The organism is Streptomyces sp. NPDC056527 (genome assembly GCF_042794475.1).
GTDB lineage: Bacteria > Actinomycetota > Actinomycetes > Streptomycetales > Streptomycetaceae > Streptomyces.
The window spans coordinates 1-110,637 of record NZ_JBHTTQ010000015.1; the positions used below are offsets into that span (position 1 = coordinate 1).

The following is a 110,637-nucleotide window of genomic DNA, read 5'->3' on the forward strand; positions in this document are numbered from 1 at the left end:
GCGCGGCAGGACCACACGGGTCAGGACAGCGACGTCGGCACTTCCGGCGCCAGCGAGTTGCCCGCGGGGATGCGGCCGCAGTCGGACGGGGCCGCCGCGCCCGCGAAGCGGGCATCGAGCCAGTCCATCGCGAGCGGGGCCCAGACGAGGGGTACGCCGATGTGGCTGAGCAGCTCGTACTGCCGGTACGTGATGGCGGCGTTGCCGGTGGCGCAGTACTGCCGGGCGAGCGCCCGCACGTCCCCGGCGACCATGACGCCATCACCCGTACCGATCCCGGGGCGGTTGCCGAAGGTTCCCTCCAGGACGCCCGCGTCGCCCTGGGCGATGAACCCCGGGATGGTCGGGGTGGCGGCGGAGCCGAGGTTGATCCGGTTCACCGCCGTGACCAGCTCGGGAACGGAGTTGATGTTCTCGTACTCGGGCTTCGCCATCTTCTGCCAGGTCAGACCCGGGTAGCGGCCGAGGGCGTCGACGATGGAGCCCTTCTCCAGCTCCGCGTACACCTTCAGGCCGAAGCTGCTCAGGTAGGGCTTGACGTCGATGTCGAAGGAGCGGGAGACACCGATGATCGCCATGGGGATGACGCCCGACCACGAGAGGGAGCCGTCCACGTACTTCAGATTGTGCGCCGGGGTCACGAGCAGGCCGCCCTCGGCGAAGCCGACCAACTTCCGGTTCACGTCCGGCGCGTAGGCCGGTGCCATCGCGGCCGCCCAGTTCGTGGCGATGGCGCCGCCCGAGTAGCCCATGAGGCCGAACCTGGTGTCGTCGCTCAGCCCCGTCTCCGCGGACCTGGTCGCGGCACGGATCGAGTCCAGGGTGTTGGTTCCGTACTCGGGTCCGGCGGCGAAGGCGGCCCGCTGCCCCTGGGTGTCCGGGATGACGAGGCTGTAGCCCTTCGCCAGCAGCGGCGCCATGAAGGCGGCCTCGGCGTTGGGGATCACGCCGCCGAGGGTGAGGTTGCCGGCGATGGCGCGGGACGGCCCGTCCTCCGGGTTCAGGGAGTCGTAGAACGACTGGTACGACACGGCCTTGCTTCCGTCGCCCGTGAGGCTGCGCACCACCGTGGTCACGTTGGCGGCCGGGCGTCCCTGGGCATCGGTGCTGCGGTAGAGCAGCTGGATCGCCCTCAACGGCGTGGGAATGCCGACGAGGTGGTACGGCAGCGTCCGCGTCTTCAGCACGGTGCCCGGGGCGAACGACGACAGGGGCTCGCTGCCGCTGTAGGTGTAGAACGGGTCGCTCGCGGTGGTCGTGGCCGCGGTCGTGGTCGCGGCCACGACGGACTCGGTGGCGGTGGCCGAGGGCGCGGCGGTCATGGCCGCCGCGGTGGCGACAGCGATACACATCAGACGAACTGCTGTCCTGGACATGGCTTCCTCGATTCGTGAGTGGGGGGCCGACCGGCTGCCCGAGGGATCGAAAGCGGCACGACCGGCCGGGGATCGGCGGCTCCCTGCCCGGAGACGACGGTCCCCTGTACGGCGAGTGGAGGTTCGGTCATGGCGGCTCTCCGGTGCGGTCGGGTCGTACGGGGAGATCCGACGAACGACGCGGCCGCGGTTCGCCACGTCTGGCAATCCACCGGCCTGGCGTGTTACCAACCGGTAGGAGATGTCCCGGAAACATGATGGAGGCGGTGCGCCGCCGCGCCTCCAGGGCGGACAACAGAGATTTGAGAGGTGGATTGTGACCGCATCCAACGCCGCGGCACGCGACGCGGTGCCGCGCTTCGGCGGCGTTCCGGTATACGACCTGCTGCGGGCCGCCGCCGACGCACTCGAGCGTGCGGTCATGGTCCGGCTCGTCGAACGCCTGCCCGTCTACGGAAGGCTGCCGCCGGAACAGCTCGGCGGCGACATCGCCAAGCAGGTGACACGCGGCATCCGGAGCTTCGCCGAGATGCTGCGCACCGGCGAACTGCCGGATCAGTCGGAGCAGGCGGAGCTACGCGAGTCGTCGGCTCGGCGTGCCGACGAGGGAGTGCCGCTGGAGGCCGTGGTCGGCGCCTATCACCTCGGTGCGGAGGAGTGCGCCGCCCATGTATTTCCGGCGGCCGAACCGGGCGACATCGACGATGTGCTGCTGGTCCAGCGTCAGCTGCTCGCGTATCTCAGGCTGGTGAGCTGCGAAGTCGCCGCCGGGTACGTGCAGGAACGGCAGACGGCGCTGAGCGACGACCAGGTAGCCCTCCAGTCGCTGCTGTCCCGACTGCTGGAAGGCGGCAGCCCCCGGGCGGCGGCCGACCGCGCCGGCATCCGGCTGCCGCCTTGCTACCTCGTACTGAGCCTCTCCGTGGGACGCCACCCGGACGAGCTGGTGCCCGGCGTGAACCACGCGGTCGCCGCTCGCCGCAAACTCCGGCGGCTGCGCAACGAACTGCATCGGCAGACGGCGGGAGTCGAGCTCTCCGTGCTGTCGGACGGCGGAGGGCTGGTCCTCATTCCGCACGAGGCGCCGGCCTCCGCCTTCGGCCCCGCGGACCGGGACCGGCTCTCCCGGCTGGTGACCGAACTGGGCCGGATGTGCGGCGCCGAGGTGCTGGCCGCGGCGGCCGCGGCGCCGCCGGAGGGCGTCGCGGAAGCCGCCCGGCTGGCCGGCGAGGTACGGGAGGTGGCCGAGGCAGCCGGCCATGGGCCCGGACTGTATCTGCTCGACGACGTACTGCTCGAATATCAGCTGAGCCGTCCGAGCCCGGCCAGGGAAGGGCTCGCCGCACTGCTCGACCCGCTGGACACCCGCCCGGAACTGCTGGCCACCCTGCGCACCTTCCTCGCCTGCAGCCTCGACCGTCGCCGGGCGGCGGCCCGGCTCCAGGTCCATCCGAACACCGTGGACTACCGCCTGCGCAAGGCGACGGATCTCACCGGACTGGACGCCTCCCGGGGCGCCGACCTGGTCACCCTGCATGCCGCACTCGCCGCCCATGACGCGGTACGGCACGGCGAGCCCCACGTCGGCCCCTCGCGTCACTTCTGACGACTCCCGACGGGAAACGTATGCCATCCGGGACGGCCGCCCGCCCGGCGACACCGCCGACGAGCAAGTCGTCGAGGTCCGGGACGAGGTGTGGGACCGGCTGGGGAGCTTCTCGAGAACTCGGTCGGCTCGTCCGCAGCAGGACCGCGGCGTCTCAGTCCGCGGGTTCGGGGTTCCGTTCGACGGCGGGGAACGCGATCTCGACCACGAGACCACCCTCCGGGTGTGAGGACGCGTTCAGCTCAGCGGAGTGCGCGGTCACGATGGCGCGGACGATCGACAGGCCGAGCCCGTGACGGGCGTCGTCGGAGACCCGGTGCAGCCGCTGGAACGGCTCGAAGAGGCGCTGCACCTCGTCGGGCGGGACGACGGACCCGGTGTTGGCGATGCCCAGCAGCGCCTGACCGGTGTCGAGCCGCGTACTGATGTCGATCACGCCGCCTGGGATGTTGTAGTGGATCGCGTTGTCGCAGAGGTTCGAGACCAGCCGCGCGATCAGCATCGGATCGCCGAGGAGCCGGGCGGGCCGGACGGCGGCCTTGACCCGGAGCCGGTGACGGTCGACGTCCGGGGTCCGGTCCCGGATCGCCTGCTGGACGACCGCGGCGAGGTCCACCTCCTCGACCCGCTGGCGACCGTGCTCGCTACCGGCGAGCGTGAGCAGCGACTCCAGCAGCAGGCCGCGCTGCCGGTTGGCGGCGAGCAGACGCTCGAAGTTCGCCCGAAAGGCATCGACGGTCGCGTCGGGGTCGATCAGCGGTTCCTCGATCAGCGCGTGTTCGACGGTCAACGGTGTACGCAGCTCGTGGGCGGCATTGGCGACGAAGCGTTTGTGGCCGTCGAGCGCGGATTCCAGCCGGGCGAGCACGCCGTCGACCGTGTCCGCGAGGTCCTTGAACTCGTCGCGGGGACCCGTAACGGCCAGGCGCTCGTGGACGTTGGATCCGGAGATCTGCCGCAGGCTGACGGTCATCACCCGCACGGGGCGCAGCATGCGTCCGACGAACATCCAGCCCAGCATCAGCGAGACCGGCGCCACGATCGCGAGGGCGATCCCCGACACCAGCAGCATGTCGGCTTTGAAGTCGAGGTACGGGGCGGGGGTTCCGATGACGTCCCCACCTGGTCGGGCGGCTTCGGCGCCCGCCGGCATGGGGGCGTCGGTCGGTAGTCGGTCCCGCGCCAGCGTGAAGACGACGGCGAGCAGGATCATGCCGGAGAGGACCGACATCACGCCGTAGAGCGCGGCGAAACGCAGCCGGAGCCGGTGGACCGGGGGCATCTCAGATCCGGTATCCGGCGCGGGCCACGGTTTCGATGAGCGGCGGATCGCCGAGTTTCGCCCGCAGTCGGTTGATCGTCGCCTTCACCGTGGTGGTGAACGGGTCGGCCGCTTCGTCCCAGACGCGGTCGAGGAGCTCCTCGGCGGAGATCACCCTGCCCTGGCCGGTGAGCAGGTATTCGAGGACGGCGAACTCCTTCGGGCTGAGCGGCAGTCGGGCGCCGGCGCGGGTGGCGATGCGCTGCGCCGGGTCGATCCGGAGCTCGCCGTGGAGCAGGATGGGCGGCGTCGCCGGGTGGTTGCGCCGGCCGACCGCACGGATCCTGGCTACGAGCTCGGCGTACGCGAAAGGCTTCGGCAGGTAGTCGTCGGCGCCGAGACCGAGCCCCTCGACCCGCTCCGCGACCGTGCCCGAAGCGGTCAGCATCAGCACACGGCCGGACGCCTCCCGGGCGACCAGGGTGCGGCAGACGTCGTCGCCGTGCACCCCGGGCAGATCGCGATCCAGGACGACGACGTCGTAGTCCACGACATCGGTGCGCTCCAGCGCGGCCGCGCCGTCGTAGGCGACGTCGACAGCCATCCCCTCCCGCCGCAGCACTCGCGCCACCGAGTCAGCGAGCTCCGTCTGGTCCTCGACCACCAGCACCCTCATGGTTCGAGGTTATCGGGGCCTCCGTCACAGCGCGGTCACAACGACGCTGACCGTCCTGTGACCGCCCACCTCCTAGAAACGGATCCCACATCCGTGAGTCCGTGAGACGGGAGATTCACCTGTGGACCACTCACACAGCGTCAGGCGCGAAGCCATGACGCCGATCATCGAGACCGAAGGGCTGGGCAAGCGCTACGGCCGGACGACAGCGCTGACGGACTGCAACCTGCGCGTACCGGCCGGGCGGATCGTCGGCCTCGTCGGCCCGAACGGCGCGGGAAAGTCCACGCTGCTCGGGCTGGCCTGCGGCGTGATCGCGCCGACCACCGGGAGCGTCGCGGTGCTGGGCGATCGCCCGGCTGCCGGAGCGGTGCAGCTGGCGAGGGTCGGTTTCGTCGCGCAGGAGGCCCCGGTCTATTCCGGGCTGTCCGTCGCCGACCATCTGCGGCTGGGCGCCAAGCTCAACCCCCGTTGGGACATGTCCCTGGCGCAGCGGCGCATCCAGCAGCTCGGCCTCGACCCCGCGCAGAAGGCCGGCCGGCTCTCCGGCGGTCAGAGGGCCCAGCTCGCCCTCACCGTCGCGGCCGCCAAACGAGTCGAGTTGCTGATCCTCGACGAACCGGTCGCGTCCCTGGACCCGTTGGCGCGAAGCGCGTTCCTGCGCGACGTGCTGGACCTCGTCGCCGAACTCGGCGTCAGCGTCGTCCTCTCCTCACACCTGCTCGGCGACTTGGAGCGGGTCTGCGACCACCTCATCGTGCTGGCCGCGTCGCGGGTCCAGCTCGCCGGCGATGTCGCCGACCTCCTCGCCGTCCACTATCGGATCACCGGTACGCGAGCCGATCGTGACGACCTGCCCGCCGGAGCCGAAGTCATCCACATCGACCGCGCCGTCCGCGAGACCACCGTGATCGTGCGCAGCAGCGACCCGATCCCGGGTGCGGACCACGCCGACCTGGAAGACATCGGCCTGGCGTACATGACCCGTGCCGCCGAGGCGTCGGTCCGCGGCTCTTCGCTCACCCCTGTGGAGGCACAGCGATGATCTGGTTGACCTGGCGACAGTTCCGTACGCAGGCGGTGGTCGCGTTCGCGGCGCTGATTGCGCTGGCGATCTACCTCGTCATCCTCGGCCACCAGATGCGGCACGCCTACACCACCGACATCGTCGGCTGCCTGCCCGCCGACTGCACCGGCGCCCGCCGAGCCTTCGAGGAGGCGTACGGCCCGCAGGTCGCGTTCATCGGCGCCCTGCTGTTGGGCATGCCGGCGCTGATCGGGGCCTTCTGGGGCGCGCCGCTGGTCACCCGCGAGCTGGAGGAGAAGACCGACCGCCTGGTCTGGAACCAGAGCATCACCCGCATGCGTTGGCTCGCGGTCAAACTGACGCTCCTCACCCTGGTCAGCATGGCGGTCACCGGGCTTCTCAGCCTGCTCCTGACCTGGAGCGCCAGCCGCTACGACCAGCTGATCGGCGAACGGTTCGGCGCATTGACGTTCGCTTCGCGCAACATCGCGCCCATCGGGTACGCCGCCGTCGCGTTCCTCCTCGGCACGGTCATCGGGCTGCTCGTGCGCCGCACGTTGCCGGCCATGGCGCTGACCCTCGCCCTGTTCGCCGTGATCCAGGTCCTCATGCCCGCCGCGCTCCGGCAGCACCTCATGACGCCGGTCACCAGCACCGTGAAGCTCGACGTCGAGGCGATGTCGCGAGCGGACTTCATGGGCATGAACGAAAGCGGGGCGCGGATCGACGGCTACACGATGCCCGGCGCCTGGTCGCTGACGTCCAGCAGCGAGGTGTTCAACGCGGACGGTACGCCGTACACCGCTGAACAGGCCGAGGGATGCCGGCGGATCGATCAGCGGGCGGCCATGCAATGTGCCGCCCAGCAGAACCTGCACTTCAGCTACACGTACCAGCCCGCCGACCGCTACTGGCGGTTCCAGTGGATCGAGCTGTCGGCGTTCCTCGGGCTCACGCTGTTGCTCGCCGGGTTCGGGCTCTGGCGGATCCGCACCCACTCCGGCTGAACACGCCGGGCCCCGCGCCGGCCGGCCACGGGTGGGCCCACGGTGACGAGACCGCCGGACCTCTGAACGGCAGGCGGGCGCTCCCGTCACCGTAGGAGAGGGGGCCGCCCTCCGGCCTCGCGTCACGCCTCCGAGGTGCGGAGCGAACCGTTCGTACGGCCGGAGATCCCGCCTGCGGTCCCGCCGCTACCCGAGGAACGTCAACCGCACCTGACGTTCGGGGTTGTCCTTGTTGGTGTCCACCAGGCAGATCGACTGCCACGTTCCCAGCTCCAGACCGCCCCTGATCACCGGCACCGTCGCGTGGGGCGGGACCATGGCCGGGAGGACGTGGTCGCGGCCGTGGCCCGGGGAGCCGTGGCGGTGCTGCCAGCGGTCGTCGGCCGGGAGCAGGTGGTGGAGGGCGGACAGGAGGTCCTTGTCGCTGCCCGCGCCCGTTTCGAGGATCGCCAGGCCGGCCGTGGCGTGGGGGACGAAGAGGTTGAGGAGGCCGTCGCCCCCCTGGGCCGCGCGGTCGAGGAACTCGGTGCAGGCCGAGGTCAGGTCGGTGACCGTCTCGCTGGTGCCGGTGGTGAGGGTGAGGACCGTGGTGGTGAATGCCATGGGGGCATCCTGCCGTTCATACCACGAGATTGCGCGTCCACGCTCCGAGACACCGTTGACCGGCACCGGAACGAGTCGCTACGTTCGCGCCATGTTGCGTACAGCCCTGCTCACCACGCGCGGTCACATCGACCTGCTGCGGGTGGCCTCCGCCGCGTGTCCTCGCGGCTGCTGACGCCCTCTCACCCCTGATCCACCACCTGCGCCGACATCCGTGCGCGCGCCCTCGGCGTGCCCTCCCAGGCGCGTGACTTCTTCGGTGCCGACGTCATCGTCGTCCGCCTCGTCGACCACGCCTTCCTCGGCCTCCTCGCCGACGCCGTCGTCCGCACTCTCGAAAGGCTGCTGCCGCCATGGCGACCGACCTTCACCGGGCAGTGATCGTCCAGGGCCTGACCCGTTCCTTCGACGGACGCCCGGTCATCGACCGCCTCGACCTGACCCTGCGCGCCGGGGAGTTCACCGTGCTTCTCGGACACGGCGGCTGCGGCAAGTCCACCCTGCTGCGCGTCCTCGCCGGACTCGACCGGGACATATCCGGGACCGTCCTCGTCCCCAAGCGCCGGGCCGTCGCCTTCCAGGAACCCCGTCTCATGCCCTGGAAGCGGGTGTGGCGCAACGTCCTCCTCGGACTGCCCGGCAAGCCCGAACGGGCCGTGGCCGAGCGGGCGTTGGAGGAGGTCGGGCTGAGCCACCGGTCCGGGTCGTGGGCCAGGTCCCTCTCCGGGGGCGAGGCGCAGCGGGCGTCGCTCGCCCGGGCTCTCGTACCGGAACCCGATCTGCTGCTGCTCGACGAACCGTTCGGCGCGCTCGACGCGCTCACCCGGATCAAGGCACAGCGACTGGTGGCCGAGGTGTGGCAGCGGCGCGGCTGCGCGGTGCTGCTCGTCACGCACGACGTCGACGAGGCGCTGCTGCTCGCCGACCGGGCAGTGGTGATGCGCGACGGAGTCATCGCGTACGACACACCCGTCCCCCTCGACCGCCCCCGCTCCCCCGCTGACCCCGGCTTCGCCGCGCTGCGCTGCCGACTGCTCGCCGAACTCGGTGCCGACGAAGGCGCTTCCACCGCCCACGCTGCCTGACGACAGACCCTCGGCACGGAGGCGCGGACGCGCCGAACCACTGCCCCCCAGTCCGACCCCCGAACCGGAGCCGCGCCGACCACCTCGACGACCGCTTCGACAAGAACCTGCCGCCGGCCACCACCCCGGCGCGCAGCTACGGAAAGGCCTCCTCCTGATGACCGTCCATCTGCACTGGTTCCTGCCGACCGGCGGCGACGGCCGGACCCTCGTCGACCGGCACGCCTACACCGGCGGCGGCATCAGCCGGTCTCGGACCGTGACCGGTGTGCGCGCCCCCGACATCGAGTACCTGACACAGATCGCCAAGGCGGCCGAGCAGCTGGGCTTCGAGGCCGTGCTCACGCCCACCGGCACATGGTGCGAGGACGCCTGGCTGACGACGGTCGCGCTCGCCCAGCACACCGAGCGGCTCAAGTTCCTGGTGGCGTTCCGCCCTGGTGTCGTCTCGCCCGTGCTCGCCGCGCAAATGGCGGCCACGTATCAGCGGATCACCCGCGGCCGGCTGCTGCTCAACGTGGTGACCGGTGGGGACTCGGTGGAGCAGCGCCGTTTCGGCGACCATCTGGACCACGACCGGCGCTACGAGCGGACGGCCGAGTTCCTGGAGGTGGTCCGGGGCGTGTGGAGCGGGCAGCCGTACGACTTCGACGGCAGGCACTACAAGGTGGAGGGCGGGCTCACCGCGCTGCCGCCGGACCCGCTGCCGGAGATCTTCTTCGGCGGGTCGTCGGCTGCGGCCGGGCCGGTCGCGGCCGGGCATGCGGACGTGTATCTGACCTGGGGCGAGCCGCCGTGGCAGGTCAAGGAGAAGATCGACTGGATCCGGCGGCTCGCCGAGGAGCGCGGGCGTGAGGTGCGGTTCGGCATCCGGCTGCACACGATCTCGCGGGACTCCTCGCGGGAGGCGTGGTCGGCCGCCGACCGACTGCTCTCCGATCTGGATCCGGAGACGATCGCCGCGGCCCAGGCGACGCTCGGCAGGAGCGAGTCGGTCGGTCAGCAGCGGATGCTGGCGCTGCACGGCGGCGGTTCGCTGGAGCGCGACAAGCTGGAGATCGCGCCGAACCTGTGGGCGGGCGTGGGGCTGGTACGGGGTGGGGCCGGCACCGCGCTGGTCGGCAGCCATGCCGATGTCGCCGACCGGATCGAGGAGTACCACGACCTCGGTGTGGAGCACTTCGTGCTCTCCGGCTACCCCCATCTGGAGGAGGCGTACTGGTTCGGGGAGGGCGTGACCCCGCAGCTCGCGGCGCGTGGGCTGCTGCCGAGGATCCCCGCCTCGCCGCTGCTCGGTGTCCCGGCGGCGAACGGACGTCCGGCCTCCGCTCCCGGCGGCGCACCGCTCCTTGTGGCGGGCGGCGGCCGGTAGGCCGGTCGGCAGGCGCTCGGTGTCCTCTTCTGGGGTGGGGGACACCGGGCGCCGCGGGGCACGCCGCCACACGCGGGAAGATCCCCGACCCCACCGCGGTTAGTGGAACCGTGAACGATTTCGGGGTTGAGAGCGGGCAGGACGTGCGAGACGTCGACGTGGTCGTGATCGGTGCCGGGCAGGCGGGGCTCTCCGCCGCCCACCACCTGCGCCGCACGGGTCTCGCGCCCGATCGAGACTTCGTCGTGCTCGATCACGCACCCCGGCCCGGCGGCGCGTGGCAGTTCCGCTGGCCCTCGCTCACGTACGGCAAGGTCCACGGAATGCATGCGCTGCCCGGCATGGAGCTGACCGGCGCCGACGACAGCCGGCCCTCCTCCGAGGTGATCGGCGAGTACTTCACGGCGTACGAGGAGCGCTTCGACCTCCGTGTCCACCGGCCCGTCGAGGTCGGCGCCGTCCGCGAGGGCGAGGACGGCCGGCTTCTCGTCGAGACCTCCGAGGGGACGTACTCCACCCGCGCGCTGATCAACGCGACCGGAACGTGGGACCGTCCCTTCTGGCCGCGCTACCAGGGCCAGGAGACGTTCCGCGGCCGCCAGCTGCACACCGCGAACTACCCCGGCCCCGAGGAGTTCGCGGGTCAGCGGGTGATCGTGGTCGGTGGTGGTGCCTCGGGGACCCAGCATCTGATGGAGATCGCCGAGGTCGCGGCGGAGACGACATGGGTGACCCGGCGCGAGCCCGTCTACCGCGAGGGGCCGTTCGGCGAGATGGAGGGCCGGGCGGCGGTCGCCATGGTCGAGGAGCGCGTACGGCTGGGGCTGCCGCCGCAGAGCGTCGTCTCCGTCACCGGCCTCCCCCTCAACGACGCGATCAGGAGCGCGCGGGAGCGGGGAATCCTGGACCGCAACCCCATGTTCGACCGCATCACCCCCACCGGTGCGGTCTGGGCCGACGGCCGGACCGTGGACGCGGACGTGATCCTCTGGGCGACCGGATTCCGTGCCGCGATCGACCATCTCGCGCCGCTCGGACTGCGCGAGCCGGGCGGCGGCATCCGGGTGGAGGGGACCCGCGCCGTACGGGACGAGCGCGTCCATCTGGTCGGGTACGGGCCCTCGGCCTCCACGATCGGCGCCAACCGGGCCGGGCGCGCCGCCGTCACCGAGATCCGGCGCCTCCTGGAGCGGGAGCCTGTGGCGAGCCGCTGATTCACCCCGCCTGCGCCGCGCGGCGGTTCTCGTTGAACTCCGCCACGTTCGCCTGGTGTTCGGCGTAGTCGGCGGTGAAGCGGGTGTCCCCCGGCCGCACGGTCACGAAGTACAGCCAGTCGCCCGGCGCCGGTTCGATCGACGCCTTCATCGCCTGCTCGCCCGGGTTCCCGATCGGGGTCGGCGGCAGCCCTGGGCGCTCGTACGTGTTGTACGGGCTGTCGATCTTGGTGTCCGCATGCGTGGTGTCCACGGTGGAGCGCCCCAGGGCGTAGTTCAGCGTCGAGTCCATCTGGAGCGCCATGCCCTTGGCGAGGCGGTTGTGGACGACCCGGGCCACCTTGCCCATGTCCTCGCCGGTGTCGGCCTCGGCCTGCACGATGCTGGCGATGATCACCATCTGGTGGACGCTGAGGCCCTGGCGCTGTGCGCCCGCGTTGATGTGAGCGGTGCCGAAGCGTTTCCCCGCCGTGTCGACCATGTAGCGCAGCAGGCTGGCGGGGGTGGTCGCGGCCTCCACGGGGTACGTCGCCGGGAAGAGGTAGCCTTCGGGGTTCCCCGCCGCGGCCGCCGGCAGCTTGAGGACGGTGGCCGGGGCGGCCGCCGCGCCGAGGGTGGTTCCCTCCGCGAGGCCGAGGGATCGGTCGATGGCCGCGTACACCTGGCCCGCCCGCCAGCCCTCGGGGATCAGCAGGGTCCGCTGCTTCCGGGGGACGGGCTCGGCCTTGTCCTCGTCGCGGAGGAGCAGTGGCACGGTGATCGCGGCCGTCACCGCGAGGGCCGCGCCGAGGAGCAGCGCGATCTTGCCGCGGCGGGTGAGCCGGGGGCGGCGGCGACGGTGTTCGGGCTGCCAGGACCGGTGCGTCATGGGCGCACGCTAACCCGGCGGACCCGCGAATCCGGGGAGCCCGCACATGCGGCGGCGCCGCCGGCTCCCTGGGACGGGGAGCCGACGGCGCCGTGCACTGCGCATACCGGCCGTGCCGAGTCGGACGAACCAGGGTCAGACGAGCCAGCCCAGGAAGTGGAAGACGCCGGCGAGCAGGTTGGTGATCACGTTCATGGTGGTGCGTTCTCCTTGTGCAGGATGCAACTGTGGGACAGTGCGCGATCGCGGTCTGCAGCCCGTCGCTTGCGCACCGTAATCATCAGTCGTCACAAGGGAGTCGGGCAACGAAAGACGGGAACGATCACACGTTCTGGGGAACAACCGCTCCCGCGTTCGTGTGTTCGTCACGGCGCACCAGGGCCGCGTACCGGCCGTCCCGCTCGAGGAGCTGCTCGTGCGTGCCGCGCTCGGCAATCCGGCCGGCTTCGAGGACCACGATCTGGTCGGCGTCGCGGACGGTCGAGAGCCGATGGGCGATGGTGATGGTGGTGCGGCCGGCGGAGAGCGCGTCGATGGCCTGCTGCACGGCATGCTCCGTACGGGTGTCCAGCGCGCTGGTCGCCTCGTCGAGGATGAGCACGGGCGGATCGCGCAGGATGGTGCGGGCGATGGCGAGGCGCTGCTTCTCGCCGCCGGAGAAGCGGTAGCCGCGCTCGCCGACGAGGGTGTCGTAGCCCTCGGGGAGCGAGGCGATGTGGTCGTGGATCTGGGCGGCGCGGGCGGCGGCCTCGATCTCCTCGTCGGTGGCGTCGGGCTTGGCGAACCGCAGGTTGTCACCGACGGAGGCGTGGAAGAGGTACGTCTCCTGGGAGACGACGCCGACGGCCCGGGCGAGGGTGTCGAAGTCCAGCTCGCGGACGTCGACGCCGTCGAGCAGCACCCGTCCGCCGGTCACGTCGTAGAGCCGGGGCACCAGGTAGCTGAGCGTGGACTTGCCGGAGCCGGTGGGTCCGACGACGGCGAGGCTGCCTCCGGCCGGGACGGCCAGGTCGACGGAGTCGAGCGTCGCCCGGCCGGGCGCCTCGCTGTCGTAGCGGAAGTCGACGTTCTCGAACGCCACCTCGCCGCTGATCTTCTCCAGCCGGGTGGGGTTCGCGGACTCGGTGATGTCGACGGGGAGGTCGAGGTACTCGAAGATCCGCTGGAAGAGGGCGAGCGAGGTCTGGATCTGGACGCCCGTGGACAGCAGGCTCACCGCGGGCCGGAACAGGCCCTGCTGGAGCGAGACGAAGGCGACGAGGGTGCCCAGCGAGATCGCCGGTCCGCCCGCCTGGAGTGCGAAGCCCGCGGCCCAGTAGATCAGCGCGGGCATGGCGGCCATGACGATGCCGATGGTGGACATCCGCCACCGTCCGGCCATGGAGGAGCGCACTTCGAGGTCGACGAGGCGCTCGGACTCCTCGGCGAAGGACTTGGTGAGCGAGTCGGCACGGCCCATGGTCCGGCCGAGCAGGATGCCGCTGACGGAGAGCGACTCGGTGACGGTCGCGGCCATGACGGCCATCTGCTTCTGGCGCTGCGTGGTGATCTTCTTGCGCTCGCGGCCGACGCGCCGGCTGATCCAGACGAAGACCGGGAGCAGGAGCAGCGAGACGACGGTGAGGCGCCAGTCGAGCGCGAGCATGGCGACGATGGTGGCGACGACGGCGGTGAGGTTGGAGACGAGGGAGGTGGCGGTCGAGGTGACCGTCGCCTGCATCCCGCCGATGTCGTTGGCGATCCGGGACTGGACCTCGCCCGTGCGCGTACGCGTGAAGAAGGCGAGCGGCATCCGCTGCAGCTGCGCGTAGACCGAGGTGCGCAGGTCGTGCATCACCCGCTGGCCGACGGTGGTGGAGATGAGGGTCTGGAGCACGCCGAAGACGCTCGTCATCACCGCGGTGACGATCATGCCGAGGGCGAGCAGGCTGAGCAGCCCCGTACGGCCCTGCGGGATCGCGGTGTCGAGGATCTCCTTCAGCAGGAACGGCGAGGCGACCGTCACCAGGGACGAGGCGCCGACGAGCAGGCCGACGACGGCGAGCCGCCCGCGGTAGGGGCGGAAGAGCCGCAGGATGCGCCGCATCTGCGCGGGCTCCTTCGGCTGCGCGGGGTCGCGCGGTGGGGGTGTCCAATCGGACTCTTCATGGGGGCGCATGGGCTCCTACGAGGGGTGAGAGGAGTGAAGTCGATCAGAGCATAGCTCATTGTTACCTATACTCACAATGAACATGGTCCTGATATCGTTCCCCCATGAGCACCCCCGACGCCGACGGCCTCCTCGCCGAGCAGCTGCTGCGCCTCACCCGACGCCTGCAGCGCAGCCAGAAGCAGCAGCTTGAGCCGATCGGGATCACTCCCGCGCAGTCCCGCCTGCTGCGCACGGTCTCGCACTACGACCAGCCGCCCCGGATGGCCGATCTCGCCGAGCGCCTCGAGGTCGTCCCGCGGGCGGTCACCAGCCTCGTGGACGGTCTGGAGGCGGCGGGCCGGGTGCGCCGCGTAGCCGATCCGACGAACCGCAGGGTGGTCAGGATCGAGCTCACCGACTCGGGGCGCGCCACGCTGCGCGCGTTGCGAAGCGCCCGTCGGGCGGCCGCAGAGGACATCCTTGCTCCATTGACCGTCGATCAGCGCGAGGTGCTCGGAGGTCTGCTGTCCGCTCTGGTCGACCACGTGCCGGAGCGGCGCTGCTGACCGAAGAGGCGCAGGCAGCGCCGAGGGGAGCCGTGACATGCCACTGCTGGAGCCGAACCCGCAGGCCCTGCGTCCGGGCACGAAGCGGACCCCGGCCCCGGACCGAGTCCCCGATCTCCAGTCCCGCGGCACTCCACGGCACCTGCGGGAGGAGCTGACCGCGCTCCTCGGCCCCGGCAAGGTGCTGTCGAAGGTCTCCGACCTGGTGCGGTACGCCTCCGACGCGAGCCCCTACCGGTTCGTCCCGCAGGTCGTGGTGGTGGCGGAGGACATCGACGACATCTCCGCGGTCCTGTCTTACGCGCACGGCAAGGGCCGAGCGGTGGTGTTCCGGGCGGCCGGGACCAGCCTCAACGGGCAGGCTCAGGGGGAGGACATCCTGGTCGACGTGCGCCGGCACTGGGCGGGCGTCGAGGTGCTCGACGGCGGTGCCCGCGCCCGGATCCGCCCCGGCACCACGGTCGTCCGCGCCAACGCCGCGCTCGTGCGGCACGGCCGGGTCCTGGGACCCGACCCGGCGAGCGCCGTCGCCTGCACGATCGGCGGGGTCGTCGCCAACAACGCCTCCGGCATGACCGCGGGGACGACCCGGAACTCGTACCGGACCGTCGCCTCCCTCACCTGCGTCCTGCCGAGCGGCACCGTCGTGGACACCGCCGATCCGGCCGCCGACGCGGAGCTCGCGCGCGCCGAGCCACGCCTGTGCGCGGGGCTGATGGAGCTGAAGGCCGAGATCGAGGCCGACCCCGAGCTGGTCTCCCGCATCCGTGCCAAGTACTCGATCAAGAACACCAACGGCTACCGTCTGGACGCCTTCCTGGACGGTGCCACGCCGGTGCGGATCCTGCGCGGACTGATGGTCGGCTCGGAGGGCACGTTCGGTTTCATCTCCGAGGTCGTCTTCGACACCCTGCCCCTGGACCGGAAGGTCTCGACGGCGCTGCTGTTCTTCCCCTCGCTGCCGGCCGCGGCCGCCGCCGTGCCGCGCTTCAACGACGCCGGGGCGATCGCCGTCGAGCTGATGGACGGCAACACCCTGCGTGCCTCGGTCAGCGTCGCCGGGGTGCCGGCCGACTGGGCCGGGCTGCCGAAGGAGACGGCCGCGCTGCTGGTGGAGTTCCGCGCGCCGGACGCGGCGACACAGGAGGCGTACGAGCGGGCGGCGGCCGCCGTCCTCGACGGGCTGGAGCTGGTCGCGCCCGTCGCCTCGGTGAGCAACTCCTTCACCCGCGACCCGGGGACGATCGCCGGGTACTGGAAGGCCCGCAAGGCGTTCGTGACCGCCGTGGGCGGCTCGCGCCCCTCGGGTACGACGCTGATCACCGAGGACTTCGCCGTCCCGCCGACCCGGCTCGCCGAGGCCTGCGCGGAGCTGTTGGAGCTGCAGTCCCGGCACGGGTTCGACGCGGCCGTGGCCGGTCACGCCGCCCATGGCAATCTCCACTTCCTGCTCGCGTTCGACGCCGGCGACCCCACGGACGTGGAGCGGTACGCCTCCTTCATGGACGAGTTCTGCAAGCTGACCGTGGAGAGGTTCGACGGCTCGCTGAAGGCCGAGCACGCCACGGGCCGCAATATCGCGCCCTTCCTGGAGCTGGAGTGGGGGCCGAAGGCCACGGCGCTGATGTGGCGGACGAAGGAGGTCATCGATCCGGACGGGGTACTCGCGCCGCGGATCGTCCTAGACCGTGACCCGCAGGCCCATCTCCGCGGCCTGAAGACGATCCCGAAGGTGGAGGCGGTCGCCGATCCCTGCATCGAGTGCGGCTTCTGCGAACCGACCTGTCCCAGTCACGACCTGACGACCACTCCGCGCCAACGCATCGTGCTGCGACGGGAGATGATGCGGCAGAGCGACGGGTCCCGGGTGGAGGCGAGCCTGTTGGAGGCGTACGGCTACGACGCCGTGGACACCTGCGCCGGCGACTCCACGTGCAAGCTGGCCTGTCCCGTCGGTATCGACACCGGGGCGATGATGAAGGACTTCCGTCATCGGCGGCACTCGCCGCGAGAGGAGTTCGTCGCTGCGCTCGCGGCCCGGAGCTTCCGCGCCGTGGAGGCGTCCGCGCGGCTCGCCGTCGCCGCGGCGGACCGGATCGGGGACCGTCTCCTGGCATCGGCGACCGGCCTGGCACGCAAGGCGGTGCGCCCCGATCTCGTACCGGAGTGGCTGCCGGAGATCCCGGGTGCGGCGGGCCGCCGCCTCCCCCGGACCCACCGACCGGCTGCGGTCGCCATCTACTACCCGGCCTGTGTGAACCGGATCTTCGGCGGGCCGGAGGGGCGGCCGGGCCCCTCGCTCCCCGAGGCGGTGGTCGCGCTCTCCGCGCGGGCGGGCAGACCGGTGTGGATTCCGGACGACGTGTCCGGGACCTGTTGCGCGACGATCTGGCACTCCAAGGGGTACGAGCGCGGCAACGAGGTGATGGCCAACCGGATCGTGGAGGCGGCCTGGGGCTGGACGGCGGGCGGGCGGCTGCCCCTCGTCGTCGACGCCTCCTCGTGCACGCTAGGGATCGCCCACGAGGTGGTGCCGTATCTGACCGACGACAACCGGGAATTGCATGCCGAGCTGACGGTCCTGGACTCCCTGGTGTGGGCCGCCGACGAGCTGCTGCCGCGGCTCGACGTACGGCGTGCGGTGGGTTCGGCGGTGGTTCATCCGACGTGCTCCATGCGGCATCTGGGGGACGAGGAACAGCTGACGGCGCTGGCCCGGGCCTGTGCGGAGGAGGTCGTGGTCCCGGAGGACGCGGGCTGCTGCGCCTTCGCCGGCGACCGGGGAATGCTCCATCCGGAGCTGACGGCCTCGGCCACCGCGCGGGAGGCGGCCGAGGTGACGGCGCGCCCCTTCGACGCTCATCTGTCGGCGAACCGGATGTGCGAGATCGGTATGGACCGGGCGACCGGCCGGAGCTATGAGCATGTGCTCCTGGCCTTGGAGCGCGCGACGCGTCCGTGACGTCCCGCGCGACAGGACGAGGGCCCTTGCCCCATGTGGGTGAGTGGCCCTCGTCGTCCGCATGACGCGGCCATGCGGAATGGAAGAGTCCAACTACCCGTCACAAGAGTCCAATCCGCGCCCTTGCGCACCACCAGTCTCAACGGCCAGGGTCCTGAGCGGGATTCATGAGCCAGCCGTGCACACAGCTACTGGAGGTTCCATGAACGACAACGCACCGCAGCCGCCGAGCCGTCGCTCCGTCCTGCGGACCTCGGCCGGGGTCGCGGGAGCGGGCATCGGCCTCGGCACCCTGGGCGCCGGTCAGGCCGCCGCCGCCTCGCCGGAGGCCGCCGCGGCCACCACGGCCTCCGAGGAGACCGCCCGTGCACCCCGGCGCAGAGGCGCCACCATGGCCGGGGTTCCCTTCGAGGGACGCTCCACGGTCCGGGTCGGCATCGTCGGCCTCGGCAACCGGGGCGGCAGCATGATCGACCTCTTCCTCGCGCTCCCCTGGGTGCGGGTGGTCGCGATCTGCGACCCGGTCAAGGAGAAGGCGGAGCGCGCCGCGGCCAAGGTGGTCGCCGCCGGACAGCCCTCCCCCGGTCTGTACACCCATGGCGAGAACGACTACGAGAACCTCTGTGAGCGCTCCGACCTGGACTTCGTCTATGTGGCGACGCCCTGGGAGCTCCATGTCGAGATGGCGCGGGCGGCGATGCTGAACGGCAAGCACGTCGGCGTGGAGTGTCCGATCGCGATGACGCTCGCGGACCTGTGGGAGCTGGTCGACCTCTCCGAGCAGACCCGACGCCACTGCTTGCAGCTCGAGAACTGCTGTTACGGCCGCAACGAGATGCGGGTCCTGCGCATGGCTCACGCGGGCAAGTTCGGGGATCTGCTGCACGGAGCGGGGGCGTACAACCACGATCTGCGCGAGCTGATGTTCTCCCCCACGTACTACGAGGGCCCGTGGCGCCGGCTCTGGCACACCAAGCTGCGGGGCGACCTCTATCCGAACCACGGCTTCGGCCCGGTCGCCAACTACATGGACATCAACCGGGGCGACCGTGCGGTCAGCATCAGCAGCTTCGGGACGCCGGCGCTCGGTCTCGCCGAGTACCGCGCCAAGGAGATGCCGCCGGGCGACCCGAGCTGGAAGGAGACGTACATCGGGGCCGACCGGACGATCAGCCTGGTCCAGACGGAGAAGGGCCGGGTGATCCGGCTGGAGCACGATGTCTCGACGCCGCACCCGTACAGTCGGATCAACAGTCTGGGCGGGACGCTGGGCGTGTTCGAGGACTATCCGGCCCGGATCTATGTGGAGCCGGACCACAAGGGGCACCAGTGGGGCGACTTCGCGGCGTACGCCACGGAGTTCGACCACTGGCTCTGGAAGGAGCACGCGAATCCGCCGGGTGGGCACGGCGGCATGGACTACATCATGATCTTCCGGCTGATGCAGTGCATGCAGCTCGGTCTGGTCCCCGACTTCGACGTGTACGACGCGGCGACCTGGACGGCGCCGGTGCCGCTCAGCCACGCCTCGATCAAGGCCAAGGGCGTACCGCTGCCGATCCCGGACTTCACCCGCGGTGAGTGGAAGAAGGCCCGGTCGGGCGTGGATTCGGTCAAGCCCGTCTAGCGGCGAACGGCGCGGGGCCCGGCTCGCACCGGCCGGGCCCCGCGGTCGCTCAACTCGACGGCTGCCGAGCGGCTCGGGACTGCGCGGCGGCGTCCGCGGGCTCCTCGTCCGACACCGTCTCCTCAGCCTGTTCCGGTACGAAGGGGATCTCACCGTTCAGTACGGCCTTGGCCGTCACGCGGTCCAGTGCCCCCTCCCAGCGGGAGACCACGAACACGGCCACGCAGTTGCCGAGCAGGTTCGTGGCGACGCGCATCGCGTCCATGATCCGGTCGACGCCGAGCAGCAGGGCCACGGCCGCGACCGGGATGACGCCCAGGGCGGCGGCGGTCGCGGAGAGCGCGAGGAACGCCGAACCCGGCACGCCCGCCATGCCCTTGCTGGTGAGCATCAGGACGAGGACGACGGTGATCTGCTGACCGATGCTCAGGTCCACACCGACGGCCTGGGCGATGAAGAGCGTACCGACGGAGAGATAGATGGAGGCTCCGTCGAGGTTGAACGAGTAGCCCGTCGGCAGCACCAGCCCCACCGCGTCGTCGCGGCAACCGGCGGCGCGCAGTTTCTGCATCATGCGCGGCATCACGGTCTCGCTGGACGCGGTGCCCAGCGCGAGGAGCATCTCCTCGCGTGTGTAGCGGACGAACTTCCAGAGGCTGATCCCGGTGAGCGCCTTGAGGGCGAGCGCCAGGGCGAGCAGGAAGAGCAGCGCCACGCCGTAACAGACCGCGATGAGCTTGCCGTACGTGGAGAGGGCACCGAGCCCGTACTCGCCGACCAGGTGGGCCGTGGCACCGAAGACCGCGAGCGGGGCGAGCTTCATGATGAAACCGACGACGGCGAAGACGACTTCCTGGGCCTGCTCGATGGCGGGCAGGATCGCGGGCACCTTGCTCTGGCCGAGATGCAGCAGCGCTGCACCGACCAGGCAGGACAGGACGAGCACCTGGAGCAGCGAGTTCTCGGCGAAGGCTCCGACCGCGCTGTCGGGCAGCGAGTGCAGCAGGAACTCGGAGGTCGAGGGGAGTTCCCCGCCTCCGGTCTTGGCATCGACCGCGGAGGCGTCGAGGGTGGCCGGGTCGATGTTCATCCCGGTGCCGGGCCCGAGGAGGTTGGCGGCGAGCAGACCGAGGACGAGGGCGACGGTCGTGGCGACCTCGAACCAGATGAGGGCCTTGATCCCGATGCGGCCGAAGGCCTTGAGGTCTCCGGCCTTGGTGATGCCGGCGACGACCACGCAGAAGACGAGCGGGGCGATCATCGCCTTGATGAGGCGGATGAATCCGTCGCCGAGCGGCTGGGCGGCCGATGCGGCCTCGGGCCACAGCCGCCCGACGAGGATTCCGAGCAGGAGCGCGCAGGCGACCTGCGCGAAGAGCGAGGTGCGCAGCAGACGGGCTGCGCGGCGCGCGAGGGACGGCGCGGGCGGTGCTGGTGGGGCGGCGTGCGGCACGGGCACTCCTCCATAGCGGACTTCTGTCATGCGGAAAGAAACTTCCGCAGTGCGCGCCACTATGTCGGAGCCGTGTATTCCACAGAAGACCCGATGCAACATCCATGTAAATCTTGGACCTTGCTCCAAACCGGCTCGTCACCGGCCCCTTTCGCGCCCCTCAGCAGCGCAGACGGTCCTCCGTGAGGACCCCTTGCGCCGTCTTCACCGTGCGGTCGTAGCAGCCGTGAGAGCCATGGAGTCGGTAGCGGTCGGACGTCGTCCCGACCGCGTGCCGCTGATCGCGGGGCACACCGGTGGTGTAGGTGGCGTCGCCGGCGTAACTGTGGTCGAGGCGCGACCAGGAGAGCCGCTCGCCACCCCGTACGACCTCGGTGTGGACGCGGTCGCCGAGTGCCAGCACCGTCCTCAGGCGGTCGCCCGCGCCGATCGTCGTCTCGCCGTCCATGGTGTACGTGCGATGGGTGCGGGTCGTGGTGCGTCCGACGGTCACGGTCTCGTCGTCGGTCCACCGAGCGGTGAGCGCGTCCGGGTTCTCACCCTCGGCCCAGCGGTGCACGGAGGTGTGCGCGAGGGTCCGGGCGACCGTGGTGTCGACACGGCCGTGCGAGGTGTTCAGATGACCGGCGACGGTGAGCGCATGCCCGCCCTCCGTGTCCAGCCGGTGCTCCGAACCAGGCGTGTGCACCGTGGAGTTGCGCGGTGCGGACTCCTCGTACCGGTCGAGACCGCCGGTGACCACGGCGCGGCCCTCGTCCTGCCAGAGCAGGATGTTGGTGGGCGTGCTCCAGCCGGTCTGACCGGCGGGGACTCCCAGGACCGACACCTCGACCCGGTGGGCGCGGCCGTCGTTGAGGATGCCCGCGAAGGGGGTCAGGTCGTAGACGATCGGCTGGATGTCGAAGGCGCGCGGGCCGGGGGTGACGTACCAGAGGAAGGGATTCGACCAGCCGCCCGTCCACACCGTCGGGAAGGGGGCGGCGATGCCCGCGGTCCGTCCGTCGACGGAGACGCGGACCTCGCGGTACGGCCCGTCGGTCGCCTTGCAGGAGTACGGGGCCGCGTCGGGCACGGTCAGGTACCAGTACTCCTCGCAGCCGCCGCCCGAGCCGGTGGCGTACACCTCGGCGAGGATCCGTTCGGTGTTGCGCGGGGTGGTCAGGCCGGCGGAGTCGAGCGGCAGCACCCGTTCGGGGGTGTCCGCCGCGGGTTTCACAGCGCCTCGGGCCATGTGGAAGGTGAGCGTGACCCGGACGTCGATGACGCCGGTGTACGTCTCGTTCACGACATTGCCGATGAGCATCTCGACCGGCTGGGGACGGCCGAGGGTGTCGCGGTAGCGGGTGACGTCCTTCTCCACCGACCAACGGATGCCGTCGGGCGAGGGCTGCGGGGTGGAGGTGCGGAAGATCTCCACGCCGCCCACGGCGAGGTGGCCGAGGCGGTCGTACTGACGTCCCTTCACCTCTCCTTCGAGGCGCAGGACGACCTTGCTCCAGCGGGTGCCGCACTCCTTCGGAGGTGTGTAACTCCCCTTGTACGGCGTGAAGTCGCGGAACTGCGCCGCGGCGAGCAGGACCTCGCAGGAGCGGGTGGGAGGCTTGGCCACGGGTGGCGCGGCGGTGAGCGGGTCGTGCCAGTCGCTGCCGAACTCGGCCGGGGGCGGGTCGGCAGGAGCGGCCGCGGTGGCCGGGGGCGCGGTGAGCAGGGCGCCCGCGGCCAGGACGAGCCCACCGATCATGCTCATGATCTTCTGATGTCTCATGGCTCGCGAGTGAAGCGCGGGGCGTGCGAGGCGTCCAGAGGGCGTGGTGCGACCTTGGCGTGTTCTGTGTGCCTCTGCGAGAAATTCGATTGCCGCGGGTGGTCCGGCAGCGCGAACCTTGCACGGTTTGCGCCACTCGGCGAAGCGACGGGAAGCCCTGGGACGACATGAAGATTCGCGATCTACCGTATGCCGATCCAGGGATCCCCGATGTCCGTTCGGGCACCCGGTTCCTCTTCTGGCTCGGCCGCAACCAACTCGGCGGGCAGGTCGGCTCCCTCCTGTGGGGGTTGCTGCTGCAACTCGGCATCGCCGGTCTCTCCGTTGCCGTCGGCCTCGCCGTGCAGGCCGTCGTGGACCGTGACGGCGGGCGGCTCGCGCTCGCGGGTGGCCTGCTCGCCGTGCTGGGCGCGGCCATCGCGGTCGGCGACATGATGCTGCACCGCACCGCCGTCACCAACTGGATCACCGCCGCCGCGCGCGTCCAGCAGCTGCTCTCGCGCAAGACCGCCGAACTCGGCTCGGTCCTCACCCGGCGGGTCGCCGCGGGCGAGGTCGTGGCCGTCTCCACGTCCGACGTCGAGAAGATCGGCTGGTTCGTCGAGGCGCTGTCGCGCTTCGCCGCGGCCGCTCTCACGATGGTCCTGGTCTGCGTGGGCCTGGTGTTCTACCAGCCCGCGCTCGGTGGCCTGGTCGCCGTCGGTCTGCCGGTCCTCGCCCTCGCGGTGCTGCCGCTGCTCCCCCGTGCGACGCGTCGTGCCGACGTACAGCGCGAGAAGGCCGGCAGGGCCACCGAGCTGGCCTCGGACACCGTGGCCGGGCTGCGGGTGCTGCGTGGCATCGGCGGCGAGGAGCTGTTCCTCGCCCGCTACCGCACCGCTTCCCAGGAGGTCCGGCGCGCCGCCGTCCGCAGCGCCCGGATGTGGGCCCTGATCGCGGCCGTTCAGGTCCTGCTCCCGGGTCTGCTCCTGGTGGGCGTGCTCGCCTACGGGGCGAGGCTCGCGCTCGACGGGCGGATCGCGGTCGGCGAACTGGTCACCGTCTACGGTGCGGTGGCGCTGATGCTGCATCCTCTTCGCCACGTGGAAGAGATCGCCATGGCGTACTCCTTCTCCCGGCCCTCCGCCAAGCGCGCGGCCGGGGTGCTGTCACTGGCACGGACCACCACCACGACGGCGGAGGGACACGGCAGGGCGACCGGCGATCTGTACGACCCCGTCACCGGTCTGCTCGCCCCCGCCGGACTGCTCACCGCGGTGGTCTGCGGCGACCCGGACGCGGCCGGGCGGCTCGCGGACCGGCTCGGCGGCCACCCCACGGAAGCGGGCGAGGGGCACACCTCGGTCCTCCTCGGCGGGGTGCCGCTCGACGAACTGGACCTGGACACCGCCCGTACCGCCGTCCTCGTCCAGGACAAGGACCCGGTCCTGCTCTCCGGCACGCTCCACGAACTGCTCGACGTGCCCTCCTCCCGCGCGGTCCGGCCCGAGGACGCCCTGGCCGCGGCGGAGTGCGGGGACGTCCTGGACGCGCTCGCGCAGGCGTCCGTGGACACCGACGGCGACCCGATGAGGACGCGGATCACCGAGCGCGGCCGGTCGCTCTCCGGCGGCCAGCGCCAGCGCCTGGCGCTGGCCAGGTCCCTGGTCACCGACCCGGAGGTGCTCGTCCTCGACGAGCCGACCTCGGCGGTCGACTCGCACACCGAGGCGCGCGTCGCCGCCGGGGTGAGGGGGCTGCGCGAGGGCCGTACGACGGTGGTCCTGGCCTCCTCGCCACTGCTGCTCGACCGGGCCGACCGGGTGGCTCTCGTCCACGACGACGAGGTGGTGGCCGTCGGCACGCACCGCGAACTGCTGCGTACCGAGCCGCGCTACCGGGCCGTCGTCACCCGCGACACCGACGAAGAGGCGGCCCGCGACGACAGGGCCGGGGACGACCTGGCGAGGGAAGACACACTCGCATCGAAGCTCGGAGCAGAGCTGGAAGGAGAGTCGGCATGATCGGCCTGGCGCCACCGGCGTACGACCCGGCGGCCCCGACGTCGGCGACGACCCTGCCGGTGGGCACGGCCGCGACCGTGCGCGGCTATGTACGCGATCTGCTGAGCCGCCATCGCGGGGCGTTCGCGCTGCTCGTCGGCGTCAACGCGATCGCGGTGACGGCCTCGATGGTGGGCCCGTACCTGCTGGGCTCGCTCGTCGAGCGGCTCTCCGAGGGGGCCCGGGAACTCCATCTGGGAACCACCGTCGCCCTGTTCGCGCTCGCCCTGGTCGTCCAGACGCTGTTCGTGCGGCTGGTGCGGCTGCGCGGCGCGATGCTGGGCGAGGAGATGCTGGCCGACCTGCGCGAGGACTTCCTCGTACGGTCGGTCGGGCTCCCGCCGGGAGTGCTCGAGCGGGCCGGCACCGGCGACCTGCTGTCCCGGATCACCACGGACATCGACCGGCTGGCGAACGCGATGCGCGAGGCCGTCCCCCAACTCGCCGTCGGCGTGGTGTGGGCCGGTCTGCTGATCGGCGGGCTCGCCGTGACCGCGCCGCCGCTCGCGCTCGCCCTGGTGATCGCCGCGCCGCTGCTGATCGTGGGCTGCCGGTGGTACTTCAGGAGGGCGCCGTCGGCGTACCGCTCGGAGGCCGCCGGGTACGCGGCGGTCGCGGGGGCGCTCGCCGAGACCGTCGACGCGGGCCGGACGGTCGAGGCGCACCGCCTCGGCGCACGCCGGATCGCCCTCTCCGACCGGCGGATCGCCGAGTGGACCGCGTGGGAGAGGTACACGCTCTTCCTGCGGTCGGTGCTCTTCCCGGTCGTGAACCTCACGCACACCCTCGTCCTCGCCGGCGTCCTTATGCTCGGCGGCGTGTTCGTCCTGCGCGGCTGGATCGACGTCGGGCAGCTGACCACGGGCGCGCTGCTCGCCCAGATGCTGGTCGAACCGGTCGGGATCATCCTGCGCTGGTACGACGAGCTGCAGGTCGCCCAGGTGTCGCTGGCCCGGCTGGTCGGCGTCCGGGACATCGAGCCGGACGCGGGCGACGCGGAGGTGCGGCCCGAGGGCCGGACGGTGCGCGCGGACGAGGTGCACTTCGGCTACCGGGAGGGGGTCGACGTGCTGCACCGCGTGTCGATGGACCTCGCCCCGGGCACCCGGCTCGCCCTCGTCGGCCCGTCCGGCGCGGGCAAGTCGACGCTCGGCCGGCTCCTCGCGGGCATCTACGCCCCGCGGACCGGGTCGGTCACCCTCGGCTCCGCCGAGCTGGCGAGGATGCCGGCGGAGCGCGTGCGCGAGCATGTGGCCCTGGTCAACCAGGAGCACCACGTCTTCGTCGGCTCGCTCCGCGACAACCTGCTGCTCGCTCGCACGGGCGCCGAGGACGGGGAGCTGTGGGCGGCGCTCGGCGCGGTCGACGCGGACGGCTGGGCGCGGGCGCTCGACGAGGGCCTGGACACCGAGGTCGGCTCGGGCGGGCTCGCGCTCACCCCGGCCCAGGCCCAGCAGATCGCCCTGGCCCGCCTGGTCCTCGCGGACCCGCACACCCTGGTCCTCGACGAGGCGACCTCGCTCCTCGATCCGCGCGCGGCACGCCATCTGGAGCGCTCGCTGGCCCGGGTCCTGGACGGCCGCACGGTCGTCGCGATCGCCCATCGGCTGCACACCGCGCACGACGCGGATGTGATCGCGGTGGTCGAGGAGGGCCGGATCAGCGAACTGGGCAGCCACGACGAGCTGGTGACGGCGGACGGCGCGTACGCGGCGCTGTGGCGCTCCTGGCACGGCTGACCGCCGGGCGGCGCCTGGGCCGCCCCGTCCGGCCGGACCGTCCGCGCGGGGCGGTCCGGCCGGAGGGGATCCGCATGCTGAAGCGGCCGGTGCGCCCGCCCGGTGCGATGTCCTCCGATGGCCGTGAGCGCTAGAAGAAGCCGAGCGCCGAGGCCCCGCCCACCCCGCCGAGCAGCATGAACGCCGGCATCAGGACCTTCAGCTCGACCCAGCTGCCCGCGCGGAAGCGCATCCCCTTCGGCGGCCCGACCGGGTACCACCGCTTGCGCCCCACCGGGATCGGCCACAGGATCGGGCAGCCGGAGACCGTCAGCGCGTCGCCGATGTCGTGGACGAGGGCGCCGAGGACGATCGGCAGGCCCAGCCAGAGGTACTCCTGCCCGGGGCCGGTGAAGAGCCAGTCCGAGCCGTTGCCGGGCTTGTCGAGGACGCCCGCGAGGATCCAGGCACTCGTGGCACCGAGCAGCCAGACGAGGACGTCGCTGGACATCCGGGCGGCCCGCCACAGCAGGCCCTCCACCGCGAGCACCACATGGACGAAGAGGATCGCGAGGACCGCCCAGCGGCCCCCGGTGATGGCCAGCGCCGATGCTCCGGCGCCGATGAGCACGGCCCAGAGCCAGGTGTGGGTGAGGGTGCGGTGGCCGCCCGACCTTCGGGGGTCGGCGGTGGAGCGGGTGGCCTTGTAGACGGCGTACGAGAGCTTGTCGACGATCTCGCACAACCCCCGCGAGATCGGACCGAAGGCGCGCGAGATGGTCGCGGACTTGTGGTCCAGGTCGGGGGCGAGGGCCGCGCCCGCGCAGATGAGCGCCCCGACGACGACCACGGGCCAGGGCATCGGGTGCCCGGCGGCCGCCGCCGCCGCTCCGACGCCCAGCCAGGCCGCCGCTCCGGACAGCGAGTGCGCCGGTCCCATCATGATCGTTCCCGCCCCATTCGTCCCCCGCCGGCGCCCAGTTGACGACCGGTCGACAAGGCAGCGTATCGTCCGTGATCTTCGTACCGGTGGCCGGTTCCCTCATCCGGCCGGAATCCAGGCAAGATGGGGGCGTGACCCTTATCGATCAGCTCCCGCCGAACGCCGACCCCGACGCCCTCTTCGAGGCCTTCTCCTCATGGGCGGAGGGCCGCGGCATCACGCTCTACCCGGCCCAGGAAGAGGCGCTGATCGAGGTCGTCTCGGGTGCGAACGTGATCTTGTCGACCCCTACCGGCTCGGGGAAGTCGCTGGTCGCGGCGGGGGCGCACTTCACCGCGCTCGCGAATGACCAGGTGACCTTCTACACCGCGCCGATCAAGGCGCTGGTGTCGGAGAAGTTCTTCGACCTGTGCAAGCTGTTCGGCACCGAGAACGTCGGCATGCTGACCGGCGACGCGTCGGTGAACGCGGACGCGCCCATCATCTGCTGCACGGCCGAGGTGCTGGCGTCCATCGCGCTGCGGGACGGCAAGTACGCCGACATCGGTCAGGTCGTGATGGACGAGTTCCACTTCTACGCGGAGCAGGACCGCGGCTGGGCCTGGCAGATCCCGCTCCTGGAACTCCCCCAGGCACAGTTCGTGCTCATGTCGGCCACGCTCGGCGACGTGTCGATGTTCGAGAAGGACCTGACCCGGCGCACGGGCCGCCCGACCTCGGTGGTCCGGTCGGCGACGCGGCCGGTGCCGCTGTCGTACGAGTACCGGCTGACGCCGATCACGGACACCCTGACCGAGCTGCTGGAGACCAAGCAGGCCCCGGTCTACATCGTCCACTTCACGCAGGCGCAGGCCGTCGAGCGGGCACAGTCGCTGATGAGCATCAACATGTGCTCGCGCGAGGAGAAGGACAAGATCGCCGAGCTGATCGGCAACTTCCGCTTCACCACCAAGTTCGGCCAGAACCTGTCGCGTTACGTCCGCCACGGCATCGGCGTGCATCACGCGGGGATGCTGCCGAAGTACCGGCGCCTGGTGGAGAAGCTGGCGCAGGCGGGTCTGCTGAAGGTGATCTGCGGTACGGACACGCTCGGCGTCGGTGTCAACGTCCCCATCCGTACGGTGCTCTTCACGGCGCTGACGAAGTACGACGGCAACCGGGTGCGTACGCTGCGGGCGCGGGAGTTCCACCAGATCGCGGGCCGGGCCGGCCGGGCCGGCTTCGACACCGCCGGTTACGTGGTCGCCCAGGCACCCGAGCACGTCATCGAGAACGAGAAGGCGCTCGCCAAGGCCGGCGACGACCCGAAGAAGCGCCGCAAGGTGGTCCGCAAGAAGGCTCCGGAGGGCTTCGTCGCCTGGAGCGACACCACCTTCGAACGGCTCATCGACGCCGAGCCCGAGCCGCTGACCTCCCGCTTCAAGGTCACCAACATCATGCTGCTCTCGGTGATCGCCCGCCCGGGCAACGCGTTCGAGGCGATGCGCAAGCTCCTGGAGGACAACCACGAGCCGCGCAAGGCACAGCTGCGGCACATCCGCCGGGCCATCGCGATCTACCGCTCGCTCCTCGACGGCGGAGTGGTGGAACAGCTGGACAAGCCGGACGCCGAGGGCCGTACGATCCGGCTGACCGTCGACCTCCAGCAGGACTTCGCGCTCAACCAGCCGCTGTCGACGTTCGCGCTGGCCGCCTTCGACCTCCTCGACCCGGAGTCGCCGTCGTACGCCCTGGACATGGTGTCGGTCGTCGAGTCGACCCTCGACGACCCGCGCCAGATCCTGGCCGCGATGCAGAACAAGGCGCGCGGCGAGGCGGTCGGGCGGATGAAGGCGGACGGCGTCGAGTACGAGGAGCGCATGGAGCGGCTCCAGGAGATCTCGTACCCGAAGCCGCTGGAGGAGCTGCTCTGGCATGCGTACGACGTGTACCGGAAGTCCCACCCGTGGGTGGGTGACCACCCGGTCTCGCCGAAGTCGGTCATCCGTGACATGTACGAACGGGCGCTGACCTTCACGGAGTTCACGTCCTGGTACGAGCTGGCGCGGACCGAGGGCATCGTGCTGCGCTATCTCGCGAGCGCGTACAAGGCGCTGGACCACACGATCCCGGACGATCTGAAGACCGAGGACCTGGAGGACCTGATCGCCTGGCTGGGCGAGATGGTGCGCCAGGTGGACTCCTCCCTGCTCGACGAGTGGGAGCAGCTGGCGAACCCCGAGGTCGAGACGGCCGAGGAGGCGCAGGAGAAGGCCGACCAGGTCAAGCCGGTCACGGCCAACGCCCGCGCCTTCCGGGTCCTGGTGCGCAACGCGATGTTCCGCCGGGTGGAGCTGGCTGCCTTGGACAACGTGGACGCGCTCGGCGAGATGGACGCCGAGTCCGGCTGGGACGCGGACGCCTGGGGCGAGGCGATGGACGCGTACTGGGACGAGTACGAGGACCTGGGGACGGGTCCGGACGCACGCGGCCCGAAGCTCCTGTCGATCGAGGAGGACGCGGCGCACGGCCTGTGGCGCGTCCGGCAGACCTTCGCCGACCCGAACGGCGACCATGACTGGGGCATCAGCGCGGAGGTGGATCTGGCCGCCTCCGACGAGGCGGGCCGGGCGATCGTCCGTGTGACGTCCGTGGGACAGCTCTAAGGAGAAGAAGACGGTGACCAACCCCGCCGAGAGCCTCGTCGACCTGCTCGATCTGGAGCAGATCGAGGACAACATCTTCCGTGGCCAGAGCCCGCAGGAGTCGCTGCAGCGGGTCTTCGGCGGGCAGGTCGCCGGGCAGGCCCTGGTGGCGGCCGGGCGCACGACGGAGGCCGGCCGGCCGGTGCACTCGCTGCACTCCTACTTCCTGCGGCCCGGTCGGCCGGGCGTGCCCATCGTCTACCAGGTGGAGCGGGTCCGTGACGGGCGCTCGTTCACGACCCGCCGGGTCACCGCGATCCAGCAGGGCCGCACGATCTTCAACCTGACGGCCTCCTTCCACCTGCCGGAGGAGGCCGGCTTCGAGCACCAGCTGCCGCCGCGGCACATGACGGATCCGGAGACGCTGCCGAGGCTCGCGGACGAGATCCGTGACCACCTGGGCACGCTGCCGGAGGCCCTGGAGCGGATGGCCCGCCGTCAGCCCTTCGACATCCGGTACGTGGACCGGTTGCGCTGGACGAAGGACGAGGTCACCGGTGCGGACCCGCGCAGCGCGGTGTGGATGCGCGCGGTGGGTCCGCTCGGCGACGACCCGCTGGTGCACACCTGCGCGCTGACCTACGCCTCCGACATGACGCTCCTGGACGCGGTACGGATCCCCGTGGAGCCGCTGTGGGGCCCGCGGGGCTTCGACATGGCCTCGCTGGACCACGCGATGTGGTTCCACCGTCCCTTCCGCGCGGACGAGTGGTTCCTGTACGACCAGGAGTCCCCGATCGCCACGGGCGGCCGCGGCCTGGCCCGCGGCCGGATCTACGACCGCGAGGGAAGGCTGCTGGTGTCGGTGGTGCAGGAGGGACTGTTCCGGAAGCTGTAGCCGGGGATCGTATGGTGATCGCACCCCCAGTCTCGAAGAGGAGCTACCCATGAGTGTGTACGACATCCCCCTGCGCACCCTGTCCGGCGACCCGATCTCGCTGGCCGACTACCGCGACCAGGCCGTCCTGGTCGTCAACGTGGCCTCCAAGTGCGGTCTGACGCCGCAGTACGCGGGCCTGGAGCGGCTGCAGAAGGAGTACGGGGAGAAGGGCTTCACCGTGCTCGGTGTGCCCTGCAACCAGTTCCTGGGGCAGGAGCCGGGCAGCGCGGAGGAGATCCAGACCTTCTGCTCGACGTCGTACGGCGTGACGTTCCCGCTCCTGGAGAAGACGGATGTGAACGGCGAGGAGCGTCACCCGCTCTACGCGGAGCTGACGAAGGTCGCCGACTCCGAGGGCGAGTCCGGGGACGTCCAGTGGAACTTCGAGAAGTTCCTCGTCGGCAAGGACGGGCGGATCACCCGTTTCCGCCCGCGTACCGAGCCCGAGGCCCCCGAGGTCGTCGCGGCGATCGAGGCGCAGCTGACCGCCTGAGCCGACGGCTCCGCAGGATGATCCACACGGTGCCGATCATGTAATGTGTCCGGTTCCAGCAGTTCCGTGGACGACCGAGGAGGTGGGACCCATCAACGCCATGCAGGCAGGGTGCTCCCCCTCGACGACCGTGTGGTCAGCCCGACAGAGGTGACCACGGGAGCCCCTTCGGCTTCCCGGAAGGTTTCCATGTCGATCGACCCGTCCTTCTCCCTTCGCTCCACCACCGTCTCCCGACTCCGCGCCGCAGGCTGCGTGTTCGCCGAGGACGAGGCGGAGCTTCTCTTCTCCACCGCTCACAGCGCCGGCGAACTCGACACCATGGTCGAGCGGCGCGCCGCCGGTCTGCCCATCGAGCACGTCGTGGGATGGGCGGCCTTCTCCGGGCTGCGGATCTCCGTCGATCCCGGGGTCTTCGTCCCTCGGCGGCGCACCGAGTTCCTCGTCGAGCACGCCGTGGGCCTGGCCGGGCCCGGGGCGCTGTGCGTCGATCTGTGCTGCGGCTCCGGCGCGGCGGGGGCCGTACTGCTCTCGGCCGTGGAGGGCGCCGAGGTGTACGCCTCGGACATCGAGGCTTCTGCCGTGCGCTGCGCACGTCGCAACGTCGAGCCGCGCGGTGGCAGGGTCTTCGAAGGCGATCTGTTCGCCCCGCTGCCGCGTGCGCTGCGCGGCAGGGTCGAGGTGCTGGTCGCCAACGTGCCGTACGTACCGACCGACGAGGTGGGCCTGCTGCCGCCCGAGGCGCGCGAGCACGAGCCGCTGGTCGCGCTCGACGGCGGCTCGGACGGCCTCGACGTACTGCGCAGGGTGGCGGCCGAGGCCGCCGACTGGCTGGCGCCGGGCGGGCACCTGCTGGTCGAGACGAGCGAGCGTCAGGCCGGCCACGCCGTGGAGACGCTCACCGGGCACGGCCTGACGCCGCGACTGGTCACCTCGGACGAGCTGTACGCGACGGTCGTCGTCGCGACGCGCCACTGACGCGCGGTGTCGCTATCCCGTGGCGTCACTGACGCGCGGCGTCACTGACGCGCGGCGTCACTGACCCTCGGCGTCACTGACGCGCGGCGCCGGCCCGGCCTCACGGCCGGCCCGGCCTCTCGGTCGGGCCGGCCTCGCGGTCGGGCCGGCCTCGCGGTCGGGCCGGCGCCTCGGTCCTAGGGGGTACGGGGGCGGACCCGGCAGCGGGCCGAGCCAGCCGCCTGGAGGGTGATCCCGGCGTTGACCGGCACCTCGATGTCGATCGCCTCGATGTCGAACTCCTGGAGGAGCATCGCCAGGGCGATCACCGACTCCAGCATCGAGAAGTGCTGGCCGATGCAGGCGCGCGGGCCGCCCCCGAAGGGGAACCATGCGTAGCGCGGTCGGCTCGCCTCGGCCTCGGGCGTGAAGCGCTCGGGGTCGAAGCGCTCCGCGTCCTCCCAGTACGCCGGGTGCCGGTGGGTGACCCAGGGGGCGACGATCACATCGGCGCCCGCGGGGATGGTGTGGCCGCCGATCTCGGTGGCCTCGACCGCCCGCCGGCCGATGGCCGGTGCGGCCGGGAAGAGTCGCATGGCCTCCTTGAGCACCTGGGTGAGGTAGGGCAGCGCGTCGAGGTCGGCGGCGCCCGGTGCCCGGCCGGCGAGGACACTGTCGACCTCCTCGTGGGCACGCTTCTGCTGCTCCGGGTGGAGGGCGAGCAGGTGGAGCGCGAAGCCCAGGGAGGTGGCGGTCGTCTCGTGTCCCGCGAGCAGGAAGACGAGGACCTGCTCGCGCAGTTCGGAGGCGTCGAAGCTGCCGTCCTCGGCGCTCTCGGCCTCGGCGAGGAGGGACAGCAGGTCCTGGCCCCCGTCCTCGGCGTCGCCGGCGGCCCGGCGCTCGGCGATGATCCGGTCGCAGACGGCGTACAGCTCCTCGTGGGCGGCGAGGGCCCGGCGGTTGCCGGGGGTGGGCCAGTCACGCGGGACGTTCAGCGGCGAGAAACCGCGGCGCAGGACGTAGTCGCCCATCACCGGGAAGGCGCGCTCCACGATGTCGACGGCCGCCTCGACGTCCGTGCCGAAGAGGATGCGGGCGACGGCGCGCAGGGCGAATCCGGTCATCTCGTCGAGGACGTCGACGGTGGAGTCCTCGGCGGTCCGCCAGGCCTCGGTGACGCGGGCGACCTCGGCGGCGACGGCCTCGGCGTAGCTGTCGACGCGGCGACGGGTGAAGAGCGGCTGGACCAGCCGGCGCTGGCGCAGGTAGTCCTCGTCCTGGCTGGTGAGCAGGCCGTTGCCGAAGGACTCGCGCAACTCCTGGTAGAAGGCGTTGTCCTTGCGGAAGTTGGCGGATTCGGTGGCCAGGACCTGCTGGGCGCCCTCGGCGGAGAAGACTCCGTAGAGGGTGGCGCGGATACCGGGCGGTCCCGCGGTGATCCGGACGACGTCCCCGTGCGCGCGCTGGGCGTTCAGGAAGGTGCCGAGCGAGTCGTTCTTGAGGTCGAACATCGAGCCCAGCAGCGGTAGTCCCGCAGGGCCCGGAATCTCGTTGGTCGTTGCCATGTGTGCGTTGCCCCCTTGATCGTCACCGGCACGCCGATTCTCCCCCACGACCTGACCCACCGGTAGCCGTGGTCGAACACCCGGCCGGATCCGGCCTGTTGACCCGATTGTCGGTGCCGCCTGGGAGGCTCGTTCCATGGAACCAGTGGAGATGACCCTGCAGCTCACCATCGACTGCGCCGATCCCCAGAGGCTCGTCCGCTTCTGGGCGGAGGCCCTGCGGTACGTCCCGCAGCCGCCGCCGGAGGGACACGAGACCTGGCGGGCGTACTGGGCGTCGATCGGGGTGCCGGAAGAGGAGCTGACCGAGGGGGTCGGGGAGCTCCCCGAGTCCATCGTGGACCCGAAGGGGGTCGGGCCGCGGGTCTGGTTCCAGCAGGTCCCGGAGCCGAAGACGGTCAAGAACCGGCTGCATCTGGATCTGAAGGTGGGCGGGGGCCGGGAGGTGCCGCTGACGCTGCGGCGCGAGCGCGTGGACGGGGAGGTCGCGCGGATGACGGGCCTGGGCGCGTCGGTCCTCTACACGATGGACGAGCCGGACGGTATGGACTACTACGCGGTGGTGCTCCAGGACCCGGAGGGCAACGAGTTCTGCGTGGTGTGACGCTCCGGGCGCGCCGCGTGAGCGGCGCCGCGGACCGCCCGGACCGGTGGTCGGCGCGTGCCGGGGCGCCGCCCACAGGCGCCCGGACAGGCGATCGGGCGCGTGCCGGCGCGCCGCCCACGACGTGCGGAGGCTCCCGCGCGGTGCTGGAATGGCTGGGAGGCCGTCTGTCGCCTGGGCGGGGCCGCTCCCAATCGGCTCCGGTCGAGGCGGGAACCCCGAGCACGTGAGGAGTGGCCATGAGCGACGACCTGTCGGAACTCGAGGACATGGGACCCGTCGACTACCTGATCCTGGAGTTTCCCGGCAACCGGATGACGGGCGAGGGTTTCCCCCTCCTCGTCGACCTGGTGGAGCGGGGCATCATCCGCATCCTCGATCTGCAGTTCATCCGCAAGGAAGAGGACGGTTCGGTCGCCGCTGTGGAGCTGAGGGACTTCGGGGACGAGGTCGACCTCACGGTCTTCGAGGGCGCATCCTCCGGCCTGCTGGACCAGAGCGACGTCGACGATGCCGGTTCCGCGCTGGAGCCTGGCAACTCCGCCGGGGTCATCGTGTACGAGAACCTGTGGGCGGCCCCCTTCGCACGAGCCATGCGGCGCAGCGGCGCGCAGATCGTGGCGAGCGGCCGGATTCCCGTCCAGGCACTGCTGGCCTCGCTGGACGCCGTGGATGCCGCCGAGTCCGGCGGAGGGGCGGCGGCCTGACCTCCCGATCGCATCCGTCCCCCGAACATCCCTGGGAGATGACCGACCATGCCCGGACTTCTTCGCGGCGTCGCCCGTACCGCCGTCGTCGCCGGCACCGCCACCGCGGTGTCCAACCGAGTGTCACGGCGGCAGGCGGGCCGATGGGCCCAGCAGGACTACGCACAGCAGCAGGAGTACACACAGCAGCAGCCGCAGCAGGCGCCCGCGCCGGCCGCGGCACCCCCCGGCGACGACATGAGCACCAAGATCGAGCAGCTCAAGCAGCTGGGGGACCTGAAGGCCCAGGGCGTGCTGACCGAGGAGGAGTTCGAGGCGCAGAAGCGCAGCCTCCTCGCGACATGACCTGTACGGGCCGGGCCCGCACCCCCTCAGGGGTGCGGGCGGCCGCCTAGCGGATCGGCATCCCGGAGAGCGTGCGGGCGATGACCAGGCGCTGGACCTCGCTGGTGCCTTCGAAGATGGTGTAGATCGCCGCGTCACGGTGCATCCGCTCCACCGGGTACTCCCGGGTGAAGCCGTTGCCGCCGAGGATCTGGATGGCCTGGCCGGTGACCTTCTTGGCGACCTCGCTGGCGTACAGCTTGGACATCGAGCCCTCGGCCGAGGTGAACGGCTTGCCCGTGGTCGCCATCCAGGAGGCGCGCCAGACGAGGAGCCGGGCGGCGTCGATCTGGGTGCGCATGTCGGCGAGCTGGAAGGCGATGCCCTGGTTGTCGATGATCGGGCGGCCGAACTGCTCGCGGGTCTTGGCGTAGTCGAGGGCGACCTCGTACGCGGCACGGGCGGTGCCGACGGCCATGGCGCCGACGGCGGGGCGGGATGCCTCGAAGGTGGCCATCGCCGCGTTCTTCACGCGCTCGCCGCCACCCGCCTTCGCCTTCTCGCGGGCCCGGGCGAGGCGCTCGTCGAGCTTCTCCTTGCCGCCGAGGAGGCAGTGGCCGGGGACGCGGACGTCCTCGAGGACGACCTCGGCGGTGTGCGAGGCGCGGATGCCGTGCTTCTGGAACTTCTGCCCCTGGGAGAGGCCGGGGGTGTTCGGCGGCACGATGAAGGACGCGTGCCCCTTGGAGCCGATCTCGGGGTCGACGACCGCGACGACGACATGGACGTTGGCGATTCCGCCGTTGGTCGCCCAGGTCTTGGTGCCGTTGAGGACCCACTCGTCGTTCGCCTCGTCGTAGACGGCCCGGGTGCGCATCGAGGCGACGTCGGAGCCGGCGTCGGGCTCGGAGGAGCAGAAGGCGGCGACCTTGACGTCGTCGACGTCGCCGTACATCTGCGGGATCCAGGTGCCGATCTGCTCCTCGGTGCCGTTGGCGAGGACGCCGACGGCGGCAAGGCCGGTGCCGACGATGGAGAGGGCGATGCCCGCGTCGCCCCAGAAGAGCTCCTCCATGGCCATCGGGATGCCGAGGCCCGTAGGGTCGAAGAACTGCTGGGCGTAGAAATCGAGGGAGTAGATGCCGATCTTGGCGGCTTCCTGGATGATCGGCCAGGGAGTCTCCTCACGCTCGTCCCACTCGGCGGCGGCGGGGCGCATCACGTCCTCGGCGAAGCCGTGCAGCCAGTCACGGACCTGCTTCTGGTCGTCGTTGAGTTCGAGCGTGAACTCGGCCATGTTCCCTCCCAGCACTGCGTTACTTGCGGTAACAGCAGTCTGTTACTCACGGGTAGGCGCTGTCAACCTGCGGCGGACCGAGCGGCACCGGATGCCGGTCGGGTGTTACGTTGCGACAGCCTCACGGAATTCGCACGGGCGGGGAGACACGCTATGGAGACCACACACCGGACCACCGACCAGCAGTCGCCGGCCGATCAGCGGCGCCGTGAACTGTTGGAGGCGGCGGACCGTGTGGTGCTCCGGGACGGCCCCAAGGCCTCGATGAACGCGATCGCCGCGGAGGCGGGGATCACCAAGCCGATCCTCTACCGGCACTTCGGCGACAAGGGCGGGCTGTACCGCGCCCTCGCGACCCGGCACACCGACGCCCTGCTCTCCGCGCTGCGGGCGGCGCTCGACGCACCGGCCGACCGGCGCCGGCGGGTCGAGGCGACGCTCGACACGTACCTCGCCTCGATCGAGGCGATGCCGCAGGTCTACCGCTTCCTGATGCACCCCGCGGAGGAGACGCACCAGGCCGAGCAGGGCTTCGACGTGGGCCGCCACTCGGCACCGGTGCTGCGGCGCATGGGCGAGGAGCTCGGCCAGGTCATCGCCGAGCGCATCGACCTCGGCCCGGCCGGCGAGGCGCAGGCACGCATCTGGGGCCACGGCATCGTGGGCATGATGCATGCGGCGGGCGACTGGTGGCTCGGAGAACGCCCGTGCTCGCGAAGCGAATTGGTGCAGGCCCTCTCGGACCTGCTGTGGGGCCGCCTGGCCGAGGCGGCGGACCGCGCCGGGGCACCGGGGTTCTGAACCACACCTCCCGGGCACCCGCGGCGCGAACGACGACCGGGGGTCAGCGGCGCAGCGCGTCCGCCCCAGCCCCCCAGGGCTCCTTGCGGATCGCACGGAGCAGGCGTGACTTGCGCCACCCCGCCACGCGGTCCGCGTAGACGCCGCCCTCCAGATGGTCGGTCTCGTGCTGGAGGCAGCGGGCGAAGAAACCCGTGCCCTCGACACGGGCCGGAGTGCCGTCCATGAGGACGCCCTCGACGACCGCGCGGTCGAAGCGGGGCGTCGGGGCCTCCAGGCCCGGCAGGGACAGACAGCCCTCAGGGCCCCTGTACACCTCGCCGTCCGCCTCCACCAGGCGCGGGTTCACCAGATGCCCGAGGTGGCGCACGTCCTCGTCGTCCGGGCAGTCGTACACGAAGACCCGCAGCCCCACTCCCACCTGGTTCGCCGCGAGGCCCACGCCGTTGGCCGCGTACATCGTGGCGAACATGTCCTCGACCAGCCGGGCGAGCTCCGGGCCGAAGTCGCTGACGGGTTCACAGGGGGTGTGCAGCACCGGGTCGCCGAGCAAGGTCATGCCTCGGACGCGGCCGGAACTGCCGGGGATCGGCCGGTTTCGCATGGACGTAAGGGTACGGTCCGCGTTGACCTCGTCGTTTCGGCGAGTGTCCCAGGGGTGCCGCAGTTCGGGTCGCCGGGCCGATCTCGATAGGCTGAGCCCGGACCGACGCAAGGAGGAACAAGAAAGATGTCAGGACACCCCGGTAATCCAGAGCCGCTGTCGCCGCGCGCCAAGCTGGCCGTGACGGCGGGCAAGGCCGCGGCCGCGGTGTCGCGCGCAGCAGGACGCGGCAGTGGATCGGTCATCGGCGGCAAGGTGGCGCTGAAGCTCGACCCGGACCTGCTGGGTCGGCTCGCGCAGCATCTGGACGTCGTCCTGGTGTCCGCGACCAACGGCAAGACCACCACGACCCGGCTGATCGCCGAGGCCCTGCGGGCCAGCGGCCCCGTCGTCTCCAACGCGCTGGGCGCCAACATGCCCGCGGGCATCACCTCGGCGCTGGCGGGTGGCTCGGACGCCAAGTACGGCGTCATCGAGGTCGACGAGAAGTACCTGGCCGGAGTCGCCCGCGACACCACGCCCAAGGCGATCGCGCTGCTCAACCTCTCCCGCGACCAGCTGGACCGCGCCGCCGAGACCCGGATGCTCGCCGAGAAGTGGCGCGAGGGCCTGAGCGGTACGAAGGCCGTGGTCATCGCCAACGCCGACGACCCGCTGATCGTGTGGGCCGCCTCCTCCTCCCCCAACGTGGTGTGGGTCGCCGCCGGCCAGGAGTGGAAGGACGACGCCTGGTCGTGCCCCGCCTGCGGCGGTGTGATGCAGCGTCCGGGCGACGACTGGTTCTGCGGTGAGTGCGGCTTCCGCCGTCCGGCGCCGAGTTGGGCGCTCAACGGCGACCATGTGCTCGACCCGCACGGTTCGGCCTGGCCGATCCACCTCCAGCTGCCCGGCCGCGCCAACAAGGCCAACGCCGCGACCTCCGCGGCCGTCGCCGCCGTCTTCGGTGTGCCGCCGCAGGTCGCCCTGGAGCGGATGTACCAGGTGCAGGCCGTGGCCGGCCGCTACGACGTGGTCTCCTTCCAGGGCCGTGAGCTGCGCCTGCTGCTCGCGAAGAACCCGGCAGGGTGGCTCGAAACGTTTTCCCTCATCGACCAGCCGCCGACCCCGGTCATCCTCTCCGTCAACGCGCGCGGCGCCGACGGCACGGACACCTCCTGGCTCTGGGACGTGGACTACGGGCGGCTCGCCGGCCACCCGATCATGGTCATCGGCGACCGCAAGCTGGACCTGGCGGTCCGCCTGGAGGTCGCGGGTGTGGAGTTCCGCGTGTGCGAGACGCTCGACGAGGCGGTCCGGCACGCCCCGCCCGGGCAGATCGAGCTGATCGCCAACTACACCGCCTTCCAGGACGTCCGCCGCCGCGTCGGCAACTGACCCGTAGAGGACATGCAGCATGAGTGACAGCAGCCTGCGCCTGGTCTGGGTCTACCCGGACCTGCTCAGCACGTACGGCGACCAGGGCAACGCCCTCGTCGTCGAGCGCCGCGCCCGCCAGCGCGGTCTGGACGTCCAGCGCGTCGACGTCCGCAGCGACCAGCCGATCCCGACCTCCGGCGACATCTACCTGATCGGCGGAGGCGAGGACCGGCCGCAGCGGCTCGCGGCCGAGCGGCTGCGCCGCGACGGCGGCCTGGAGCGTGCGGCGTCCAACGGCGCGATCATCTTCTCGGTCTGCGCCGGCTACCAGATCCTGGGCCACGAGTTCATCAACGACCTCGGCGAGCGCGAGCCCGGCCTCGGCCTGATCGACGTCATCTCCACCCGCGGCGAGGGCGAGCGGTGCGTCGGCGACGTCCTCGCGGACATCGACCCGCGCCTCGGTCTCCCCCAGCTCACCGGGTTCGAGAACCACCAGGGCATCACCCATCTCGGCCCGACGGCCCGGCCGTTCGCGCGGACCGTCCTGGGCAAGGGCAACGGCACGGGCGACGGTACCGAGGGCGCGTACAACGACACGGTGTTCGGCACGTACATGCACGGCCCGGTCATGGCACGCAACCCGCAGATCGCGGACCTGCTCCTGAAGCTGGCCCTCGATGTGAACGCGCTGCCGCCGACCGACGACCGGTGGTACGAGGCACTGCGCGCCGAGCGGATCGCGGCCGCGACGCAGCCTGCCTGACCGTCCGCCGCGGTGCACGTCTGAGCGCCCTTACGCCCATTGGATTCGTAAGTAAATACGGTGTCCAAACTGCGGACATCCGGTTCGGCCCCGCCACTCGGCACCGATAGGGTGGCGGGGATCCAACCGGACGACGTGGTCCGGAAGTCGGCCCACGTTGCAAAGGTATTCGGGCTATGCGCATTGGTGTGCTCACCTCCGGCGGCGACTGCCCCGGTCTGAACGCCGTCATCCGTTCCGTCGTGCACCGCGCCGTCGTCGACCACGGTGACGAGGTCATCGGCTTCCACGACGGCTGGAAGGGCCTGCTGGAGGCCGACTACCGCAAGCTCGACCTCGACGCGGTGGGCGGCATCCTGGCCCGCGGCGGCACCATCCTCGGCTCCTCCCGGGTCCAGCCCGCGCACCTCGTCGACGGCGTCGAGCGCGCCAAGGGCCATGTCGCCGAACTCGGCCTCGACGCGATCATCCCGATCGGCGGTGAGGGCACCCTGAAGGCCGCCAACCTGCTGTCCCAGGCCGGGCTGCCGATCGTCGGCGTGCCGAAGACCATCGACAACGACATCTCCTCGACCGACGTCACCTTCGGCTTCGACACCGCCGTCGGCGTCGCGACCGAGGCCCTGGACCGGCTGAAGACCACCGCCGAGTCCCACCAGCGCGTCCTGATCGTCGAGGTCATGGGCCGGCACACCGGCTGGATCGCCCTGCACTCGGGCATGGCCGCGGGCGCGCACGCCATCGTCGTGCCCGAGCGCCCCTTCGACATCGACGAGCTGACCGCCCGGGTCGGCGAGCGCTTCGAGGCCGGCAAGCGCTTCGCGATCGTGGTGGTCGCCGAGGGAGCGAAGCCGCGCGAGGGCTCGATGAGCTTCGAGGTCGGCGCCAAGGACCAGTACGGTCACGAGCGCTTCACCGGAGTCGCCAACCAGCTCTCGGTCGAGCTGGAGCGCCGCCTCGGCAAGGAGGCCCGCCCGGTGATACTCGGTCACGTCCAGCGCGGCGGCACGCCGACCGCGTACGACCGTGTCCTCGCCACCCGCTTCGGCTGGCACGCGGTGGAGGCGGCGCACCGCGGCGAGTTCGGGATGCTGACCGCGCTGCGCGGCACGGAGATCACGATGGTTCCGCTGGCCCAGGCGGTGGAGACCCTCAAGACGGTCCCGGCCGAGCGGTACGCAGAGGCCGAGTGCGTGCTCTGACCGCCTCACCCACACCACGAACCGCCCCCGGTCGCATCCGCGAACGGGGGCGGTTCTAGTCTGGTGCGGACAACAAGCGCGAATCGGGCTCCAGGAGTACACACATGGATCACAGCGGGCACGGCATGACCATGGATCTGCCGCCGTTCACGCTGGGACGGGGGCTCGAGTTCTCGCCGGACCTGTTCTTCCTCATCGGCAGCGTCGTGGGACTCGCGCTGTACGGATGGGGTGTGGCGCGGCTGCGCCGGCGCGGTGACACCTGGCCCGTCAGCCGGACGATCCTGTTCACGCTGGGCGTGCTGACCGTCGCGCTGATGATGTGCACCAAGCTGAACGACTACGGCATGGTCATGTTCAGCGTGCACATGGTGCAGCACATGGTCATCTCGATGCTCTCGCCGATCCTGATCCTGCTCGGTGCGCCGGTCACGCTGGCACTGCGGGCGCTGCCGGTCGCGGCCCGGGGCGACAAGGGCCCGCGCGAGCTGCTCCTGAAGCTGCTCCACAGCCGCTACATGAAGATCGTCACGCACCCCGCGTTCACGATCCCGCTCTTCATCGCGAGCCTGTACGGCTTCTACTTCACCCCGATCTTCGACACGCTGATGGGCTCGAAGATCGGGCACATCGCGATGATGGTGCACTTCCTCGCCGTCGGTCTGGTCTTCTTCTGGCCGATCATGGGCGTCGACCCGGGTCCCCACCGCCCGGGGTACGTGATGCGGATGCTGGAGCTCTTCGCGGGCATGCCGTTCCACGCCTTCTTCGGTATCGCCCTGATGATGGCGAGCCAGCCGATGATCAAGGCGTACGAGAATCCGCCGGCCTCGCTGGGGATCGACGCGCTCGCCGACCAGAACGCGGCCGGTGGTATCGCCTGGGCGTTCAGCGAGATCCCGTCGGTGCTGGTGCTGATCGCGCTGGTGTACCAGTGGTACCACTCCGAGCAGCGGCAGGCCGTCCGCAAGGACCGGGCCGCCGACCGTGACGGGGACAAGGAGCTGGAGGCGTACAACGCGTATCTCGCCTCGCTCCGCACCCGAGGACAGCGGGTCGGGACCGGGGACTGACACCGGTCCGACGTGGGGGTGCCGCGGGAGTAGCGCTTCGCCCGCCTCAGGGGTCACGATGAGGGTGACGGCCCCGTCGGGAGGAGGCGGACAGATGTCCGGTCCCACGAAGGCGATGTGCGTGATCACCGTCGCGGCCCTGGTGCTGACGACGGCGTACACGGTGGCGCTCGGCAGCAGCGGTTGGCTCTGGTTCGGCTGGATCGTGCTCGGCGTGGTCACCATCGGCATGGCGGCGGCGGACAGCTCCGCCCCCGCGGGCGCCCGTCGCCGCCGTACGACCAGGCCCGGCCCTCAGCCCTGAGGTCACACAGGGTGCTCGATCCCGCGCGGGAGAGTCAGCGCGGGGCGAGGACGATCCAGGTGTGGCCGGGGGCGAAGTTCAGGGGTGTCCCGTCCGGGGTGGTGAAGCTCGTTCCGTTCTCGGCCGCGGGGCGGCTCCAGCGCGCGTCATGGGCCCTGCCGTCGCGCAGGACGACGGCGGTGCCGCTGCCGACGGTCTCGGTGTAGGGCGAGACGCTGCCGAGGACGTCATGGAACCGCGAGGACCGTATGGTCACGTGCTGCACCACCACGGTGGTCGCCGTCACCGGGCCCTCGTCGGTGGTGCGTGCGGGGCTGCCGTCCATCGACACCCGCCAGCTCTTCTCGGCCGCGTTCCAGGTGAAGGTGTAGCGGGAGGCCGGGAAGCGCACGGTGCGTTCGTTGACCTGCTCCCCGCCCGCGGGGGCGGGGCCGAAGCGGAAGCCGATGTCCTTGGCGTCCTCGGCCTTCGGAGCGGCGGCGAGCGCGCGCCCGGGCAGGACGTACAAATTGTGGGGCGCCGGTCGGCCGCCGCCGCGCAGATAGGCGCCGGGGGCGTCCTCCGGGGGCACCGGGTAGAGCGGGGCGGCCTGCAGAAGAGGCTTCAGGGCGGCCTGTGAGCCGGAGTAGGCGAGCGCGGGCCTGCCGAACTGGCGCAGCAGCTCGATGTCGGACTCGCGGGCACTGCGGACGGGGCCGATCCGGTCCGGGAGATCGGAGGAGTAGACCGCGAGCAGCCGGGTCTGGCCGCCCTCCACCTGCTCGACGTAGACGAGCTCGGCCGCGCCGAGACCGGTGTGCGGGCGGGCCGGGGGCACGTTGTCGATCTTGACGGCGAGCACCGGCGCGGGGCGGGCCGGCAGTCCGGTGAAGGGCGACCGCGTCTCCTGGGTGGGGACGGGAGTGGTCGGCGGGGTCGGGGGCGGGGTCGGCGTGGGCTCGGGGGTGCCGGAGTCGGCGCAGCCGTACAGCCCGGCGGTCATCACCGCGCACAGGAGCACGGTGACGGCTGCGCCGGGCCGTACGCGTCGGTGTGCGGCAGCCATAAGGTCCACTCTCCGTCTCCAGTGTGGACCCCGCTCGCGTGAGTGGTTACAAATAGGCGATGCTCAACGGAGACGGGGGCCGCCGGTGTTCTACCAGCTGATGAAGTACGTTCTGCTCGGGCCGCTGCTGAGGCTGCTGTTCCGGCCTCGTATCGAGGGCCTGGAACACATCCCTGAGGAGGGCGCGGCGATCGTCGCGGGCAATCATCTGTCGTTCTCCGACCACTTCCTCATGCCCGTGGTGCTCAGGCGGCGGATCACCTTCCTCGCCAAGCAGGAGTACTTCACCGGGCCGGGGCTCAAGGGCCGGCTGACCGCGGCGTTCTTCCGCAGCGCCGGGCAGATCCCGGTGGACCGCTCCGGCAAGGAGGCCGGGAAGGCGGCGATCCGTGAGGGGCTCGGGGTGCTGTCCAAGGGCGAGCTGCTCGGGATCTACCCTGAAGGGACCCGCTCGCACGACGGCAGGCTCTACAAGGGCAAGGTCGGGGTCGCGGTCATGGCGATCACGGCCGGCGTGCCGGTGATCCCCTGCGCGATGGTGGGCACCTTCGAGATCCAGCCGCCCGGCCAGGTCGTGCCCAAGGTCAGGCGGGTCACCATCCGGTTCGGGGAGCCGCTGGACTTCTCGCGGTACGCGGGCATGGAGGGCGAGAAGGCGGCGGTCCGCGCGGTGACGGACGAGATCATGTACGAGATCCTGGCGCTGTCCGGTCAGGAGTACGTCGACGACTACGCCGCCAAGGTGAAGGCGGCGGAGGAGCAGTCGAAGGCGGCGAACGCCAAGGCTCCGCGAAAGTTCCCGCGTCGCGGACGCTGACGGCGGATCCGCGCACGGCGAAAGGCCCTGGAACGGCGAACGCGGCCGCTCTACCGTCGCGCCATGGCCAAGGGACACGCGTGCGTACTCGGAGCGACAGGACAGGTGGGGCGGGCGGCCGTGCGGGCGCTCGTCGCGGACGGCTGGGAGGTGACGGCGGCCACGCGGCGCGGCGGCCGGGACGGGACGTGGCCGACGGAGGTCCGTTCGGTGGCGGTGGACCGGAACGAGGAGGGCGCGCTCGCCGCGGCGCTCGGCGACGGCTGTGACGTTCTGGTGGACATCGTCGCCTACGACGGCGCGCACGGACGGCAGGTGACCGGGCTCGCCGACCGGATCGGCTCGGCGGTGGTGATCTCCAGCGGCGCGGTCTACGAGGACGAGCGAGGCCGCAGCTTCGACACCCAGGACGAGCCGGACGGCTTCCCCGCCTACCCGGTGCCGATTCCGGAGTCCTGGCGGACGGTCTCCCCGGGTGACGGGTCGTACGGCACGAGGAAGGTCGCCCTGGAGCGGGAGCTGCTCGCGGCGGGCGAGACGCTGCCGACGACGGTGGTGCGGGCGGGGGCGATCCATGGGCTGCACAGCCCGGGGCCGCGCGAGCTGTGGTTCGTCAAGCGGGCACTCGACGGGCGGCCGGTGCGCGTCCTCTCGTACGACGGCGCGTCACGGTTCCACCCCGTCCACGCGGACAATCTCGGGGAGTTGATCCGACTGGCGGCGGCGAACCCGGGCAGCCGGGTGCTGAACGGCGCGGATCCGCAGGCGCCGACGGTGGCGGAGATCGGGCGGGCGATCGACGCGGTGCTGGGTGTCGAGAGTGAGACGGTCCTCTTCGAGGGGCCGCCGGAGGGCACGGTGGGGCTCACCCCGTGGACGGCGCCGCGTCCGGTCGTCTACGACATGACCGCGGCGGAGCGGGAGCTGGGGTACCGGCCGCTGGTGTCGTACGAGGAGTCCCTGCCGGCGACGGTCGAGTGGCTGGCCGGGCAACTCGCCGTGCGGGACTGGCGGGAGGCGTTCCCCGGACTGGTGAAGTACCAGGTGGACTTCTTCGACTACGCCGCCGAGGACGCCTGGCTCGCCGCCCGCGCGTGAACGAGGGGCGGCCGTCGCGCGACGGCCGCCCCTCGAAGGGTCATACGGTGACTACGGCTGGGGCGTGGCGTGCGGTCCGCAGGTCACGTCCTTGCTGTCGAGCTTGCCCGACAGCAGGTATGCCTCCACCCGGGTGTTCAGGCAGGGGTTGGTGAGGTTGGTGATGCCGTGCGAGCCGGCGTCCCTCTCGGTGATCAGGCGCGAGCCCTTGAACCGCTTGTGCAGTTCGAGCGCTCCGGCGTACGGCGTGGCCGCGTCGCGCTCGGACTGGGCGATGAGCACCGGCGGCAGGCCCTTGCCGGTCCGCACCTCGGTCGGGCGCTGGCGCGGGGTGGACCAGGTGGCGCAGGGCAGGTTCATCCAGGCGTTGGACCAGGTCATGAACGGGTACTGCTCGTGGAGCCGGCTGTTGTCGCGGTCCCACTTCTTCCAGCTGGTCGGCCAGGGGGCGTCGGCGCACTCCACGGCGGTGTAGACGGCGTTGCCGTTCTCGGAGGCGGCGTTGCCGGCCGTGTCGGTGGGGTCGGAGGCCGCCGAGTCGATCAGCGGCTGCGGGTCACCGGCGGCGTACGCGCTCCAGGCCTTGGCGACCGGCACCCACATGGAGTCGTAGTACGGCGCGTTCTGGAAGAAGCCGATGAGCTCGGCCGGGCCGACCTTGCCGCCGAGGGGCTTCTTCTTGGCGTCGGCGCGCAGGGTCTCCCACTGCTGCCGGACCTCGGTGTAGGTGTCGCCGAGGTGGAAGGTGGCGTCGTGCTGGGCGACCCAGGTCATCCAGTCCTTGAGCCGGCCCTCGAAGGCGATGTCCTGGTCGAGGTTGACCTCGTACCAGATCTTGCGCGTCGACGGGTTGACGACGCTGTCGAGCACCATGCGGCGGACGTGCGTCGGGAAGAGCGTGCCGTAGACGGCGCCGAGGTAGGTGCCGTAGGAGACGCCGACGAAGTTGAGCTTCTTCTCGCCGAGCGCGGCCCTGATGACGTCGAGGTCGCGGGCGGTGTTGAGGGTGTTGATGTACGGCAGGATGTCGCCGCTCTTCTCGGCGCAGCCGTCGGCGTACTCGGCGGCGAGCTTGCGCTGCGCGCGCTTGTCGGCCTCGCTGTCGGGGACCGGGTCGGGCTTGGGGCCCTTGACGAACTCGGCCGGGTCGACGCAGGAGATGGGCGCCGAGTGGCCGACCCCGCGCGGGTCGAAGCCCACGAAGTCGTACGCCTTGGCGGTGTTCACCCAGAGCGGGGCCTTGGTGGTGACCCGGCGCGGGAAGCGCAGGCCGGAGCCGCCGGGGCCGCCCGGGTTGTAGAGCAGCGCGCCCTGGCGCTCGGCGGGCGTGCCGGTGGCGCCGATGCGGTCGACGGCGATCTTGATCTGCTTGCCGTTCGGCCGGCTGTAGTCGACCGGGACGGTGACCCAGCCGCAGGTGATGGGCTTCTCCAGGCCCCAGTCGGCCGGACAGTCCTGCCAGTCGATGCCCTGCTCGGCCGCCCGCTCGGCGGCCAGGGCGACGCCGCGCGCCTCGCTGTCCGGCCGGTGGCGGCTGTCGGCCGTGGCGGCCGGCGCTGCCAGTGCGCCCGCCATGAGCGTGCCCGCTATCAGAGTGCCGGCCGAGCCGAGCACTGCTGTGCGTCTCACGTGATGCCTCCCCCTCTTCGGCGCCGCCCCCGTGGCGGCGCCGTGATGTCGGTCTGTCCGGGGGATCCTTTCGTTCCACCAGTGCACGGCAAAAGGGCGTACACCTGTTTCTTTGCCGAACCAATAACCGGAGACCGGTGTACCGCTGAGCGGTGAACTCAGGGCGGCGCGAGGATGCCCAGCGCCTCGTCGAGGGTCCGGCGCAGTCGGAGGGCGTCGTCGGCGACGACGGTGACGAGGGCGGCGGGTCCGGCGAGCGGGGCGAGGACGGCGTTCCCGGCGAGCGCACGGGGCTCGACCGGCTTGTCCTCGAACTCGGGGTCGACGACGAGGAGTTGTCCGGTCGCACGGTGCCTGGCGAGGACGGCGCCGCTGTCCCAGCCGCCGCCGGCGCCGGGTCCGTACGCCAACTCCTGGTCGAGCAGGGGCCGTCCGGCGCGGCGGACGGTGAGGCGGGTGACGAGCGTGCCGGGCTCCTCGCCGTGGCGGCCGAGGATCTGCTCCTCGCGGAGCACGAGCCGTGCGGTGGGGGCGAGTTCGACGGTGGTCCGCATCCGCAGGTCGGAACCGTACGCGGAGACGAGCTGTTCGGGCAGCCAGCGCAGCACGGCGTCGTCGCCGACGGTGATCCTGATGTCGTACGCGGCGGGTTCGGCCGCGCGGCCGGGGAGGGCCACGGTCGCGGCGGCCGAGTCGACCAGGAGCCGTGCCCCGTCCCGTACGTCCGTCTCGATCGCGAGCCGGTCACCGCCGAGCGGCGCGCTCATCGCGCCGACGACGGTGACGCGCGTGTACGGGCCGGTGGTGCGGGTGCGGCGGACGGCGAGGGGCCCGTCGCTCTCCAGGATCGGCAGTCCGCCGTCGGCGTCGGCGACGATCCTGGCGGTGGCGCTCAGGCTCATGCGGCGGCGGTCGCGGTCCAGGCGGCGAGTCGCCCGCGGACCCACTCGGCCACGGGGCCGACCCCTTGCTCGCCGGTGAGCGAGGTGAAGGCGACGGGCAGCTCGCCGCGCTGCTCCTTCGCGTCGCGGGCCATCCGCTCCAGATCGGAGCCGACGTACGGGGCGAGGTCGGTCTTGTTGACGACCAGCAGGTCGGCGGTGGTGACGCCGGGGCCGCCCTTGCGGGGGATGTCGTCGCCGCCCGCGACGTCGATGACGAAGATCTGGGCGTCGACGAGGCCCTTGGAGAAGGTGGCGGTGAGGTTGTCGCCGCCGGACTCGACCAGGATCAGATCGAGCGGGCCCACGGTGTCCTCCAGCTCCTCGACGGCTTCGAGGTTGGCGGAGATGTCGTCGCGGATCGCGGTGTGCGGGCAGGCGCCGGTCTCGACGGCCTGGATGCGCTCGGGGGGCAGGACCGCGTTGCGGAGCAGGAACTCGGCGTCCTCGCGGGTGTAGATGTCGTTGGTGACCACGGCGATGGAGAGCTGGTCGCGCAGGGCCCGGCAGAGCGCGGCGACGGTCGCGGTCTTGCCCGAGCCGACGGGTCCGCCGAGTCCGATCCGCAGCGCGCGCCGGGTGCCGTCGGGGCGGTGGGCGTCGGCGGAGACGGCGCCGAGGTGGTCCTGGGAGTGGTCGAGGTGCATGGGGCGGCTCCAGTGGTTCTCAGGATGCGAAGAGACGGACGGGCCAGGACGCGTGCTGCTCGGCGGTGATGTCGAGGAGGGGCGCGGAGGCGGCGGGCAGGGCGTCGACGCCCTGCCGGGCGGCTGCGGCGGCCTCCTCGGCGACCAGGTCCATGACGGGGGCGAGGCGGGCGAGGACGGCGGTGGCCTGGAAGGGGTCCAGGCTCAGCAGCCGGACCGTGGCGGTGGCGGGGCCGCTGACGGCCTCGTACGCGACGCAGTGCGCGGCGTCCTCCGGGCCGAGCCCGGCGGCGCGGGCGGCGACGCCGAGGACGACGGGCTGGTGGGCGCCGCGCGGGAACGCGGCGGCGAGCGAGTCGAGTTCGGGGCAGGGCCAGGTGGCCCGGGCCGCCCGCATCATCTGCCGGCCGAGCTTGCGGGCGGCGGCGCGCAGGGCGGGCGAGGGGGTGCGGGCGTCGGCGGCCGTGTCGAGGGCGTACTTGTCGTGGCCGAGCGCGGCGGCGGCGGCGAGGGCCGCCGCGGTGAGCCCGCTGGTGCGGAGCCGGCCGTGGCAGAACGCGGCGAGGCTCGCCGCGTCCGTGATCCGGCCGGCCTTGACGGCGGCCTCGGCCCCGCCGGAGTGGGCGTGCCCGCCGGCGGGGAAGCGCCCGTCGGCGAGCACGAGGAGGGCTGCGCGACTCGTCATCAGAAGAGGAAGTAGCGCTGGGCCATGGGCAGTTCCGCGGCGGGCGCGGGCTCGACCGGTTCGCCGTCGATCGTGACCGTGAAGGTGTCGGCGTCGACCTCGACCCGGGGCAGCGCGTCGTTCTCGCGCATGTCCGCCTTGGTCACGCGCCGGGTGCTGCCGATGGCCGTGAACTCCTTGTTCACGCCCACCCGTTGGGCGATGTCGTCCTCGATCGCCGCCTGGGCGACGAAGTTGAAGGAGCCGGCCGCCGCGGCCTTCCCCAGCGCCCCGAACATCGGGCGGGGCAGCACGGGTTGCGGGGTGGGGATGGAGGCGTTGGCGTCGCCCATCTGCGCGTAGGCGATCTGGCCGCCCTTGAGCACGGTCTGCGGCTTCACACCGAAGAACGCCGGATCCCAGAGCACGAGGTCCGCGAGCTTGCCGGGCTCGACCGAGCCGACGAGGTGGTCCATCCCCTGGGCGACGGCCGGGTTGATCGTGTACTTGGCGACATAGCGGCGGGCCCGGTGGTTGTCGGCGCGGCCGTCGCCGGGGAGGGCTCCCCGGCGCTTCTTCATCACGTGCGCGGTCTGCCAGGTGCGCATGATCACCTCGCCGATACGCCCCATGGCCTGCGAGTCCGAGGAGATGATCGAGATGGCGCCGAGGTCGTGCAGCACGTCCTCGGCGGCGATGGTCGAGGGGCGGATGCGGGACTCGGCGAAGGCGAGGTCCTCGGGGACGGCCGGATTGAGGTGGTGGCAGACCATCAGCATGTCGAGGTGTTCCTCGATGGTGTTGACGGTGTGCGGCCGGGTCGGGTTGGTCGAGCTGGGCAGTATGTACGGCTCGGACACGACGGTGATGATGTCGGGGGCGTGCCCGCCTCCGGCGCCCTCGGTGTGGTACGCGTGGACGGTGCGTCCCGCGATCGCGGCGAGGGTGTCGCCGACGAATCCCGCCTCGTTCAGGGTGTCGGTGTGGATGGCGAGTTGGGCGCCCGTCTCTTCGCAGACACCGAGGCAGGCGTCGATGACGGCCGGGGTCGCCCCCCAGTCCTCGTGGATCTTGAACCCGAGCGCGCCGCCCCGGAGTTGGGAGTGCATGGCCGCCGTGGACATCGTGTTGCCCTTGCCGAGCAGTCCGATGTTGACCGGGAAGGTGTCGAGCGCCTCGAACATCCGGGCGAGATGCCAGGGGCCGGGCGTGACGGTGGTGGCCTTGGTGCCCTCGGCCGGTCCGGTCCCGCCCCCGACGAGGGTGGTGACGCCCGTGGCGAGGGCCTGCTCGACGACCGTCGGCGAGATGAAGTGGACATGGGCGTCGATGGCGCCCGCGGTGACGATCTTCCCGTTGCCGACGATCACCTCGGTCTCGGGGCCGATGACCAGATCGGGGTGGACCCCGTCCATGGTGTCGGGATTGCCGGCCTTGCCGAGTGCGGTGATCCGGCCGTCGCGGATTCCGATGTCGGCCTTGACGACGCCCCAGTGGTCGATGATCACGGCGCCGGTCACGACGGTGTCGGGCGCGCCTTCGGCCCGGGTCGTGCGGGCCTGGCCCATGGACTCGCGGATGACCTTGCCACCACCGAAGACGGCCTCGTCGCCTGCGCGGCCGGGTCCGCCGGAGCGGTCCTCCTCGATCTCGACGAGCAGGTCGGTGTCGGCGAGCCGGATGCGGTCGCCGGTGGTGGGGCCGAACAGGTCGGCGTACACGGCACGGTGCAGCTCAGGCATGGTCCGCCTCCTCGGCGACGACGGCCGGCGTCTCGGCCCTTCCCGCCGCCTCGGCGGCGGGGGTGTCGAGCGGTCCCGCGGTCTCGCCGCGCAGGCCGGGGACGACGCGACGGCCCTGCAGCGGTACGAGTTCGACCTCGACCGGGATGCCGGGCTCGAAGCGCACGGCGGTGCCGGCGGCGATGTGCAGCCGTTGCCCGTGCGCGGCGGCGCGGTCGAACTCCAGGCCGGGGTTGGCCTCGGCGAAGTGGTAGTGGGAGCCGACCTGGACGGGCCGGTCGGCGGCGTTCAGGACGGTCAGTCGGGTCACGGGGCGGCCCTCGTTGAGGGTCACCGGACCTTCACCGTAAAGAGTCTCTCCGGGAATCATCGGCGGCGCTCCCCCGTCACACGATCGGGTCGTGGACGGTGACGAGCTTGGTCCCGTCGGGGAAGGTCGCCTCGACCTGGACGTCGTGGATCATCTCGGGGATGCCGGCCATGACGTCGTCGCGGGTGAGGACCTTGCGGCCGGAGGCCATGAGCTCCGCGACCGTGCGTCCGTCGCGGGCGCCTTCCAGGATGTGAGTGGTGATCAGGGCGACGGCCTCGGGGTGGTTGAGCTTCACTCCGCGCGCTCTGCGCTTCTCGGCCACGTCCGCCGCCACATGGATGAGCAGCCGTTCCTGCTCGTGCGGGGTCAGTTGCACGCTTCCACCTCACAGTCGTCCACCGGGCGGTCTCTCCCGGACAGCAGCGGACGTTACCGATCTTCAACATGCTGTTGAACTGCGGTGACGGGCTACTGGGCCAGACATTGCACGTTAGGGCGGAAGTTTTTCCGGCGCGTTAACTCCGGCTTTGCGTCTCCATGGACATCAGTGCCCGCAGCCCGTCCTCGAGGACACGGACCTCGACGTTCCCGAAGAGCGCCTGCTGGGCGATGAAGCCCTGCGCGGTGGCGATCATGGTCCGGGCCACATGGTCGGCGGGGACGTCGGCGCGCATCAGGCCGTTGGCCCGGTAGGCCTCGACGAGCTTCGTCCACGCCTCGCGCATCCCGTCGTACCCGGCGGTGAGGGTCTGGAACAGATGCTCGTCGCGCAGCGTCTCGGACCAGACCTGGATGATGAGCCGCGCGAAGGCCTGACGGTCCCCGCCCGGGATGCGCTCCTCCAGGAAGATCCGCATGACGGCGCCGAGCAGGACGTCGGGGGTGGGCGGCGGGGTGGCCAGGGACGCCTCCTCGAAGGCACCGCGGATACCGGCGAACGCCTCCGCCGCGATGGCCGCGATCAGCTCGTCCTTGCCGCGGAAGTACCGGTAGACGGCGCCGGCCGACAGGCCGACCTCGGTCAGCACGTCCGCCATCGACGTGGCGTGGAAGCCGTTGCGGGCGAAGCAGCGCGCGGCGCCGTCGAGGATCTGACGGCGACGGGCGTCGAGGTGTTCCTGGGAGACACGAGCCATGACCGAAATCTAAAACGAACATTCATTCTTGACAAGCGACCACTCCGGAGGGACAGTGAGCCCGTCACGTAAAACGAACGATCCTTCTCTTTGAATCGAGTACGTCATGTCTGCCACCGCCACCCGCAAGACCTTCGCGGTGATGGTGCTGATCCCCGTGGTCGTGGCCCTGGCCCTGTCGGCCTTCGCCTGGCCCGCCGCCCGGATCGCCCCGCGCGACCTGCCGATCGGTGTCGCGGGGCAGGCCACCGCCACCGCCGCCGTGGAGCAACGCCTCACCGGGCACGACGGCGCCTTCGAGGTCCATCACTACGACTCCGCGGCCGCCGCCCGCGCGGCGATCGAGGACCGCGTCGTATACGGCGCGGTGGTCGTCACACCGCAGGGCCCCGAACTGCTGACCGCCTCCGCCGCGAGCCCGGTCGTCGCAGGACTGCTGCGCGAGGCCGTCGCCGCCCAGGTGCCGGCCGGCACCCCGATGAAGGTGACCGACGTCGTCCCGGCGCCGGCGGGCGATCCGCGCGGCAGCGCCTTCGGGTCGAGCCTGTTCCCCCTGATCCTGGCCGGCGTGGCCTCCGGGGTCCTGGTCACGATGCTCGGCCTGCGCCGCGCCCGGGCGGCGCTCGCCCTGGCGGGCGCGGCCGCGCTCGCCGGAATCGTCGGCACCGCACTCGGCCACAGCTGGCTCGGGGCGCTCACCGGTGACTGGTGGGCGGAGGCCGGCGTCCTCGCGCTGACCGTCCTCGCCATCGGCGCGACGCTCGCGGGGTTCGCCTCACTGCTCGGCAAGCCCGGCCTCGGCCTCGGGGCGCTGCTGATGATCCTGGTCGGCAACCCGTTCTCGGGTGTGGCGAGCGCACCCGAGTTGCTGCCGGCGCCCGCGGGCACCCTCGGCCAGTGGCTGCCGCCGGGCGCGGGCGGGTCGGCGCTGCGTTCCGTCGCCTTCTTCGACGGCGGCGGGGCGGGCGGGCCGCTGCTGGTCCTCGGCGTGTGGGCGGCGGCCGGACTGACCGCGCTGCTGCTCGGCGGCCGGCGCGAGCGGGCGACGGACGCGCCGACGCCCGCCCCGGTCCCGGAGCCGGCGCCGGTGGGCTGACCGCTTCCGGGCGGCCTCCCCTTACGGCCGCGTGCCCCCGCTGTAGCGGACGGGGGCACGCGGCTTTCTCATGCCTCGGGGGTGCCCGGGTCGCGGTGACGGGCCGCGATGCCGAAGCGGCCCTGTTCACCCGGAGCGGACGTGAGCGTGCGGACGGTGGAGACCGAACTGACCACCCGCTCCTCGGCCGCGTCCTGCGCCGCTTCGAGTTTCTCCAGGTCAGCGGCGGAGACCAACGCCACGAGCGGCTTGCCGTGCCGGGTCACGACGACCCGCTCGTCGCCGTACACCACGCGGTTGATCAGGTCGGCGAGCTCTGCGCGTGCTTGCGTCACCGGAATCTCATAGGCCATGCTCCACATCTTACGGAATGTACGTCCTGTACATTTTGGAGCAAGGAGGCCGCCATGGATGCCCGCTACGTCCTTCCCGAGTTCACCGAGCGCACCAGCTTCGGCAGTCGGACCCTCGACCCGTACTCCAAGCTGCTGGAAGAGCGGATCGTCTTCCTCGGGACACCGATCGACGAGATCTCGGCCAACGACGTCATCGCCCAGCTGCTGCACCTGGAGTACGCCGACCCCGACCGGGACATCTCGCTCTACATCAACTCCCCCGGCGGTTCGCTCAGCGCGATGTCCGCGATCTACGACACGATGCAGGTCGTCACCTGCGACGTGGAGACCACCTGCCTCGGCCAGGCCGCCTCCACCGCCGCCGTGCTGCTCGCGGCCGGCGCCCCCGGCAAGCGGCTGGCGCTGCCCGGCGCCCGGGTCGTGCTCCAGCAGCCCACGATGGACGAGCCGTTGCAGGGGCAGCCCAGCGATCTCGACATCCAGGCGCGGGAATTGCTCCGGCTGCGCGCCATGGTCGCCGGGATGCTGGCCACCCACACCGGACGGAGCCGCGAGCGGATCGACGCCGACATCGACCGCACCACGATCCTCGACGCACCGGCCGCCACCGCGTACGGCCTGGTGGATCACGTGATCCAGAACCGCGGGGCGTCCGGCGGCGCCGGGGCGAGGTGAGCCGGGGATGGTTCCCGAGCTGCCGCCACTGCCAGCGCTGACCCGCGCCGAGGGCGAGTTCGTCGACGCCTATCTCGAAGTCGTCGATCTCCTGGGTCGAATCAATCCATCCAGAACTTTACATACTTATGGGGCGCTACGGGCGGCCCAGGCCCTGGTGGGACGGGCGACCGCCCTGCGCGACGCCCTGACGGTGATGCATATACGCGGTGAGGCCGAAGTGCACGCGGAGACATTGGCCCGAGCACTGCGGGTGCTGGACGGTGAGCGCCGCGCGGAGCGCGTCACCGTGCCGGGGACACGAGCGAGTTGACATATCCGCGTGTCGTGTCGAGGTCCACTCGGCCCATCACGACCACGGAAATCCTCGCTCGTTCGGCGTAGTCGACGAATCGACATATGTGCGGGGTGAGTTGCGCAACAGGTGTACGCATCTGGTGGAATCGGGCGTTTCTCCCCTGGTACGGGGCTCGTCGGCCAAACCTCAGAAGATCACGAAACATGTCTGTCCACCCGAATGGATCAGTCGTGAGGAGCCTCACATAGCGTCGTTTCAACTCGGATTTCGCCCCGGATGTGGGTCAAGATCCCTCACGACGACAAGCCCCCGCCACCGCGGCGGGGCGGTCCGGGCGGACGCCGAGTCCTGCCGCTGTCCCGGATGTCTGGTCGACAGGAGTGGATCGGCAGGAGTGGAGGACCCGAGCAGTACGGGACGACCGAGCCGTGGGGCCGTTCCTCGGGGTGAAGCCGCAGCCGCGGCCGGGCAACTTCGCCAGTCCGAACCCGACAGGTCATCCTTCACAGGCGGCTGACGAAGGGTTGCGCATGACTGCGCAGATTCATGTCCCGTCCCTGCTGTCCCGGGCCGGAGCCGTCTCGGCTCTCACCCTCGCCGCCGTCGGCGGCACGATGCTGGCGCCGGGCGCCACCTCGGAGGCCCAGGCCGCGACCGCGCACGCCGGCAAGGCGCTGAGCGTCGCGGCGGCCAAGAAGGGATCGCCCTACAGGTACGGAGCGTCCGGACCGACCCGGTTCGACTGCTCGGGGCTCACGCTCTACTCGTACAAGAAGGCGGGCAAGTCGCTGCCCCGTACCGCTCAGCAGCAGTACAACAAGACCCGGCACATCTCCGCCTCCAGCCGGCAGAAGGGTGACCTGGTCTTCTTCCACTCGGGTGGACGGGTCTACCACGTGGGAATCTACGCAGGGAACAACAAGATCTGGCACTCGCCCAAGACGGGCTCCTGGGTGAAGCTCGACAGGATCTGGTCGTCCAGGGTCTATTACGGCCGGGTCCGGTGACCGGGTGACCTCATGAGCGGCTGAACGAGGCCGTCACGGGGGTGCGGTGGCGCCGCCGCACCCTCACGCAGCGGCCTCAGTTCCCCGCGAGGGGAGCCGACAGCAGGGTCAGCCCGAGGGCGGCGAGCGCGCCGCCCGTCACCCCCTGCACGGTCCTGGCCGTCCACGGACGGCGCAGCCAGTGACCGAGGCGGTCCACCAGGACGGCCACCAGGGGGAACCACAGCAGCGCGAGCAGCACCACGATCGAGGCGAGCAGCAGCGTGCGCGGCAGCACCGCGACGCCGTCCGGCACGAACTGCGGCAGCAGGCTCAGAAACAGCACGGGTGCCTTCGGGTTCAGCACATTGGCAAGGAACCCCTGGCGCAGGGCGCGGGCGACGTTCGCCTCCCCCGCGGTGTCGGCCGACGGCTCCCCCGTCGCCCGCAGCGCGCCGCGCAACGCCTGCGCGCCGAGGTAGAGGACGTACGCGCCGCCGGCGATCTGCAGGACGCGGTAGAGCACCGGTACCGCGATCAGTACGGCCGCGAGGCCCGCCACCGCGAGAGCGGTGTGCACCAGGAGCCCGCCCGCCACGCCGACGGCACTGGCCACCCCGGCGCGCCGGGAGGCGAGGGCGCTGCGTACGACGACGGTGAAGTCGGCGCCCGGCATGGCCACCATGCCCGCCGCGAGCCCGATGAAGGCGATCAGCTGTCCGTCCATGACCCCAGCCTGCCGCCCACGAGCCTTTAGTGTGTAGACACGATCTTCTGGGTCTGGCCAAAGGAATCCTTTATGCAGGATCTGGTGCGGCTCGCGGCGCTGGTGGCGGTCGCCGAGGACGGCTCGATCACCCGGGCCGCCACCCGGCTCGGCTACACCCCGCCCGCGCTCTCTCAGCAGCTCGCCAAACTGGAGCGCGAGGCGGGCGCCGCACTGCTCGTCCGGCACCACAGGGGCGCGCGGCTCACACCCGCGGGCGAGCTGCTCGTCACCCGCGCGCGCCGCGTCCTGGACGAGATGGAGCAGGCGCGCCACGAGCTGGCGCAGCTCAGCGGCCTCTCCGGCGGCCGGCTGCGGGTCGGTACCTTCACCACCGTCGGGATCCATCTGTTGCCACCGGTCCTGAGCGCGTTCCGCCGGGCCCATCCGGACGTGGAGTTGACGGTGGCCGAGTACGAGCCGCCGGGCGGGGTTGCGGCGGTGGCGGCGGGTGAGGTCGATCTGGCGTTGACCCACACCTACGAGCCCGCCGAGTCCGCGCCGCTGCCTCCGGGGGTCGTGCTGGAGCCCCTGCTGGTGGAGGAGTTGGTCCTGGTCACGGCTCCGGGCCATGCACTGGCGGAGGGTTCGGGGCGGCTGCCGATCGCGGAGCTGGCCGGACAGCCGCTGATCAGCAGCGCGCCGGACCACCCGCCGAGGCAGGGTGTGGAGGGTGCGCTGGCCCGGGCCGGTGCGACCCCGTCGGTCGTGTGCCGGACGCCGGGATACGCCCTGGTGTGCGCGCTGGTCAGCGCGGGGCTCGGGGTGGCGGTGGTGCCGGAGCTGGTCGCCTCGATGGCGGCGACGCCGCTGGGCGTACGGGCATTGGAGCCGACGTCGTTCCGCCGGACGATCTCGGTGGCGCACCGGGGCGAGGAGTCGGGGCCGGCGGCGCGGTCGCTGCGGGCGCTGCTGCGGGGCGGGTTCGCCCGGTCGGCCTAACCCAGGGGGGCGGGGAGCCTGTCCGGCGAGGCCGTCCAGGGGAGGTTGATCCAGACCGTCTTGCCGCCCTCGCTGGTCGGGGTGACCGAGAGCCGGCCGCCCGCCTCCGCCGTCAGGAAACGGATGATCACCATCCCCCGGCCGTTGTCCTGCTGCACCGCGGCCGGGAGCCGCTTGGGCCAGCGGGGGTGACTGTCGGTGACGCCGATGTGGAGCTGTTCCTCACGCTCCAGCCGGACGTCGACGGTGAAGGTGGGCGACTGCCCGAAGGTGTGCTGGACGGCGTTGGTCGCCAGTTCCGAGACGATCAGCCGGACCGTGTCGGCGGTGTCGCCCGCCTCGGCGAGTCCCCAGCCGGTCAGGATGTCGGCGACATATCTGCGGGCGGCGGACACCGAGGCGGGATCGCTCGGCAGAGTGACGGTTGCTTCCTGGTGGTCTGCCATGGCGACGCTGTCCCTTTCCCACCGGGCCCGGCCCGGATTGCGCTACGCGTCAGAGTGCCACCGATCGTGCCGCCCCGTATGGCGATCCACCAAGATATGTGCATATTTGTCGCTCGAAGCGGTGAACTCTGCTACGGGAGACCGTATTTGGGCGGCCGGGCTGGTCCGCTCAGCGAGCCGGCGGTGCGGTGCGCACGATCGTCTCCACCGCCCGGTCGATCTGCGCGTCCGTCAGATCCGCGCGGGCCGTCAGGCGCAGCCGCGAGATGCCGTCCGGGACCGACGGAGGCCGGAAGCAGCCCACGGCGAGGCCCAGTTCGCGGCAGTCGGCCGCCCACCGCAGCGCGTCCTCGGGCGAGGGGGCGCGCACCGATACGACGGCCGCGTCCGGGCGTACGGCGGTCAGACCGGCCTCGGTGAGCATCCGGTGCAACGTGGTGGCGACGGTACGCGCGCGCTCGGCGAGGCCGGGCTCGCCGTGGACGAGCCGCAGGCTCGCGAGGGCGGCGCCCGCGGCGGCCGGGGCCAGACCGGTGTCGAAGATGAACGTCCGCGCAGCGTTGACCAGGTGCTCGACGACCCGTGCGGGGCCGAGGACGGCACCGCCCTGGCTGCCGAGCGACTTGGAGAGGGTGAGGGTGGCGACCACGTCCTCGTCACCGGCGAGCCCCGCGGCGGCCAGGGCGCCCCGGCCGCCGTCACCGAGCACGCCCAGGCCGTGGGCGTCGTCCACGACGAGTGCGGCGCCGTGGGCGCGGCAGGCGTCGGCGATCTCGGTCAGTGGGGCCTTGTCGCCGTCCACGGAGAAGACCGAGTCGGTGACGGCGAGGGCCCGGCGGCCCTCATGGGCCCGGAGGGTCTTGCGTACCGCTTCGGGGTCCGCATGCGGGACCACGGCCGTCTCGGCGCGCGAGAGCCGGCAGCCGTCGACGATCGAGGCGTGGTTGCCTGCGTCCGAGACGATCAGCGAGTCGCGGCTGCTCAGCGCGGTGAGCGCGGCGAGGTTGGCGGTGTAGCCGGAGGAGAAGACGAGGGCGGCCTCGAAGCCGCAGAACTCGGCGAGTTCGCGCTCCAGGCGGGTGTGCAGCCGGGTGGTGCCGGTGACAAGGCGGGAGCCGGTGGCGCCCGCGCCCCAGCGCCGTGCCGCCTCGGCCGCCGCCTCCGTGATCTCGGGTCGACGGGTCAGCCCGAGGTAGTCGTTGCTCGCCAGGTCGAGCAGGTCCGATTCGGCGGCGCGGGGCCTGAGCGTGCGGACGAGCCCGGCCCGCTCGCGGCGGCGTGCCTCGGCGTCGGTCCAGTCGAACGCGGTCCCGCGCGTGTCCTCGTCCCGGTGCATGGGGCAGATCCTTTTGTAGGCAGCGCACAGACCCTAACCGCCCGGGGCCGAGGTCAGGGTGTGGCCATGCACACACCTCAAACGGCCTCGTTTGTTCGGATCCTCCTTGGCCGCGAGGTGTGCGGTAGGCGAGGATCACCCTTTATGGACCTGCTGAACACGCTGGTGGAGAAGGGGCTGCGGCGCGAGCTGCCGAGCCGTGAAGAAGCGCTCGCCGTGCTGGCGACCTCCGACGACGAACTGCTCGATGTGGTGGCCGCGGCCGGCAAGGTACGCCGCCAGTGGTTCGGGCGTCGGGTGAAGCTGAACTACTTGGTCAATCTGAAGTCCGGGCTGTGTCCCGAGGACTGCTCGTACTGTTCCCAGCGGCTCGGCTCGACGGCCGGGATCCTGAAGTACACCTGGCTGAAGCCGGACGAGGCGTCCCAGGCCGCCGCCGCCGGTGTCGCGGGCGGTGCGAAGCGGGTCTGCCTGGTGGCGAGCGGTCGTGGGCCGACGGACCGGGACGTGGATCGGGTCGGCAAGACCATCGAGGCGATCAAGGAGCAGAACGAGGGCGTCGAGGTCTGCGCGTGCCTCGGTCTGCTCTCGGACGGCCAGGCGGAGCGGCTGCGTGAGGCGGGCGCCGACGCCTACAACCACAACCTGAACACGTCCGAGGGGACGTACGGGGAGATCACGACCACCCACACCTACCAGGACCGGGTGGACACCGTGCAGAAGGCGCATGCCGCCGGTCTGTCCGCCTGCTCCGGTCTGATCGCGGGCATGGGCGAGAGCGACGAGGACCTGGTCGACGTCGTCTACGCGCTGCGCGACCTCGACTCGGACTCGGTGCCGGTGAACTTCCTGATCCCGTTCGAGGGCACTCCGCTCGCGAAGGAGTGGAACCTCACCCCGCAGCGCTGCCTGCGGATCCTGGCGATGGTCCGCTTCGTCTGCCCGGACGTGGAGGTCCGGATCGCGGGCGGGCGCGAGGTGCACCTGCGCTCGATGCAGCCTCTCGCGCTGAACATCGCCAACTCGATCTTCCTCGGCGACTACCTGACGAGCGAGGGCCAGGCCGGTCAGGCGGACCTCGACATGATCGCGGACGCGGGCTTCGAGATCGAGGGCGCGGGCACGACGACGCTGCCGAAGCACCGCGCGGACGCGCTCGCGGCGGCGGGTGCCGCCGGTGGGTGCGGCTCCTCGGCCTCGGCCGGCTGCGGCTCCCAGGCCGAGACGGGTGCGGGCTGCGGCTCGCACGCCGAGGCGGGCGGCGGCTGTGGGCCGTGCGGTGGCCACGCGACGCAGGCGGAGGCCCCGGAGACCGAGCCGGCCGAGGTGCCGGGAGCCCGTACGGACCTGGTCGCGGTGCGCCGCCGGGGCGCCGGGACGGAGCTCGCGCCGAATGCGTAACGAGGAACTGCTCGCCCTGGACCGGGCGCACGTCTGGCATCCCTACGCGCCCATGCCGGGCCGTACGGACCCGCTGGTCGTCGCGTCCGCGTCCGGGGTACGGCTCAAGCTCGCCGAACCCGTTCACGGTCAGGACGAGTTGATCGACGGCATGTCCTCGTGGTGGTCCGCGATCCACGGCTACAACCACCCCGTGCTCAACGAGGCGGCGCGCGGCCAGCTGGACCGGATGAGTCATGTCATGTTCGGCGGGCTGACCCACGAGCCGGCCGTCCGGCTCGCCGCCCGCCTGGTGGAGATCACCCCCGAGCCGCTCCGGCATGTCTTCCTCAGCGACTCGGGCTCGGTCTCCGTCGAGGTCGCGGCCAAGATGTGTCTGCAGTACTGGCGCTCGGTCGGCAAACCCCGCAAGCAGCGGCTGCTGACCTGGCGTGGCGGCTACCACGGCGACACGTGGCAGCCGATGTCGCTGTGCGACCCGGAGGGCGGGATGCACCAGCTGTGGTCGGGCGTGCTCCAGCAGCAGGTCTTCGTGGACGCGCCGCCCACCGCGTACGAGGAGTCGTACGCCGAGATGCTTCGGGAGCAGATCGCGCTCCACGCGGACGAGATCGCCGCGGTGATCGTGGAGCCGGTGGTGCAGAACGCGGGCGGGATGCGGTTCCACCCGCCCGAGTACCTGCGGGTCCTGCGTGAGGCGTGCGACGAACACGGCGTGCTCCTGATCTTCGACGAGATCGCGACCGGGTTCGGGCGCACCGGCACGTTGTTCGGCGCCGACCACGCCGGCATCTCGCCCGATGTGATGTGTGTGGGCAAGGCGCTGACCGGCGGCTATCTGTCGATGGCGGCGACGCTCTGCACGACGCGGATCGCCGAGGGGATCTCGCTCGGCGAGGTCCCGGTGCTCGCCCACGGGCCGACGTTCATGGGCAACCCGCTGGCCTCGGCCGTGGCCCTCGCCTCGCTCGACCTGCTGATGTCGCAGGACTGGGCGCTGGAGGTCAAGCGGATCGAGACGGGGCTCCGCGAGGGTCTCGCCGAGGCCGCCTCGCTGCCCGGCGTCCGGGACGTGCGGGTGCTCGGCGCCATCGGCGTCGTCCAGCTGGACCACGACGTCGACATGGCCGCGGCCACGGAGGCGGCGGTCCGGGCGGGCGTGTGGCTGCGGCCGTTCCGCGACCTGATCTACACGATGCCGCCGTTCGTGACCGGCGACGCGGACCTGGCGCGTATCTGCGCCGCGGTGCGCGCGGCCGCGGTGGCGGGCTGACCGACCGGGCCGCGCCGCCCGGAGCAACGGAAGCCGGTCCGTGCCGATGCCCTGCGGGGCCCGGTGCGGGCCGGCGCGCCAGACGACCCCACGACCGTGCGGCCGCGGGGGCTCAGAGAGGATGCGACACACCATGACCGTCATCGTCGTCAGCGGTTCGGGCACGGAGATCGGCAAGACGATCGTGACGGCGGCCGTGGCCGCCGTCGCCACGGCCCAGGGCCGTTCGGTGGCCGTGCTCAAGCCCGCCCAGACCGGGCTCGAACCGGGCGAGCGCGGGGACGCGGACGAGGTCGTACGGCTCTCCGGGGCGGGGACCTCGGCCGAACTGGCGCGGTTCCCCGAGCCGTTGGCGCCCGCCACGGCCGCCCGGCGGGCGGGCATGGCGCCGGTCGGGCCCCAGGAGGTCGCCGAGGCGGCCGCGAAGCTGGCCACCGAGCACGATCTGGTCCTGGTTGAGGGTGCGGGCGGGCTCCTGGTCCGGTTCGACGAGGAGGGCGGCACCCTCGCCGACGTGGCCCGTCTGCTCGGCGCCCCGGTGCTCGTCGTGGTGCCCGCCGGGCTCGGCACGCTCAACACCACCCAGCTCACCGCCGAGGCGCTCGCGGCACGCGGCATCGAGCAGCTCGGCGTCGTCGTCGGCAGCTGGCCGGCCGCCCCGGACCTGGCCTCGCGCTGCAATCTGGCCGAACTGCCGGAGATGGCCGGGGCGCCGCTGCTCGGAGCCGTGCCGGAGGGCGCGGGCGGTCTCGATCCGGCCGCGTTCCGGGCGCGCGCGGGCGAGTGGCTGGCCCCGGCGCTCGGCGGGGCCTGGGACGCCGAAGGGTTCACCGCGAGCGCCCGGCCCTGACCTCCGTAAGCTGGAGCCATGCGCGCACACGTTTCGGAGCTCGTTTTCGACTGCGCCGATCCGGCGGCTCTGGTGCGGTTCTGGGCCGGCCTCCTCGGCGGGGCTCCGGTCGACCCGAGCCCCGACAGGTCCTACGTCGAGCCGCCCGGTTTCGTACGGATCGCCTTCCAGCAGGTGCCCGAGGGCAAGGCCGTCAAGAACCGGCTCCATCTGGATCTGGAGGCACCCGAGCTGGACGCGGCGGCCGACGAGGCGACCGCCCTCGGCGCGAGCCGCGTCGGTGGCATCGTCACCGACCCTCAAGGGGCCTTTCAGGTGATGCGTGACCCCGAGGGCAACGAGTTCTGCTTCGTGTCGGGCTGAGAAGGGCGGTACGCGGGCAGAATCCTCCCGTCCGTCCGCGTCTGCGCCCTCGAGCGTCGGAGGAGGAGGTCCGCGTATGTCCACGCGTTCCACCCGGGTCCCCCGGGACGCCGTCCACCATCCCCTCTTCGCGCGCTTCTACGCGCGGTTCAGCGTCTCCGCGGATACGAAGGGCGGCATCGGCGCCCTTCGTACGGAGCTGCTGACCGGTCTGTCCGGCCGCGCCATCGAGATCGGCGCCGGGAACGGGCTGAACTTCGCGCACTATCCCGGCACGGTGTCCGAGGTCGTGGCCATCGAACCCGAGCGCCACCTGCGGTCGTTGGCGGCCGATGCCGCCCTGCGCGCCGAGGTGCCGGTGGATGTGGTGCCCGGTGCGGCGGAGGCGCTCCCGGTGGAGAGCGAGGCGTTCGACGCGGCGGTGGCCTCGCTGGTTCTGTGCACGGTACGGGATGTGCCGAGGGCGCTCGCCGAGCTGCGCCGTGTGCTGCGCCCGGGTGGTGAACTGCGCTTCCTCGAGCACGGGTTGGCGCCCTCGCCCGGGATGGCCCGGACCCAGCGCGCCCTGGACCGCACGGTGTGGCCGCTGCTGTTCGGCGGCTGTCACACGGCGCGCGATCCACTGGCGGCGATCGAGGCGGCGGGGTTCGAACCGATCACGTACCGCGAGTTCACCGTGCCGGAGAAGGGGACTCGACTCCCCTCCTCCTACTGCGTGTTGGGCTCGGCTCGACGGGTCTGAGAAGCCGAAGGATCAACGGCTCCACTGACGCAGCTCGGCGGCGATGACGCGGACGTCGGCCTCGCCCTTCTTGACCAGGCGGGCCAGATCGCGGACCTGTTCGGGCGAGGTGACGACCTTCAGACCGCTGGCGACGAGATAGCCGTAGGCCACGGCCGAGGCGAACATCGCGTTGGAGTGTTCCAGGGCCGGGATGTGCAGCAGGAGTTGGAGCAGGGCGGCGGCGCGGGCGTGCGGGTCGCTGTAGACGGGCACGCCGAAGATCTCGGCGTCGTGCCGGCCGACCGCGGCGACGAGCGCGCCCCAGTCGGTGACCTGGGGGTCGCCGGGCGTCTGGTGTTCGGCGACCATGAGCAGCCAGGAGATGTCGACCGTGAGGCTCATGCGGTGCGGCCACGCTCCGAGGCGAACTCCTCGGCGAACACGCCCTCGTACTGCCTCATGAAGTCGGCGGCCGCCTCGACGAAGGCCCGCCCCGACTCGCCCGCGTCCTGCTGGACGAGCTCCTCGATATAGCGGTTGACGCTCACTCCGCGCTGTTGTGCCCTTCGGCGGGCCGTGTCGGCGGTAGTTTCGTCCACACGTACGTTCAGCTGAGTCTTGGCCACACGACCACGCTAGCGCCGGCGCGCTAGCACCGACAAGGGGAGCCGCCATGGCATTACCGTTCCGCTTCGCGGTCAACATGCTGAAGCCCGGCACCGGCGAGGAGTGGCGCGCACGCTGCCGCCGCGCCGAGGAACTCGGCTACGACCTGATCCTCGTCCCCGACCATCTGGGGATGCCCGCCCCCTTCCCCGCCCTGGTGGCCGCGGCCGAGGCCACGACCCGGCCGCGCGTGGGGACCTTCGTACTCAACGCGGGCTTCTGGAATCCGGCGCTGCTGGCTCGCGAGGTCACCACGACGGACGCCCTGACCGCCGGCCGGCTGGAGCTGGGACTGGGCGCGGGCTATGTGCGCGAGGAACACGAGCGGGCGGGGATCGACTTCCTCCCGCCGGGCCCGCGGGTCGACCATCTCACCCGCACCGTCGAGGAGTTGGAGCGGATCCTCGACACGGAGGGGGCGTCCCGCCCTCCGCTGCTGATCGGCGGCAACGGCGACCGCGTGCTGCGTCTCGCCGCCCGCCACGCCGATGTCATGGCCTTCACCGGCGGACGCACCGAGGGGGGCCGGGTCGAGGTCCTGTCCGCCGAGGAGATGGACGAGCGGGTGGCCACGTACCGCCGCTTCGAGAAGGAGGCCGACCGCCTCGCCCCGGCCGAGCTGAACCTGCTGCTCCAGCGGGTCGTGGTGACCGAGGACCGGGCCACGGCGCTGGCGGACTTCCTGCCGTACGTGTCGCATCTGAGCGAGAACCAGGTCCTGGAACTCCCACTGCTCGCCGTCGGCAGCGTGCGGGAGATCGCCGACCGCTTGCGCGAGCAGCGCGAGCGGTACGGGTTCTCGTATCTCACGGTCCTGGACGACGCCATGGAGACGTTCGGACCGGTGATCGAGGAGCTGCGCACGGGCTGACGCGGCCCGGACCCGCTACGCGCAGGAGGGGCACAGCCCTCGGTACGTGACCTCGACCTCGGACACCGCGAAGCCGAACCGCTCCTCCGCCGGGAGGTCGGCCAGGAGGTCGCCGGTCGGGTGGACGTCACGGATGGTGCCGCAGCCGGCGCAGACCAGGTGCTGGTGCGGCTGGTGCGCGTTCGGGTCGTAGCGCTTCGCGCGGCCCTCGGTGGAGACCTCGATGACCTCGCCGAGGGAGACCAGCTCCCCCAGGGTGTTGTAGACCGTCGCCCGGGAGATCTCGGGCAGCCGCCGGGCCGCGCGGACGTGGACCTCGTCGGCCGTGAGGTGCACATGGTCGCCGTCGAGGACCTCCGCGACGACACGCCGCTGCGAGGTCATCCGCCAGCCACGCCCACGCAGTCGCTCCAGCAGGTCGCTCATGTCGGTTCACCCATTCAGCTCGGACTTCGGAGGGACACGCGACGTTCACCAAGGGACGTCAGGCTTCCGATGGGATAGAGGATTGGCGCGCTTCTTGACTTGGACTCTGTCTATCGTAGGATCTATTCCGGCAATAGCCAAGGGACAAGATGGCTCCGGTCGGCGGCACGACCGCCTCCGGAGTCGCCCCGGCTGAGCACCGCGATCCGCCCCGTCCGGAAGGATTCCCATGTCCGAGAACCACGATGCAGTCGTCACCGACGCGAAAGCCGAGGGAGCGGGTGGCTGCCCGGTCGCGCACACCGCGCGTGCCGCGCACCCGACCCAGGGCGGCGGAAACCGCCAGTGGTGGCCGGAGCGGCTCAATCTGAAGATCCTTGCCAAGAACCCCGCGGTGGCGAACCCGCTCGGCGAGGAGTTCGACTACGCCGAGGCGTTCAAGGCCCTCGACCTGGCGGCCGTCAAGCGCGACATCGCGGAGGTGCTCACCACCTCGCAGGACTGGTGGCCCGCGGACTTCGGCAACTACGGCCCGCTCATGATCCGTATGGCCTGGCACAGCGCCGGTACGTACCGCATCAGCGACGGCCGCGGCGGCGCCGGCGCCGGCCAGCAGCGCTTCGCCCCGCTGAACAGCTGGCCGGACAACGGCAACCTCGACAAGGCCCGCCGCCTGCTGTGGCCGGTCAAGCAGAAGTACGGCCAGTCCATCTCCTGGGCCGACCTCATGATCCTCACCGGCAATGTCGCCCTGGAGTCGATGGGCTTCACGACCTTCGGCTTCGCCGGCGGCCGCGCCGACGTGTGGGAGCCCGACGAGGACGTCTACTGGGGCCCCGAGACCACCTGGCTCGGCGACGAGCGCTACACCGGTGACCGCGAGCTGGAGAGCACGCTCGGCGCGGTCCAGATGGGCCTCATCTACGTCAACCCCGAGGGCCCCAACGGCAACCCGGACCCGATCGCCGCGGCCCGCGACATCCGCGAGACCTTCCGCCGCATGGCGATGAACGACGAGGAGACCGTCGCCCTCATCGCCGGTGGCCACACCTTCGGCAAGGCGCACGGCGCCGGCCCGGCGGAGAACGTCGGCGCCGACCCCGAGGCCGCGCCGCTCGAGGCCCAGGGCCTCGGCTGGGCGAACTCGTACGGCACCGGCAAGGGCGGCGACGCGATCACCAGTGGCCTCGAGGTCACCTGGACCACCACGCCCGCGCAGTGGGGCCACGACTTCTTCAAGCACCTCTTCGAGTACGAGTACGAGCTCACCAAGAGCCCGGCCGGTGCTCACCAGTGGGTGGCGAAGAACTCCGAGGAGATCATCCCCGACGCCCACGACGCGTCGAAGAAGCACCGCCCGACCATGCTCACCACCGACCTGTCGCTGCGCTTCGACCCGGCCTACGAGCAGGTCTCGCGCCGCTTCTACGAGAACCCGGAGCAGTTCGCGGACGCCTTCGCCCGCGCCTGGTACAAGCTGACGCACCGCGACATGGGCCCGGTCGTGCGCTACCTCGGCGCGGAGGTCCCCTCCGAGGTGCTGCTGTGGCAGGACCCGCTGCCGGCGCGCGAGGGCGAGCTGATCGACGCCGCGGACATCGCCTCCCTCAAGGAGCAGATCCTCGGCTCGGACCTCACGGTCGCCCAGCTGGTCTCCGCGGCCTGGGCCGCGGCCTCCTCCTTCCGTGGCAGCGACAAGCGCGGCGGCGCCAACGGCGGCCGCATCCGCCTGGAGCCGCAGCGCAACTGGGAGGTCAACAACCCGGACGAGCTCGCGCAGGTCCTGCGTACGCTCGAAGGCGTCCAGGAGTCCTTCAACTCCGCGGGCGGCAAGCGGGTCTCGCTGGCCGACCTGATCGTGCTCGCGGGCTCCGCGGCCGTCGAGAAGGCGGCCAAGGACGGCGGCCACGACGTCGAGGTGCCGTTTACGCCGGGCCGTGTCGACGCCGCGCAGGAGCAGACGGACGTCGAGTCGTTCGCCGCGCTCGAGCCGGCCGCCGACGGCTTCCGCAACTACGTCGGCAAGGGCAACCGTCTGCCGGCCGAGTACCTCCTGCTCGACAAGGCGAACCTGCTGACCCTCAGCGCCCCCGAGCTGACGGTCCTCGTCGGCGGCCTCCGTGTCCTGGGCGCCAACCACGCCCAGTCCAAGCACGGCGTCCTGACGAACAAGCCTGGCACGCTGTCCAACGACTTCTTCGTCAACCTGCTCGACCTGGGCACGACGTGGAAGTCGACGTCCTCGGCGCAGGACGAGTTCGAGGGCCGCGACGCGGCGGGCGAGGTCAAGTGGACCGGCACCCGCGCCGACCTGGTCTTCGGCTCGAACTCCGAGCTGCGCGCGCTCGCCGAGGTCTACGCGAGCAACGACGCGAAGGGGAAGTTCGTGAACGACTTCGTCGCCGCGTGGACGAAGGTCATGGAGCTGGACCGGTTCGACCTCGTCTGACCGTGAAGCCCGGGCCCTGAGGCCCCGGCCGTGATGTCCAGGCCCGCCCTTTCGGGCGGGCCTGGACTGCTGTCCGCCCGTATGGCGAAACACGGTCGACGGCGGCCGGAGGCGGTGGTGGGATGCGGATCATGACCGAACTGCGCATCCGGACCGCCGCCCCGACCGACCTCGACGCCGTCCTCGCCTTCTGGAAGGTGGCCGCCGAGGGCACCAGCATCAGCGACGACCGGGACGGGATCGAGCGGCTCGTGGCCCGCGACCCCGAGGCCCTGATCCTCGCCGAGCGCGGCGACGAGCTCGCCGGCACGGTGATCGCCGGCTTCGACGGCTGGCGCTGCCACCTCTACCGGCTCGCCGTCCACCCGGACCATCGCCGCCGGGGCGTGGGCGGGGCTCTGCTCGCCGCGGCCGAGGAGCGCTTCGTGCGGCTCGGCGGGCGCCGGGCCGACGCCATGGTCCTCGACCACAACGAACTCGGGCAGCACGCCTGGCGTGCGGCGGAGTACGACCCCCAGCAGCAGTGGACCCGCTGGGTCAAGCCGCTGCCGGCCGCCCCGCACGGGTGAGCCGCTTTGCCCGTCCTTTACCATGGGTACTTCTTCCCTCCCGCACGATCGAAAGGTGTGAGCGTCCGCCCATGGGCGAGCCTCCCAGTACCAAGCGCGCGATCCCTCTGCCCGTGACTGATCATGGGACGGAGGTGAACCGATGATCGAAGTGCTTCTGCTCGTGGTGGCGCTGCTGCTCTCGCTCGCGTGCGGTGCCTTCGTCGCGGCCGAGTTCTCGCTCACCACCGTCGAGCGGTCCGAGCTCGAACGGGCCGTGGAGCGGGGTGAGAGGGGCGCGGCGAGCGCCCTCAAGGCCGTCAAGTCGCTCACCTTCCAGCTCTCCGGCGCCCAGCTCGGCATCACCGTCACCAACCTGATCGTCGGCATGCTCTCCGAGCCCTCGATCGCCGCGCTGATCCGCGGTCCGCTCGAGGACCTCGGCATCTCCTCCTCCGTCGCCTCCTCGGTCGCCCTGGTCATCGGCACCGCCCTGTCGACCGTCGTCCTGATGGTCGTCGGCGAGCTGGTCCCGAAGAACTGGGCGATCTCCTCGCCGCTGGCGATCGCCAAGCGGGTCGCCACGCCGCAGCGGGTGTTCACCGCGGCCTTCAAGCCGCTGATCAGCCACCTCAACAACACCGCGAACCGGATCCTGCGACGGCTCGGCATGGAGCCGACCGAGGAGCTGGCCTCGGCGCGCTCCCCGAAGGAGCTCGTCGCGCTGGCCCGCCACTCCGCCAAGGAGGGCGCCCTGGAGGCGGACACCGCCGAACTGTTCGTGCGGACGCTGAACCTGGCCGAGCTGACCGCGGAGAACGTGATGACCCCGCGCGTCCAGGTCACCGCCCTGGAGGTGCAGGCCACCGCGGAGGACGTCGCCAACGCGACCCGCGCCACCGGCCTGTCCCGCTTCCCCGTCTACCGGGGCAGCCTCGACGCGGTGGTCGGGATCGCCCACATCAAGGACGTCCTGGCGATACCGGCCGACGAGCGGCCCCGCCGCCGCATCGGGGACATGCTGCGCGAGCCGCTGCTCGTGCCCGAGACCCTGACCGTCGACCGGCTGCTCGACCGGCTGTCCGGCAAGCAGACGATGGCTGTCGTCATCGACGAGTACGGCGGCACGGCCGGCGTCGCGACGCTGGAGGACATCGTCGAGGAGGTCGTCGGCGAGGTGCGCGACGAGCACGATCCGCACGAGACGCCCGACCTCGCACCGGCGGGCGTGGACGCGGACGGACGTGAGCTCTGGTCCGCCGACGGCGCCGCGCGCACCGACCAGCTGGAGGCCATCGGCCTGCGGGTGCCGGACGGACCGTACGAGACCCTGGCGGGCGTCCTCGCCACCTCCCTGGGGCGGATCCCCGCCGTCGGCGACAGCGTGGAGCTGGCCGGCTGGGAGCTCGACGTGGTGGACGCCTCCGGGCGCCGGGCCGCGCGGGTGCTGATGCACGCGCCGTCCGCCGAGGAGACCCAGGAGACCGGGGAGACGGGCCGATGATCGCGATCCAGCTGTTGATCGGCTTTCTGACCCTGGTCGTGAACGCCTTCTTCGTCGGCGCGGAGTTCGCTCTGATCTCCGTACGCCGCAGTCAGATCGAGCCCGCGGCCGAGGCCGGGGACCGGAGGGCGCGCAGCGTCATCTGGGGTCTGGAGCACGTCTCGGCGCTGCTCGCCGCGGCACAGCTCGGCATCACGCTGTGCACCCTGGTGCTCGGCATCGTCGCCGAGCCCGCCATCGCGCATCTGCTCGAACCCGTCTTCGACGCGGTCGGCGTGCCGCACGGCCTGGTGCACCCGATCTCGTTCGTGATCGCGCTGTCCGTGGCGACCTATCTGCACATGCTGCTCGGCGAGATGGTCCCGAAGAACATCGCGCTGGCCGAGCCGACCCGCTCGGCGCTGGTCCTCGGCCCGCCGCTGGTGGCGATCGCCCGGGCGCTGCGTCCGGTGATCTTCACGATCAACGCCTTCGCCAACGCGATCCTGAAGCTGCTGCGGGTGGAGGTCAAGGACGAGGTCTCGGCGACCTTCTCGGACGACGAGCTGGCCAGGATGGTCACCGACGCGGGCGTCACCGGGCTGCTCGACGACCGTACGGCGGAGCGCCTGCACGACGCCCTGGAACTGGGCCGCCGCCCGGTGCGGGACGTGGTCATGCCGGTGGAGAAGGTCGTGTACGCGGCGATCGGCACGACGCCGGAGGAGCTGGAGGCGCTGTCCGCCGAGTCGGGCTTCTCCCGCTTCCCGGTGGTCGACACGGGCCGCCGGATCCTGGGCTACCTGCATGTGAAGGACGCCCTGGACGCGACCCCGCGCGACCTGCCCTTCCCGGTCTCGGCCATGCGGCCGATCGCCCGGGTCCGGGCGGCCACGCCGATGGACGACGTGCTGTCGGCGATGCGCCGCAGCCGTACGCACCTGGCGGCGGTCCTGGACGAGGACGGCAAGCTGGCCGGTCTGGTCACGATGGAGGACGTCCTGCGGGAGCTGGTCGGACGCCCTGCGGCGCCGTAACGGTGAGGGTCCGGGGCCCCGGGGCGCTTGCGCGTCCCGGGGCTCCGGCGGATCGGCATCCGCATACCAACCGGTATGATCGCTCCGTCATGGAGATGAATGCCACCTACACAAGTCTGGTCGCCGTCGGCGACAGTTTCACCGAAGGCATGTCGGACCGGCTGCCCGACGGGACCTATCGGGGGTGGGCGGACCTCCTCGCGGCCCGGCTGGCCGCCCGCACCACCGACTTCCGGTACGCGAACCTCGCGGTACGGGGGAAGCTCATCGGCCAGATCGTGGAGGAGCAGGTCGACCTGGCCGCCGCGATGAAGGCGGACGTGGTGACCCTGGTCGGCGGTCTGAACGACACGCTGCGGCCGAAGTGCGACATGGGCCGGGTCCGGGGGCTGCTCACCGAGGCGGTAGAGAAGCTCGCGCCGTCCTGCGGGCAGCTCGTCCTGATGCGCAGCCCGGGCCGCAACGGTCCCGTCATGCAGCGCTTCCGTCCGCGCATGGAGGAGCTCTTCGACTACATCGACGAGCTCGCCGCCCGGCACGGCGCCCTGGTGGTCGACCTGTACGGAGCGCCCGCACTCGGCGACCCGCGCCTGTGGGACGTCGACCGGCTCCACCTGACCGACGAGGGCCACCGACGGGTGGCCGAGGCCGTGTGGCAGACGCTGGGCCTGGCCCCCGAGGCCGACTGGCGGACGCCGATGCCTCCGACGATGCCCCCGGGCTGGGTGACCCGCCGGATCGGCGACGCGCGGTTCGCCAGGGAGCACCTGGGCCCGTGGATCGGCCGCCGCCTGACCGGCCGCTCCTCCGGGGACGGCCGCCCGGCCAAGCGCCCGGAGCTGCTTCCGTACGAGCCGCCGACGGCGTAGCGGTGTCCGGGGGATCACACGGGACACCGAGCCGCCGACGGCGTAGGGGCGTCCGGGGGGATCGCACCGGACACCCCCGGACTCACGCGCGCGTGACGGGCGTCTCGTAGCAAGAGACAAACCCGACGGTGGCGCTGGCCTGCAGAAACCGCCAGTAGAATCTGTCCACGTGACTGCTGTGACTGCGAAGCCCCGTATCCCCAATGTCCTGGCCGGCCGCTACGCCTCCGCGGAGCTCGCCGTCCTCTGGTCCCCCGAGCAGAAGGTGAAGCTGGAGCGTCAGCTGTGGCTCGCCGTGCTGCGTGCCCAGAAGGACCTCGGGATCGAGGTCCCGGACGCGGCCCTCGCCGACTACGAGCGTGTGCTCGACCAAGTCGACCTCGGCTCCATCGCCGAGCGCGAGAAGGTCACCCGGCACGACGTGAAGGCCCGGATCGAGGAGTTCAACGCCCTCGCCGGTCACGAGCACGTCCACAAGGGCATGACCTCCCGCGACCTCACCGAGAACGTCGAGCAGCTGCAGATCCGGCTCTCGCTGGAACTGATGCGGGACCGCACGGTCGCCGTCCTGGCCCGCCTCGGCAAGCTCTCCGGCGAGTACGCCGAGCTCGTCATGGCCGGCCGCTCCCACAACGTCGCCGCCCAGGCCACCACCCTCGGCAAGCGTTTCGCCACGGCCGCCGACGAGCTGCTCGTCGCCTACGGCCGCCTGGAGGAGCTGATCGCCCGCTACCCGCTGCGGGGCATCAAGGGCCCGGTCGGCACCGCCCAGGACATGCTGGACCTGCTCGGCGGCGACGCGGCCAAGCTGGCGGACCTGGAGCAGCGCATCGCCGGGCACCTCGGCTTCGCGCACGCCTTCACCTCGGTCGGCCAGGTCTACCCGCGCTCGCTCGACTACGACGTGGTCACCGGTCTCGTGCAGCTGGCCGCCGCGCCGTCGTCGGTCGCCAAGACGATCCGCCTGATGGCCGGCCACGAGCTGGTCACCGAGGGCTTCAAGCCCGGCCAGGTCGGCTCGTCCGCGATGCCGCACAAGATGAACACCCGCTCCTGCGAGCGCGTCAACGGCCTCATGGTCATCCTGCGCGGCTACGCGTCGATGACGGGCGAGCTGGCGGGCGACCAGTGGAACGAGGGCGACGTCTCCTGCTCGGTGGTCCGCCGGGTCGCGCTGCCCGACGCGTTCTTCGCGCTCGACGGTCTCCTGGAGACCTTCCTGACCGTGCTCGACGAGTTCGGCGCGTTCCCGGCCGTCGTCGCCCGCGAGCTGGACCGCTACCTCCCCTTCCTCGCCACGACCAAGGTCCTCATGGGCGCCGTCCGCGCCGGGGTGGGCCGCGAGCTCGCCCACGAGGCCATCAAGGAGAACGCGGTCGCCTCGGCCCTCGCCATGCGCGAGCAGGGCGCCGAGCGCAACGAGCTGCTCGACAAGCTGGCCGCCGACGAGCGGATCCCGCTGGACCGCGCGCAGCTCGACGCGCTGATGGCGGACAAGCTGTCGTTCACCGGTGCCGCCGCCGACCAGGTCGCCGTCGTGGTCTCCCGTATCGAGGAGATCGTCAAGCAGCACCCGGAGGCCGCCGCGTACACCCCCGGGTCGATCCTCTGACCCGGTTCACCCCGCAGGAGCTCGAGGCCGCCCGCGACCGCGTCATCCCCGACGTGGCCGCGGGCGGCCTTTCCGTTCTCTTCTGCGGGATCAATCCGGGGCTGATGTCGGCGGCGACGGGCCACCACTTCGCGCGTCCCGGCAACCGCTTCTGGCCGGTGCTCGAACTGTCCGGCTTCACTCCGCGGCTGCTGAAACCGGCGGAGCAGGACGAGTTGCTCTCGTACGGACTCGGCATCACGAACGTGGTGGCGCGGGCGACCGCGCGGGCCGACGAGCTGAGCGGCGAGGAGTTCCGGGAAGGCGGCCGGCTGCTGACCGAGCGGGTCGAGCGGCTGCGTCCGCGATGGCTGGCCGTGGTCGGCATCACGGCGTACCGAACGGCGTTCGGGGAGCGCGGCGCCGCCGTCGGTCCGCAGGAGCGGACGATCGGGGAGACACGGATCTGGGCACTGCCCAACCCGAGCGGGCTGAACGCGCGCTGGACGCTGTCGTCGATGGCGGAGGAGTACGGCCGGTTGCGCGAGGCAGCGGGAGTCCCGGACCGGCGGGCGCAGCCCTAGGCGCAGGCGTCGGTACGACGGACCGGGCGGGCGCAGCTCTCGGCGTCGGTTCGTCGGACGGGCGGGCGCAGCCCTAGGCGCAGGCGTCGGTACGACGGACCGGGCGGGCGCAGCTCTCGGCGTAGGTGCGACGGATCGGCGGGCGTAACTCTCGGCGTCGGTGCGACGGATCGGCGGGAGCTGCCGGCTGGCGGACGGTCGGTCGGTCACGGCGGGTCCCGGCGCGCTGGGGCCGTCGGGCCCGGAGGGTCATCGGCGCCTTCGGTCACAGCGGGGCTGCCGGGGCGGGGCCGTCACCGCGGGTCTGTCACGGCGGGCCTGTCATGGCGGGTCGGTTTCGGTGATCCAGGCCAGGAGCCGGAACTCCCCCTCGCCGCACGGCGCGAGGCCGAGCGCGACCCAGCGGGCCTCCACGTGCCAGAGCTGGATGTCGGGCACCGAGGTGCAGATCAGCGCCCAGGGCTCCGCTATCGCCTCGCCCGCGCCGACGCGGGCGAGCAGTCCGTACAGACCCACCAGGTGCGGCGGGCCCCAGCGGGACTCCAGGAGCAGCGCGAGCGCTTCCCGTTCGGCCTCCGCCTGCTCCTCCGTGGGTTCTTCGACGGCTAACTCGGTCATGTGAAAGCCCTCGGCGGGGAACGCGCGGGCGCGCAGCAGATCGAGGGCGGTGAGGTGCTGTGCGAGCGTCATGGGTTCAGTAAACCGGCCGGCTCTGACACCCGGCGCCCCGTCAGGCCGCCCGCCCGCCGCCATCGAGCACGGGCGACGCTCGCCGCCCTCCGGTCCATTGAGTAACATCCGCCAGACACGCGTACGAGCTGGAAGGACACACTGTGGGGCGGCTGACCGGCGGGGATCCGTCGCTGCTGCGGCGGATCAACTCCGCGGTGGTACTCCATGCTCTGCGGGGCGCCGACGCGCTCACGCTCACGGACCTCACCCGGATCACCGGGCTGTCCCGGCCCACGGTCGAGGGCGTCGTCGAGGGGCTCATCGTCGGAGGTCTCGTCGTCGAGGCGGCACCCGAGGAGGGCGAGGCCAGGCGGCAGGGACGACCGGCGCGAAGGTTCCGCTTCCGGGCGGAGGCCGGGCATCTGCTGGGCATCGAGATCGGCCCGCACCGGGTCGCCGCGCTGCTGTCGGGCCTCGACGGGCGGATCATCGGCGCGGGGGCCCGTGAGGTCTCGGAGACGGCGCCGGAGGACGAGCGCCTGGAGCGGGTCCGCACGGTCGTCGCGGATGTGCTGCGCAGGGCCGGGGTGGCCCGCTCCAACCTGCGGGCGGTCGGCGTCGGCACGCCCGGGATCGTCGAGGCGGACGGCACGGTCCGGCTGGGCACAGCGCTGCCCGGCTGGACGGGCCTGGCGCTCGGGGAGCGGCTGCGACGGTCGTTCCGCTGCCCGGTGCTGGTGGAGAACGACGCGAACGCGGCGGCGGTCGCGGAGCACTGGAAGGGCGCGGCGACCGACTCCGACGACATCGTCTTCGTGCTCGCCGGACTGAGCCCGGGCGCGGGCTCCCTGATCGGGGGGCGTCTGCACCGCGGTTACGGCGGGGCGGCCGGGGAGATCGGGGCGTTGCATCTGCTCGGCCAGGGGGTCACCCCCGAGCACCTGCTGTCGACGACGGACGAGCCGTTGCACCCGCTGGACGAGCAGGCGGTCACCGAGGTCTTCGCACTGGCCCGCCAGGGCGACGCGCAGGCGGAGGCGGCGGTGGAGCGTTTCACCCAGCGTCTGGTGCACGACGTGGCGGCGCTGGTGCTGGCGCTCGACCCGGAGCTGGTGGTGATCGGCGGCTGGGCGGCGGGCCTGGACGGCGTGCTGCAGCCCCTGCGCGACGAGCTGGCCCGCTTCTGCCTGCGCCCGCCGCGCGTGGTCCTGTCGATGCTGGGCGAGGCGGCGGTGGGCACGGGCGCCCTGCGCCTGGCCCTGGACCACGTGGAGGAACAACTCTTCGCGGTGGAGGGCACGGTGACGGCCCGTCGCTGACGGGTGGGAGGGAGCCCGGTCGGCCGATGCTCGCGGCCGGTGCCGGGCTCGGTGCGTATGGGGAAGCCGGTGGTCGGCTACCTCAGGACGCCATCACCAGGTCGCCCGAGTCGCCGAACGTCAGGCGGCAGGTGTCCGCGCGGTACGTGGCCACCGAGACCGCTGCCGTGCGGCCCTCGGAGAGGTAGCGGGTCGTGACGACGAGGACCGGCGCGCCCGGGAGGCGGTCCAGTTCCTTGGCGTCGTCGGCGCGGGCGGAGCCGAGCTCCACGGCACGGTCCTGGCCGTCCAGGGCGAGGCGCTGGAGTTCGCGCAGCACGCTGCGGGCGCGGGCCGGGCCGGACGGGGTGTCGATCGCGGTCAGCTCGGGGACGGAGCCGGACGGCACGTACAGGAGCTCGGCCGCGACCGGCTGACCGTTCGTGACGCGGAGGCGGCGCACGACGTGGACCTGCTCGTCGGGCTCGATGTCCAGGAGGCGCGTGACGGACGCGGGGGCCACGGCGGTGGCGGAGTCCACGGACTGCCAGCTCTCCTCGGCCACACCGGGCCAGCCGTGCTGCGTGGTGGAGACGTCCACCCCGACGCGGGGCGGGGCGACGGTGGTGCCGACGCCGCGGCGGCGCTGCAGCCGGCCTTCCAGCTCCAGCTGCTCCAGGGCCTGGCGGAGCGTGGCCCGGGCGACGCCGAAGCGCGCGGCGAGCTCGCGCTCGTTGGGAAGGATCTCGCCGACCGCGAAGTCGGAGTCGAGCGCTTCGCCGATCACGGTCTTGAGATGCCAGTACTTCGGCTCCGGCACCGTCTCCAGCTGCGTGGTCCCCACCCTGATCCTCCGCAATCGCCGTGTCCCCGGCGGTTTTCCGCGCCCTTGTTTATTAAAGGTTCCTGCACTATCTCTGCGACCATAAAGCGGCGCACCCCCTTGGTCAAGACCAATGCTGACCCGGATGCCCGTGAATGCGGCCCTCTGGCGTAGATCGTTCACAGGACGTTCGCGCCGCCGTGAGCCCTGCGCAGCAAAGAGCCCCGCCTCCGGAGCGGAGACGGGGCGCATGAGGCGGGTCGACGGATCAGTCGATGCCCACGGCGTGGAGTTTGTCCGGGTTGCGAACGATGTAGACGCACTGGATGCGCCCGTCCCGTACATCGACCTGGAAGACCGAGTCGGGCTTGCCGTCGACGAGGACGAGCAGCCCGGGGCCCGCGTTGAGCTCCATGAAGCGGTACTCGTAGAGGTTCTCCGGGTCCTGGCCGACGGCGGCGAGGAAGCGGCCGACCTTGTCCGCGCTCTCGATGATCCGCAGCGGCGCCTTGGACTTGCCCCCGCTGTCCCCGACGAGGCGGACGTCGGGCGCGAGCAGGTCCAGGAGTTGTTCGAGGTCCCCGCCGGCAGCGGCGGCGAGGAAGCGCTCGGTGAGGTCGCGCCGCTCGGCCGGGTCGACGTCGTAACGGGGCCTGCCCTCGTCGACATGGCGGCGGGCCCGGCCGGCGAGCTGGCGGACGGCGGCCTCGGTGCGGTCGAGCGCGGTGGCGATCTCCCCGTAGGGGAAGCCGAACGCTTCACGGAGCACGAAGACCGCGCGCTCCAGCGGCGAGAGCGATTCGAGGACGACGAGCACGGCGACCGAGACGGAGTCGGCGAGCATGGCGCGCTCGGCGGTGTCGGGGACGGCGGGGCCGAAGTCCGTGACGACGGGTTCGGGGAGCCAGGGCCCGACGTACGACTCCCGGCGGGCCTGGACCTGGCGGAGCCGGTCGAGCGCGAGGCGGGTGGTGATGCGTACGAGGAAGGCGCGCGGCTCGCGGACGTCGTCGCGGTCGGCGGCCGTCCAGCGCAGCCACGCCTCCTGGACCACGTCCTCGGCGTCGGCGGCGCGGCCGAGCATGCGGTAGGCCACGCCGATGAGCATCGGCCGGTGTTCTTCGAAGACGTCGGTCAGGGTGTCGGTCGCCACTCCCCCATCCCATCCGACCGCCCGGACTCTGTCCAGTTCCGCCGAGGCCCTTGAACTCCTGCCTACTGAGCGGTAATTCTTGCTGACAGGGTGTCTAAGTCAGGGAGTCATGCGTATGTCCGAGCAGATCTCGTTCACGATCGAATCCCCGCGCGGTCCGCGGAGCGTGTCCCTGACGTACGAACGCAGGGGCGCGGGCGAGCCGCTGCTGCTGCTCCACGGCATCGGCCATCACTGGCAGGCGTGGGAGCCGGTACTCGACATCCTCGCCGCCGAACGCGACGTCGTGGCCGTCGACCTGCCCGGCTTCGGTACCTCGCCCGCGCTGCCGGAGGGCCTCGACCACGACCTGTCGACGGTCGTGCCGGTGCTCGGTGCCTTCTGCGAGGCCCTCGGGATCGAACGGCCGCACGTCGCGGGCAACTCCCTCGGCGGCCTTCTCTCCCTCGAACTGGGCCGGGAGAAGCGGGTGCGCTCGGTCACGGCGCTCTCCCCCGCCGGGTTCTGGTCGGAGAGCGAGCGCAGGTACGCCTTCGGCACACTGCGTGCGATGCGGGCCGCCGCGCTCTCGATGCCCGTGCCGCTGATCGAGCGGTTGTCCCGCAGCGCCGCCGGGCGTACGGCGCTGACGAGCACGATCTACGCACGTCCCGGGCGCCGTTCACCCGAGGCGGTGGTCGCCGAGACGCTCGCGCTGCGCGAGGCCACCGGCTTCCGGGAGACGCTGGAGGCCGGCCGGACCGTGCTGTTCGCGGACGACGTCTCCGCCGTGCCGGTCACGATCGCCTGGGGCACCCGCGACCGGCTGCTCCTGCGCCGACAGGGCGTCCGCGCCAAGCACACCATGCCCGGGGCCCGGTTGGTGCGGCTGCCCGGCTGCGGTCACGTCCCCATGAACGACGACCCGGCGCTCGTCGCACGGGTGATCCTGGACGGCAGCCGCTGACGGCTTCGACCGCGTGAACAGGCCCGTCCCGAGGGCCGCTCCGGCGCCCACGAGAAGGGCGCCCGCGGCCTGCGGGAGGCCGAAACCGCCGGTGGAGACGAGTACGGCGGTCAGCGCAGCGGCGACCGGGATCGCGCCCGTGAACAGGGTGGCGCGCTCCATGCCGATCCGCTGGACCCCCATGTAGAAGAGGACGAAGCCGACGACCGTGGCCACGGCGGCCTGCCAGACCAGGGCGCCGGTCTCCACGGCCGTCGGGACCCGCAGGAACGCGCCGCCGTCGACGACCAGACCGATGAGTGCCGACTCGACGGCCGCGACACCGCAGACGACGGCCGTGAGGAGCTTCGGCCCGAGCGGCCGCAGCACGGGTACGGCGAGGACGGTGAAGCCGACCTCGCCCGCCAGGGCTGCCACGGAGTAGGCGAGGCCGGCCGGATCGGTACGGCCCCAGCCCTGGACGGTGAAGGCTCCCGCGGCGACGAGCAGCGCACCGTACAGAACCGGCCGGCTGGGCCTGCGCCCGTCGAGCAACGGCACGAGCACGGCCACGACCACGGGGGCGCAGCCGACCAGGACCCCGGGGACGGCGGGCTCGGCGGTACGCTCCGCGGCGAGCACCGCGAGGTTGAAGCCGACCATCCCGACACCGGCGAGCACGGCCAGGCGGCCCCACTGCCGCAGACCCAGCGCACGGAGCGGACGGAGCCCGCCGGGACCGAGCAACGGGAGCAGGAGGAGACAGGCGGCGCCGTAGCGCAGCGCCTGACCGCCCGCGTACGGATAGTCGCCGAGAAGACTGTTGGCGGTGAAGGAGGCGCCGACGAGCGCGTAGGCGACGGTCACGAGGACGGCGCCTCGCAGGGAGTTCGTGTGCATGTCCCCGACGCTATGAACCGGGGCGGCCCGGTTGAAGGTCCACTTCCCCGACGCCTTCGGGGACCACTTGCCCCTGCGGGCCCGCGCCCCGCCGACTGGACGCCGGCTCACCGGGGCGCCTGCGGCGCCATTGGCCCCGTGGTGGTGCTGGGCATCGGACGACGGTGGGCAGGCGCCCGGCAGCGGCACCATCGGGACGGCGCGTGCGACGGAGGCGGAGCGAGCCCCGCAAGGGCCAGGTGGGGAGCCGGACGTCGGCCCAGGAAACCGGGCCCAGGTTCCTGTCGATCTCCGGGACCTTGCGATGATCGACCCTATGACTGTCCCGCTGTCCGTCGACCGGATCCTCGGCGATCGCGCCTTCGCCGAAGTCGGTGACCCTGTACTGGCCATCACCGACGAGCGGCGTGGCCTTCTGGCCGTGGCGGGCAGGTACGGGTTCGGCCGCACTGCACCCGTCGGTGTCTACGGGACGGGTGACCTGGCCTGCCACGTCCTCGTCCGCTCGCAGTTTCCGGTGCATGCGATGGCCTTCCATCCCACGCTTCCGCTGCTCGCGGTCGGCACCGGCCGCTACGACGGCGGCTACTTCTTCGAAGGCGAGCTGCTCCTTCTGCATCTGGAGACAGGCAAGGCCACATCGCTCATCGAGCACTGGACCGGCCGCCAGGTCCTGGAGCTGGAATGGCTCGACGAGCAGGCACTGCGGGTGGTGATGGCGCCTCCTGACGACTGGCGTGACGAAGCCGCGCACGTCGAGGGCCATGTCGCCGTGGTGCGCGGAACGGACTGGACGGCCGTGGCTGCCAAGTCGCTCACCGGAGAAGACCTGGCCGGCCCGCGCGTGCCGGTGCCGCGTCCCGACGGCAGCGCATCCGCCCGCCGGACACTCACACGGTTGGCGCCCGACTGGGACGCACGCCGCAATGTCCGCGCGGTCGAGGTGCTGTGCGACGGCCGGATCCTGGCCACGCTCGATGGGGTACAGCTGGAATCCTGGCTGCCCTCGGGGGAGCGAGCGTGGGTGGTTCCGGACGAGGAGGGCGGGCGCGAGATCGTTGTCGCTCCCGACGAAGGATCCGCATGGGTCGGGCTCGTACGCCGTCCCGGCCTGCACGACTCCGTTCCGCAGTCGGTGGTTCGGCTCTCCCTCGCTGACGGGAGACGACTCGACAGCGTCGTCCCGTCATCATTCGTCTCCTTGGTGCGCTGTGCCGACGGCCGGCCGGCCTTGTCACCGGACGGAGGCAATGGTTCCCGCAGCCGATTCCCCGTGCGGGGTGGAAGCCGCATCTACTTCCAGTCCACGCTCCGGCCCCCGGGCGAGCGGGACCCTTACGAGGGAGAGCGCTGGGTCACTGCCATGGACCTGGAGGAACCCGCGGCCGAACGGCCCGTCGAACCCCTTGAGCCCTCCACCCGGTGGATGTTCCCGTACGCCTGGGCGCCTGGCGAAACGCACTTCGGCGGTCCCGGCATCGAGGCCGCGGACGGAAGCCTGGTCCACGCCGGAACCGTGTACCACGGCGAAGGGCTCCAGCCCGGCGAATCGTTCGTCGTCCGGCGCGAGGCAACCGACGGGCGACCGCGGTGGGTGTTCCGTACCGACCGGAAGGCGACCGCGCTGGACGGCGACGCGGCCACCGTCTACGTCGGCTACGACGACGGAGAGGTGGTCGCTCTCGACCTGGGCGACGGCACCGTGCGCTGGCGGCAGCACCTCACCGTCCGCGCGGTCTCCGCCGTACCGACCGCTCTCACCGTCACCGCCACCGACCGGTTGCTCATCGGCACCAGCGACGGCCGCATCCTCGAATGCTCGGCCGCGTAACGACCTGCCCCGCGAGGCACCCGACGCCGGCCGCTGCCGAAGCCAATGGGGCCGGCCCTACCCGCCACCCTGTGCCTTCTCGTATGCGGTCAGTTCACCTGCGTTGCCGATGAAGGCCGGGGCGCAGCCTGGCGGCAGGCGATCGATGACCATCGCCACAGCGGCCTGCGCGCTGTCCGTCTCAGCGATCCGCGGGCTGCTCCGGCTCGGTCCTTCGACGTAGTACCGGCCGTCCCTCAACGTACCGATGTACGGGAGGTCCCAGGTGTAGTCCATCTCCGTGCACCTGCTGAAGTGAAGCTCCCACATACCGGTCCATGGGAAGAGCCGGCGAAGCAGCGGATCGGCATGCGCTACCCGCACCAGCTTGGCAAACGGCTTCAGAAGCGGTGATTCCTCCGGCCGGGAAGGTTCGCCGTAAGCGGTCAGGACCTTGTGCCAGGCTGCGTCGACAACGACGTTGGTCATACCGCGATTGTGGGGGGTCCCTGCGGCCCTGGCATCAAAGATCACCTGAGTGATGGGCCTCCGCAGGTGGGGTGGACGAGTTCGCCTTCCGCCGCAGGAACAAGCCCCGACCAGCGAGATCAGGAGCGCCCAGCGGAGTGTCGCCCGAGCCAGCCGGTGGTGGCGATCACTTCACGGGCGATGTCCACGACAGGCCGCCCGTCGGTCGGGATCCGAACCGTGTCCGCGGGTGCCCTCTCATCCAGGAGCCGCGCCTTGCGGGCGCTGCCCTTCAGCTCCTGCTCCAGCTCCGAGCCGAGTTCGCGGCCTGCCAGCCGGTCGCCGGTGGTGGCATCGGAGGCGGTGAGCAGTACGCGTACGATCCGCACGCCTGCCCCCATGGAGCGCTCGAACATGCCCGTCGCCTCGGGCAGCACGCTCACGGTGTTCGTGTAGATCAGGCGGCGATAGCCGAGCCGGGCAAAGTTGCCCCAGACAGCAGTCAGATTGCTCTCCGTGATCTCCGAGCGGTGAGGGTCCCCCTCCGGGGCCGGATGCACCTGGCCCATGAAGTCACCCTCGACGATCGCGTGCGAGACCGCCGCGGCCCGCAGCCGCGCCGAAACCTCCCACCCCACCGTCGTCTTGCCGACGCCGGCACGCCCTCCGATGAGCAGTACTTCCGGATGATCCATGAAAGGCAGCGTGCCAGCCCCGGACCGCGCCACGCGATCCGATTTCGCGCCGCGCCCATGGCCGCAGCCGCGTCCCACCGGCAAGATCACGATCTGCAACCGGAGCACCGCCCGTGGGGACTCCTTCAGCGACGGCCCAGCAGTTCGGTGACCCGACTGAACCCGTCAGCGCCGTGGCCCAGCCCGATGGCTCGGCGGGCCATGCCTTCTGCCGCGCGCATCACGCCCGCGTCGATGCCATGGGCCTCCGAGGTGTGGACGATATGGGCCATGGACGACACCGCCGAGGTCAGAGGGTTGCCCTCGCCGGAGAACGACCCGTTGTCCACATCCTCCGCGAACTCTTCGAAGATGGGCGGGAGGATGTCGCCGATTCCCTTGGCGAACGGCGCCAGTTCGCGCGCGGTGATCCCTTCCGCTTGCGCCACCGCCAGGGCGTGGGCATAGCCCGCGATGGCGGTCCAGAAGATGTCGAGCAGCGCGATGTCGTATGCCGCCGCCCTGCCGATCTCCTCACCGAGATGTGTGTGGGTGCCGCCCAGCGCCTCCAGGACGGACCGGTGCTCGAGGTAAAGATCCTTGGGACCGCTGTGGATGAACACAGCGGCCGGAGTGCCGATGGTCGGAGTCGGTGTCATGATCGCGCCGTCCAGATAGCGAACGCCGTGCTCGGCCGCCCATGCCGCCGTATCCCGGGCCCGGTCCGGCGTGTCTGCGGTCAGATTGACCACCGTGCGCCCCTTGAGCGCGTCGACGACCGCCTTGCGCCGCAGAATCGTGTCCGCCGCGTCGTAGTTCACCACGCAGACCACCGTCAGCCCGCTCGCGGCGACGGCTTCCTCCGCAGACCGTGCGCTGACCGCGCCCCGCGCGACCAGCTCGTGGTCCCGGCCAGCGGTCCGGTTCCAGACCGTGGTGCGCAGGCCCGCGTTCAGGAACGCCGCCGTCAGGGCTCGGCCCATCGGCCCCAGACCGAGGACGGTGACGGCAGACTCTTCAGTGGGGAGAGACATGTCTCAACTCCATGCATACATCGGAAAGATCAACGAATGGGGGAAAAGTGACGCGCAGTCGTGCTGAGGACCTGGATGTCTGCGGGGTAACCGCTGCGATCGCTGTGATCGACGGGAAGTGGAAGACGACTCTGCTCTGGATACTGGAATCCGGCCCGCACCGCCCCGGTGAACTGCGCCGACGGCTGCAGGGCATCAGCGAGAAGGTGCTCACTCAGGCGCTACGGGAGATGGAGACCGACGGTCTGGTGCACCGGGAGGTGCACGACGTGCTCCCCCTGAAGACCTTCTACTCCCTGACAGCATTCGGCCGGGAGCTCTCCGAGGCGTTGGCCCCTGTCTCCGACTGGGGCCACCGCCGCTTGGAGAAGCTCACCGATGCCCAGTCGGCCTCCTGACGCATACCGCCATCACCCCACATCCCGCCCGGTTCCGGCGGCCCTTCGGCCTGCCTTCCTCAGGATCGACCCGTTGCCGAGCACCGCCAAGTACCCACAAATAAGTGGCTACTGCGAGTGGGGAGGATCCGGCCGTCGACTTGCCCTCGCCGGGAGCCACGATCGGTCGAGGGCGACGCGCGACGCGGACCGATCGGATGCCCCGGCGGCGTCGCACCGTGACGGGTGCGGCGCAGATGGTCGGCCTTCGCGAGCCGCTTCTCCCGAGTCACCGCAGACCAGGGTCGCTACTTCTGGGCGTGCGCGCCCAGCATGCCCACCGCGTTGAGGAAGACGTAGGCACCGACGACGTAGAAGAACACGCGCCATGCCGCGCCCTTCAGCTTCCATCGCTCGCCCGCACGGTCCGCCTCGTGGTTCTCGTTGTGGTTCTCGCCGCTCACGACAGCTTCCCTCCCAGGGGTACGTGCGGATGACGGATCGGACCGGCGCCCGGCGCCCTCGACCCTCGCCGGACACCGCGCGCGTTCGATGAACGGAATTGACAGTCCCGCTCCGACATCCCTTAAACTCGAAAACGATTCGAATTCGAGTCTACCGGTCGGCCTGCCACGCCGACCGCGACAGGGAGGTCGCCGGGTGTGTACGGCGACTGCAAGAACGGAGAGGGCCCTGGCCGGCCTCGCGCATGATCTCGACTCCCTTCACCGACCTTTTCGGCGTGGACCATCCGATCGTCTGCGGCGGCATGACGGGCGTGGGCACCGCCGATCTCATCTCCGCCGTGGCCGAGGCGGGCGCCCTCGGGTTCCTGACGGCGCTCACCCAGCCCACGCCTGAGGCGCTGTCCCGCGAGATCGCGCGGTGCCGTGAGATGACCGACAAGCCGTTCGGCATCAACCTGACGATCCTGCCGACCCTCAAGCCGGTGCCCTACGCGGAGTACCGCGCGGCCATCATCGAGAGCGGCGTGACGGTGGTCGAAACGGCCGGCAGCAACCCGGCGGAGCACGTGGCCGCGTTCAAGAGCGCGGGCGTGAAGGTGATCCACAAGGCGGTGGCCGTGCGGCATGCCCTCAAGGCGCAGAGCCTCGGCGTGGACGCGGTGAGCATCGACGGCTTCGAGTGCGCGGGGCATCCGGGCGAGGAGGACATCCCCGGTCTCGTCCTCGTCCCCGCCGCCGTGCGGCGGTTGGAGATCCCGGTCATCGCCAGCGGCGGCTTCGCGACCGGCAGCGGGCTGGCCGCCGCCCTCGCGCTGGGGGCCTGTGCCGTCAACATGGGCACCCGGTTCGTCGCCAGCGCGGAGGCTCCGGTGCACCCCAACGTCAAGGAGCAGATCGTCGCCAACGACGAGCGGGCCACCCAGCTGGTCTTCCGGGAGTTCGGCAACACCGGCCGGGTCGCCAGGAACGCGATATCCGAGGAGATCGTCACTCGGTCACGTCGCCCCGGAGCAGTGTTCGAGGATGTCGCCGAGCTGGCCTCCGGCATCCGCGGCCGCACCCGTGTGCTCCAGGAGGGGCACATGGACGACGGCCTCTGGTGGGCCGGTCAGGCACAGGGGCTCATCGAGTCCGTGGCCACGTGTGACGAGATCGTGAGCGGCATCGTGGCCGACGCCGAGAAGATCATCGGTCGGCTCGCCGACCTCCGCGGCTGAAGCGACCTAGGAACAGCGGGAGTACGAGACCATGACCTGGACCACCCTCAGCCACCACATCGACGACGGCGTCCTCACCGTCACCCTCGACCGGCCGGACCACCTCAACGCCTTCACCCCGACGATGGCCGGGGAACTGGAGCGGACGTTCACCGAGGTCAACGACAACGACGCCGTGCGCGCGGTCATCGTCACCGGCGCGGGCGACAAGGCCTTCTGCGCCGGCATGGATCTCAGCGCGGACGGCAACGTGTTCGGCCTGGACGAGTCGCGCACTCCCACGCTCGCCGAGATGACCGATCTGAGCCACCCCGACATCAGCCGGGTCCGGGACACAGGGGGCAGGGTCACCCTGGCCGTCCATGCCTGCCGCAAGCCCGTGATCGCTGCGATCAACGGCGCCGCGGTCGGGATCGGCGCGACGATGACCCTGGCGATGGACGCCCGGCTGATTTCAACGAACGCGCGGTTCGGCCTCGTCTTCGGCCGGCTCGGCATCACGCCCGAGGCCGTCTCGACCTGGTTCCTGCCCCGCCTGGTCGGCATGCCCAGGGCGCTGGAGCTGCTGTACTCCGCCGAGATCCTCGGCGCGGAGGCCGCCGCGGCCGCGGGCCTCGCGACCGAGGTCCTCGAACCCGGTCAACTCCTGAAGCGGGCGCGCGAGTTGGCGGACCGTTGGACGCTGGGGCGCTCGCCCGTGTCGACCGCGCTGATCCGGCAGATGACGTACCGCCACGCCTCCCTGGACGACCCGGAGGACGCGCACCGGGCGGAATCCCTTGCCATGTTCTACACGAGCATCGGCGACGGCTCCGAGGGCGTGTCGGCCTTCCGTGAGAAGCGCTCCCCGAGGTTCACACAGCGGGCCTCCGCCATGCCGCCGTTCTACGACGACTGGATCGCGTCCCGCTGAGGGCGCCCGACAGCAACCCACGCAACCTGATGAACACCGAAGCCTGCGGCACCACCGGTCACGTACGCCTCCAGGGATACTCGGGCAAGGCACGGAGGTGGCGGAGAGCGAGTTGGAACCGTGTTCTCCGTGAGGGGAGCATCGGAATCCTGATCATGCTCATACCCGCCGCACTCCTTGGGTTCTTCATCTCCTGGGAGATCGGCGTCGCCATCATCCTGCTGACGGTGACATCGGCCACGCTTTCCTCGATCTTCTTCACCCTCCGGGGGCATACATGGGGATGCTCGGCCAAGAAGGGCATAGTCCTGGCCTTGGGATGGTGGGAGCGGCTGTGAAGCGTGCGGGTGGCAGGCACCGGGGTCGGATGCCGTCTGTGGCGGTCGCGACGACGAAGGCGTAGCGGGTGGTGTCGTGAACCGCGAGGAGTGGAGGGGGACATCAGGATGCGGGCCTACACGGCGTGGGAGTTGCTGCTCCCTGCGGCGGGCGCGCCGGCCCGGCGGCGTGGGCGGGCGCTTCAGGAGGCGCTGCGCGAGGCGGTGCGCAGCGGGCGTCTCACGGCCGGCACGCGGATGCCGTCGAGCCGTGAGCTGGCGGCCGACCTCGGTGTCTCGCGCGGCCTGGTGACGGAGGCGTACGAGCAGCTCACCGCCGAGGGCTATCTGCGCAGCGACCGCGGTTCGGGCACCTGGGTCAGTGGGGCGGTGCGGGCGGCCGCGTCGCCGCCCGTACGGGATCCGGCGCCGCGCACACCCGGCGTACAGGTGGACTTCCGTCCCGGGACGCCCGATCTCTCGCTCTTCCCCCGCGCCGCCTGGGCCGCGGCCCAGCGGTCGGTGCTGTCCGCGCTTCCGCACCGGGCGCTCGGCTATCCGGACCCCCGGGGGCTGCCGGAGCTGCGTACCGCGCTCGCGGGGATGCTCGCCCGGCGGCGCGGTGTGGTGGCCGATCCCGAACGTCTCGTGGTGTGCTCGGGCGTGGCGCAGGCATCGACGCTGCTCGGCTTCGTGCTGGCGGCGCGCGGGATGCGGACCGTCGGGATCGAGGATCCCGGCAGCCCCGAGCACGAGCGGCTCTTCGCCTCGGCCGGTCTGGAGACGGTGTGGCTGCCGACGGACGAGGAGGGACTTCTGCCCGGTCCGCTCGCCGCATCGGGGGTACGGGCGGTCGTGACGACCCCCTCCCACCAGTTCCCCACCGGGATCGCGTACTCGGCGCCGCGTCGCGCGGCGCTCCTCGACTGGGCCCGGTCCGTGGACGGCTACGTCCTGGAGGACGACTACGACGGGGACTTCCGCTACGACCGGGCACCGGTCGGCGCGCTGCAGGGGCTCGATCCGGAACGGGTGGCGTACACCGGCTCCGTGAGCAAGTCCCTCGCTCCCGGGCTGCGGCTGGGCTGGCTGCTGGCGCCGGAGGAGCTGGTGGAGGAGGTCGTGGAGCGCAAGCGGACCATGGACCTCGGGAACCCGGCCCTGGATCAGGCGCTGCTCACGCAGTTCGTGACAGGCGGCGGCTACGACCGGCAGCTGCGCCGCTGCCAGCGCGCGTACCGGGAACGGCGGGACGCGCTCGTCGCCGCCCTGGAGAAGCATCTCCCCGGTACCGAGGTGAGCGGGATCGCCGCCGGGCTGCACATCATCGCGCGCGTGCCGGAGCGTTACGGCCCCGGTGCGCGCTTCGTGGAGCGTGCGGCGGCCGTCGGTGTGGCCCTGCGCCCTCTGGAGGAGTACGGAACGGCGCGCCCGACGGACGGCGCCGTCCGGCTCGTGATCGGTTACGCCCATCTGACGCCGTCCGAGATCGAGCGGGGGGTGGGGCTGGCGGCGGAAGCGTGCGGATGACGCCGGGGCGGTGAGAGGAGCGAGGGTCATCGGGCTGGGCCGAACGGGCGCGACTCCGGTCTGTTCACGCGGGGTTCGCGTGTCCGCCGTCCCTTGCCGTTAGGCATGGGGGCGGCACAACGGACCCACCCGGCTCAGCACTTGGAGGCGCTTCGATGTCCTACTCCGTCCCCGGCTCGTCCCCCGCCCGCCGCAGCGTGCTGCGCGGCTCGCTCGCCGCGTCGGCGGCGCTCACCCTCGGCGGTGCCGCGACCGCCGCCCCGGCGCTGGCGCTCTCGGGGCGGCCGCGGGCCGCGTGGGGGGTGCAGACGGGTGATGTGACCTCCTCCTCGGGTCTGGTCTGGGTCCGTTCGGACCGGCCGGCCCGGATGATCGTGGAGACCTCGGCGAGCGCGTCGTTCCGTCGTACGCACCGCCACCTCGGGCCCCTGCTCGGCGCGGGTGGCGACTTCACGGGGACGGCGGCATTGCGCGGGCTGCCCGCGGGCGAGCAGATCCACTACCGGGTCACGCTCGCGGACCCGGACGACCCGCGCCGTACCGGCGAACCGGTCGTCGGCACCTTCCGTACGGCACCCGCGCGGCGCCGCGACGGGGTGCGCTTCCTCTGGTCGGGCGACATCGCCGGGCAGGGCTGGGGCATCAACCCGGACATCGGCGGCTTCCGCGCGTACGAGGAGATGCGCCGGCTGGACCCGGACTTCTTCCTGTGCAGCGGCGACACGATCTACGCGGACGGACCGCTCCAGCCGAGCGTGACCCTGCCCGACGGCCGGGTCTGGCGGAACGTCACGACGCCGGAGAAGGCGAAGGTGGCCGAGACCCTGGACGAGTACCGGGGCAACTTCCGCTACAACCTCCTCGACCACAACGTGCGGGCCTTCAACGCGCAGGTGCCGTCGATCGTGCAGTGGGACGACCACGAGGTCCGCAACAACTGGTACCCCGGCCAGATCCTGGACGACGCCCGCTACACGGAGAAGGACGTGGACGTACTCGCGGCCCGCGCCTCACGGGCGTTCGCCGAGTACTTCCCGGTCTCCACGCTCCACGCGCGCGGTGGCGCCGCGGACGGGCGGATGCACCGGGTGGTGCGGTACGGCCCGCTGCTCGACGTGTTCGTGCTCGACATGCGCTCGTACCGCAACGCCAACTCCCCGGGCCGGCAGGCGGACGACACCACGGGCATTCTCGGTGCCGAGCAGCTGACCTGGCTCAAGCGTGAACTGAGCCGCTCGCGTGCCGTGTGGAAGGTGCTCGCCGCCGACATGCCGCTGGGCCTCGTCGTGCCCGACGGCGCCGCGAACATCGAGGCGATCGCCCAGGGCGACCCGGGCGCCCCGCTCGGCCGGGAGCTGCAGATCGCGGAGCTGCTGCGGTTCATCAAGCACCGCCGGATCACCGGCACGCTGTGGCTGACCGCCGACGTCCACTACACCTCGGCCCAGCACTACGCGCCGGAGCGTGCCGCGTTCCAGGACTTCGCGCCGTTCTGGGAGTTCGTCTCGGGCCCGCTGGCCGCGGGTGGCTTCCCGGCCAACCGGCTGGACGCCACCTTCGGCCCGGAGCGGGTCTTCGTACGGGCGCCGGAGCGGGCGAACCTCTCGCCGATGGAGAGCCCGCAGTACTTCGGCGAGGTCGACATCGACGGCGGAAGCGGCGAGCTGACGGTCCGGCTCCGCGCGGAGGGCGGAACGGTCCTGTTCAGCAAGGCACTTCAGCCGGGGCGCGTCGGTCAGTAGGCCGCCCCTCTCCATTGCCTCGGCAGCAATTACTTGCCATAGTGGAAAGTAGTTGCTGTCGAAGACGGGGGATGGTCATGTCCACACACACGGACGCGGCACAGGCGTTGCACCGGTCACGCGCCATGGAGGACGCGGTACGGAAGCGCAGCGGCTGGTACGGGCGGTACCTGCTGGTCTTCGCCGCCACCCAACTCGCCCTGGTGCCGACGATCCTGCTGTGGCGGAGCCCGCTCGTCGTCGCCGTGTCGATGACGCTCTACGCGCTCGTCGTGGCCGGGTTGAGCGTGTACGCGGCCCGTCAGCGGGCCGTCCGGCGAAGCTTCGGACTGCGGCACGGTCTTGTGATCGGTACCTGGGGCGCGCTGTACGCGGCGGCGTTGGTCCTGGGGCTCAACGTGTGGGCGGACAGCGTCCCGTTCGCCGTGGTCGCCGCCCTCGGCTGCGCGCTCCCGCCCGCGGCCGGGGCCTGGCTGGAGACGCGGAGCCCCACGACGTGAGCACCGCGGAGAAGCCCGGCGCTCACCCCCGCCACGATCTGGAGCCGCTGCTGACGTCACCGGTGCGGCTCTCGGTCGTCGCGGCTCTCGCGCCGCTGGACAAGGCCGAGTTCGCGTTCGTACGGGATCTGGTGGAGGTCACCGACTCGGCGCTGTCGAAGCAGGTGGCGGCGTTGGAGGAGGGCGGTCTCGTGTCGGTGGACAAGGGCCGGGTGGGCCGTCGGCCCCGGACATGGCTGGCGCTGACGGCCGACGGGCGAGCCGTGTACCGGCGCCATCTGGACGCACTGCGGGCGATCGCCGGGGCCTGAGCCGGGGGCGGGGCGGGGGCTTCCGGCGGAGGCCGAGGAGCAGATGGACCAGCCTTCCCTCGGCGGCCGAGGGCTCAGAGAGCGGCCGCCGGACCGGCCCAAGGAGCGGCCGTCGGAAGGCCCACACAGCGGCCGCCGAAGGACCCGTGGAGCGGCCTGCCGTCCGCGGTCTCGACCGATTGTCAGTGGTGGGTCCTAGCGTCCTTTCCATGACGCGATCCGTACAGGCGCTCGCCTATTCACGCCCGTCCGCCCTGGAGTCCTCCGGTGCCGGCCGGCTGCTCGGCCTGGAGACCTCCGGTGGGCTGACGCCCGCCGGCGCCGAGGCGCATCCCCGCTTCTTCTCCGGCTTTCTGACGTCCCCGCAGATCGCCGCGCGCGGCCTGCTCGCGGTCGCCGACGTGGCGGCCGCCCGCTACTACCAGCGGATAAGGCCGGGGTCGCTGGACCCGGTCGTGACGGGGAACGGCGACCGGCTGCGGTTCGAGTCGTTCTCGGGATGCGGCGGCGTGTACGCACGGCTCGACGTGCTCAGCGAGGGGCTCGACGGCGCGGAGACCGGGCACGGCACCACCAATGTCGACGTCAACAACCCGCTGCGCGAGGCGCTGTCCCGGATGACGGGGAGCGACCCGCTGCATCTGCGGGTCGGCCCGGACGAGTTGGCGGTGACCACCCTGGAGGGCTCGGTGGTCGAGAAGAAGGTTCCGCTGCCCGACCGCTGGCTGCGCGGTTTCGCCGAGGCACAGGTGGCCTCCGCCGGATTCGATCTGCGTGCGGAGCTGACGGGCCCGGAGGCGGTGCGGTTCCTTCGCTCGCTGCCGCGCTCGCCGGGCCGGGGCGCCGGTCCCCTCTGGGTCGTCCAGAACGGCCGCACCCTGCGGCCCACCACCCGGCCGGTGCCGGGCGCCGTCTGTCTGCCGGGTCCGGACCGGCTGGTGGCGCTCGAGCGGGTGCTGCGGCATGCGATCGCGCTGCGGGTCTACGGTCCGGTGCCGGACGGCGTCGCCACCGCGAGCGCCTGGGAGGTGGCGCTGCCGGGAATGCGCCTCACGCTCACGCTGTCGCCCGACGCCTCGCGGGGATTCTCCGGCGAGGGCGGTGTCCTGGAGGCGCTGGCCACGGAGGAGGCGGCTCAGGACGCCGAGCTCGTCTCGGTCCTGCTGGCCTGGGAGCCGCGCATCGATCTCGCCGAACTGGGAGCACAGGCGGGCCTGTCGGTGGACCGGGTGCGCGCCGCGCTGACCCGGCTCGGGACGGCGGGCCGGGTCGGCTACGACGTGGCCGACGCCGCGTACTTCCACCGGGAGCTGCCCTACGACGCGGACCGTGCCGAGCGGCACAACCCCCGCCTGGTGGCGGCGCGCGCCCTGGTCGCGGAGGGAGCGGTCGTACTCGACGGCGAACCGGCGACGGTCACCTCCGGCGAACGGCGCTACCAGGTGAGGGAGTCCGGCGGGGTACTGAGCTGCACCTGCCAGTGGTGGGCGGACTACCGGGGCCGTCGTGGACCGTGCAAGCACGCGCTGGCGGTGCGGATGGCCCGGCGCGGTGCGGTGTCGGGTGCCATGAGCGGGGCAGCGGCCGGTGCCGCGACCGTCGGAGGCGCGCGATGAGTGACAAGATCGACGAGACGGCGCTCAAGGCGCGGCTGACCGCGGCCCGCGACGGGCGTGCGGTGAACAAGCTGCTCATCACGGTACGGGCGGGACGGGACGAGGCCGTTCCCGGGCGGCTCAAGGAACTGGGACCCGGCGACCGGAAGGCCGCCCTCGCGGAGCTCAAGGCCCTGCGGACCGAGGTCCGCGGCTGGGACTGGGCTCGCTGGAACGAGCAGACGAGGGTCCAGCGTGCACTGCGGGTCGCCGGCGCCGGGTGTCACACGGGTGCCGCGGCCGCGGCGGCCTGGATCGGCGGCCGGGACCTGAACGACTGGGGCCGGTCGACCACGGACCTCGTCCTCGGCGTGCTCGCCGACCGGGACCCCGCGTGGCTGGGCGACGTGGCCCAGCGGCTCGCCGAGCGCCCCGCCGTGGCCGAGGGCGACTACCGGCTGGTCCACGAACTGGTCCTGCGGTCGGGCTGCGCCGTGCCGACGACGGACGGCTACATCCTGGGCTGGACGGCCGAGATGACAGGGCCCCGGCTGCTGGAACAGCTGCGCACCGACCCGCAGACGCCGATGCTCGTGCCCCGGATCTTCGACATGATCGAGACGCCCGACCGGCTCACCTGGGCGGCGGGGCCGGAGGCTCCCACCCACTGGCCCACCGCGCTCAGGACGCTGGTGGACGAGGGCGTCCTCGACCGCGCGGGGCTGGTGGACGGCTGTGTCGCGCGGCTGCTGCGCGGCGGAAAGCCGCGCGATCTGCGCTTCCCGCTCGCGCTGCTCCAGCTGCTCGGCACCGACCGGGAGGAGCGGCGCGGCCGGACGGCCGAATGGATCGGCATGGCGGCCGACGCGCCGTCGCCCGTCGCGGCCTATGCGCAGGAGGTCCTGGCGGGGCTCGCCGCCGAGGGCGAACTGTCCGTCCGGGACCTGGCCGAGATGTCCGGGCCGGTGCTCTTCCGTACGGAGAAGAAGCTGGTACGGGCCCAGTTGACGCTGCTCGCCAAGGAGCTGCGGCGCAGGTCCGGTGCGGCGGCCGACCTGCTGCCCCTGGTCGCGGACGCGTTCGGGCACGAGGACACCGGTATCCAGGAGCGGGCGCTGAAGCTGGTGGGGCGGCATCTGGCGGAGGTGGACGAGCAGGTGCGCGAGGAACTGGCGGGTGCCGCCGCCTCCTTGAGCCCCGTGCACCGGCAGGCGGCCGAGGAGCTGTTCGGCACGACGACGGACTTCGGGGACGATCTTCCGTACGAGGAGGTCCTGCCTCCGGTGCCGGAGCTGCGGCCGGTGCGGGATCCCGCGGACACGGTCGCGGAGCTCGTCGAGGATCTGGTGGCCGTTTCCAAGGGCCGTACGGACGCGCCCGAGGAGTTCGAGCGCGCGCTGGACGGCCTCGTCCGTCATGCCGGTCTCCATCGCGAGGAGCTGAGGGGAGCGGTGGCGGCCGCGTTCGCCGACGCGTTCTGGATGGAGAAGTCGCCGGACGGACACGTCCGGGATCCCTTCGGTCACGGCACCTACGGCGTGGACGTCGTCCTCGCCGCCCTCATGGGGATGGTGCGGCCCGCGCGGATCCACGGTGCGCTGGTCCACGGGCAGGGTGTCGCCGGTTGTGTGCACCGCGCCCTGGACAGGGTGGTCGACGCCCGGCTGTGGGAGGTCGCCTCCCTGATCGGTACCGATCGGCTCCCGTTCCTGCTCGCCGCCCCCACCTGGCACACCGGGGCGATCGATCCGTCGGTACTGGTCCGCCGGCTGCGGGACTACCGGGACGCGGGGATCGAACCGGCCCCGGTCGACCTCGCGCAGGCGCTGCTGCGGGTCCGCAAGGCCGACCCGTCCGCCGGGGACGCGGCGGCGGAAGCCGCGGAGCTGGGTACCCGGGCCGGTGAGCGGCTCGCCGAGTGGCTGACGGCGGACGTGTCCCTGGCGCCCGGTGTGCGGTTCCTGACCCGCGGCCGCGACAAGAGGGGCGGAAGGTGGTGGCTGGCGGACCGCCTCGTCCTGAAGATCCGCGAAAGGCGCGCCGTGCGCGAGGAGTTCCCGCCGGCCTTCCAATGGCTGGGCGGCGCCCAGACCGAGGTCGACCACCAGTGCCACCACTGGGGCGGCGAGCGGCAGAACTGGCCGGGCGTCCTGCCGGACGACCGGGAGAACCTGGCGACCTGGCTGCTGCCCGTCCTTGCCGGCGGGGCCGAGTGGGACGAGCGCGGAGCGACCTGGGGTCTGACGGCACTGGCCGAGGGGGAGGGGCCGATCGGTCCGGCGACGCATCTCGCGGTGGCGATCGGCCTCGGCGGCCGGCACGCGGAGGACCGGCTGACCGCGGTCGACGCGCTCCTCGTCCTGGCGGCGCGGGGCGATCTCGACGCTCCACTGCTGGGCGAGACACTGGCCGGACTCGTGGGCGAGGGCACCGTCAAGGTCAACCGCTTCGCGGACGCGGCGCGGACGGCTGCCGCCACCGGTGCGTACGCGACCACATGGGCGGTGCTGGCGGGCGCGCTGCCCGGTCTGCTGGCGGCGGAGAAGCCGGTGCGCGGGCTCGGTGAGCTGCTGGCCGTGGCAGCCGACTGTGTGGAGCGGTGCGGAGCGGAGGCCGAAGTCGTGGGCCTCGACGCGGTCGCCGAGCGCGCCGGCTCCTCTCAGTTCGTGGTGCAGGCCCGGCGGCTGCGGAAGGCGCTGAACAATCCGTCCCATCAGGCCGATCAGGACACGACACAAGCTGCCGAAAACCGTCACTAAGCCCTCAGATCGGCGCTTAACCCGTCAGTCACAAAGCGTTCGTGATCACGCAACACCGTTGGGTCACAGTGAAGTCATGACTGATGTGACTTCCGCGAAGAGTGCCCGCCGTCCCCACCATTGGCGGCGGGACCTCATCGAACTGGCCGCCCTGTTCACGGCCGTCGTGGTGGCCGACACCATCGCCAAGACCGTGGTCCGCGGCGCCGACGGCCCGTACATGCTGGTGTTCTCGGCGATCGCCCTGATCGCCACGGCCACCTTCCACACATGGTGGGCACGGCGTCACAGCCATGCGCCGCCGGCCGGCGATCCCGGCGGCGGGCACCCGCTGCCGCCGGACACCGGCACCGACAACCGCGAGCCCGTCGAGACGAGCCTGTGGCGGATGCGGACCACGGTCCGTGACGCCCCGGGCAGTCTCGCCGCGCTGTGCACGGCGCTGGCCCGCCACGAGGTCGACATCCTGACCCTGCAGACCCATCCGCTCGCCGAGGGCACGGTCGACGAGTTCCTGCTGCGCGCGCCGACCGCCCTGCAGGCCAACGAGCTCGCACGCGAGATCGCGGCAGCCGGCGGAAGCAGCACCTGGATCGAGCGGGCCGACGCCCACGACCTGGTGGACACCCCGACCCGGCTGCTCGGTCTCGCCACCCGTACCGCCCTCGACGCGGCGGAGCTCCCGCTCGCGCTGCGTCAGTTGCTCGGCCGGTGCACGATCCACTCGCTGCCCGCCGTCTCCCTGACAGGCCGGCCCACCGGCGAGACCGCCCCGGTCGAGGGCGTCCTCGAGGAGACGGTGATGCGGCTGCGCGACCCCAACGGCGGGGCGATCACCATCGAACGGCCCTATCTGCCGTTCACCCCCACCGAGTTCGCCCGCGCTCGCGCGCTCGTCGAACTCGACGCCCGTCTCGGCCCGCGCATCCCGCGCAGCCACGACGTCCTCACCCTGCCCGAGGGCAACGAGATCACGGTCCGCCGCGCCGACCAGAGCGATCTGGTCGCGGCGCGCGCCATGCACGACCGCTGCTCCGAGCGCACCCTTGGACTGCGCTACCACGGGCCGGTCGGCGACGCCGACCGCTATCTCGACCACCTCCTCAGCCCCCGCTTCGGCCGCACCCTCGCCGTTCAGACGGCCTCCGGCCGTCTCGTCGCCCTCGGCCATCTCATGTGGGACGGCGACGAGACGGAGGTCGCCCTGATGGTCGAGGACGACTGGCAGCGCCGGGGCATCGGCTCCGAACTGCTCGGCCGACTGGTGGCCATGGCCGTCGAGGCCGGCTGCGAGAGCGTCTACGCGGTGACGCAGTCCTCCAACACGGGCATGGTCGCCGCGATGCGGGCGCTCAACCTCCCTCTCGACTACCAGATCGAGGAGGGGACCCTCGTCATCACCGCCCGGCTCGCGGCGACTCGCACGCGGAGCCGTCTGCCGTACGAGGAGTACCAGCAGGCGGAGCGCTGAGCGCCTGGGTCAGATCCCGCCACAGGTCCTCCACGTCCTCCAGACCGACCGACATCCGGAGCAGCCGGTCACTGACGCCCGCAGAGCGCCGGTCTCCCTCGGCCACGATCCGGTGGCTGATGGAGGCCGGGTGCTGGATCAGGGTGTCGACGCTGCCGAGACTGACCGCCGGCGTGATCAGCCGTACGCCGGCGATCACGTCGTGCGGGTCTCCGTACACCTCGAAGGAGACCATCGCGCCGCCCACTCTCGGGTAGTGGACCCGGGCGATTCGCGGATCGGTGGCCAGCCGCCGGACCAGCTCCGCGGCCGTCGACGACGCCGCCCGCACCCGTACCGGCAGGGTGGAGAGCCCGCGCAGCAGCAGATAGCCGGCCAGCGGGTGCAGCACACCGCCGGTGGCGAACCGCACCTGGCGCAGCGAGCGGGCGAACTCCTCGTCGCAGGCCACGACACCGCCCATGACGTCGCCGTGTCCGCCCAGGTACTTGGTCGCGCTGTGCAGCACGATCCGCGCGCCGTCCTCGACCGGCCGCTGGAGCACCGGGGTGGCGAAGGTGTTGTCGACCAGCAGCGGCACCGAACCACAGGCGTGGGCCACGGCACGGATGTCGACCTCGGCGAGGGTCGGGTTGGCGGGGGACTCCACCATCACCAGGCCGGTGTCCGGGCGGATCGCCTCGGCGATACCCGCCGGATCGGTCCAGGTGACCTCGGTGCCGAGCAGGCCGGCGTTCAGGAGGTGGTCGCTGCAGCCGTACAGCGGCCGGACCGCCACCACGTGGCGCAGCCCGAGGCTCGCCCGGACGAGCAGCACGGCGGTGAGCGCGGCCATGCCGCTGGCGAAGGCAACGGCGGAGTCCGTTCCCTCCAGCCGGGCGAGCGCCGTTTCGAAGCGGGCGGTGGTGGGGTTGTCCAGGCGGGCGTAGACGGGCGGCCCGTCGAGCCGGGCTCCCGTGGTGGCGAACTCGTCGATCCGGGCGGCCTCGGCCCGGGTGTCGTACGAGGGGTACGTCGTGGACAGGTCGATCGGCGGGGCGTGCACACCGAGATCCGCGAGGTCTTCGCGCCCGGCATGCACGGCTTCGGTGGCCAGAGCCCTGGGGGTGGAGGCGTCGTAGTCCATGTACATGGCGGAACTGTGAACGGATACCGGAAAGTAGGGTCGAATGTCCGTGCTACGTTCGGCGAATGGCCGATTCTGTCGTACTGGACCCGGTCGATCTGCACATACTTCGCCTCCTGCAGAACGACGCCCGGACCACCTACCGCGAACTCGCCGCCGAGGTCGGCGTGGCGCCGTCCACCTGCCTGGACCGGGTGGCGCGGCTCCGCCGCACAGGAGTGATCCTGGGGCACCGGCTCCGACTGGATTCGGCCAAACTCGGCCGGGGGCTCGAAGCGCTCCTCCTTGTCCAGGTCCGCCCGCACCGGCGTGAACTGATCGGTCCGTTCGTCGAACGCATTCGCGCGCTTCCGGAGTCCCGAGCGCTGTTCCATCTGACGGGACCCGATGACTATCTCGTGCACGTGGCCGTGGCAGACCCCGCTGACCTGCAAAGACTCGTGCTCGACGAGTTCACCTCGCGCCGTGAGGTGGCCCGGGTGGAGACCCGGCTGATCTTCCAGCAGTGGGAGTGCGGGCCTCTTCTGCCGCCCTCTCCCGGCGCTCATTTGTCAGCCGACTGAGATCGAATGAGGGTGACGCGGGGACGCCGGAGGCACGAGGATGAGCCTCATGCCAACGACTTCCAGCAGCGCGCTGCCCCGCCAGGTCGCCGACACCTACGTCGACGCACTCATCGAACTCGACCCGATCACCGGTACATACCTGGGAGTCAAGGAGAGCGCGGGTCTCCTTCCCGACTTCTCGCCGTCCGGGCAGGAGGCGGTGGCCGAACTGGCCCGTCGCACCCTGGCCCTGCTCGACGAGGCCGAGAAGCAGCCCGGCGCGGAAGACGACGCCGAACGGCGCTGCGGCCGCCTGCTGCGGGAGCGGCTGACGGCCGAACTCGCCGTCCACGACGCCGATGAGGGCCTCTGTACGGTCAGCAACATCCGGTCCCCCGCCCACAGCGTGCGGATCGTGTTCACCGTGATGCCGACGGAGACCGAGGAGGACTGGGAGGCGGTGGCCCAGCGGCTGCGCGCGGTCCCGGCGGCCCTGGAGGGCCACCGCGCCTCGCTCGCGCTCGGTCTCGAGCGCAAGCTTCTGGGCGGGCCCCGGCCGACCGCGACCTTCATCGAGCAGCTGACGGAGTGGTCGGGCGGAGACGCCGAAGGCCGTGGCTGGTTCGAGGAGTTCGCCGCTCAGGCACCGGAGTCGCTGCGTCCCGAACTGCGTACGGAGCTCACCGAGGCGGCCGTGGGTGCCACCGAGTCGGTCGTGGCACTGCGGGACTGGATGCGCGAGGTGTACGCCCCCGCGGTCGCCGGCGCGCCCGACACGGTGGGCCGCGAGCGCTACCAGCGATGGTCGCGCTATTTCAACGGCACGGACCTGGACCTGGACCAGGCCTACGCGTACGGCTGGTCGGAGTACCACCGCCTCCTCGCCGAGATGCGCGTCGAGGCGGAGCGCATCCTGCCCGGCTCGGGTCCGTGGGAGGCCCTGGCGCACCTGGACGCGCACGGCACCCACATCGAGGGCGTCGAGGAGGTCAGGGTCTGGCTGCAGAACCTGATGGACGAGGCGATCGAGGCGCTTGACGGCACCCACTTCGAACTCGCCGAGCGGGTACGGAAGGTGGAGTCGCACATCGCTCCGCCCGGCGGCGCCGCGGCGCCGTACTACACCGGCCCCTCGGAGGACTTCTCCCGGCCCGGACGCACCTGGCTGCCTGTCGACGGCCAGACCCGCTTCCCGGTGTACGACCTGGTGTCGACCTGGTACCACGAGGGTGTCCCGGGCCACCACCTGCAGATCGCCCAGTGGGTGCACGTGGCCGATCAGCTCTCCCGCTACCAGGCGACGATCGGCGGGGTCAGCGCCAACGCGGAGGGCTGGGCGCTCTACGCGGAGCGGCTGATGGACGAGCTCGGCTTCCTGCCGGACGCCGAACGGCGGATCGGCTACCTGGACGGGCAGATGATGCGCGCCTGCCGCGTGATCGTCGACATCGGCATGCACCTGCGGCTGGAGATCCCGGCGGACTCGCCCTTCCACCCGGGCGAGCGGTGGACGCCCGAGCTGGCGGAGGAGTTCTTCCAGCAGCACTCCAGCCGGCCGCCGGCCTTCGTCGCGAGCGAGATGACCCGCTATCTGTCGATGCCGGGCCAGGCGATCGGTTACAAGCTGGGCGAGCGGGCCTGGCTGCTGGGCCGCGCCAACGCACAGGCGGCGCACGGCGACGCGTTCGACGCGAAGGCCTGGCACATGGCGGCGCTGTCCCAGGGCCCCCTGGGCCTCGACGACCTCGTGGACGAGATCTCGCGCCTCTGACCGCTCCGGTCACGAGTCAGGAGGATCGTCGGGCGGTGGGCCGGGGGGAATCCGGCCCGTTGCCCGTTTCGTACGGTGAGAATCCCCGGGCGTTCCTTGATCGCCCGGGGATTCCCCTGCTACATGTCGTTCATGAGCGGATATTCAGCGGACGCCACCGACTGGCGCATCCTCGAGGCCCTGCAGACCGAGGGCAGGGCCAGCTTCGCCGAGCTGGCGCGGGCCGTGTCCATGTCCGCGTCCGCGGTGACCGAGCGGGTGCGCAGGCTGGAGGAGGCCGGCGTGATCGCCGGGTACACGGCGGTGGTGGACCAGGAGCGGCTCGGGCTGCCGATCCTGGCCTTCGTCCGTCTGCGCTACCCCAACGGCAACTACAAGCCCTTCCACGATCTCGTCGGGACCACCCCCGAGATCCTGGAGGCACACCATGTGACCGGCGACGACTGCTTCGTGATCAAGGTCGCGGCCCGGTCCATGAGGCACCTGGAGGAGGTCTCCGGGAAGATCGCCACGCTCGGCTCGGTGACGACGAACGTCGTCTACTCCTCACCTCTCCCCCGGCGCCCGATCAGCCGCTGAGGCCGCCTCCCGTACGGAGCTTCACGGCCGAGCCGTTGCGCTCCTTGACCACCTCCAGCTGGGCCGGGATGCGGCGGCGCAGATCGGCGACGTGGCTGACGATGCCGACGCTGCGGTCCCGTTCGCGCAGGGAGTCGAGGACGTCGAGCACCTCGTCGAGGGTCTGGTCGTCCAGGCTGCCGAAGCCCTCGTCGATGAAGAGGGTGTCGAGCCGGACGCCGCCGGCCTCGTCGGTGACGACGTCGGCGAGGCCGAGCGCGAGCGCCAGGGAGGCGAAGAAGGTCTCGCCGCCGGAGAGGGTGGAGGTGTCCCTCTCGTTGCCCGTCCAGGCGTCGACCACATGGAGGCCAAGTCCCGCGCGTTTGCCGCCGGTGCGGGCGTCGGAGTGGACCAGGGTGTAGCGGCCGGACGACATGCGCTGGAGGCGGGCGGTGGCGGCGGCCGCGACCTGCTCGAGCCGGGCGGCCAGCACGTACGACTCCAGGCGCATCCTCCGTTCGTTCTCGGCCGAGGTGCCGGCGGTGAGTCCGGCGAGCCGCGCGACGCGTTCGTACTCCTCGCGGAGCGGTCCGAGCCGGCGGACCTCGGTGTCGGCCTGGCGGGAGAGCCGGGCCAGCTCGGTGCACCGGTCGCGTACGCCCGCGAGGGCCGACGTGGCGTCCCGCAGGGCACGTTCGGCCGAGGTGTGCGCGGCCTCGGCGCTCGCCGGGTCGGCGGGCGGACGGTCGGCGGCGGCCCTCGTCTCGGGCTCGGCGAGCCGGTCGGCGACGGCGGCGGCCTCCGCCTGCCAGGTGTCGAGCCGCTGCTGGAGAGCGCGGCGCTCCCCGTCCTCCAGGATCGCGCCGGCCGCCTGGGCGGGGGTGTCGAAACCGGCGCGGAACGCGGCGTCGGCGAGCCGGTCGTCGGCCTCCTTGAGCCGCTGGGAGGCGAGGCCCGCGGCACGGACGGTCTCGGCCGCGTCGATGAGGATGGCGATCTTCTGCTCCAGTCGCGAGGCGTGCTCGGCGACGCTCCCGGACTCGCCGCGGCCCCTGGCCAGTTCGGCGTCCAGGACGGTCTGCTCGCGGTCGAGCGCCTCACGCTGCGAGGTCCGCCCGGCCACCCGCCGCTCGGCGTCCCGCTGCGCGCCGACCCGGCTCTCGTGCTCCCGCTCGGCCCGCGCGAGCGCCTCGCGCGCCCCGTGCGTCTGGGCGGCAAGCGCATGCGCCTCGGCGTGCTGTCCCGTCAACTCCTCGACCTGGTGGGCCAGTTCGACGACGGTCGGCTCGTCCACGAGCTCCGCGGGCACCGGCCCTCGGGCCACGGGAGCGGCGCTCTCGCGGGCGCCGCGGGCCGCGCGGCCCGCGGCGGCGAACTCACCCTGTGTCGCGCCGCCCTGGCGATCGGCCGCCGTCTCGCTCGGCCCCTGACCGACGGAGGCGGACAGGGGCGACGGCTCGTCGTCGGCGGGCGGGCGGCCCGGCCCCAGGGTTGCGCGGGCGCGTCCCGTCGGGGCCTCCGTGTCCGGCTCGTCGTCGGCGGGCGCGGCGGACGGCGTGCGGCCCTGCGTCGGGATCACGGGAGCGGGGCCCGTCAGGACCTCCGCGCGGGCCGCGGACCAGGATTCGCGGGTGACCGCGAGCTCGCGTTCGGCCGTGGTCCTGGTCTCCTCCGCGCCCGTGAAGGCGGCGTAGGCAGCGTCCTCCGCGGTGCGGTCGACGTGGTCGGCGCCGGTGCGGGCGGGGGCCGGGTGGTCGGCCGAGCCGCACACCTGGCAGGGCGCGCCGGGCGTCAGAGCGGCGGCCAGTTCGGCCGCGATGCCTTGCAGACGCCGGGACTTGACGTCGAGCCAGGCCTCGTGGGCCGCGTTGCGGCCCTCGCGGGCGGCCGTCAGCCGGGCCTCGGCGACGTTCGTCCGCTCCGCGAGGTCGTCTCGGCGGCGGGCCGCCGAGAGCCTGCGGCGGGCGGGTTCGAGGCGGCCCGCGAGGTGCTCCGCGCGGGCGGCGGCATCCTGGGCCGACTCGATGTGTGCCGACAGCTCCGCCCGCCGCGTCTCCCAGCCGGCGAGCCAGCCGCCCGCCTCCTGGAGGATCTCCTCGTCGGCGCGGGCCTGGCGCTCCAGCACCGCTCGTTCCTGGGTGATCTCGGTGCTGCGCCGCTCGGCCCGCCGTGCGGACTCGAGACCGCCGAGCTCCTCGCGCAGCCGTCGCTCCAGGGCGGACAGCTGCTCCGCGCCCGCGTCGGCCAGGTCGGCGGGCAGCCTGCCGCGGCTCTGCTCGCGGGCGGCGCCCGCCGTCGTGTGCTCGCGCTCCGCGTCGGCCCGCAGGCCGAGGGCGGGCGCCACGCGGTCGGCCTTGCGGGCGCGCTCGAGTGCCGTCTCCCACAGGTCCCGCTCGGGCCGGCGTTCCTCCAGCTCCCGCTGCCGTCGCCGCGCCTCGGCGTGCCGCGCCTGACGGGCCGCCAGGTCCCGTTCCGTGTCGCGCGCGTGGCGGGCGGCCGTCTGGCGCGACTCGGCCGCCGAAACGGCGGAGTCGGCGATGTCGAGCGCCTCGCGCGCCTCGGACCGGGCCACGGCCGCCCGGGTCTGGACGGCCTCGGCGAGTCCGGGCTCGCCGGGCCGCTCCTCGACCACGGCCTCGCCCGTCTCCTGCGCCATCCGGTGGGAAAGCGCGAGCAGCCGCTCGTCCCCCTCCCGTACCTGCTGCTCGGCGGCGCGCCGCAGTTCGGCGAGGCGCTCCTCGACGGCCGCGAACCGGCGGGTGTCGAAGAGCCGCCCGAGCAGCTTGCCGCGGGCCTCGGCGTCGGCGCGCAGGAAGCGCGCGAAGTCGCCCTGCGGAAGGAGGACGACCTGGCAGAACTGCTCGCGGCTCATGCCGACGAGCTGGGTGATCTCCTCGCCGATCTCCTGGTGGGAGCGGCTGAGCCCGGTCCACTCCGCCGTGCCGGCGTCGTACTCCCGCAGCCAGCTCTGCGCCTTCTCGGTGGTGAAGCCGCCGCCGCGCTTCTTGGGGCGCGGCTGGGCCGGGCGCCGGGTGATCTCCAACCGCCGCTCCCCCACGGTCAGTTCGAGTGCGACCTCGGTGTACGTGCCGGTCGGGGCGTGGTCGCTGCGGAGCGAGGCTCCGGGGGACTGTCGCGCGCCGGGCACCGCCCCGTACAGGGCGTAGCAGACGGCGTCGAGGACGGAGGTCTTGCCCGCGCCGGTCGGTCCGTGGAGCAGGAAGAGCCCCGCGGAGGACAGGGCGTCGAAGTCGATCTCCTGGGTGGTGCCGAAGGGCCCGAAGGCGGTGACGGCGAGGCGGTGCAGTCTCACCGGGCGCCCACCTCGCGCTCCGCCGCGTCCACCCGTACGTCGTCGAACGCGCCGTACAGCACGGTCCGTTCGGCGCCGTCCGGTCCCGCGCCGCCGCGCACATGGGCCACGAAGTCCTCCGCGATCTGCTGGTCGCTGCGGTCGCGCAGCCGCTGTGCGTACGAGGCGGAGGGGTCGCCCTCGGTGCGCTCGGGCTCGAAGACCAGGTTCAGGGTGTGCGGGAAGCGTTCGGTGAGCCGGGCCATGGGCTCGGCGGGCCGTACGGGGTCCGTGAGGGTCGCCTCGACCCAGGACCGCTCGTGCCGTACGAGGGCGGGGTCGGCCAGCAGGTCGTCCAGGTGTCCCCTGATCCGGGCGAGGGGGCGGGGCACCGGGCAGTCGACCCGCTCGGCGGCCTCGATCCCGCCCTCCGGTCCGAGGTCGATCAGCCACATGGTCTTGCGGTGGTCGGCCTCGGAGAAGGAGTACGCGAGCGGTGAGCCGGAGTAGCGCACGCGCGGGGTGACGGTCTGGCTGCCGTGCAGATGGCCGAGGGCCACGTAGTCGACGCCGTCGAAGACCCCGGCGGGGACGGCGGCGACACCGCCGACGGTGATGTCCCGTTCGCTGTCGCTCGGTTCGCCGCCCGCGACGAAGGCATGGGCGAGGACCACGGAGCGGGTGGAGGCCGGCCGCCGGGCGAGGTCCGCGCGGACGCGGTCCATGGCGGCGCCGAGGACCGCCTCGTGCCCGGCCCTGGCGGCGCCGAACTGCTCGCGGACCAGGGCCGGTTCCAGGTAGGGCAGGCCGTACAGGGCCACGTCTCCGTGGGCGTCGGTGAGCACGACGGGCGTGCCGACGCCGGCCGGATCCGTCCGCAGATGGATTCCGGCGCGCTCGATGAGTCCGGCGCCGACCCCGAGGCGGCGCGCGGAGTCGTGGTTCCCGGAGATCATGACGGTCGGCACTCCGGCCTCGGCGAGCCGGTGCAGCGCGGTGTCGAAGAGCTCGACGGCGGAGAGCGGCGGCACGGCCCGGTCGTAGACATCCCCGGCGACGAGAACCGCGTCCACGTCGCGCTCGCGCACCGTGGCCACCAGGTGGTCGAGGAACGCGCGCTGGGCGTCGAGCAGGCCGACTCGGTGGAACGACCGTCCCAGGTGCCAGTCCGACGTATGCAGGAATCTCATGATCCAGGAGCGTATCGGTGGGGTCGGACATCGGCCGGGGCTTCGGGAATCCCGGGGACGTCGGCCGTCACCGGGGCAGCGGACGGGTGCCCGCGGGGCGGAACGCGCTCAGGCATCGCCGTACGCCTCGCCGCCGAGCTCCAGCGTGGCGGTGCCGGCCGTCGCGTCCGCGAGCCAGGCCCGGAACTCCGCCACGTCCGCGTCCGGCAGACCGATCTCGATCGTGACGCCCTCGGCGTAGGCCACCTCACGGACCGCACGCCCCGTCGCCCGCAGATCGTTCTCGAGCTTGCCCGCGCGCTGGTGGTCGACGGTGACGGTGGCGAGGCGGAAGCGCTGCCGGGTGATCGTGCCGAGCGCGTCCAGGGCCTCGCCGACCACGCCGCCGTACGCCCTGATCAGGCCGCCCGCGCCGAGCTTCACCCCGCCGTAGTAGCGGGTCACGACGGCGGCGACGTACCGCACCTCACGCCGCATGAGCATCTGGAGCATCGGCACGCCCGCCGTGCCGCCGGGTTCACCGTCGTCGCTCGCCTTCTGGACGGCCGCGTCGGCACCGACGACATATGCGAAGCAGTTGTGCGTGGCGGTCGGGTGCTCCTTGCGGATGCGCGCGACGAACTCCTGCGCCTCCTGCTCGGTCGCCACGGGTGCCAGCGCACAGATGAAGCGCGAACGGTTGATCTCGGTCTCGTGCACACCCTCGCGGGCGAGGGTGCGGTACTGCTCCTGCATCCCGCCACCCTATGCGCCCGTGACCGCGCTCCCGCCCTCAGTCCCCCGGCGCCCGCTCGGGCTCGGCGCCGATGTCGCCGAAGTCACCGAGCTCGCCGGCGTCGGGCTGCTCGCCGAGGCCGGCCAGGGGCAGCGCCCGGAGGGCCAGGGACCAGCCGAGGCGGGTGTCCCCCGACTCGCTGGAACGGCCGGTGAGCTCGGAGATACGGCTGATGCGGTTGAGGACCGTGTTGCGGTGGCAGTAGAGCTGCTCGGCGGCCCGCGCGGCCGAGCAGCCGTTGTCCAGCCAGACCCGGAGGGTCTCGAGGAGGGCGGCGCGTTCGCCGCCGGTGGCCAGGACCGGTCCGAGATGGACGGTGACGATCCGATCGGCGATGTCTCCCCGGCCGCTGAGCAGCACCTCTGCGAGCCGGTCGTCGAACGCCGCCGCCTCGCCGCTGCCCGCGGGAAGGGTACGGAGGGTCTCCTCGGCCAGTCGGAGGGCCCGGCCGGCCCGCGCGAGCCGGTCGAACTCCGGGGAGATCCCGGCGGTCGCGCCCGTACGGTGCCGGAGCAGATCGAGCAGGGTGCCGGTGGCGTCCGCGCCGCGCGGCAGCCGGACGATGCCGGCGTAGCGGCCGCCGCGGGGGCGCCAGAAGGACCACATGCCATGGGCTTCGAGCACGGGTGCCGGGTGGGGCGGGGCGGCCGGGTCCTGGGCGGCCACCACGACGACGTACCGGTCCTGCTGCGGCACCCCGAGCGCCGCGGAGGCGGCCGCCGCGACGGCCGGGTCGTCCGCGCGCCCGTCGAGGAGGGCCTCGAAGAGGGCGACCCGCCGGGTGTCCTGGCGGCTCTGCATCTCCAGCTGGGTGAGGCGGTACGCGTCGGACATGACGACCGAGTAGCGGTCGATGGTCTCCCAGACCGCGCCCGCGACGTCGAGCTCGGTGTCGCGGCTGTCGGAGTCCCGGCTCGGCCTGGTCCGCAGATGCTCGGCCATCACCTGCCACAGGATGCGGCCGCCCCTGCGGTACGCCCGCAGAACGGTGTCGAGCGGCACGTTCTGCTCGGCCCGGCGGCGACCGGTCGCGCGGGCCGCGTCGTCGAAGTCGCCGCCGGTGGGGGCCAGCCCGCCGAAGTCCTCCAGGGCGCGCAGCAGGTTGTCGCGGACGAACCTCCACAGCTCCTCGCGCGTGACGGGGGTTCCGGAGGCGTACGTACCGCTGTGGGCGCGGATGTCGTCGACGGCCCGGTCGGTGAGGCGGTCGATGTCGCCGATCAGCCCGGTGGCGAGGGTACGGCGCAGCGCGCCGGTGGCGGAGCCGACGGGGGCGTGCGCGCCCGAGGAGCCACGCCCCGTCGAGCCGGACGGCGTCGAGCCGCGCGCCGCGTCTCCGGGCGTCGTGGAGCGGGGCGTCCTGCCGGGAGGCGTCGGGGGGCCGTACGTCATGGCCGCACCGTAACGCCGGAATTTGGCGAATGCCACGCCCCGGACGGCCGCAGGGGGCCACTGCCCAGCCCTGTCGGCCACATGGTGGGCAGATGCACATGGTGCGGGACCGGCGCGGCGACGGATTCTGTCTCGTGTCAAGCGATTGTCAACGCCGTGTTTCCCGGAGCGTGTCATGTCACTGAGCGTCGCCAACGTCCTGGGCGAGTCCGCCCGCCACTTCCCGGACCGGATCGCGGTGGTGGAGGGCGCGGCCCGGCTGACGTACGGGGAGCTGTGGGGCGAGGCGCTCCGCTGCGCCGCCGGGCTGCGCGCCGCGGGGGTGAAGCCGGGCGACCGGATCGCCGTCCTCCTGCCGAACACCACGGAGTTCCTGCGGGTGTACTACGGCGCGCTGGCGGCGGGCGCGACCGTCGTGCCCGTGCATGCGCTGCTGGTGGCCGAGGAGGTCCAGTACGTCCTGGAGCACAGCAAGGCGGTCGCGATCGTCAGCGGGGGCCCGCTGTGGCCGGTGGCCGAGGAGGCGGCGCGGGCCGCCGGGGTGCGCGCACTGCGCGGCGCCCCTTCGGCGGCGGAGCCGCTGCGGGCCGCCGAGCCGGCCGAGCCCTCCGACACGGCCGTGATCCTCTACACGAGCGGGACGACGGGCCGGCCCAAGGGCGCCCGGCTCACGCACCTCAACATCGTGCTGAACGCCTCCGTGACCTCGCAGGACCTGCTGGGTCTCGGCGCGGAGGACGTGGTGCTCGGCTGTCTGCCGCTGTTCCACAGCTACGGGCAGACCTGCGCCATGAACGGGACGCTGCGGGCCGGGGCCACGCTGGTCCTGATGCCCCGGTTCAGCGGGCCCGCCGCGCTGGACCTGCTGGCCGGCGAGGGGGTCACCGTCTTCATGGGCGTTCCGACGATGTACCACGCCCTGGTGGAGGCGGCCGCTGTGTCGGGCTCCAGGCCGGTGGAGCTGCGCGCCGCGGTCTCGGGCGGCGCGGCGCTCCCGGTGGCCGTGCTGGAACGGTTCGAGGAGACGTTCTCGACCCAGGTCCTGGAGGGGTACGGCCTCACCGAGACCTCGCCGGTCGCCACCTTCAACCAGCCGCACATCGGGCGGCGTCCCGGGACGGTCGGGCATCCCGTCTGGGGTGTCGAGATAGGGATCGCGGACGCGGCCGTGGACCACGAGGTCCGGTTGCTCGCGGACGGCGAGATCGGCGAGGTGGTGGTGCGCGGGCACAACGTCTTCGCGGGGTATCTCGACGACCCGGAGGCGACGGCGGCGGCGGTCGTCGACGGCTGGTTCCGCACGGGCGACCTCGGGGTCCGTGACGAGGACGGGTTCCTGAGCATCGTGGACCGCAAGAAGGACCTCGTGATCCGGGGCGGCTTCAACATCTATCCGCGTGAGGTCGAGGAGGTCCTGGTCCGCCACCCGGCCGTCTCCGAGGTCGCGGTGATCGGCGTCCCCGACGACGCTAAGGGTGAAGAGGTCTGCGCGGTGGTCGTGCGGCGCGCCGGCGCCGGCGAGGTCACGGCCGAGGAGCTCGTCGCATGGTCGAAGGAGCGTCTCGGTCGTCACAAGTACCCGCGCGTGGTCCGGTTCGTCGACGAGCTCCCGCTCGGACCGACGGGCAAGGTCCTGAAGCGGGCGCTGGTGTCCGCGGTCTGAGCACGGCGCGCCGCGCCGAGGAGGGGGCTGAACCGATGTCCGACGTTCCCGGTCCGCTGGTGACCACGTGTGACGGTGTCCTGCGGGGCTCCCTGGAAAGGGGTGTGGCCTCGTTCCTCGGTGTCCCGTACGCCAAGGCCCCGGTGGGTCCGCTGCGCTTCCGGGCGCCCGAGGCCGTCGAGCCCTGGGACGGTGTGCGCGAGGCGGTCGCCTTCGGGGCGACGGCGCCCAAGCGCCCGTACCCCGCGCCCCTGGACGCGCTGCTCCCGGATCCCGAGGTCGAGGGCGAGGACTGTCTCAACCTCAACGTCTGGGCTCCCTGGGAGGACGGGACCGGAAGCCGGGCGGTCATGGTCTGGATCCACGGCGGTTCGCTCGTCCA

At 71.8% G+C, this 110,637-nt stretch carries 103 protein-coding genes, 2 pseudogenes and 1 riboswitch (1 of these 106 only partly in view); of the genes and pseudogenes, 64 read left to right on the forward strand and 41 right to left on the reverse strand.

Annotated elements, in window-relative coordinates; all coding sequences use genetic code 11:
* Window positions 1-20 precede the first annotated feature (20 nt).
* Entirely contained in the window at window positions 21-1,376 is a 1,356-nt protein-coding gene (locus ACFQ7Q_RS11065; RefSeq protein ID WP_383552360.1) for a lipase family protein, read from the reverse strand.
* A 316-nt stretch (window positions 1,377-1,692) separates the two neighbouring features.
* On the opposite strand from ACFQ7Q_RS11065, the gene ACFQ7Q_RS11070 reads away from it, so the two are divergent.
* Window positions 1,693-2,982, forward strand: a complete 1,290-nt coding sequence (locus tag ACFQ7Q_RS11070) for a PucR family transcriptional regulator (RefSeq protein ID WP_383552363.1) — start codon at window positions 1,693-1,695, stop codon at window positions 2,980-2,982.
* A gap of 154 nt (window positions 2,983-3,136) precedes the next feature.
* Here the strand turns inward: ACFQ7Q_RS11070 and ACFQ7Q_RS11075 are convergent, their stop codons facing one another.
* Window positions 3,137-4,264, reverse strand: coding sequence for a sensor histidine kinase (locus ACFQ7Q_RS11075; protein WP_383552366.1), 1,128 nt, complete (start codon window positions 4,262-4,264; stop codon window positions 3,137-3,139).
* Window position 4,265: 1 nt separating this feature from the next.
* The gene (locus ACFQ7Q_RS11080; RefSeq protein ID WP_383552369.1) at window positions 4,266-4,919 is read right to left on the reverse strand and encodes a response regulator transcription factor; all 654 of its coding nucleotides are present in this window, start codon (window positions 4,917-4,919) and stop codon (window positions 4,266-4,268) included.
* Between the two features lie 154 nt (window positions 4,920-5,073).
* On the opposite strand from ACFQ7Q_RS11080, the gene ACFQ7Q_RS11085 reads away from it, so the two are divergent.
* Window positions 5,074-5,964 carry an ABC transporter ATP-binding protein gene (locus ACFQ7Q_RS11085; protein ID WP_383552372.1) on the forward strand — a complete coding sequence of 297 codons (891 nt, stop codon included), beginning with the start codon at window positions 5,074-5,076 and terminating at the stop codon, window positions 5,962-5,964.
* On the forward strand, window positions 5,961-6,953 hold the full coding sequence (locus tag ACFQ7Q_RS11090; protein ID WP_383552375.1) for an ABC transporter permease subunit: 993 nt from the start codon (window positions 5,961-5,963) through the stop codon (window positions 6,951-6,953). Before ACFQ7Q_RS11085 ends, ACFQ7Q_RS11090 begins: the two co-directional genes overlap by 4 nt.
* Before the next feature lie 186 nt (window positions 6,954-7,139).
* On the opposite strand, the gene ACFQ7Q_RS11095 is transcribed toward ACFQ7Q_RS11090, so the two are convergent.
* Entirely contained in the window at window positions 7,140-7,556 is a 417-nt protein-coding gene (locus tag ACFQ7Q_RS11095; RefSeq protein ID WP_383552378.1) for a YjbQ family protein, read from the reverse strand.
* Between the two features lie 237 nt (window positions 7,557-7,793).
* Between ACFQ7Q_RS11095 and ACFQ7Q_RS11100 the strand changes: the two are divergent.
* The 4 genes and pseudogenes from ACFQ7Q_RS11100 to ACFQ7Q_RS11115 all read left to right on the forward strand — a co-directional run.
* Window positions 7,794-7,937 (forward strand): annotated as a pseudogene (locus ACFQ7Q_RS11100) (ABC transporter permease); the annotation flags it as partial.
* Entirely contained in the window at window positions 7,910-8,641 is a 732-nt protein-coding gene (locus tag ACFQ7Q_RS11105) for an ABC transporter ATP-binding protein (protein WP_383552381.1), read from the forward strand. The pseudogene ACFQ7Q_RS11100 and the gene ACFQ7Q_RS11105, both read left to right, overlap by 28 nt.
* A gap of 157 nt (window positions 8,642-8,798) precedes the next feature.
* Window positions 8,799-10,013: an LLM class flavin-dependent oxidoreductase gene (locus tag ACFQ7Q_RS11110; protein ID WP_383552384.1), complete on the forward strand. Its 1,215-nt coding sequence runs from the start codon at window positions 8,799-8,801 to the stop codon at window positions 10,011-10,013.
* A 143-nt stretch (window positions 10,014-10,156) separates the two neighbouring features.
* Complete coding sequence (locus ACFQ7Q_RS11115) at window positions 10,157-11,227, forward strand: NAD(P)-binding domain-containing protein (RefSeq protein WP_383552648.1); 1,071 nt, start codon at window positions 10,157-10,159, stop codon at window positions 11,225-11,227.
* A gap of 1 nt (window position 11,228) precedes the next feature.
* On the opposite strand, the gene mltG is transcribed toward ACFQ7Q_RS11115, so the two are convergent.
* Both mltG and ACFQ7Q_RS11125 read right to left on the reverse strand, forming a co-directional pair.
* Window positions 11,229-12,095 carry an endolytic transglycosylase MltG gene (gene mltG, locus ACFQ7Q_RS11120; RefSeq protein ID WP_383552387.1) on the reverse strand — a complete coding sequence of 289 codons (867 nt, stop codon included), beginning with the start codon at window positions 12,093-12,095 and terminating at the stop codon, window positions 11,229-11,231.
* 322 nt (window positions 12,096-12,417) lie between these two features.
* Window positions 12,418-14,253, reverse strand: a complete 1,836-nt coding sequence (locus ACFQ7Q_RS11125; RefSeq protein ID WP_383552390.1) for an ABC transporter ATP-binding protein — start codon at window positions 14,251-14,253, stop codon at window positions 12,418-12,420.
* A gap of 95 nt (window positions 14,254-14,348) precedes the next feature.
* On the opposite strand from ACFQ7Q_RS11125, the gene ACFQ7Q_RS11130 reads away from it, so the two are divergent.
* From ACFQ7Q_RS11130 to ACFQ7Q_RS11140, 3 genes are all read left to right on the forward strand, one after another.
* Window positions 14,349-14,792 carry a MarR family winged helix-turn-helix transcriptional regulator gene (locus tag ACFQ7Q_RS11130; RefSeq protein ID WP_383552392.1) on the forward strand — a complete coding sequence of 148 codons (444 nt, stop codon included), beginning with the start codon at window positions 14,349-14,351 and terminating at the stop codon, window positions 14,790-14,792.
* Window positions 14,793-14,829: 37 nt separating this feature from the next.
* A complete protein-coding gene (locus ACFQ7Q_RS11135) occupies window positions 14,830-17,754 on the forward strand; it encodes an FAD-binding and (Fe-S)-binding domain-containing protein (protein ID WP_383552395.1) in 2,925 nt (974 codons plus the stop codon).
* Between the two features lie 202 nt (window positions 17,755-17,956).
* A complete protein-coding gene (locus ACFQ7Q_RS11140; RefSeq protein ID WP_383552398.1) occupies window positions 17,957-19,381 on the forward strand; it encodes a Gfo/Idh/MocA family protein in 1,425 nt (474 codons plus the stop codon).
* 49 nt (window positions 19,382-19,430) lie between these two features.
* On the opposite strand, the gene ACFQ7Q_RS11145 is transcribed toward ACFQ7Q_RS11140, so the two are convergent.
* Complete coding sequence (locus tag ACFQ7Q_RS11145) at window positions 19,431-20,834, reverse strand: cation:dicarboxylate symporter family transporter (protein ID WP_383552400.1); 1,404 nt, start codon at window positions 20,832-20,834, stop codon at window positions 19,431-19,433.
* A 160-nt stretch (window positions 20,835-20,994) separates the two neighbouring features.
* Window positions 20,995-22,599, reverse strand: a complete 1,605-nt coding sequence (locus ACFQ7Q_RS11150) for a peptide-N4-asparagine amidase (protein ID WP_383552403.1) — start codon at window positions 22,597-22,599, stop codon at window positions 20,995-20,997.
* A 167-nt stretch (window positions 22,600-22,766) separates the two neighbouring features.
* Here ACFQ7Q_RS11150 and ACFQ7Q_RS11155 point away from each other — a divergent pair, with 167 nt between their 5' ends.
* Complete coding sequence (locus ACFQ7Q_RS11155; RefSeq protein WP_383552406.1) at window positions 22,767-24,602, forward strand: ABC transporter transmembrane domain-containing protein; 1,836 nt, start codon at window positions 22,767-22,769, stop codon at window positions 24,600-24,602.
* On the forward strand, window positions 24,599-26,380 hold the full coding sequence (locus ACFQ7Q_RS11160) for an ABC transporter ATP-binding protein (protein ID WP_383552409.1): 1,782 nt from the start codon (window positions 24,599-24,601) through the stop codon (window positions 26,378-26,380). Before ACFQ7Q_RS11155 ends, ACFQ7Q_RS11160 begins: the two co-directional genes overlap by 4 nt.
* A 130-nt stretch (window positions 26,381-26,510) precedes the next feature.
* On the opposite strand, the gene ACFQ7Q_RS11165 is transcribed toward ACFQ7Q_RS11160, so the two are convergent.
* A complete protein-coding gene (locus tag ACFQ7Q_RS11165) occupies window positions 26,511-27,302 on the reverse strand; it encodes a metal-dependent hydrolase (RefSeq protein ID WP_383552412.1) in 792 nt (263 codons plus the stop codon).
* Between the two features lie 71 nt (window positions 27,303-27,373).
* On the opposite strand from ACFQ7Q_RS11165, the gene ACFQ7Q_RS11170 reads away from it, so the two are divergent.
* The 4 genes from ACFQ7Q_RS11170 to ACFQ7Q_RS11185 all read left to right on the forward strand — a co-directional run bounded on the left by ACFQ7Q_RS11170 (window position 27,374) and on the right by ACFQ7Q_RS11185 (window position 32,337).
* Window positions 27,374-29,947 (forward strand): DEAD/DEAH box helicase, encoded by a 2,574-nt coding sequence (locus tag ACFQ7Q_RS11170; protein ID WP_383552415.1) that lies wholly within the window; start codon window positions 27,374-27,376, stop codon window positions 29,945-29,947.
* A 13-nt stretch (window positions 29,948-29,960) separates the two neighbouring features.
* Window positions 29,961-30,824 (forward strand): acyl-CoA thioesterase, encoded by an 864-nt coding sequence (locus tag ACFQ7Q_RS11175; protein ID WP_383552419.1) that lies wholly within the window; start codon window positions 29,961-29,963, stop codon window positions 30,822-30,824.
* Between the two features lie 49 nt (window positions 30,825-30,873).
* Window positions 30,874-31,359 carry a glutathione peroxidase gene (locus ACFQ7Q_RS11180; protein ID WP_383552422.1) on the forward strand — a complete coding sequence of 162 codons (486 nt, stop codon included), beginning with the start codon at window positions 30,874-30,876 and terminating at the stop codon, window positions 31,357-31,359.
* A 189-nt stretch (window positions 31,360-31,548) separates the two neighbouring features.
* The gene (locus tag ACFQ7Q_RS11185) at window positions 31,549-32,337 is read left to right on the forward strand and encodes a putative protein N(5)-glutamine methyltransferase (RefSeq protein ID WP_383552425.1); all 789 of its coding nucleotides are present in this window, start codon (window positions 31,549-31,551) and stop codon (window positions 32,335-32,337) included.
* Between the two features lie 176 nt (window positions 32,338-32,513).
* Here ACFQ7Q_RS11185 and ACFQ7Q_RS11190 read toward each other — a convergent pair whose 3' ends face one another.
* Window positions 32,514-33,881 carry a cytochrome P450 gene (locus ACFQ7Q_RS11190; RefSeq protein ID WP_383552427.1) on the reverse strand — a complete coding sequence of 456 codons (1,368 nt, stop codon included), beginning with the start codon at window positions 33,879-33,881 and terminating at the stop codon, window positions 32,514-32,516.
* 136 nt (window positions 33,882-34,017) lie between these two features.
* Here ACFQ7Q_RS11190 and ACFQ7Q_RS11195 point away from each other — a divergent pair, with 136 nt between their 5' ends.
* The 3 genes from ACFQ7Q_RS11195 (at window position 34,018) to ACFQ7Q_RS11205 (ending at window position 35,537) form a co-directional block, all read left to right on the forward strand.
* On the forward strand, window positions 34,018-34,485 hold the full coding sequence (locus ACFQ7Q_RS11195) for a VOC family protein (RefSeq protein WP_383552429.1): 468 nt from the start codon (window positions 34,018-34,020) through the stop codon (window positions 34,483-34,485).
* A 239-nt stretch (window positions 34,486-34,724) separates the two neighbouring features.
* Window positions 34,725-35,192 carry a DUF6325 family protein gene (locus tag ACFQ7Q_RS11200; protein ID WP_383552432.1) on the forward strand — a complete coding sequence of 156 codons (468 nt, stop codon included), beginning with the start codon at window positions 34,725-34,727 and terminating at the stop codon, window positions 35,190-35,192.
* 48 nt (window positions 35,193-35,240) lie between these two features.
* Complete coding sequence (locus ACFQ7Q_RS11205) at window positions 35,241-35,537, forward strand: SHOCT domain-containing protein (protein ID WP_383552435.1); 297 nt, start codon at window positions 35,241-35,243, stop codon at window positions 35,535-35,537.
* Between the two features lie 46 nt (window positions 35,538-35,583).
* Here ACFQ7Q_RS11205 and ACFQ7Q_RS11210 read toward each other — a convergent pair whose 3' ends face one another.
* Complete coding sequence (locus ACFQ7Q_RS11210) at window positions 35,584-36,813, reverse strand: acyl-CoA dehydrogenase family protein (protein WP_383552438.1); 1,230 nt, start codon at window positions 36,811-36,813, stop codon at window positions 35,584-35,586.
* A gap of 153 nt (window positions 36,814-36,966) precedes the next feature.
* On the opposite strand from ACFQ7Q_RS11210, the gene ACFQ7Q_RS11215 reads away from it, so the two are divergent.
* On the forward strand, window positions 36,967-37,614 hold the full coding sequence (locus tag ACFQ7Q_RS11215; protein ID WP_383552440.1) for a TetR family transcriptional regulator: 648 nt from the start codon (window positions 36,967-36,969) through the stop codon (window positions 37,612-37,614).
* Window positions 37,615-37,657: 43 nt separating this feature from the next.
* Here ACFQ7Q_RS11215 and def read toward each other — a convergent pair whose 3' ends face one another.
* Entirely contained in the window at window positions 37,658-38,218 is a 561-nt protein-coding gene (gene def / locus ACFQ7Q_RS11220; RefSeq protein ID WP_383552443.1) for a peptide deformylase, read from the reverse strand.
* A 126-nt stretch (window positions 38,219-38,344) separates the two neighbouring features.
* Here def and ACFQ7Q_RS11225 point away from each other — a divergent pair, with 126 nt between their 5' ends.
* The 5 genes from ACFQ7Q_RS11225 (at window position 38,345) to ACFQ7Q_RS11245 (ending at window position 42,919) form a co-directional block, all read left to right on the forward strand.
* Window positions 38,345-39,592: a MurT ligase domain-containing protein gene (locus ACFQ7Q_RS11225; protein WP_383552446.1), complete on the forward strand. Its 1,248-nt coding sequence runs from the start codon at window positions 38,345-38,347 to the stop codon at window positions 39,590-39,592.
* 19 nt (window positions 39,593-39,611) lie between these two features.
* Complete coding sequence (locus ACFQ7Q_RS11230) at window positions 39,612-40,340, forward strand: type 1 glutamine amidotransferase (protein ID WP_260227290.1); 729 nt, start codon at window positions 39,612-39,614, stop codon at window positions 40,338-40,340.
* A gap of 176 nt (window positions 40,341-40,516) precedes the next feature.
* Complete coding sequence (locus tag ACFQ7Q_RS11235) at window positions 40,517-41,542, forward strand: 6-phosphofructokinase (RefSeq protein ID WP_361858480.1); 1,026 nt, start codon at window positions 40,517-40,519, stop codon at window positions 41,540-41,542.
* 104 nt (window positions 41,543-41,646) lie between these two features.
* On the forward strand, window positions 41,647-42,615 hold the full coding sequence (locus ACFQ7Q_RS11240; RefSeq protein ID WP_383552450.1) for a cytochrome c oxidase assembly protein: 969 nt from the start codon (window positions 41,647-41,649) through the stop codon (window positions 42,613-42,615).
* A gap of 94 nt (window positions 42,616-42,709) precedes the next feature.
* Entirely contained in the window at window positions 42,710-42,919 is a 210-nt protein-coding gene (locus ACFQ7Q_RS11245) for a hypothetical protein (protein ID WP_383552453.1), read from the forward strand.
* 34 nt (window positions 42,920-42,953) lie between these two features.
* Here ACFQ7Q_RS11245 and ACFQ7Q_RS11250 read toward each other — a convergent pair whose 3' ends face one another.
* Entirely contained in the window at window positions 42,954-43,964 is a 1,011-nt protein-coding gene (locus ACFQ7Q_RS11250) for a DUF3048 domain-containing protein (RefSeq protein WP_383552456.1), read from the reverse strand.
* A gap of 85 nt (window positions 43,965-44,049) precedes the next feature.
* Between ACFQ7Q_RS11250 and ACFQ7Q_RS11255 the strand changes: the two genes are divergently transcribed.
* Together ACFQ7Q_RS11255 and ACFQ7Q_RS11260 are read left to right on the forward strand one after the other, a co-directional pair.
* Window positions 44,050-44,781: a lysophospholipid acyltransferase family protein gene (locus ACFQ7Q_RS11255; protein ID WP_383552459.1), complete on the forward strand. Its 732-nt coding sequence runs from the start codon at window positions 44,050-44,052 to the stop codon at window positions 44,779-44,781.
* A 63-nt stretch (window positions 44,782-44,844) separates the two neighbouring features.
* Entirely contained in the window at window positions 44,845-45,879 is a 1,035-nt protein-coding gene (locus ACFQ7Q_RS11260) for an NAD-dependent epimerase/dehydratase family protein (RefSeq protein WP_383552462.1), read from the forward strand.
* A 51-nt stretch (window positions 45,880-45,930) separates the two neighbouring features.
* Here ACFQ7Q_RS11260 and ACFQ7Q_RS11265 read toward each other — a convergent pair whose 3' ends face one another.
* From ACFQ7Q_RS11265 to ACFQ7Q_RS11300, 8 genes are all read right to left on the reverse strand, one after another.
* Complete coding sequence (locus ACFQ7Q_RS11265; RefSeq protein ID WP_383552465.1) at window positions 45,931-47,508, reverse strand: alpha/beta hydrolase; 1,578 nt, start codon at window positions 47,506-47,508, stop codon at window positions 45,931-45,933.
* A 158-nt stretch (window positions 47,509-47,666) separates the two neighbouring features.
* Window positions 47,667-48,410, reverse strand: a complete 744-nt coding sequence (locus tag ACFQ7Q_RS11270) for an urease accessory protein UreD (RefSeq protein ID WP_383552468.1) — start codon at window positions 48,408-48,410, stop codon at window positions 47,667-47,669.
* Window positions 48,407-49,096: an urease accessory protein UreG gene (gene ureG / locus ACFQ7Q_RS11275; RefSeq protein ID WP_383552471.1), complete on the reverse strand. Its 690-nt coding sequence runs from the start codon at window positions 49,094-49,096 to the stop codon at window positions 48,407-48,409. The genes ACFQ7Q_RS11270 and ureG overlap by 4 nt, the downstream gene beginning before the upstream one ends.
* Before the next feature lie 19 nt (window positions 49,097-49,115).
* Window positions 49,116-49,781, reverse strand: a complete 666-nt coding sequence (locus ACFQ7Q_RS11280; RefSeq protein WP_383552474.1) for an urease accessory protein UreF — start codon at window positions 49,779-49,781, stop codon at window positions 49,116-49,118.
* A complete protein-coding gene (locus tag ACFQ7Q_RS11285; protein WP_383552477.1) occupies window positions 49,781-51,502 on the reverse strand; it encodes an urease subunit alpha in 1,722 nt (573 codons plus the stop codon). Before ACFQ7Q_RS11285 ends, ACFQ7Q_RS11280 begins: the two co-directional genes overlap by 1 nt.
* The gene (locus ACFQ7Q_RS11290) at window positions 51,495-51,872 is read right to left on the reverse strand and encodes an urease subunit beta (RefSeq protein WP_383552480.1); all 378 of its coding nucleotides are present in this window, start codon (window positions 51,870-51,872) and stop codon (window positions 51,495-51,497) included. Before ACFQ7Q_RS11290 ends, ACFQ7Q_RS11285 begins: the two co-directional genes overlap by 8 nt.
* Window positions 51,873-51,888: 16 nt before the next feature.
* Window positions 51,889-52,191: an urease subunit gamma gene (locus tag ACFQ7Q_RS11295; RefSeq protein ID WP_362357112.1), complete on the reverse strand. Its 303-nt coding sequence runs from the start codon at window positions 52,189-52,191 to the stop codon at window positions 51,889-51,891.
* Between the two features lie 139 nt (window positions 52,192-52,330).
* Complete coding sequence (locus ACFQ7Q_RS11300) at window positions 52,331-52,951, reverse strand: TetR/AcrR family transcriptional regulator (protein WP_383552483.1); 621 nt, start codon at window positions 52,949-52,951, stop codon at window positions 52,331-52,333.
* A 106-nt stretch (window positions 52,952-53,057) separates the two neighbouring features.
* Here ACFQ7Q_RS11300 and ACFQ7Q_RS11305 point away from each other — a divergent pair, with 106 nt between their 5' ends.
* Window positions 53,058-54,047 (forward strand): ABC transporter permease, encoded by a 990-nt coding sequence (locus tag ACFQ7Q_RS11305; protein ID WP_383552486.1) that lies wholly within the window; start codon window positions 53,058-53,060, stop codon window positions 54,045-54,047.
* Window positions 54,048-54,115: 68 nt separating this feature from the next.
* Here ACFQ7Q_RS11305 and ACFQ7Q_RS11310 read toward each other — a convergent pair whose 3' ends face one another.
* Window positions 54,116-54,400 (reverse strand): type II toxin-antitoxin system Phd/YefM family antitoxin, encoded by a 285-nt coding sequence (locus ACFQ7Q_RS11310; protein ID WP_383552489.1) that lies wholly within the window; start codon window positions 54,398-54,400, stop codon window positions 54,116-54,118.
* A 54-nt stretch (window positions 54,401-54,454) separates the two neighbouring features.
* Between ACFQ7Q_RS11310 and ACFQ7Q_RS11315 the strand changes: the two genes are divergently transcribed.
* The 3 genes from ACFQ7Q_RS11315 (at window position 54,455) to ACFQ7Q_RS11325 (ending at window position 56,383) form a co-directional block, all read left to right on the forward strand.
* Window positions 54,455-55,078 carry an ATP-dependent Clp protease proteolytic subunit gene (locus ACFQ7Q_RS11315; protein WP_383552492.1) on the forward strand — a complete coding sequence of 208 codons (624 nt, stop codon included), beginning with the start codon at window positions 54,455-54,457 and terminating at the stop codon, window positions 55,076-55,078.
* Window positions 55,079-55,085: 7 nt separating this feature from the next.
* A complete protein-coding gene (locus ACFQ7Q_RS11320) occupies window positions 55,086-55,391 on the forward strand; it encodes a hypothetical protein (RefSeq protein ID WP_383552495.1) in 306 nt (101 codons plus the stop codon).
* Between the two features lie 314 nt (window positions 55,392-55,705).
* Window positions 55,706-55,903: riboswitch (cyclic di-AMP (ydaO/yuaA leader) on the forward strand.
* Window positions 55,904-55,906: 3 nt separating this feature from the next.
* The gene (locus ACFQ7Q_RS11325; RefSeq protein WP_383552497.1) at window positions 55,907-56,383 is read left to right on the forward strand and encodes a C40 family peptidase; all 477 of its coding nucleotides are present in this window, start codon (window positions 55,907-55,909) and stop codon (window positions 56,381-56,383) included.
* Between the two features lie 76 nt (window positions 56,384-56,459).
* Here ACFQ7Q_RS11325 and ACFQ7Q_RS11330 read toward each other — a convergent pair whose 3' ends face one another.
* On the reverse strand, window positions 56,460-57,089 hold the full coding sequence (locus ACFQ7Q_RS11330) for a LysE family translocator (RefSeq protein ID WP_383552500.1): 630 nt from the start codon (window positions 57,087-57,089) through the stop codon (window positions 56,460-56,462).
* A gap of 72 nt (window positions 57,090-57,161) precedes the next feature.
* Here ACFQ7Q_RS11330 and ACFQ7Q_RS11335 point away from each other — a divergent pair, with 72 nt between their 5' ends.
* Window positions 57,162-58,070, forward strand: coding sequence for a LysR family transcriptional regulator (locus ACFQ7Q_RS11335; protein ID WP_383552503.1), 909 nt, complete (start codon window positions 57,162-57,164; stop codon window positions 58,068-58,070).
* Here the strand turns inward: ACFQ7Q_RS11335 and ACFQ7Q_RS11340 are convergent.
* The gene (locus ACFQ7Q_RS11340; RefSeq protein ID WP_383552506.1) at window positions 58,067-58,516 is read right to left on the reverse strand and encodes an ATP-binding protein; all 450 of its coding nucleotides are present in this window, start codon (window positions 58,514-58,516) and stop codon (window positions 58,067-58,069) included. The two genes, ACFQ7Q_RS11335 and ACFQ7Q_RS11340, sit on opposite strands and share 4 nt — an antisense overlap.
* 169 nt (window positions 58,517-58,685) lie before the next feature.
* A complete protein-coding gene (locus ACFQ7Q_RS11345) occupies window positions 58,686-59,852 on the reverse strand; it encodes an 8-amino-7-oxononanoate synthase (protein WP_383552509.1) in 1,167 nt (388 codons plus the stop codon).
* 144 nt (window positions 59,853-59,996) lie between these two features.
* Here ACFQ7Q_RS11345 and bioB point away from each other — a divergent pair, with 144 nt between their 5' ends.
* The 5 genes from bioB (at window position 59,997) to ACFQ7Q_RS11370 (ending at window position 64,481) form a co-directional block, all read left to right on the forward strand.
* Entirely contained in the window at window positions 59,997-61,253 is a 1,257-nt protein-coding gene (bioB, locus tag ACFQ7Q_RS11350; protein ID WP_383552512.1) for a biotin synthase BioB, read from the forward strand.
* Window positions 61,246-62,526, forward strand: a complete 1,281-nt coding sequence (locus tag ACFQ7Q_RS11355) for an adenosylmethionine--8-amino-7-oxononanoate transaminase (protein ID WP_383552515.1) — start codon at window positions 61,246-61,248, stop codon at window positions 62,524-62,526. The genes bioB and ACFQ7Q_RS11355 overlap by 8 nt, the downstream gene beginning before the upstream one ends.
* A 133-nt stretch (window positions 62,527-62,659) precedes the next feature.
* The gene (gene bioD, locus ACFQ7Q_RS11360) at window positions 62,660-63,376 is read left to right on the forward strand and encodes a dethiobiotin synthase (RefSeq protein WP_383552518.1); all 717 of its coding nucleotides are present in this window, start codon (window positions 62,660-62,662) and stop codon (window positions 63,374-63,376) included.
* Between the two features lie 18 nt (window positions 63,377-63,394).
* A complete protein-coding gene (locus tag ACFQ7Q_RS11365; RefSeq protein ID WP_383552521.1) occupies window positions 63,395-63,739 on the forward strand; it encodes a VOC family protein in 345 nt (114 codons plus the stop codon).
* Window positions 63,740-63,815: 76 nt separating this feature from the next.
* The gene (locus ACFQ7Q_RS11370; protein ID WP_383552524.1) at window positions 63,816-64,481 is read left to right on the forward strand and encodes a class I SAM-dependent methyltransferase; all 666 of its coding nucleotides are present in this window, start codon (window positions 63,816-63,818) and stop codon (window positions 64,479-64,481) included.
* A gap of 12 nt (window positions 64,482-64,493) precedes the next feature.
* On the opposite strand, the gene ACFQ7Q_RS11375 is transcribed toward ACFQ7Q_RS11370, so the two are convergent.
* Complete coding sequence (locus ACFQ7Q_RS11375) at window positions 64,494-64,865, reverse strand: fic family toxin-antitoxin system, toxin component (RefSeq protein WP_376441973.1); 372 nt, start codon at window positions 64,863-64,865, stop codon at window positions 64,494-64,496.
* Entirely contained in the window at window positions 64,862-65,089 is a 228-nt protein-coding gene (locus tag ACFQ7Q_RS11380; RefSeq protein ID WP_383552527.1) for an antitoxin, read from the reverse strand. The genes ACFQ7Q_RS11375 and ACFQ7Q_RS11380 overlap by 4 nt, the downstream gene beginning before the upstream one ends.
* A gap of 47 nt (window positions 65,090-65,136) precedes the next feature.
* Here ACFQ7Q_RS11380 and ACFQ7Q_RS11385 point away from each other — a divergent pair, with 47 nt between their 5' ends.
* On the forward strand, window positions 65,137-66,000 hold the full coding sequence (locus tag ACFQ7Q_RS11385) for a TIGR03621 family F420-dependent LLM class oxidoreductase (RefSeq protein WP_383552530.1): 864 nt from the start codon (window positions 65,137-65,139) through the stop codon (window positions 65,998-66,000).
* A 15-nt stretch (window positions 66,001-66,015) separates the two neighbouring features.
* Here the strand turns inward: ACFQ7Q_RS11385 and ACFQ7Q_RS11390 are convergent, their stop codons facing one another.
* A complete protein-coding gene (locus ACFQ7Q_RS11390) occupies window positions 66,016-66,426 on the reverse strand; it encodes a Fur family transcriptional regulator (RefSeq protein ID WP_383552532.1) in 411 nt (136 codons plus the stop codon).
* Window positions 66,427-66,655: 229 nt separating this feature from the next.
* On the opposite strand from ACFQ7Q_RS11390, the gene katG reads away from it, so the two are divergent.
* The 7 genes from katG to mug all read left to right on the forward strand — a co-directional run bounded on the left by katG (window position 66,656) and on the right by mug (window position 74,987).
* Window positions 66,656-68,875, forward strand: a complete 2,220-nt coding sequence (katG, locus tag ACFQ7Q_RS11395) for a catalase/peroxidase HPI (RefSeq protein WP_383552534.1) — start codon at window positions 66,656-66,658, stop codon at window positions 68,873-68,875.
* Between the two features lie 131 nt (window positions 68,876-69,006).
* Complete coding sequence (locus tag ACFQ7Q_RS11400; RefSeq protein ID WP_383552536.1) at window positions 69,007-69,444, forward strand: GNAT family N-acetyltransferase; 438 nt, start codon at window positions 69,007-69,009, stop codon at window positions 69,442-69,444.
* Window positions 69,445-69,586: 142 nt separating this feature from the next.
* On the forward strand, window positions 69,587-70,927 hold the full coding sequence (locus ACFQ7Q_RS11405; RefSeq protein WP_383552538.1) for a hemolysin family protein: 1,341 nt from the start codon (window positions 69,587-69,589) through the stop codon (window positions 70,925-70,927).
* On the forward strand, window positions 70,924-71,943 hold the full coding sequence (locus ACFQ7Q_RS11410) for a hemolysin family protein (RefSeq protein ID WP_383552541.1): 1,020 nt from the start codon (window positions 70,924-70,926) through the stop codon (window positions 71,941-71,943). The genes ACFQ7Q_RS11405 and ACFQ7Q_RS11410 overlap by 4 nt, the downstream gene beginning before the upstream one ends.
* Window positions 71,944-72,032: 89 nt before the next feature.
* On the forward strand, window positions 72,033-72,812 hold the full coding sequence (locus tag ACFQ7Q_RS11415; protein WP_383552544.1) for an SGNH/GDSL hydrolase family protein: 780 nt from the start codon (window positions 72,033-72,035) through the stop codon (window positions 72,810-72,812).
* A gap of 169 nt (window positions 72,813-72,981) precedes the next feature.
* Window positions 72,982-74,424: an adenylosuccinate lyase gene (purB, locus tag ACFQ7Q_RS11420; RefSeq protein ID WP_383552547.1), complete on the forward strand. Its 1,443-nt coding sequence runs from the start codon at window positions 72,982-72,984 to the stop codon at window positions 74,422-74,424.
* Window positions 74,421-74,987, forward strand: coding sequence for a G/U mismatch-specific DNA glycosylase (gene mug / locus ACFQ7Q_RS11425; protein ID WP_383552651.1), 567 nt, complete (start codon window positions 74,421-74,423; stop codon window positions 74,985-74,987). The genes purB and mug overlap by 4 nt, the downstream gene beginning before the upstream one ends.
* Before the next feature lie 321 nt (window positions 74,988-75,308).
* On the opposite strand, the gene ACFQ7Q_RS11430 is transcribed toward mug, so the two are convergent.
* Window positions 75,309-75,677 (reverse strand): hypothetical protein, encoded by a 369-nt coding sequence (locus tag ACFQ7Q_RS11430; RefSeq protein ID WP_383552550.1) that lies wholly within the window; start codon window positions 75,675-75,677, stop codon window positions 75,309-75,311.
* A gap of 143 nt (window positions 75,678-75,820) precedes the next feature.
* Here ACFQ7Q_RS11430 and ACFQ7Q_RS11435 point away from each other — a divergent pair, with 143 nt between their 5' ends.
* Window positions 75,821-76,978: an ROK family transcriptional regulator gene (locus ACFQ7Q_RS11435; protein WP_383552553.1), complete on the forward strand. Its 1,158-nt coding sequence runs from the start codon at window positions 75,821-75,823 to the stop codon at window positions 76,976-76,978.
* 82 nt (window positions 76,979-77,060) lie between these two features.
* Here ACFQ7Q_RS11435 and ACFQ7Q_RS11440 read toward each other — a convergent pair whose 3' ends face one another.
* Entirely contained in the window at window positions 77,061-77,801 is a 741-nt protein-coding gene (locus tag ACFQ7Q_RS11440; protein WP_383552555.1) for a GntR family transcriptional regulator, read from the reverse strand.
* 247 nt (window positions 77,802-78,048) lie between these two features.
* The gene (locus ACFQ7Q_RS11445; RefSeq protein WP_383552558.1) at window positions 78,049-78,933 is read right to left on the reverse strand and encodes an RNA polymerase sigma-70 factor; all 885 of its coding nucleotides are present in this window, start codon (window positions 78,931-78,933) and stop codon (window positions 78,049-78,051) included.
* 115 nt (window positions 78,934-79,048) lie between these two features.
* Between ACFQ7Q_RS11445 and ACFQ7Q_RS11450 the strand changes: the two genes are divergently transcribed.
* On the forward strand, window positions 79,049-79,879 hold the full coding sequence (locus tag ACFQ7Q_RS11450) for an alpha/beta fold hydrolase (RefSeq protein WP_383552560.1): 831 nt from the start codon (window positions 79,049-79,051) through the stop codon (window positions 79,877-79,879).
* Window positions 79,880-79,921: 42 nt separating this feature from the next.
* Here the strand turns inward: ACFQ7Q_RS11450 and ACFQ7Q_RS11455 are convergent.
* Window positions 79,922-81,151 (reverse strand): annotated as a pseudogene (locus ACFQ7Q_RS11455) (DMT family transporter); the annotation flags it as partial.
* Between ACFQ7Q_RS11455 and ACFQ7Q_RS11460 the strand changes: the two are divergent.
* Entirely contained in the window at window positions 81,075-82,589 is a 1,515-nt protein-coding gene (locus ACFQ7Q_RS11460; protein ID WP_383552563.1) for a PQQ-binding-like beta-propeller repeat protein, read from the forward strand. The pseudogene ACFQ7Q_RS11455 and the gene ACFQ7Q_RS11460 sit on opposite strands and share 77 nt — an antisense overlap.
* A 57-nt stretch (window positions 82,590-82,646) precedes the next feature.
* Here the strand turns inward: ACFQ7Q_RS11460 and ACFQ7Q_RS11465 are convergent, their stop codons facing one another.
* The 3 genes from ACFQ7Q_RS11465 to ACFQ7Q_RS11475 all read right to left on the reverse strand — a co-directional run bounded on the left by ACFQ7Q_RS11465 (window position 82,647) and on the right by ACFQ7Q_RS11475 (window position 84,744).
* A complete protein-coding gene (locus ACFQ7Q_RS11465; protein ID WP_383552565.1) occupies window positions 82,647-83,057 on the reverse strand; it encodes a DUF6193 family natural product biosynthesis protein in 411 nt (136 codons plus the stop codon).
* Window positions 83,058-83,176: 119 nt separating this feature from the next.
* Window positions 83,177-83,731 carry a hypothetical protein gene (locus tag ACFQ7Q_RS11470; RefSeq protein WP_383552654.1) on the reverse strand — a complete coding sequence of 185 codons (555 nt, stop codon included), beginning with the start codon at window positions 83,729-83,731 and terminating at the stop codon, window positions 83,177-83,179.
* Window positions 83,732-83,856: 125 nt separating this feature from the next.
* Window positions 83,857-84,744, reverse strand: a complete 888-nt coding sequence (locus ACFQ7Q_RS11475; protein ID WP_383552567.1) for an NAD(P)-dependent oxidoreductase — start codon at window positions 84,742-84,744, stop codon at window positions 83,857-83,859.
* 47 nt (window positions 84,745-84,791) lie between these two features.
* On the opposite strand from ACFQ7Q_RS11475, the gene ACFQ7Q_RS11480 reads away from it, so the two are divergent.
* Complete coding sequence (locus tag ACFQ7Q_RS11480) at window positions 84,792-85,142, forward strand: winged helix-turn-helix transcriptional regulator (RefSeq protein ID WP_383552570.1); 351 nt, start codon at window positions 84,792-84,794, stop codon at window positions 85,140-85,142.
* Between the two features lie 287 nt (window positions 85,143-85,429).
* On the opposite strand, the gene ACFQ7Q_RS11485 is transcribed toward ACFQ7Q_RS11480, so the two are convergent.
* A complete protein-coding gene (locus ACFQ7Q_RS11485) occupies window positions 85,430-85,585 on the reverse strand; it encodes a hypothetical protein (protein WP_383552572.1) in 156 nt (51 codons plus the stop codon).
* A gap of 245 nt (window positions 85,586-85,830) precedes the next feature.
* Here ACFQ7Q_RS11485 and ACFQ7Q_RS11490 point away from each other — a divergent pair, with 245 nt between their 5' ends.
* The 10 genes from ACFQ7Q_RS11490 (at window position 85,831) to ACFQ7Q_RS11535 (ending at window position 97,943) form a co-directional block, all read left to right on the forward strand.
* Entirely contained in the window at window positions 85,831-86,805 is a 975-nt protein-coding gene (locus ACFQ7Q_RS11490; protein WP_383552574.1) for an NAD(P)H-dependent flavin oxidoreductase, read from the forward strand.
* Window positions 86,806-86,836: 31 nt separating this feature from the next.
* A complete protein-coding gene (locus ACFQ7Q_RS11495) occupies window positions 86,837-87,718 on the forward strand; it encodes a crotonase/enoyl-CoA hydratase family protein (RefSeq protein ID WP_383552577.1) in 882 nt (293 codons plus the stop codon).
* Window positions 87,719-87,747: 29 nt separating this feature from the next.
* On the forward strand, window positions 87,748-88,056 hold the full coding sequence (locus ACFQ7Q_RS11500) for a hypothetical protein (RefSeq protein WP_383552580.1): 309 nt from the start codon (window positions 87,748-87,750) through the stop codon (window positions 88,054-88,056).
* Window positions 88,057-88,164: 108 nt separating this feature from the next.
* Window positions 88,165-89,565 carry a PLP-dependent aminotransferase family protein gene (locus ACFQ7Q_RS11505; RefSeq protein ID WP_383552583.1) on the forward strand — a complete coding sequence of 467 codons (1,401 nt, stop codon included), beginning with the start codon at window positions 88,165-88,167 and terminating at the stop codon, window positions 89,563-89,565.
* 155 nt (window positions 89,566-89,720) lie between these two features.
* On the forward strand, window positions 89,721-91,307 hold the full coding sequence (locus ACFQ7Q_RS11510) for an alkaline phosphatase D family protein (RefSeq protein WP_383552586.1): 1,587 nt from the start codon (window positions 89,721-89,723) through the stop codon (window positions 91,305-91,307).
* 77 nt (window positions 91,308-91,384) lie between these two features.
* Window positions 91,385-91,807, forward strand: a complete 423-nt coding sequence (locus ACFQ7Q_RS11515) for a hypothetical protein (protein ID WP_383552589.1) — start codon at window positions 91,385-91,387, stop codon at window positions 91,805-91,807.
* Window positions 91,804-92,118 carry a winged helix-turn-helix domain-containing protein gene (locus tag ACFQ7Q_RS11520; protein ID WP_383552592.1) on the forward strand — a complete coding sequence of 105 codons (315 nt, stop codon included), beginning with the start codon at window positions 91,804-91,806 and terminating at the stop codon, window positions 92,116-92,118. Before ACFQ7Q_RS11515 ends, ACFQ7Q_RS11520 begins: the two co-directional genes overlap by 4 nt.
* A gap of 209 nt (window positions 92,119-92,327) precedes the next feature.
* Window positions 92,328-93,734 (forward strand): SWIM zinc finger family protein, encoded by a 1,407-nt coding sequence (locus ACFQ7Q_RS11525; protein WP_383552595.1) that lies wholly within the window; start codon window positions 92,328-92,330, stop codon window positions 93,732-93,734.
* A complete protein-coding gene (locus tag ACFQ7Q_RS11530; protein WP_383552597.1) occupies window positions 93,731-96,472 on the forward strand; it encodes a DUF6493 family protein in 2,742 nt (913 codons plus the stop codon). Before ACFQ7Q_RS11525 ends, ACFQ7Q_RS11530 begins: the two co-directional genes overlap by 4 nt.
* A gap of 76 nt (window positions 96,473-96,548) precedes the next feature.
* Window positions 96,549-97,943, forward strand: a complete 1,395-nt coding sequence (locus ACFQ7Q_RS11535; RefSeq protein ID WP_383552600.1) for a GNAT family N-acetyltransferase — start codon at window positions 96,549-96,551, stop codon at window positions 97,941-97,943.
* Here the strand turns inward: ACFQ7Q_RS11535 and ACFQ7Q_RS11540 are convergent.
* On the reverse strand, window positions 97,870-99,075 hold the full coding sequence (locus ACFQ7Q_RS11540; RefSeq protein WP_383552603.1) for a trans-sulfuration enzyme family protein: 1,206 nt from the start codon (window positions 99,073-99,075) through the stop codon (window positions 97,870-97,872). The genes ACFQ7Q_RS11535 and ACFQ7Q_RS11540 overlap by 74 nt on opposite strands.
* Window positions 99,076-99,134: 59 nt before the next feature.
* On the opposite strand from ACFQ7Q_RS11540, the gene ACFQ7Q_RS11545 reads away from it, so the two are divergent.
* The 3 genes from ACFQ7Q_RS11545 (at window position 99,135) to ACFQ7Q_RS11555 (ending at window position 101,964) form a co-directional block, all read left to right on the forward strand.
* The gene (locus ACFQ7Q_RS11545; protein WP_329123259.1) at window positions 99,135-99,632 is read left to right on the forward strand and encodes an Lrp/AsnC family transcriptional regulator; all 498 of its coding nucleotides are present in this window, start codon (window positions 99,135-99,137) and stop codon (window positions 99,630-99,632) included.
* Between the two features lie 49 nt (window positions 99,633-99,681).
* Window positions 99,682-101,385 carry a DUF885 domain-containing protein gene (locus tag ACFQ7Q_RS11550; RefSeq protein WP_383552607.1) on the forward strand — a complete coding sequence of 568 codons (1,704 nt, stop codon included), beginning with the start codon at window positions 99,682-99,684 and terminating at the stop codon, window positions 101,383-101,385.
* Between the two features lie 132 nt (window positions 101,386-101,517).
* A complete protein-coding gene (locus ACFQ7Q_RS11555; protein WP_383552610.1) occupies window positions 101,518-101,964 on the forward strand; it encodes an Lrp/AsnC family transcriptional regulator in 447 nt (148 codons plus the stop codon).
* Here the strand turns inward: ACFQ7Q_RS11555 and ACFQ7Q_RS11560 are convergent.
* The 4 genes from ACFQ7Q_RS11560 to ACFQ7Q_RS11575 form a co-directional block, all read right to left on the reverse strand.
* The gene (locus ACFQ7Q_RS11560) at window positions 101,954-105,256 is read right to left on the reverse strand and encodes an AAA family ATPase (protein ID WP_383552613.1); all 3,303 of its coding nucleotides are present in this window, start codon (window positions 105,254-105,256) and stop codon (window positions 101,954-101,956) included. The genes ACFQ7Q_RS11555 and ACFQ7Q_RS11560 overlap by 11 nt on opposite strands.
* Window positions 105,253-106,425 (reverse strand): exonuclease SbcCD subunit D, encoded by a 1,173-nt coding sequence (locus ACFQ7Q_RS11565; protein ID WP_383552616.1) that lies wholly within the window; start codon window positions 106,423-106,425, stop codon window positions 105,253-105,255. Before ACFQ7Q_RS11565 ends, ACFQ7Q_RS11560 begins: the two co-directional genes overlap by 4 nt.
* A gap of 108 nt (window positions 106,426-106,533) precedes the next feature.
* Window positions 106,534-107,160 carry a YigZ family protein gene (locus ACFQ7Q_RS11570; RefSeq protein ID WP_383552619.1) on the reverse strand — a complete coding sequence of 209 codons (627 nt, stop codon included), beginning with the start codon at window positions 107,158-107,160 and terminating at the stop codon, window positions 106,534-106,536.
* 37 nt (window positions 107,161-107,197) lie between these two features.
* Window positions 107,198-108,592: a PucR family transcriptional regulator gene (locus ACFQ7Q_RS11575; RefSeq protein WP_383552622.1), complete on the reverse strand. Its 1,395-nt coding sequence runs from the start codon at window positions 108,590-108,592 to the stop codon at window positions 107,198-107,200.
* 175 nt (window positions 108,593-108,767) lie between these two features.
* On the opposite strand from ACFQ7Q_RS11575, the gene ACFQ7Q_RS11580 reads away from it, so the two are divergent.
* Window positions 108,768-110,255, forward strand: coding sequence for a long-chain fatty acid--CoA ligase (locus tag ACFQ7Q_RS11580; RefSeq protein WP_383552625.1), 1,488 nt, complete (start codon window positions 108,768-108,770; stop codon window positions 110,253-110,255).
* Between the two features lie 35 nt (window positions 110,256-110,290).
* Window positions 110,291-110,637: the beginning of a carboxylesterase/lipase family protein gene (locus ACFQ7Q_RS11585; protein ID WP_383552628.1), read on the forward strand. Its footprint extends 1,108 nt past the window's final position; 347 of the gene's 1,455 nt are visible here — the first part of the coding sequence; it begins with the start codon at window positions 110,291-110,293; its stop codon lies beyond the right edge, outside the window.

Coding starts and splice junctions, on each gene's coding strand:
- ACFQ7Q_RS11355 (WP_383552515.1), top strand. CDS start 61,246: ATGCGTAACGAGGAACTGCTCGCCCTGGACCGGGCGCACGTCTGGCAT.
- ACFQ7Q_RS11200 (WP_383552432.1), top strand. CDS start 34,725: ATGAGCGACGACCTGTCGGAACTCGAGGACATGGGACCCGTCGACTAC.
- ACFQ7Q_RS11370 (WP_383552524.1), top strand. CDS start 63,816: ATGTCCACGCGTTCCACCCGGGTCCCCCGGGACGCCGTCCACCATCCC.
- ACFQ7Q_RS11385 (WP_383552530.1), top strand. CDS start 65,137: ATGGCATTACCGTTCCGCTTCGCGGTCAACATGCTGAAGCCCGGCACC.
- ACFQ7Q_RS11470 (WP_383552654.1), bottom strand. CDS start 83,731: ATGGATCATCCGGAAGTACTGCTCATCGGAGGGCGTGCCGGCGTCGGC.
- ACFQ7Q_RS11335 (WP_383552503.1), top strand. CDS start 57,162: ATGCAGGATCTGGTGCGGCTCGCGGCGCTGGTGGCGGTCGCCGAGGAC.
- ACFQ7Q_RS11160 (WP_383552409.1), top strand. CDS start 24,599: ATGATCGGCCTGGCGCCACCGGCGTACGACCCGGCGGCCCCGACGTCG.
- ACFQ7Q_RS11545 (WP_329123259.1), top strand. CDS start 99,135: ATGGCCGATTCTGTCGTACTGGACCCGGTCGATCTGCACATACTTCGC.
- ACFQ7Q_RS11515 (WP_383552589.1), top strand. CDS start 91,385: ATGTCCACACACACGGACGCGGCACAGGCGTTGCACCGGTCACGCGCC.
- ACFQ7Q_RS11565 (WP_383552616.1), bottom strand. CDS start 106,425: ATGAGATTCCTGCATACGTCGGACTGGCACCTGGGACGGTCGTTCCAC.
- ACFQ7Q_RS11280 (WP_383552474.1), bottom strand. CDS start 49,781: ATGACGAGTCGCGCAGCCCTCCTCGTGCTCGCCGACGGGCGCTTCCCC.
- ACFQ7Q_RS11235 (WP_361858480.1), top strand. CDS start 40,517: ATGCGCATTGGTGTGCTCACCTCCGGCGGCGACTGCCCCGGTCTGAAC.
- ACFQ7Q_RS11390 (WP_383552532.1), bottom strand. CDS start 66,426: ATGAGCGACCTGCTGGAGCGACTGCGTGGGCGTGGCTGGCGGATGACC.
- ACFQ7Q_RS11110 (WP_383552384.1), top strand. CDS start 8,799: ATGACCGTCCATCTGCACTGGTTCCTGCCGACCGGCGGCGACGGCCGG.
- ACFQ7Q_RS11375 (WP_376441973.1), bottom strand. CDS start 64,865: ATGAGCCTCACGGTCGACATCTCCTGGCTGCTCATGGTCGCCGAACAC.
- ACFQ7Q_RS11525 (WP_383552595.1), top strand. CDS start 92,328: ATGACGCGATCCGTACAGGCGCTCGCCTATTCACGCCCGTCCGCCCTG.
- ACFQ7Q_RS11405 (WP_383552538.1), top strand. CDS start 69,587: ATGATCGAAGTGCTTCTGCTCGTGGTGGCGCTGCTGCTCTCGCTCGCG.
- ACFQ7Q_RS11505 (WP_383552583.1), top strand. CDS start 88,165: ATGCGGGCCTACACGGCGTGGGAGTTGCTGCTCCCTGCGGCGGGCGCG.
- ACFQ7Q_RS11490 (WP_383552574.1), top strand. CDS start 85,831: ATGATCTCGACTCCCTTCACCGACCTTTTCGGCGTGGACCATCCGATC.
- ACFQ7Q_RS11180 (WP_383552422.1), top strand. CDS start 30,874: ATGAGTGTGTACGACATCCCCCTGCGCACCCTGTCCGGCGACCCGATC.
- ACFQ7Q_RS11540 (WP_383552603.1), bottom strand. CDS start 99,075: ATGTACATGGACTACGACGCCTCCACCCCCAGGGCTCTGGCCACCGAA.
- ACFQ7Q_RS11500 (WP_383552580.1), top strand. CDS start 87,748: ATGAACACCGAAGCCTGCGGCACCACCGGTCACGTACGCCTCCAGGGA.
- ACFQ7Q_RS11580 (WP_383552625.1), top strand. CDS start 108,768: ATGTCACTGAGCGTCGCCAACGTCCTGGGCGAGTCCGCCCGCCACTTC.
- ACFQ7Q_RS11190 (WP_383552427.1), bottom strand. CDS start 33,881: ATGGCAACGACCAACGAGATTCCGGGCCCTGCGGGACTACCGCTGCTG.
- katG (WP_383552534.1), top strand. CDS start 66,656: ATGTCCGAGAACCACGATGCAGTCGTCACCGACGCGAAAGCCGAGGGA.
- ACFQ7Q_RS11085 (WP_383552372.1), top strand. CDS start 5,074: ATGACGCCGATCATCGAGACCGAAGGGCTGGGCAAGCGCTACGGCCGG.
- ACFQ7Q_RS11570 (WP_383552619.1), bottom strand. CDS start 107,160: ATGCAGGAGCAGTACCGCACCCTCGCCCGCGAGGGTGTGCACGAGACC.
- ACFQ7Q_RS11430 (WP_383552550.1), bottom strand. CDS start 75,677: ATGACGCTCGCACAGCACCTCACCGCCCTCGATCTGCTGCGCGCCCGC.
- ACFQ7Q_RS11465 (WP_383552565.1), bottom strand. CDS start 83,057: ATGACCAACGTCGTTGTCGACGCAGCCTGGCACAAGGTCCTGACCGCT.
- bioD (WP_383552518.1), top strand. CDS start 62,660: ATGACCGTCATCGTCGTCAGCGGTTCGGGCACGGAGATCGGCAAGACG.
- ACFQ7Q_RS11150 (WP_383552403.1), bottom strand. CDS start 22,599: ATGAGACATCAGAAGATCATGAGCATGATCGGTGGGCTCGTCCTGGCC.
- ACFQ7Q_RS11400 (WP_383552536.1), top strand. CDS start 69,007: ATGACCGAACTGCGCATCCGGACCGCCGCCCCGACCGACCTCGACGCC.
- ACFQ7Q_RS11155 (WP_383552406.1), top strand. CDS start 22,767: ATGAAGATTCGCGATCTACCGTATGCCGATCCAGGGATCCCCGATGTC.
- ACFQ7Q_RS11195 (WP_383552429.1), top strand. CDS start 34,018: ATGGAACCAGTGGAGATGACCCTGCAGCTCACCATCGACTGCGCCGAT.
- ACFQ7Q_RS11510 (WP_383552586.1), top strand. CDS start 89,721: ATGTCCTACTCCGTCCCCGGCTCGTCCCCCGCCCGCCGCAGCGTGCTG.
- ACFQ7Q_RS11575 (WP_383552622.1), bottom strand. CDS start 108,592: ATGACGTACGGCCCCCCGACGCCTCCCGGCAGGACGCCCCGCTCCACG.
- ACFQ7Q_RS11240 (WP_383552450.1), top strand. CDS start 41,647: ATGGATCACAGCGGGCACGGCATGACCATGGATCTGCCGCCGTTCACG.
- ACFQ7Q_RS11215 (WP_383552440.1), top strand. CDS start 36,967: ATGGAGACCACACACCGGACCACCGACCAGCAGTCGCCGGCCGATCAG.
- ACFQ7Q_RS11535 (WP_383552600.1), top strand. CDS start 96,549: ATGACTGATGTGACTTCCGCGAAGAGTGCCCGCCGTCCCCACCATTGG.
- ACFQ7Q_RS11555 (WP_383552610.1), top strand. CDS start 101,518: ATGAGCGGATATTCAGCGGACGCCACCGACTGGCGCATCCTCGAGGCC.
- ACFQ7Q_RS11165 (WP_383552412.1), bottom strand. CDS start 27,302: ATGATGGGACCGGCGCACTCGCTGTCCGGAGCGGCGGCCTGGCTGGGC.
- ACFQ7Q_RS11325 (WP_383552497.1), top strand. CDS start 55,907: ATGACTGCGCAGATTCATGTCCCGTCCCTGCTGTCCCGGGCCGGAGCC.
- mltG (WP_383552387.1), bottom strand. CDS start 12,095: ATGACGCACCGGTCCTGGCAGCCCGAACACCGTCGCCGCCGCCCCCGG.
- ureG (WP_383552471.1), bottom strand. CDS start 49,096: ATGCACCTCGACCACTCCCAGGACCACCTCGGCGCCGTCTCCGCCGAC.
- ACFQ7Q_RS11320 (WP_383552495.1), top strand. CDS start 55,086: ATGGTTCCCGAGCTGCCGCCACTGCCAGCGCTGACCCGCGCCGAGGGC.
- ACFQ7Q_RS11300 (WP_383552483.1), bottom strand. CDS start 52,951: ATGGCTCGTGTCTCCCAGGAACACCTCGACGCCCGTCGCCGTCAGATC.
- ACFQ7Q_RS11310 (WP_383552489.1), bottom strand. CDS start 54,400: ATGGCCTATGAGATTCCGGTGACGCAAGCACGCGCAGAGCTCGCCGAC.
- ACFQ7Q_RS11475 (WP_383552567.1), bottom strand. CDS start 84,744: ATGTCTCTCCCCACTGAAGAGTCTGCCGTCACCGTCCTCGGTCTGGGG.
- ACFQ7Q_RS11345 (WP_383552509.1), bottom strand. CDS start 59,852: ATGCACCGGGACGAGGACACGCGCGGGACCGCGTTCGACTGGACCGAC.
- def (WP_383552443.1), bottom strand. CDS start 38,218: ATGCGAAACCGGCCGATCCCCGGCAGTTCCGGCCGCGTCCGAGGCATG.
- ACFQ7Q_RS11460 (WP_383552563.1), top strand. CDS start 81,075: ATGACTGTCCCGCTGTCCGTCGACCGGATCCTCGGCGATCGCGCCTTC.
- ACFQ7Q_RS11270 (WP_383552468.1), bottom strand. CDS start 48,410: ATGAGCCTGAGCGCCACCGCCAGGATCGTCGCCGACGCCGACGGCGGA.
- ACFQ7Q_RS11245 (WP_383552453.1), top strand. CDS start 42,710: ATGTCCGGTCCCACGAAGGCGATGTGCGTGATCACCGTCGCGGCCCTG.
- ACFQ7Q_RS11185 (WP_383552425.1), top strand. CDS start 31,549: ATGTCGATCGACCCGTCCTTCTCCCTTCGCTCCACCACCGTCTCCCGA.
- ACFQ7Q_RS11105 (WP_383552381.1), top strand. CDS start 7,910: ATGGCGACCGACCTTCACCGGGCAGTGATCGTCCAGGGCCTGACCCGT.
- ACFQ7Q_RS11210 (WP_383552438.1), bottom strand. CDS start 36,813: ATGGCCGAGTTCACGCTCGAACTCAACGACGACCAGAAGCAGGTCCGT.
- ACFQ7Q_RS11080 (WP_383552369.1), bottom strand. CDS start 4,919: ATGAGGGTGCTGGTGGTCGAGGACCAGACGGAGCTCGCTGACTCGGTG.
- ACFQ7Q_RS11365 (WP_383552521.1), top strand. CDS start 63,395: ATGCGCGCACACGTTTCGGAGCTCGTTTTCGACTGCGCCGATCCGGCG.
- ACFQ7Q_RS11495 (WP_383552577.1), top strand. CDS start 86,837: ATGACCTGGACCACCCTCAGCCACCACATCGACGACGGCGTCCTCACC.
- ACFQ7Q_RS11065 (WP_383552360.1), bottom strand. CDS start 1,376: ATGTCCAGGACAGCAGTTCGTCTGATGTGTATCGCTGTCGCCACCGCG.
- ACFQ7Q_RS11305 (WP_383552486.1), top strand. CDS start 53,058: ATGTCTGCCACCGCCACCCGCAAGACCTTCGCGGTGATGGTGCTGATC.
- ACFQ7Q_RS11285 (WP_383552477.1), bottom strand. CDS start 51,502: ATGCCTGAGCTGCACCGTGCCGTGTACGCCGACCTGTTCGGCCCCACC.
- ACFQ7Q_RS11450 (WP_383552560.1), top strand. CDS start 79,049: ATGTCCGAGCAGATCTCGTTCACGATCGAATCCCCGCGCGGTCCGCGG.
- ACFQ7Q_RS11415 (WP_383552544.1), top strand. CDS start 72,033: ATGGAGATGAATGCCACCTACACAAGTCTGGTCGCCGTCGGCGACAGT.
- ACFQ7Q_RS11095 (WP_383552378.1), bottom strand. CDS start 7,556: ATGGCATTCACCACCACGGTCCTCACCCTCACCACCGGCACCAGCGAG.
- ACFQ7Q_RS11530 (WP_383552597.1), top strand. CDS start 93,731: ATGAGTGACAAGATCGACGAGACGGCGCTCAAGGCGCGGCTGACCGCG.
- ACFQ7Q_RS11315 (WP_383552492.1), top strand. CDS start 54,455: ATGGATGCCCGCTACGTCCTTCCCGAGTTCACCGAGCGCACCAGCTTC.
- ACFQ7Q_RS11090 (WP_383552375.1), top strand. CDS start 5,961: ATGATCTGGTTGACCTGGCGACAGTTCCGTACGCAGGCGGTGGTCGCG.
- ACFQ7Q_RS11205 (WP_383552435.1), top strand. CDS start 35,241: ATGCCCGGACTTCTTCGCGGCGTCGCCCGTACCGCCGTCGTCGCCGGC.
- ACFQ7Q_RS11410 (WP_383552541.1), top strand. CDS start 70,924: ATGATCGCGATCCAGCTGTTGATCGGCTTTCTGACCCTGGTCGTGAAC.
- ACFQ7Q_RS11135 (WP_383552395.1), top strand. CDS start 14,830: ATGCCACTGCTGGAGCCGAACCCGCAGGCCCTGCGTCCGGGCACGAAG.
- ACFQ7Q_RS11550 (WP_383552607.1), top strand. CDS start 99,682: ATGCCAACGACTTCCAGCAGCGCGCTGCCCCGCCAGGTCGCCGACACC.
- ACFQ7Q_RS11330 (WP_383552500.1), bottom strand. CDS start 57,089: ATGGACGGACAGCTGATCGCCTTCATCGGGCTCGCGGCGGGCATGGTG.
- bioB (WP_383552512.1), top strand. CDS start 59,997: ATGGACCTGCTGAACACGCTGGTGGAGAAGGGGCTGCGGCGCGAGCTG.
- ACFQ7Q_RS11260 (WP_383552462.1), top strand. CDS start 44,845: ATGGCCAAGGGACACGCGTGCGTACTCGGAGCGACAGGACAGGTGGGG.
- ACFQ7Q_RS11125 (WP_383552390.1), bottom strand. CDS start 14,253: ATGCGCCCCCATGAAGAGTCCGATTGGACACCCCCACCGCGCGACCCC.
- ACFQ7Q_RS11225 (WP_383552446.1), top strand. CDS start 38,345: ATGTCAGGACACCCCGGTAATCCAGAGCCGCTGTCGCCGCGCGCCAAG.
- ACFQ7Q_RS11130 (WP_383552392.1), top strand. CDS start 14,349: ATGAGCACCCCCGACGCCGACGGCCTCCTCGCCGAGCAGCTGCTGCGC.
- ACFQ7Q_RS11140 (WP_383552398.1), top strand. CDS start 17,957: ATGAACGACAACGCACCGCAGCCGCCGAGCCGTCGCTCCGTCCTGCGG.
- ACFQ7Q_RS11290 (WP_383552480.1), bottom strand. CDS start 51,872: ATGATTCCCGGAGAGACTCTTTACGGTGAAGGTCCGGTGACCCTCAAC.
- ACFQ7Q_RS11250 (WP_383552456.1), bottom strand. CDS start 43,964: ATGGCTGCCGCACACCGACGCGTACGGCCCGGCGCAGCCGTCACCGTG.
- ACFQ7Q_RS11230 (WP_260227290.1), top strand. CDS start 39,612: ATGAGTGACAGCAGCCTGCGCCTGGTCTGGGTCTACCCGGACCTGCTC.
- ACFQ7Q_RS11340 (WP_383552506.1), bottom strand. CDS start 58,516: ATGGCAGACCACCAGGAAGCAACCGTCACTCTGCCGAGCGATCCCGCC.
- ACFQ7Q_RS11075 (WP_383552366.1), bottom strand. CDS start 4,264: ATGCCCCCGGTCCACCGGCTCCGGCTGCGTTTCGCCGCGCTCTACGGC.